Consider the following 107,346-nt stretch of genomic DNA (forward strand, 5'->3'; position numbering starts at 1 on the left):
ATGCGCTACCAGGCTGCGCTACGCCCCGACGAAGCCTCAGATTGTAGCCTGGATTTCGAGCCTCTCCGATGAAGTCGTCGCGTCGGGCGGGAGCGGGTGTCAGGACGCCTGTTGCGCCAGTTGCCAACCCAGCTCCGCCATCGGCTTGGCGCCCGCCGCGGCCTCGCGGGCCTGGGCGCTGGAGGCGGTGCCGTCCTCGACCCGCTTGGCGATGCCCTGCAGGATCCCGCAGATGCGGAACAGGTTGTAGGCCAGGTAGAAGTTCCAGTCCTTCATCACCGCCTGGGCGTCGCCGCGACCGGTGCGTTCGCAGTAGCGGCGCACGTACTCGAGCTCGTTGGGGATGCCCAGCGGGGCCAGGTCCACGCCGCCCAGACCGCGCGCCGCGCCGCTCTTGCGGATGTGCCAGGACATGCAGTGGTAGCTGAAGTCCGCCAGCGGGTGGCCCAGCGTCGACAGCTCCCAGTCCAGCACCGCCAGCACGCGTGGCTCGGTCGGGTGGAAGACCAGGTTGTCCAGCCGGTAGTCGCCGTGGACGATGGACACCTCGCGCTCGTCGCGGGCGGAGTCCGGGATGTGCGCGGGCAGCCACTCGATCAGGCGATCCATGGCCTCGTTGGGGCCGGTGATCGAGGCCTGGTACTGCTTGGTCCAGCGGCCGATCTGGCGCTCGAAGTAGTTGCCCGGCTTGCCGTAGCTCTCCAGCCCCGCCGCGCGGAAATCCACGCGGTGCAGCGCGGCGATCACGCGATTCATCTCTTCATAGATCGCCGAGCGCTCCGCGTTCGAGGCGTCAGGCAGGGTCTGGTCCCACAGCACGCGGCCCTGCATGAACTCCATGACATAGAAGGCGCGGCCGATGACGGACTCGTCCTCGCACAGCGCCAGCATGCGCGGCACCGGCACGTCGCTGCGGGCCAGCGCCCGCATCACGGTGAACTCGCGCTCGATCGCGTGCGCGGAGGGCAGCAGCTTGGCCACGGGCGCGGGCTTGGCCCGCATCACGTAGGTCGCGCCCGGCGTGATCAGCTTGTAGGTGGGGTTGGACTGGCCGCCCTTGAACTGCTCGATCGTCAGCGGCCCGGTGAAGCCCTCGATCTCGCGCGCCAGCCAGGCGGCCAGCGCGTCGTTGTCCATCGCCTGGGAAGGGGCGCGGGTGCCGGTGAATGCGTCGTCCACGGAGTCTCCTGGTTTGTCGTGATTCTGGGATCGCGACTCCCGGAGGACGTCCGGGAGCGCTCAGCGATTGGCGATGGCCAGCAGCTTCTCTTTGCTCAACACCACCAGCCGGGTCGGCTCGACGCGCACCGCGCCTTCGCGCTCGAAGCCCTTGAGCTCCTGGTTCACGCGCTGGCGCGAGGCGCCCAGCAACTGCGCCAGGTCTTCCTGCGCCAGTTGCAGGCCGATGCGGATCTCCTCCGTCTCGGCCCCTTGCGTCACGCCGTAGCTGCGCGCCAGCAGCAGGATCTGCTTGGCCAGGCGCGAGGCCAGTGGCCGCGTGTTCAGGTCCTCGACGACGTCGAACATCAGCCGCAGGCGCCGGCAGTTCAACCGCAGCAGCGCCTCGTACAGCTCGGTGTGGCGTTGCAGCAGGTCCTTGAAATCGGGCTTGCGGATCACCAGCAGCGTGGTCTCGCCATGCGCGCTGGCGTCGTGGGTGCGGGGCAGGCCGTCGAAGAGGGCGATGTCGCCGAACCAGATGCCCGGCTCCACATAGGTCAGCGTCACCTGCTTGCCCGACAGCGACACCGAGCTCACCCGCACCGCGCCGCGCGCCACGCCGATCCATTCCTCGGCCGGCTCGCCGCGCACGGACATCAGCGCGCCGTCCGTCAGACGTCGCACCGTGGCGCGCGCCAGAATGTCGCTGCGCAGCGGCAGAGACAGCTTGGAGAACCACGGCCCCGACTCGATGTTGTTGCGTTCAGAAATTGTAAGAACCGAGCTGTTCATGCTTTGTCGCTGGCGTGACAAGCCAGCGGTCTCCTGATGTTCATGGTTGTCGCGGCCTATTGTGCGGGACAGCCAGCGGGGCTGCAGGCACGTCTTGACCCCCTGTGCACATCGTCGGGCGATCCCTGATTCGAGGCGGTGCCTGCCTGGGATAGGCGAGAACGGCGCGCAACGGTCGCGGAACCGGGCGCTTTTCCGGGTTTCCACCGGGGACCAGCGTGCTAGAGTGAAACGCACGGCAACATCAACAACAGCGGGAATGAATCGAGACCTTCACGACCCGCGCGGCCTGTCGCCAGCGCTCAGCGTTCTCGTCATCGCCTGTCTTTCGGCCATGTCCACCTCGACGTGGGCCCTCGGCGTGGGGCGTCCGCAGACGGCCTCGTCGCTGGGGCAGCCGCTGAACCTGTTCTTCCCGGTGCAGCTCGCGCCCGGCGAGACCGTCACCCCGGAATGCGTCCGCGCCGAAGTGCTGGCGGGCGACAACCCGATCTCCGCCGGCGCGCTGCATTGGCAGCTCGAGGGCGACGGCCAGCGCGTCACCGGCGTGCGCCTGCGCAGCGCCCAGCGCATCGACGAGCCCATCGTCTCCGTCCAACTGAGCCTCGGCTGCCCCGCGCGACTGACGCGCCAGTACACCGCCTTCATCGATCCTCCCGGCCTGAACGGCGAGGTGCTGGCCGATGCCGGCACGCCCGTGGCGCCCCCCGTCTCGGTCGCGTTGCAGGCCCAGCAGGAAAGCAATCCCGCGCCGGCCCGCGCCGCGGCGCCGAGCGGCACCGCCGCCTCGCGTCCCACGCAGGACCTGGCCCTGGCCGCCGCCGCGAGCCCCTCGACCACGGCGGCCAGCGCGCCGCCGCGCGCGCGTCGACCGGTTCGTCGCGCTTCCGAGGCAACGCCTGGCCCCACCGAGGCGGCCGCCTCCAGCAAGTCCACCCGCACCGCCGCGGCATCGGCCGCCGAGCGCCGTCCCGGCAAAGCCGCGGCCACGACGCCGCGTCTGTCGCTGGAACCGATCGAAGCCTTGTCCACCCCATCGCCCGCGCTGCTGGCCGCCGAGGCCGCCGCCAGCGCGGCGAGCGCCGCCGAGCTCGCGCAGCAGCAGATGGCGGCGATGCAGAAGCAGATCGCCGACATGCAGGCCGAGCAGAAGCGCACGCTGGCCGCGATGGCCGCCTTGCGTCAGGATCTCCAGGCCGCGCGTGAGCAGGCGGCCAACAGCGGCTCGTCCTCGTCGACCTGGGTGCTGGGGTTGAGTCTGCTGAGCCTGGCGCTGGCCGCGAGCAGCCTGCTGCTGTGGCGCAGCAACCGGGCCCAGCGGCGCGAGTCCGAGCAGCACTGGCTGAGCGATTCCCGCATCGACTCGCGGCCGGAAGCGGCGGCCGAGGCGGTGGAACCGGCCATCGGCGCCCCGCTCAGCGCGCCCGCGCCGTTCACGACACAGGTGGCGGAGAGCTCGCCGGCCGCCTTGATGTCGCATGTGGCGACCGATGGGCCGCCCGTGTCGACCGCGCCCACGACGATCCCGATGCCCCTGAGCGTCGCCGAGCCGACGCGTCCGGCGGCGCTGCCGTCCCGCCCCGCGGCACCGGCGCGTCCTCCGACGACGGCGGCCGACGACGCCTTGCAGGCGCTGGCCGCGCTTGACGCGATGGAGCCGCTGAGCCTGCAACTGGACGGCGGTGACACGCGGCCGGCGCCGTTCTCGGCCGATCTGGGGCGCTCCGGCGGTCCGGGCGGCACCGTGACGGTCGAGGAGCTGATCGACCTCGAGCAGCAGGTCGACTTCTTCATGGTGCTGGGCCAGGACGACGCCGCCATCGAGCTGCTCTCCTCGCGCCTGAACCATCGCGACGCCGCCAGCGGCTTGCCCTTCCTCAAGCTGATGGAGCTCTACCAGCGCCGCGGTGATCGAGAGGCCTTTGACCGGGTCGGCGCGCGCTTCGCCGAGCAGTTCCACGCGCGATCGCCCTCGTGGAGCGACGATCTCAACGAAGGGGAGGGCCTGGAGGCGCACCCGGAGCTGATCGACCGGCTGGAGTCTGCCTGGCGCGATCCGGACGGCAGCATGAGTCTGTTGCAGGACCTGCTGTCCAAGCATCAGGAATACAGCGGCGACCTGGGCCTGCCGGCCTATCGCGACCTGCTGATGCTCTATGCCGTCGCCCGCGACCGGTCCGAGCACGAGGTGCACGGCGATTCGATCGACGTGGTGCTGCCGCTGGACGCGACCGCGCCGCCGGACATGATGGCCACGATGGTGTGGCAATCGCCGCCGCCCGCACCGGGCACCCCGCCCCCACCGCGTCCGATGACGCAATCGGTCGACCTGGACCTGTCGCTCGTCGAGGAAGAGGAGCCCCGCGAGCCCAAGGGCCGCTGAGCTCCGGCCTCCCGGCGGGAGGCCCTGGCCCGGGCGCTCAGATCTTCTTCAGCCGCTCCAGCGCGAGATCCAGCGTCTCGTCCTTCTTCGCGAAGCAGAAGCGGATGACCTGGGCCTCGCTGCCCTTCGAATGGAAGGCGGAGAGCGGAATCGCCGCGACGCCGATCTCGCGCGTCAGCCACTGGCACAGCGCCATGTCGTCCATCGCGGCGAGCGGCGCCGGCAGGCCGGCGTAGTCGACGCACTGGAAGTAGCTGCCCGGACAGGGGCGCAGCGCGAAGGCGGTGCCCGCGAGTCCCGCGCGGAAGCGGTCGCGCTTGCGCTGGTAGAAGTCGCTCAGGCCGAGGTAGGGCGCGGGATCGCGCATGTAGTTCGCCAGGCCGTGCTGCATCGCCGAGTTCACGGTGAACACGTTGTACTGGTGGACCTTGCGGAACTCCGCCATCAGCGCCGCGGGCGCCGTGACATAGCCGACCTTCCAGCCGGTCACGTGATAGGTCTTGCCGAAGCTCGACACCACGAAGCTGCGCGCCGCCAGTTCGGGCAGGCGCGACACGCTCTGGTGCTGGTGGCCGTCGTAGACCATGTGTTCGTAGACCTCGTCGCTGAGCACCAGCACCTCGGTGCCGTCCAGCAGCTCGGCGAGCTGCCGCAGGTCCTCGGGCGTCCACACCGCGCCGCTCGGGTTGTGCGGGCTGTTGATCATCAGCACCCGCGTGCGCGGCGTCAGCGCGGCGCGGAGACGGTCGAAATCGGGGCGGAAGGTCGCCGGGTCCAGCGCCACCGGCACCATCACGCCGCCCGCCAGCGCGATGTTGGGCGCGTAGCTGTCGTAGGCGGGCTCCAGCACGATGACCTCGTCGCCCGGATGCACGACCGCCAGCAGCGCCGTCAGGATGGCCTGCGTCGCGCCGGCGGTGACGGTGATCTCGGTGTCCGGGTGATAGGCGTGGCCGTAAAGCGCCTCGATCTTGGCGGCGATGGCCTGTCGCAGCGCGGGCACGCCCGGCATCGGCGGGTACTGGTTGTGGCCGGCGCGCATCGCGGCGTTGACCGCGTCGAGCAGCGCGGGATCGCCTTCGAAGTCCGGGAAGCCCTGGCCCAGGTTGACCGCCTGATGCTGCTGCGCCAGCGCCGACATGACGCTGAAGACCGTCACGCCCAGATTCGGGAGACGGCTCGCGGGAACGGGAGTGTGAACACGCATGGTCGAAAGCTCTTGAGGATCGACGAGATCGAAGGGATCGACGTCGAGGAGGGCGGGGTCGTGCGAGCGGGGGAGGGGGCTCGGGAAACGCTCAGAGATCGTAGTCGCTGGCCTCGCCGCTCATCGCGCGCTGCAGCAGCGTGCGGTTCAGGCGGTCGGACAGCAGCTCCGCGAAGCTGTAGACGTAGTTGCGCAGGTAGGCGCCGCGCTTGAAGGCGATCCGCGCGACGTTCTGGCCGAGCAGATGGCCCAGCGGACGCGACACCAGCTCGCCGCCGGGCGGGTCCTCGCGCATGGCCATCTCGGCCACGATGCCGATGCCCAGGCCCAGCCGGACATAGGTCTTGATGACGTCGGAGTCGATCGCCTCGAGCACGATGTTGGGCGTCAGCTGACGCTGCGCGAAGGCGCGGTCGATGCGGGTGCGGCCGGTGAAGCTGGGGTGATAGGACACCAGCGGCTGCGTCGCCAGATGCTCCAGGTCGATGCGCTCGACCTGCGCCAGCGGGTGCTCGGCGCGCATCACCAGCACGTGCTGCCATTCGTAGGCGGGCAGCGTCACCAGCTCCTCGAACTGGGACAGCGACTCGGTCGCCAGTCCCACGTCGGCGGTCTCGTCGATCAGCATCTTCGCGACCTGGTCCGGGCTGCCCTGGTGCAGGCCGATGTTGACCTGCGGGAACTGCTTGCGCAGCTGCGTGACGGGACCGGGCAGCACGTAGCGCGCCTGGGTGTGGGTCGTCGCGATGGACAGCGTGCCCACGTCCTGCTTGGAGTACTCCTCGCCGATGCGCTTGAGGTTGCCCACCTCGCGCATGATGATCTCGATGGACTTGAGCACCTGGCGGCCGGGCTCGGTGATGCTGCGCAGGCGCTTGCCGTGGCGCGAGAAGATGTCGACGCCGAGCTCCTCCTCGAGCTCCAGGATGGCCTTGGACACGCCGGGCTGCGAGGTGTAGAGCGCCTTGGCGGTCTCGGTCAGGTTGAGGTTGCGGCGCGCGGCCTCTTGCACGAAGCGGAACTGGTGCAGGTTCATGGCGGGGTCACGGCGAGGAAGGGAAGGCCTGGGTGTCCAGCGGGTCGACGGGAATGCGCGCGGCCTCGACCAGATGGAGCGTCGCGGCGGCCATCGCGGCGATCACCGAACGCTGCTCGCCGATGGCGTCGTGCAGCAGGAAGAGGATGCCGGGGTGCGCGGCACGCAGCGCCTCGATCAGCGGCGGCACGTCGCGCCGCACATGACCGCTGGCGCCGAGGAACATCGGGACCACCTGGATGCGCTGGCAACCCCTCGCCGCGAGCGCGCCGGCGGCCGTCGCGATGTCGGGCGTCATCAGCTCCAGATAGGCGAGGGCGATCGGCAGATCGGGGCGGCGCGCCTGCAATTCGGCCGCGATGGCCTGGAAGGGGGCGGCCCAGGCCGGATCCCGGGCGCCGTGGGCGAAGAGCAGCAGTCCATCCATGGCGGTTCCTCCTGAAAGCGGGCCGGCCGCGGGGTCGGCGATGGGGGACGTCATCGATAGCGGACCAGCCAGTAGAACGCGGCCATCGAGATGCCGAGGTAGAACAGGCTGGGGGCCGAGGCGACCAGCCACGGGGTCCAGTCGCGCAGCAGGCCCAGGTGGCCGGTGATCGCGTTCAGCACCACGAAGCTGATGCCCAGCATGATGCCGCCGAACACCTTCACGCTGATGCCGCCGCTGCGGAAGTGCAGATAGGCGAAGGGCAGGGCCAGCGCCACCATCACCATGCAGGCGAAGGGATAGAAGGCCTTGCGCCAGAACTGGATCTCCGGCTGCGCCGACGACTGCTCCTGCGACGAGAGGTGGCGGGTGTAGCGGTAGAGCTCCAGCGTCGACATGTTCCAGGTCGGCTGCACCGCGGCCGACACCACGCCCGAGGGCAACTGGCTCTGCCAGGTGAAGCTGGGGAGCAGGATCTCGCGCACCGTCGGGTTGTCCGACAGCTTGTCCTGCGGCGCGGCCGGGTCCTTGGGCTGCGGGGCCGCGGCGGCGGGCGCGCTCAGCGGCGTCCTCGCGCGCGACCACTGCATCAGGCTCACGTCGTTCATCTGCCAACGGCCGCTGGCGTCCACGGTCGCGTTCTTGGCCGTCAGCCGGGTCGCCATCGCGCCCTTGGCGTCGAACTCGTACACGAGCACGTCCTCCATGGTCCCGTTGGTGCGGGCCCGGCCGACGTGCACCGCATAGCTGAAGTCGCCGTCGCGGTCCTTCATCCAGGCGCCGGCCGAGTTGGAGACGCCGGTCGGCGAGGACTTCAGCAACTGGGCCTGCTTGTCCGCCCACGGGTTCACGAAGTCGCCGACCACGAAGGCCAGCACCGCGAAGCCCAGCGCCAGCGTGCTCAGCAGCGCCAGCGCGCGCTGCGGGCCCAGGCCGCCGGTGCGCAGGATGGTGAACTCGCTGGACTGCGCCAGCCGCGCCAGGCTGAAGATGGTGCCGATCAGCACCGCGATGGGCATCAGCTCGTAGAAGCGGCCCGGGAGCTTGAGCACGCAGGACCACAGCGCCAGGCCCACGCCCAGACCCAGGCGCTGGAAGCGGTCGAGGTCGTCGATGAAGTCGACGAAGAAGAACAGGGCCAGGAACCCGGCCATGACCAGGGCGAAGGAGCTCAGGATGTCGCGGTACAGCAGCCGCCGGACGGTTCTCATGTGGGCATTCCCGGCGTGGAGGTGGACATCGAGGCCGGCGCGATGATCGCGGCGGCCGGCGCGGCGGCGGTGGCCGCGGGCTCGGCCGGCGGCGGGATCAGGCCGCTGCGGGGCGCGCCCAGGCGCGCGCCGTGGTCGCGCCAGAGCAGCAGGAGCATCGTCACGACGAAGGCCGCGCCATGCAGCGTTGCCAGGCCCGGGCCCAGCTTCATCTTGCCGGCGGTCACCCAGCTCTGGCTCAGGTTGATCAGGTTGAAGTAGACGATGAAGGCGAGCAGCGCGAACAGCAGGTTCCAGTTGCTGGCGCGACGCGGGTTGGTCGCCGAGATGCCGATGCCCAGCAGCACCAGGTTCACGCAGCCCAGGATCATGCCGAAGCGCCAGGCCAGCTCGCCGTCGTTGGGGTTGCCGCGCTCGCGCAGCAGGTCCAGCGTCGGGCGGGTCTTGGGCGGCTTGGCGTCGCCGCCGCGCATGACCTCGTCGTCCACCACCACGCGGTACTGCTGGAAACGGGCCACGGCCTTCTCGCCGTTGCGGGTGTCCAGGTCATTGCGCTGGCCGTGCTCCAGCACCAGCACCCGGGTGTTGTCCTGCGTCACCAGCGCGCCGTGGGCCGAGGTGGTCACCGACTCGAGGTGCTCGGTGTTGCTCATGATGAAGACGTTGCGCGCGGCGCTCTCGTCGGCCGGGTCGCGCTCGATGAAGAACACGCGCGAGCCGTCGTTGGAACTCTGGAACTGGCCCGGGGCGACGCGCGAGAGATCGCTGCGTTGCTCGAACTGCTCGCGCAGCTGGGCGCTGCTGTCGTTGCTCCAGGGCCAGACGATGGTCATCAGCACCGCCACGACCACCAGCACCGGCGTCGCCATCGTCAGCACCGGGCGCACGAAGCGCGACAGCGCCAGGCCGCTGGCGAACCAGATGGTCATCTCCGATTCCTTGTACATGCGCCCCAGCGACATGACCACGGCCACGAACAGCGACAGGCTGAGCATCACCGGCAGCTGCGCCAGCGCCAGGTAGCCCAGCGAGAGCAGCACGTGCTGCGGCGCCACCGAGCCCTTGGCCGCCAGGCCCAGGGATCGCACCAGCAGCATCGTCACGACGATGGTCAGGATGACCACGAAGGCCAGTCCGAAACTGCGGGCGAGTTCTTTGCGTACTGATGAATCGAATAACATCCGGGCACTCTATCTACTTCTCGGTATTATGGACTTTCGCTCTCAGACCGCGTCCCTCGACGCGCTGGCGTCGCACGGTGCCGACGCCCTCGTGCTGGTCATCGCCGGCGACGCGTTGCCGGCCTCGCTCGACAAGGCGGTGGCCGCGCTGATCAAGGACGCCGTCAAGCTCGGCGACTTCGAGTTCAAGGCGGGTCAGGTCTTGACCCTGGTGCGTCCGGCCGGTCTGAAGACCGCACGCCTGATCATCGCCGCCAGTGGTTCCGCGTCGCTCAAGGCCGCCCGTGGCGCGTTGTCGGCGGCGCTGGGCCAGCTCAAGGGTCGCGGCGCGGCGGCGGCCTCGGTGATCTACGCCGGCTTCGGTGCGGATCTGACCGAGTCCCTGACCGAGCAGACCGTGCTGGCGGCGCTGGAGGCGACCTACGTCTACCGCGAGACCAAGCCCAGCGCCCCCGCCGCGTCCAAGCTGACGAAGCTGACGCTGCTGGCCGGCAAGGACGACGCCAAGGCCGTCAAGGCCGGTCTGGTGCGCGGCCAGGCCATCGGCGCCGGCGTGGCCCTGGCGCGCGAATGCGCCAACCTGCCGCCCAACGTCGCGACCCCGGCCTACCTGGCCGACCAGACCAAGGCCCTGACCCGTTCGCACGGCATCAAGGTCGAGGTGCTGGACCAGAAGGGCATCGAGAAGCTGGGCATGGGCTCCTTCCTGTCCGTGGCCAAGGGCTCGGACGTCCCCCCGCGCTTCATCGTCGCCAAGTACGAGGGCGCCGCCAAGACGCAGGCCCCCGTGGTCCTGGTCGGCAAGGGCATCACCTTCGACTCGGGCGGCATCTCGCTGAAGCCGGGCGCCGGCATGGACGAGATGAAGTTCGACATGGGCGGCGCGGCTTCCGTGCTGGGCACGCTGCGCGCCGTGGCCGAGCTCAAGCCCAAGATCAACCTGGTCGTGCTGATCGCCGCCTGCGAGAACATGCCCAGCGCCCGCGCCGTCAAGCCGGGTGACGTGGTGACGTCGATGTCGGGTCAGACCATCGAGATCCTGAACACGGATGCCGAAGGCCGCCTGATCCTGTGCGACGCGCTGACCTACGCCGAGCGCTTCAAGCCCGCGGCCGTGGTCGACGTGGCCACGCTGACCGGCGCCTGCGTGATCGCCCTGGGTGGCGTGCGCTCCGGCATGTACGCCAGCGACGACGAGCTGGCCTCGGCCCTGAGCGCCGCCGGCGAGGCCGCGCTGGATCCGTGCTGGCGCATGCCGCTGGACGACGAGTACTCGGAAGGCCTGAAGACCAACTTCGCCGACGTGGCCAACGTGGCCGGTCGCGAGGGCGGCTCCATCACCGCCGCGAAGTTCCTGCAGCGCTTCGCCTCCAAGTACCGCTGGGGTCACCTGGACATCGCCGGCACCGCCTGGAAGGGCGGCGGCGCCAAGGGGGCCACCGGCCGTCCGGTCGGTCTGCTGACGCACTTCGTGCTGTCGCAGGTCCGTTGAGCGAGGGGCAGGTCCGGTGACGGAGGTCAACTTCTATACCGGCGTGCCCGACCGCCAGGTCTATGCCTGCCGCCTGCTGCGCAAGACGCAGGCGGCCGGCCTGACCGTCGGCATCTGGGGTCCCCTGCGACTGCTCGAGCGACTCGATCAGACGCTGTGGACCTTCGAGCCGGGTGAATTCATTCCCCACGTGCTGCTGCGCGGGGAGACGTCGGCGCTGCTGCGGGAGCGCACGCCGATCCTGATGTCCGACCGGCTCGACGAGTTGACCGGGTGCCAGGTCTTGTTCAACTTCGAGCCCGAGGTGCCACCCGGTCTCGAGCGCTTCGAGCGGGTGCTCGAGCTGGTGTCCACGGACGCTGATCAGGTCGCCGCGGGCCGTGCTCGCTTCAAGGCCTACAAGGCCATGGGCCTGACGCTGAACCACCATGTGATGTCGGCCTGAGCGTCGACCGCATTTCCCTTTTCCGAAGCCTGTTCCGCCGCGGTGCGGCCCTGTCGCGTCGCGGCGTGGCGCGGCGCCACGCTGGTGCCGCGGAGCCCTTCGGCGGGGCGCGGATCAGGCGGCGGGCGACGCGTCTGGGCGGAATTTCGCACTCGGTGGGCGAGGGGTGTGCGCGCTGTCGCACTCTTGCGAAAACCATCCGGGTTTGCCCCGGTGACAGGGGCGCGACAACGTCCGGTCCGTGAGCAGGTTCACAGCATTTTCACTATGGAGTCGCCCGAACCTTCGGGGTATGGTCTGCCGCGTTGAGAACTCAACGTCATTCCACATTTCCCCGAGTCGGAGGAACCTGAGATGCAATCGAAGCTGAATGTGATCGTCGGTGCAATCGCCATTACTTTGAGCGGCGCCGCGCTGGCGCAGGATGCCGTGGTCAAGATCGGCCACGTCGGTCCCACCAGCGGCGCGATCGCGCACCTGGGCAAGGACAACGAGCTGGGCGCCAAGATGGCCATCGATGAACTGAACGCCAAGGGCGTCACCATCGGCGGCAAGAAGGTCAAGTTCGAGCTGCTGGCCGAGGACGACGCCGGCGATCCGAAGCAGGGCACCGCCGCCGCCCAGAAGCTGGTCGACTCCAAGGTCAACGGCGTCATCGGCCACCTGAACTCCGGCACCACCATCCCCGCGTCCAAGATCTACAGCGACGCCGGCATCCCGCAGATCTCGCCCTCGGCGACCAACCCCAAGTACACCCGCAACGGCTACAAGACCGCGTTCCGCGTCGTGGCTGACGACGTGCACCTGGGCGGCACGCTGGGCAAGTACGCCGTGACGCAGCTCAAGGGCAAGTCCATCGCCGTCATCGACGACCGCACCGCCTATGGCCAGGGCGTCGCCGACGAGTTCGAGAAGGGCGTCAAGGCCGCCGGCGGCAAGGTCGTCGGCCGCGAGTTCACCAACGACAAGGCCACGGACTTCACCGCCATCCTGACCTCCCTGAAGGGCAAGAAGCCCGACGTCGTCTTCTTCGGCGGCATGGACGCCGTGGCCGGCCCGATGCTGCGCCAGATGAAGCAGCTGGGCATCGAAGCCAAGTTCATGGGCGGCGACGGCATCTGCACGGCCGAGCTGCCCAAGCTGGCCGCCGGCACGGTCGCCGACAGCCAGGTCGTCTGCGCGGAAGCGGGTGGCGTGGAAGGCGAATCGAAGAAGTCGCTGGACGCCTTCAAGGTCAAGTTCAAGGACAAGTACAAGGTCGACGTCCAGATCTACGCCCCGTACGTCTATGACGCGGTCAACGTGATGGTCGACGCCATGGTCCGCGCCAAGTCCTCCGATCCCAAGGTCTACCTGCCCGTGCTGGCCAAGACCTCGGATTACAAGGGTGTGACCGGCACCATCGCCTTCGACGCCAAGGGCGACATCAAGAACGGCGCGCTGACCCTGTACACCTACAAGGGCGGCAACCGCGAACAGCTGGCCGTGGTCCGCTGAGTGCCGATCGCTGACGACGAGAGGGCTCGCGCCCTCTCTGAAAACGCCCACTTCGGTGGGCGTTTTTTTTCGTCCAAGCGCCAAGGACTGTCCCCTGATCGGGGGATCACCCCCCTCACTCACGTGCATTCCCGCACGCGGCCACCCCAAAGCATTCAGTCAGGGGGTTTGCACCTACCGGGCGCTACAGACAATCGCACCCGTCAACCGGCTTCTGGCGCGCATCGGGCAATCAACAGCGCGTCAGCGGCGGTCGGCGACACCGGGAAAGTGCAACCGGGATTGCAAGGCGTGAGCCCCTCCAAACAGGGGGCTTTCAAGCCAGGGGGTGGGAGGCATGATGCCCCCCGCAACAGGCGTCTCCTTCTGTAAGAGGAGGGGGATCAAGCGAAGCAGTCCGAGGTTCAGCCCGGGTCGGCGACAGCGTCCGCAGAGGACGCCGGGACCACTTTGGGGACTGGCAATGATTCGAATTTTTAACCATTACCTCCATCGTCGTACGCTGATCCAGGTGTTGTTCGACCTGGGCCTGATCGTCGCGGCGGTTTTCGCTGTGGCGCTGAGCCAGGGCAGCAGCGAACACATGATGAGCTTCGCCGCGTCCTACGGCCTGTCGCTGGCGGGCGGGATGTTCGTCATCAACTCCGCCTCCGGCCTCTACTCCCAATCGCACAAGCGCTCGCTGACGCAGTCCTGCGCCCGGGCGCTGTTCGCGTTGCTGATCGGTCTGCCGCTGGCCTACGGCCTGTTCAGCCTGATTCCCGCGACCGTCTCGCACCGCGAGCTGCTCACCACCACCGCCATGCTGGCCGTCGCGCTGGTGATGGTGCACCGCGTCTACGCCGCGCACTCGGGGGCCCAGGGCGCCGGCCGGACCAAGATCCTGATCTTCGGCAGCGGCCATGCCGCGCTGGCCGTCAGCGAAAGCCTGCGCGCCGCCGACCCGCACGCGCAGATCGTCGGCTTCCTGCCCGGCCCGAACGAGGTCGACCCGCAGGTGCCCGCCGACCAGGTGATCGCCTCCAACGAAAGCCTGACCGACGCCGCCATGCGTCTGGGCGTGGACGAGATCGTCGTCGCGCTGTCCGAGCGCCGCGGCGGCAGCATGCCGCTGCGCCAGCTGCTGGACTGCAAGCTGTACGGGATCCGCGTCGTGGACCTGGCGACCTACTTCGAGAAGACCCTGGCCCAGATCAAGATCAGCCACGTGCACGCGGGCTGGCTGATCTTCGGTGACGGCTTCAACCAGGGCGTGCTGCGCAGCGCGGTCAAGCGCGTCTTCGACATCGCCTCCTCGCTGCTGCTGCTGATCTGCACCGCGCCGATCATGGTGGTCACGGCCATCCTGATCAAGCTCGAATCGCCCGGCGGCATCTTCTACACGCAGGAACGCGTCGGCATGAACGGCGCGACCTTCAAGGTGATCAAGTTCCGCAGCATGCGCAACGACGCCGAGAAGGACGGCCGCCCCCAGTGGGCGACCAAGAACGACGCCCGCGTCACCCGCGTCGGCAACTTCATCCGCAAGGTCCGCATCGACGAGCTGCCGCAGCTGATCAACGTGCTGCGCGGCGAGATGAGCATGGTCGGTCCGCGTCCGGAGCGTCCGTTCTTCGTCGACGAGCTGGTCGCCCAGATCCCCTACTACGCGGTGCGCCACAGCGTGAAGCCGGGCGTGACCGGCTGGGCGCAGGTGCGCTACGAATACGGTTCCACGATCGAGGACTCCCTCGAGAAGCTGCAGTACGACCTGTACTACGTCAAGAACCACACCCTGTTCCTCGATCTGCTGATCATGCTGGAAACGGTGGCCGTGGTGCTGACGGGCCGGGGGGCGCGCTGAGCGCGGCGACGGAGCTCCGAGCTCCCATTGCCTCGCCCGGATCGCGCCCGACCCGCCCCACTTCCCACGCGGCGCGCGCGGCGGGGCATTGATCCATGTGGCATGACAGTCTGAGCCTGGGCACCGCGTCCGGGATCGTCGCGGTCGTGGCGCATCTGGCGCTGGCGGTCGCGGTGCTGCCGCAGTTCGGCCAGCAGCGTCGGCGGGCGCTGCGCCTGGAGGCCGCGCTGCTGCTGACCGCCCTGTGGGCCGGTCTGGACGCCGCGGTGGAGCAGGGCTGGCTGGGCCACCAGCAATGGCCCGCGCAACTGCTGCTGCCGCTGTGCGACGTCCTGCGCTACGGCGCCTGGTTCGCCTTCATCCTGAGCCTGATCGAGCCCCGCGCCGACGACCTCGCCGCGGGCGGCGGTCATGCCGCGACCGGCGTCGCGCGCCCGCTGCAGGGCCTGGCCGGTGCCGGCGTGGCCGCGACGGTGGCCCTGACCGTCTGGCACTACGTGGGCTCCCAGCCTTTCAGCGAGCAGCAGCGGCCGATGACCCTGGCCTGGCTGGGTCTGGCGGTGTTCGGGCTGGTGCTGCTCGAGCAGATGCTGCGCAACATCCACGTCGACGCCCGCTGGAACGCCAAACCGGTCTGCCTGGGCCTGGGCGCGGTCTTCGCCTTCGACGTCTTCGTGTACTCGCAGGCCTCGCTCTTCCAGCAGTTCGACGGCGACGCACTGAGCGTGCGTGCCGCCGTGCACAGCCTGGCCGTGCCGCTGCTGTGGTTGGCCAGTCGCCGCCACAAGAAGTGGCTGGACAAGCTGCATGTCTCGCGCACCGCGGCCTTCCATTCGGCGACGCTGCTGATCGTCGGCGTCTACCTGCTGGGCGTGTCCGGCATCGGCTACTACGTGCGCTACACCGGCGGCGAATGGGGCCGCGCACTCCAGCAGGTGCTGCTGGCGGTGGGCGTGTTGGCCTTGCTGCTGATGGGGCTGTCGGGCTCGCTGCGCGCCAAGCTGCGCGTCTACATCAGCAAGCATTTCTTCAGCTATCGCTACGACTACCGCCAGGAGTGGCTGCGCTTCACCGCCATGCTGTCGGCCAGCGCTTCGCCCGCCGAGCTGGGTGAGTCGGTGATCCGCGGCCTGGCGCATCTGGTCGAGAGCCCGTCGGGCGCGCTGTGGCTGCGCCGCGGCGGCGGCTCCGAGGACTACCAGCAGGCGGCCCGCTGGAACCTGGGCGACGACCGCGACCCGGTCACGCCCGATGCCGCGATGCTGCACCTGCTGCGCGACCGCGCCTGGATCGTGGATCTGGACGAGTGGCGGCGCCGCCCCGAGGCCTACGAGCGCATCGCGCTGCCCGAGGCGGTGGCCGGCGACGCGCGCCACTGGCTGCTGGTGCCGCTGCTCAACGCCGGCGTGCTGACGGGCTGGGTCATCCTGGGCCAGCCGCGCACCCGCATGGAAGTGAACTGGGAAGTGCGCGACCTGCTGCGCACCGCCGCCCAGCAGGCCGCGAGCTACCTCGCGCAGATGCAGGCCGCCGAGGCGCTGCTGGAGGCCCGCAAGTTCGAGGCCTTCAACCGCATGTCGGCCTTCGTTGTGCACGACCTCAAGAACATCGTCACGCAACTCTCGCTGATGATGAAGAACGCCAAGCGCCTGCGGGACAACCCGGAGTTCCAGCAGGACATGCTGGACACCGTGGAAAACTCGCTGGAGAAGATGCGCCAGCTGATGCTGCAATTGCGCGAGGGCGACAAGCCGCATCACGGCAGCGCCGGCGGCGTGGCGCTGACGGCCATCGCGCGGCGGCTGGCCGCGGCCGCGGTGAGCAAGGGCCGGGCGCTGGAGCTGGAGCTGCGCGACGAGGTCAGCGCGCGCGGGCACGAGGAACGCATCGAGCGCGTGCTCGGCCACGTGGTGCAGAACGCCCTGGACGCGACGCCGATCGACGGCCGGGTGTCCCTGCGATTGCAGCGCACGGGCAGCAACGCGCAGGTGGAAGTGGAAGATACTGGCTGCGGCATGACGCAGGAGTTCATGGACCAGCGGCTGTTCAAGCCCTTCCAGACGACGAAGGCCGCGGGCATGGGCATCGGCGCGTACGAGAGCTATCAGTACCTGCAGGAACTAGGGGGGAAGATCAACGTGGAAAGTGCGCCCGGACGAGGCACCAAGGTGACCATCTTGCTGCCGCTGTTTTTCGCCCAGTCGGGCAGTGACGCCGGACTGGTGGAGATCCGATGAGCGCGCAACCCCCGTCGCTGCTCATCGTCGAGGACGACCTCGCCCTGCAGAAGCAGCTCAAGTGGTCCATGGACCGCTTCGAGTCCGTCACCGCCGACGACGTCGCCACCGCGGTGCTGCAGTTCCGCCGCCACAAGCCGCCCGTGGTCACGATGGACCTGGGACTGCCGCCGGACCAGGACTCGGTGTCCGAGGGCTTCCGGCTGCTCGAGAAGCTGATCGAGCTGGAGCCCAGCACGAAGGTGATCGTGCTCACCGGCCAGAACGACCAGGGCAACGCGCTGCGCGCCATCCGCATGGGCGCCTACGACTTCCTGTCCAAGCCGGTCGACCCGGACGTGCTGGTGCTGACCGTGGAGCGCGCCATGCGCCTGCACGAGCTGCAGCAGGAGAACCAGCGCCTGCTGACCCAGCAGGACGGCGAGCCCACCGGCAAGCTGGTCACGCGCGACGCGCAGATGCAGCGCATCTGCCGTACCGTCGAGCGCGTGTCCGGCAGCGACGCCACCGTGCTGCTGCTCGGCGAGAGCGGCACCGGCAAGGAGGTGCTGGCGCAGTCGCTGCACGACGCCTCCAAGCGCAAGGGCCGCTTCGTCGCGATCAACTGCGCGGCCATCCCGGAGGCGCTGCTGGAGAGCGAGCTCTTCGGCTACGAGCGCGGCGCCTTCACCGGCGCGACCAAGACCACCATCGGCAAGATCGAGACCGCCAACGGCGGCACGCTGATGCTCGATGAGATCGGCGATCTGCCGATGCCGCTGCAGGCCAAGCTGCTGCGCTTCCTGCAGGAACGCAACATCGAGCGCCTGGGGGGGCGGCAGGAGATCCCGGTGGACGTCCGCATCGTCGGCGCGACGCACCAGGACCTGAAGGCCAAGATCGAGCAGGGGCTGTTCCGCGAGGACTTGTATTACCGCCTGGCCGAGATCGTCGTCGACATCCCGCCGCTGCGCGACCGCGCCGGCGACGCGGTGCTGCTGTCCCACGCCTTCCTGCGCCGCTTCTCGTCCGAGCAGCGCCGGCCCATCCTGCGCCTGTCCGACGAGGCCATCCGCGCCGTCGAGGCGCACCGCTGGCCCGGCAACGTCCGCGAGCTGCAGAACCTCATGAAGCGCGCGTCCATCATGGCCGACGGCGACCGCATCACCGCCGATGACCTGGGCCTGCAGGTCCCGGGCGGCGACGCGCCGGCCGGCGACCAGGAGCTGGACCTGCGCACCGTGCGCGAGCGCGCCGAGCGTCAGGCGGTTGTCGCCGCATTGGCACGGACCGATGGCAACATCGCCAAGTCCGCCGATCTGCTGGGCGTGAGCCGTCCGACTTTGTACGATCTCATGGCCCGCCTCGGCATCAAGGCCTGACGGACCCGTCCCCGAGCGCGGACGCCCGCCGCGGGCGCCGCCCCTGTTCCCATCCGATCCACGTGACCGCGAAAGAGACACGCATGTCCCGCAAGAACCAGAACGGCCCCGCGCAGGGGCGACCAGCAGGCGCGGAGGGCGCCGCCAACCGTCGATCGGGGCGCGGCCTGCTGCGCGGTGGCGCGGGCGCGCTGGCGCTGGGCTCGGCCCTGCTGCTGGCCGGCTGCTTCGGTGATTCGGCGCAGGACTTGCTGAAGTCGGCCAAGGAGCATCTGGACAAGAAGGACAGCAAGGGCGCGATCATCCAGCTCAAGAACGCGCTGCAGAAGGACGAGTCGCTGGCGGAGGCGCGCTTCCTGCTGGCGCGCGCGCTGCTCGACGGCGGCGACGTGGCCGGCGCGGCCATCGAGGCCGAGAAGGCCAAGGGCCAAGGCTACGGCGGTGACGCCATGTCGGCGCTGCAGGCCCGGCTGCTGCTGCGTCAGGGCAAGGTCGACGAGCTGATCGGCCAGTTCGGCACCGTCCATCTGGCCACCGCCGCCGAGGAAGCCGACCTGCAATCCTCCCTGGTCAGCGCCTACGCGGCCAAGGGTGACCTGCGCGGCGCGCGGGCCGCCGCCGACGCGGCGCTGCGCGCGGCGCCGGACAAGGTCGCGGTGCAACTGGTCAACGTGCGCCTGCTGGCCGCGGAGGGCAAGCAGCCCGAGGCCCGCGCCGAGATCGACCGCGTGCTGGCCAAGTTCCCCGACTCGGCCGAGGCCTGGGAGTTCAAGGGCGAGCTGCAGGTCACCGCGCAGGAGCCGGCCGCCGACGCGATCACGAGCTTCCGCAAGGCGCTGTCGCTGGACAAGAAGCAGGTCGCCGCCCACTCGGCCCTGGTCAACCTGCTGCTGCGCCAGAACGACAAGGCCGGCGCGGCCGAGGCGATGAAGGAGATGCGCGCCGCCGTGCCGCAGCAGCCGCAGACCCTGTTCCTGGCCGCGATCATGGCGCTGGACGCCAACAACGTGAAGGAAGCGACCGACCTGTCGCAGGCGCTGCTCAAGATGGCGCCGGGCAACGACAACGCGCTGTTCCTGGCGGGCCGCGTCGCGCTGGCCAACGGCGACCTGCGCTCGGCCGAATCCAACTTCGCCAAGGTGCTGCAGTCCGCGCCCGAGGCGGTCAATGCGCGCGTCGCGCTGGCCCAGCTGCAGCTGCGCGGCGGCGACCTGGACCAGGCGATGGCCACGCTGCAGCCCGCGCTGGACGCCAAGATCCCCAACGGCGACGCGCTGGCGCTGGGCGCCGCGATCCGCCTGCGCCTGGGGCAGGGCGCCGAGGCGGAGAGCCTGCTGGCGCGCGCCGCGGAGGCCAACCCGAACGACGTGCGCAGCCGCATCGGGCTGGCCATGGCGCAGATCCAGAAGGGCCAGGAGGCCCAGGGCCTGGCGGCGCTGCGCGCGCTGGCGACCCAGGACGCCAAGGGCACGCAGGCCGACGTCGCGCTGATCAGCGCGCTGGTGCGCAAGCGTGACGACGCCGGCGCGCAGGCCGCGATCGCCGCGCTGGAGAAGAAGGATCCCAAGTCCGCCACCGCGCCCGAGCTGCGCGGCAGCCTGGCCAAGCTGCGCGGCGACAAGGCCGGCGCGCGGGCCCAGTTCGAGGAGGCCTTCAAGCGCGAGCCCGCCTCCATGGCCGTGGCCAACAGCCTGGCCGAGCTGGACATGCAGGACCGCAAGCCCGAGGACGCCGTCAAGCGCTACGAGGCGGTGCTCAAGGCCGATCCCAAGCAGTTGCGCGCCGAGCTGGCCGTCATCGGCCTGAAGCTCAACAACCAGCTGATGGACAAGGATGCCGCCGCCAAGCGCCTGGTCGAGCTGACCAAGGCGCATCCGGAGGACGTGGCCACGCGTTCCGCCGCGGTCGCGCTGCTGATGGAGAAGAAGGACCTGAAGCAGGCCCTGAGCCTGGCGCAGGAAGGCGTCACCGCCAACGCGGACAAGCCGGAGCTGATCGACCTGCTGGGCCAGGCCCAGGCCGCCAGCGGCGACCGCCAGCAGGCCATCACCAGCTTCAACAAGCTGGCGACGCTGCAGCCGCGTTCCCCGCTGGGCCAGATGCGCCTGGCCGAGCTGGCCGTGCAGACCGGCGACAAGGAGGCCGCGGCCACGGCGCTCAAGCGCGCCCAGGCCATCGCCCCGGGCGACGCCGAGCTGGCGCGCCGCGTGGCCGAGCGCGCCATGCAGATCCAGAAGCCCGAGATCGCGCTGCTCGCGGCCAAGGGCCTGCAGACCGCCGCTCCGAAATCGCCGCTGGGCTGGACGCTCGAGGGCGACGTGGCCCGCGCCCGCAAGGACTGGCCGGCCGCGCTGGCGTCCTACCGCAAGGCCGAGCAGGTCGTCGGCGACACGGCGAGCGTCGACCTCGCGATGGCGCTGCACGGCACGCTGTCCCAGGCGGGCAAGAAGGAGGAGGCCGCGGCCTACGCCAGCGCCTGGATGGCCAAGCACAAGCAGGACGCGCTGTTCCTGTATCACCTGGGCGACGTCGCGCTGCAGCAGTCCGACTTCGCGCAGGCCGAGCAGCGCTATCAGGCCGTGCTCGCGATCAACCCGCAGCACGCGGCCGCGATGAACAACGTCGCCTGGCTGCGCCTGCGCGCGGGCAAGCCCGACGACGGTCTGAAATTTGCCGAGAAGGCCAACGCGCTGCGTCCGAAGATGCCGCCTTACCTGGACACCTGGGCCGAGGCGCTGGCCGCCAAGGGCCAGACGGCCAAGGCCATCGAGGTGCAGAAGCAGGCGGTGGAGCTGGCGCCGACGGTGCCCGGCTTCCGCCTGCGCCTGGCCCAGCTGTACGTGGCGGGCGGCAACAAGACGGACGCCCAGGCGGAACTCAAGCGCCTGGCCGATCTGGGGGCGAGTTTCGATCAACAAGCCGAGGTGCAGAAGCTGCAAGCCTCGATCCGCTGAGGCGCTTCGAATCGCCCCGGCGGGCCGACGGCGCGCGGACCACCGCGCCCAGGGAGACGGTCATGAGCCAGATTCGACGTTCCAGTCTGCGCAAGCGGTTCCACCAGGGACTGCGGCGTCTGTTCTCGAGCCTGCCGAAGCCGATCCGCTTCGGCATCTACCGGCGCATGGTCGATTGCGACCCCGCGCCGTCGGAGCGGCTCGAGCTGAAGGTCGCCGACACGCGGGAGGAGCTGGACGCCTGCTTCCGCATCCTGCACGACGCCTACGTCGGCAGCGGCTTCATGAAGCCGGACCCCAGCGGCATGCGCGTGACGCAATACCACGCGCTGCCCACCACGACCACGCTGTGCGCCAAGTACGACGGCGTGGTGGTGGGCACCATCTCGATGGTGCGCGAAGGGGTGTTCGGCTTCCCGCTGCAGTCGGTGTTCGACCTGGAGGGGGTGCGGGCCAAGGGCGGCAAGATCGCGGAGATCTCCGCGCTGGCCGTGGCGCCCGCCTTCCGCAAGACCGGCGGGGCCATCCTGTTCCCGCTGATGAAGTTCATGCACCAGTACTGCACGGAGTACTTCGACACCCGGCACCTGGTCATCGCGGTCAACCCCGACAAGATCGAGCTCTACGAGGCCTTGCTTTTCTTCCAGCGCCTGCGCGAGCAGACGGTCGACAACTACGACTTCGCCAACGGCGCGCCGGCGGTGGGCGCCACGCTGGACCTGCACGAGGCGGACCGGATCTTCGAAAAGGCCTATCGCGGCCGCGCCCCCCGCAAGAACCTGCACCACTACTTCTTCCGCCAGAACCTGGCCAACATCCGCCTGCCCGAGCGGCGCTTCCACACCACCAACGACCCGGTCATGACGCCGGCGCTGCTGGACCACTTCTTCAACCATGCGGTGCCGGTGTTCGCGCAGATGGACGACCGGAAGAAGGCCCTGCTGTGGTCGGTCTACCGGGAGGATGCGCAGTTCCGGGCGGTGCTGCCGATGCTCAGCGGCGGCGGCCAGGACCTGGGCCGGGCGCTGCGGCAGTACCCGCGCTACTCGATCCGCTGCCCGGGCCACCTGGACATCCGCGCCGCCAACGACAGCCAGCTGGGTCACTTCGACCTGGACGTGATCGAGGTGTCGGCGCACGGCTTCCAGGCCGAGTGCGACCATGACCTGCCGCTGCAGATCGACGGCACGGTGGAGATCGAGCTGGGCCAGCACGAGCGCGCCCACGTGACTGCACGCGCCGTGCGCCGCAAGGACACCGAGCAGGGGAGCTTCTACGGCTTCCGCATCGACGAACCCGACCGCCACTGGCGCAGCTTCGTCTCCACGCTGGAGATGGGCACGACCACCAAGGACCTCGCCGCATGACCCGACCTTCGCTTCGCCCTCCATTCGCCCGGCTTGTCGCCGGCCCGATCCGTCCGACGGACCCGTCGACCCTGACGGGCGGGACCGACGCAGGCGAGGGCGGACGGTCGTCGCTGGTGGCGCGCGAAGCGAGCGCCGAGGTCGACTCGCGCCGGCGCGGCGTGCTCGCGCTGGGCGGCGTCGGCCTGCTGGGCGGTCTCGGCGCGCTGTGGTCCGCTCCGGCGCGCGCGCAGGAGATGTCCAGCACCTTGCCCGACCTGATCGACCGCAGCCGCGGCGCGGTCGTGGCGGTGGGCACCTTCGACGCGACGGACAGCCCGCGCTTCGGCTTCCGCGGCACCGGCTTCGCGGTCGGTGACGGCCGGCAGATCGTGACCTGCGCGCACGTGGTGCCCAATCCGCTGGAGAAGGAGCTGATGATCACCGTGCCCGCGTCGGCCAATCCGACGGGCCAGCCGCAGCTGCGGCCGGTGAAGCTGGTGCGGCGCGACGTGCCGCACGACCTCGCGGTGCTGGAGCTCACCGACGGCAAGCCGCTGACCGAGGTGCTGTCGCTCGCCACCCCCGAGGACCGCCAGCCGGCGGTGCGCGAGGGCGCCGCCGTGGCGCTGATGGGCTACCCGATCGGCACGCAACTGGGCGTGACGATGGCGACGCACCGCGGCATCGTCGCCGCGATCACGGTGACGGCGATGCCGGCGCCGACCTCCAACTCGCTGGACCAGCGCGCGCTGCGCCAGCTGCGCGACGGTCCGATGGAGTTCCTCCAGCTGGACATCACCGCCTATCCGGGCAACAGCGGCGGTCCGCTGCTGGACATGCGCACCGGCAAGGTGGTGGGGGTGGTCAACATGGTGGTGCTCAAGGGCACCCGCGAATCGGCGCTCACGGCGCCCAGCGGCATCAGCTACGCGGTGCCGGTGAAGTACGTGACGGCGGTGCTGGGGAAGTGATCGGGATCCGGTTGATCGCTCCATGAAGAAGGGCCCGCGGGGCCCTGCGTGTTCGGCTCACCCCGCATGCCCCATCGGCGCGCCGACGCCGGCCTGCGGCGCGGGCTCGCGCAGCAGCAGCGCCAGCAGGCCGCCCGCCGCGGCGAAGACAGCGCCCACGGCGAAGGCGACGCGATAGCCACCGGCCAGCGCCGCCGGCAGCGCCGCCCCCAGCGCGCCCAGTTCCGCGCTGCGCGAGGCCGCCAGGCTCGCCAGCACGGCCAGGCCCAGTGAACCGCCCATCATGAAGGAGGTGTTCACCACGCCCGAGGCCAGACCCGATTCGCTCGGGGCGACCTCGCTCATCGCGGCCAGCAGCACTGGATTGAAGGCCACGCCGGCGCCCAGGCCCAGCAGCAGCATCCCCGGCAGCACGTCCAGCCAGAAGCCGCCGTCGGCCGGCGCGCGCGCGAACAGCGCCAGGCCCAGCGCCGCGAGCAGCAGGCCGCCGCACAGCGGCAGGCGCAGGCCGTAGCGCATCACCAGCTTGGCCGACAGGCCCACCGAGAAGGCCGCCATGATCAGGTTGGACGGGAGGAAGCCCAGGCCCACGTGCATCGCGTCGTAGCCCAGCACCAGCTGCATGTAGAGCGCCGACAGGAAGAACCACGCGAACATCGCCGCGGCCCAGAGCACGCCGATCACGTTGCTCACCGCCACCGAGCGCAGCCGGAACAGCGACAGCGGCATCAGCGGATGCGCGACCTTCATCTCCAGCACCAGGAAGACCGCCAGCAGCAGCACCGCGCCGGCCAGCATCCCGAGCGTGCGCGGGGAGGTCCAGCCGGCCTCGTTGCCGCCCACCACCGCGTAGACCGCCAGCATCAGCGAGGCGGTGACCGTCACCGCGCCGGCCCAGTCCAGGGTCTCGCCCGGCGCCGTCGGCCCGCCGCGCTCGATCAGCCACAGGCACAGCGCCAGCACGATCACGCCGATCGGCAGGTTGACCAGGAAGATCCAGTGCCAGCTCAGCGTGCTGGTCAGCAGCCCGCCCAGCAGCACGCCGATGCTGCCGCCGCCGGCGCAGACGAAGCCGTAGACGCCCATGGCCTTGGCCCGCTCGCCGGGCTCGGTGAACATGTTCATGATCAGCGACAGCGAGATCGCCGACACCACCGCGCCGCCCAGGCCCTGCACGGCGCGCGCCGCGATCAGCAGCTCCTGCGTGTGGGCCAGGCCGCAGGCGGCGGACGCCGCGGTGAACAGCCCCAGCCCGGCCAGGAACATGCGCCGGTGGCCGTACAGGTCACCCAGCCGGCCGCCCAGCAGCATGAAGCCGCCGAAGGTCAGCATGTAGGCGTTGACCACCCAGACCAGCGAGGTCTCGGTGAAGTGCAGGTCGGCGCGGATGGAGGGCAGGGCGACGTTCACGATGGTCGTGTCCAGCACGATCATCAGCACGCCCAGGCAGAGCACGCCCAGCGCCAGCCAGCGGCGCCGCTTGGAATCAAGGTGGGAAGTCATGGAGAACGGACTTTCGTTGAAGCTCGGCAGGGTCTCGTGAGCACGACGCGCGAGCGTCCGTGAGTTCGACACGGCTCCGGGCCGGGGCGGCCGCGCGAATCGACATCCGGCCGCGAAGGACCGCGTTTGTATCAGCGCGTCCGCGGGCCCGCCAGTGCCGCCGGTCCCGGGGCGCGCGCGTGCTGCCATGGGCTGTCAGCTGTCAGTCGATCGACTACGCGCGCTGGCGACATCGCTGCACCGCGCGATGCGGCGTGCCTGTCTGTCATGCGAACGGGACCCGCCAGATCATTCGCTCATCAACAGGGGGCACCACATCATGAGCATCACGAAACACGCGAAGGCGATCCGGCAGGAGCGCCACAGCAGCTTCAAGACGGCGCTGCTGCTGTCCAGCCTGGCGATCGGCGCCGGCTTGCTGTTCAGCGCGGCGCAGGAAGCGCGCGGCGCCACGCCGGTGACCAGCACCTTCCAGGCGACGGCGACGATCACGAGTTCATGCACGGTGTCCGGCTCCAACCTGAACTTCGGCAACGCGATCGATCCGCTGGCCACCGGTGTGCCGCTGGACGCCTCGTCCAACCTGACCGTCAGTTGCTCCAACAGCACGCCCTATGCGGTGTCGCTCAACGCTGGCGCGAACGCGGGCGGCGCCTCGAACTTCACGAGCCGCACGATGAAGAGCGGCTCCGACACCTTGTCCTATCAGCTGTATCTGGATTCCGGCCGCTCCAGCGTCTGGGGCGACGGGACCTCGTCCTCGGCGACCAAGAGCGGCACGGGCACCGGCAGCGCGCAGACCATCCCGGTCTACGGTCGCATCCCGTCGCTGTCCAATGTCGTGCCGGGCAGCTACACCGACACCGTCACGGTCACCGTCAGCTACTGACGCGCGACCCCGGGTCCGGCGTCAGGGCCGGACCGATCGTTTGCTCGAGTGCTGACGCCCAGCGCCGCACGAGTCGTGATTGATGTGGGAGGCCACGGGCCTCGGACACGCACGCGGCCCGGCCTCCCCCCTGACATGCGGCGTGTCAGCACTCGACAATGTTCACCGCCAGGCCGCCTCGGGCCGTCTCCTTGTACTTGGTCATCATGTCCGCGCCGGTTTCGCGCATGGTCTTGATGACCTTGTCCAGGCTGACGTGGTGGGTACCGTCGCCGCGCAGCGCCATGCGCGCCGCGTTGATGGCCTTCACCGACGCGATCGCGTTGCGCTCGATGCAGGGGATCTGCACCAGGCCGCCGACCGGATCGCAGGTCAGGCCCAGGTGGTGCTCCATGCCGATCTCGGCCGCGTTCTCGACCTGGGCCGGCGAGCCGCCCATGACCGCGCACAGCGCCGCCGCCGCCATCGAGCAGGCCACGCCCACCTCGCCCTGGCAGCCGACCTCGGCGCCCGAGATCGAGGCGTTCTCCTTGTAGAGGATGCCGATCGCGGCCGCAGTCAGCAGGAAGTCGACCACGCCGTCCTCATGCGCGCCGTGCACGAAGCGCGCGTAGTAGTGCAGCACCGCCGGCACGATGCCGGCCGCGCCGTTGGTCGGCGCCGTGACGACGCGACCGCCGGCGGCGTTCTCCTCGTTCACCGCCAGCGCGTACAGGTTGACCCAGTCCATCACCTGCAGCGGATCGCGCAGCGCCGCTTCCGGGTTGCGGGTCAGCTCGCGATAGAGATGGGCCGAGCGTCGGCGCACCTTGAAGCCGCCGGGCAGGATGCCCTCGGTCTTGCAGCCGCGCGTCACGCATTCCTGCATCACGCGCCAGATGTTGAGCAGGCCCGCGCGGGTCTCCTCGTCGGTGCGCCAGTGGCGCTCGTTGCGGCGCATGATCTCCGCGATCGAGCAGCCTTCCTTCTCCGTCAGCGCGAGCAGCTCGGCGCCGGTCTTGAAGGGGTAGGGCAGGACCGTGGTGTCGGGCGCGATCTGCTTCTGCTTGGCGCCGTCGGCCAGCACTTCCTCGGTGACGACGAAGCCGCCGCCGACCGAGTAATAGACGCGGTTCTGCAGCTCGTTGCCTTCGGCGTCGAAGGCGATGCAGCGCATGCCGTTGGCGTGCAGCGGCAGGCTCTGGCGGCGGTACATGACCAGGTCGCGGGCCTCGTCGAAGGCGACCTCGTGGTCGCCGCCCAGGGCGATGCGCTTGTCGGCGCGGATGCCGTCCAGGATGCCGGGGATGGCCTCGATGTCGACGGTGTCGGGCTCATGGCCGGCCAGGCCCAGCAGCACGGCCTTGTCCGAGCCGTGGCCCTTGCCGGTCGCGCCCAGCGAGCCGTACAGCGTCGTGGCGACGCGCACCGTCCGGTCGAGCACGCCCTCGTGCCGCAGGCGCTGGATGAACATGCGCGCCGCGCGCATCGGGCCCACCGTGTGGGAGCTCGACGGCCCGATGCCGATCTTGAACAGGTCGAAAACGGAAACAGCCATGGCATGCCTCGTGGGTGAGCCGGTCGCGCCGGCGCGGTCGCTCGCGCGCCGCGGTCGGTCGACCTGACGAGTCGTCCGGTCGGACCTCGTCGTGATGAAGGACGGACGCGCCCGCGAGCGCGTCGGGGGAAGGGGCGGGCAAAAAGAAGGCCGCGTCAGCGGCCTCCTCGAATCGCTTATTCCTCAGCGTACGCCGACAGCGGCGGGCAGGAGCAGACCAGGTTGCGGTCGCCGTAGACGTTGTCCACGCGGCCCACCGGCGACCAGTACTTCGTCTGGCGCAGCGCGGCGACCGGGTAGGCGGCTTCGTCGCGGCTGTAGCCGTGGGTCCACTCGGTCTTGAGCAGGCTCTCGGCCGTGTGCGGGGCGTTCACCAGCGGGTTGTCCGTCTGCGGCCAGGCGCCCGACTCGACCTTCGCGATCTCCGCGCGGATCTGGATCATCGCGGCGATGAAGCGGTCCAGCTCATGCCTGGATTCGCTCTCGGTCGGCTCGACCATCAGCGTGCCGGCCACCGGGAAGGACAGCGTGGGGGCGTGGAAGCCGTAGTCGATGAGGCGCTTGGCCACGTCCTCGGCCGACACGCCCGAGCTGTCCTTCAGCGGACGCAGGTCCAGGATGCACTCGTGGGCGACGCCGCCGCCCTTGACGCCCGCGACGTTGCCACTGAAGTGGATGTCGTAATGGTCGGACAGGCGGGCGGCCACGTAGTTGGCCGACAGGATGGCGGTCTCGGTCGCGGCCTTGAGGCCGACCTCGCCCATCATGCGGATGTACATCCACGAGATCGGGAGCACCGCCGCGTTGCCCAGCGGGGCGGCGGAGACGGCGCCGATGGCGGTCTTCTCGCCCAGGCCGGCCGAGCGGTGGGCGGGCAGGAAGGGGACCAGGTCCTCGACCACGCAGACCGGGCCGACGCCCGGGCCGCCGCCGCCGTGCGGGATGCAGAAGGTCTTGTGCAGGTTCAGGTGGGACACGTCGCCGCCGAACTGGCCCGGCGCGGCGATGCCGACCAGCGCGTTCATGTTGGCGCCGTCCACGTAGACGCGGCCGCCATGCTCATGCACCAGCGCGCAGATCTCCTTGACGTGCGTGTCGAACACGCCGTAGGTCGAGGGGTAGGTGATCATGATCGCGGCGAGATTCGCGCTGTGCTGCTCGCACTTGGCCTTCAGGTCGGCCAGATCGATGTTGCCTTCCTTGTCGCACTTGGTCACCACGACCTGCATGCCCACCATCTGCGCCGAGGCCGGGTTGGTGCCGTGCGCCGATTCGGGGATCAGGCAGATCTTGCGATGCGCGTCGCCGCGCGATTCGTGCCAGGCCTTGATGATCAGCAGACCGGCGTACTCGCCCTGCGAGCCCGCGTTCGGTTGCAGCGACACGCCGGCATAGCCGGTCGCCTGGCACAGCCAGGCGGTCAGCTGCTGGTCCAGCTGGGCGTAGCCCTGCAGCTGGCTTTGCGGCGCGAACGGGTGGACGAAGGCGAACTCGGGCCAGGTGATGGGGATCATCTCGCTGGTGGCGTTCAGCTTCATCGTGCAGGAGCCCAGCGGGATCATGCTGCGGTCCAGCGCCAGGTCCTTGTCCGACAGCTGGCGGATGTAGCGCAGCATCTCGGTCTCGGAGTGGTGGACGTTGAAGATCGGGTGGGTCAGATAGGCGCTGGTGCGGGCCTGGGCGGCCGGGATCAGCGTCGCGGCGGTGGCGCCGGCGAAGGCGTCCGCGACCGGCTTGCCTTCGGCGAAGACAGTGAGGATGGCCTGGATGTCGGCGCGCGAGGTGGTCTCGTCCAGCGTGATGCTGACGCTCTCGGCGCTGGCCTGGCGCAGGTTCATGCCGGCGGCGACGGCGGCCGCCAGGATCGGGCCGGTGTGGGCGCCGGTCTGCACGTGCAGGGTGTCGAACGAGGTCTCGTGGACCAGCGTCAGGCCCAGCGACTTCAGGCCCTGGGCCAGCACGGCGGCGTAGGCGGTGACGCGCTGCGCGATGCGCTTGAGGCCTTGCGGGCCGTGATAGACCGCGTACATGCTGGCCACGACGGCCGGCAGCACCTGGGCGGTACAGATGTTCGAGGTCGCCTTCTCACGGCGGATGTGCTGTTCGCGGGTCTGCAGCGACAGGCGGTAGGCGGGCTTGCCGTGCGCGTCGACGGACACGCCGACCAGGCGGCCCGGCAGCGAGCGCTTGAACTCGTCGCGGCAGGCCATGTAGGCGGCGTGCGGGCCGCCGGCGCCCATGGGCATGCCGAAGCGCTGCGTGGTGCCGACCGTGATGTCGGCGCCTTGCTCGCCCGGCGAGGCGATCAGCGTCAGGGCCAGCAGATCGGCCGCGGCCACCAGCAGGCCGCCCTGGGCGTGCACCGCGTCGGCGATCGCCTGCAGCGGGCGCACCACGCCGGTCACGCCGGGGTACTGGACCAGCGCGCCGAAGCATTCGGACTTGCCGGCGTCCTCGGCCTTGCCGACCTGGACGGTGATGCCCAGCGGCTCGGCGCGGGTGCGCACGACTTCCAGGGTCTGGGGCAGCACGTCGTCGGCGACGAAGAAGACCTGGCTCTTGCTCTTGGCCATGCGGGCGGCCAGGGTCATGCCCTCGGCGGCGGCGGTGGCCTCGTCCAGCATCGAGGCGTTGGCGATGGCCATGCCGGTCAGGTCGCAGACCATGGTCTGGAAGTTGACCAGCGCCTCCATGCGGCCCTGCGAAATCTCGGCCTGATACGGGGTGTAGGCCGTGTACCAGGCGGGGTTCTCGAGGATGTTGCGCAGGATCACGCCCGGGGTCAGCGTGCCGTGATAACCCTGGCCGATGAAGCTCTTCAGGATCTGGTTCTTGCCCGCGATGGCCTTGAGCTCGGCCAGCGCCTGCGCCTCGGTCACGGCGTCGGGAAGGTCCATCTTCGCGGCGCGCTTGATCGCGGCGGGCACGATCGCGTCGATCAGCGCGGCGCGCGAGGCGGCACCGATGGCCGACAGCATCAGCTGTTCATCGTGCGCGTCGGGACCGATGTGGCGGGCGTGGAACTCGGAAGCGTTCTCGAGCTCGGCGAAGTGGGGCAGGGCGGACATGGCGGGGCGATCCTGGAGATGAAATTCATTGCGGCGCGAGGCCCGCTTCGCCTTCCCCCTCTCCCGCTTGCGGGAGAGGGAGGGGTGAGGGTGGTGGCGTGGCAGCCGGCCTGGGCGAGGCCTCGCGTGCAGGAGGTCGGCGATTAGCTGTTTTTCACCAGCTCGTCGTAGGCCGTCGTGTCCATCAGCTCATCCAGCTCGGACGGGTTGGACAGCTTGACCTTGAAGAACCAGCCGGTCTTCAGCGGATCGCTGTTGGCCAGCGACGGGTCGTCGCGCAGGGCTTCGTTGACCTCGACGATCTCGCCCGACACGGGGGCGTAGACGTCGGCGGCGGCCTTGACCGACTCGACCACGCCGGCCACTTCCTTGGCGGCGAAGCTCTTGCCGACTTCCGGCAGGTCGACGAAGACCACGTCGCCCAGCGCGTCCTGCGCGTGGACCGTGATGCCCACGGTGGCGATGCCGTCGGTGGTGTCGACCCACTCGTGGTCGGGGGTGTACTTGATGCTCATGGAGAGGCTCCGTAAGGGATTCGGTGAGAAGAGAAAACGCGGAGAGAAACGCGACCCAGGATCAGCGGATCAGCCGCGGAAGTATCCGTTGGGCGTGAAGGGCGTGGAAGAGACCGTCATCGGGGTGCGCTTGCCGCGCACCTCGGCGAAGAGCTCGGTCCCGACCGCCGCGAACGCGGTCTGCACATAGCCCAGCGCGACCGGCTTGCCGACCGTCGGGCCCAGCGTGCCGCTGGTGACGACGCCGATCTCGACGCCGTTGGCGTCGACCAGCTTCGCGCCTTCGCGCACGGGCATGCGCTCCGAGCTGACCAGGCCGACGCGCTTCTTCGCGACGCCTTCGGCCAGCTGCTGGTCGACGATGGCCGCGCCCGGATAGCCGCCAGCACGGGCGCCGCCGGCGCGACGCACCTTCTGGATCGCCCAGGTCAGCGAGGCTTCCACGGGGGTGGCGTTGGTGTCGATGTCGTGGCCGTACAGGCACAGGCCGGCTTCCAGGCGCAGCGAGTCGCGCGCGCCCAGGCCGATGGGCATCACTTCCGGCTGGGCCAGCAGCTTGCGGGCCAGCTCGACGGCGCGGTCGGCGGGGACCGAGATCTCGTAGCCGTCCTCGCCGGTGTAGCCGGAGCGGGTGACGAAGGTGGGGATGCCGTCCAGGTCGAAGAAGCCGCCGGTCATGAAGACCAGCTTGGCGACGTCCGGATTCAGGCGGGACAGGGCGGTCACGGCCTGCGGGCCCTGCAGCGCCAGCAATGCCTGCTCGGGCATCGGGCGGACCTCGCAGCGGCCCGACAGGTGCTGCTGCATGTGGGCGATGTCCTGGTCGCGGCAGCCGGCGTTGACGACGACGAACAGGCCGTCGGTGCGGCGCGCGACCATCAGGTCGTCCATGATGCCGGCGTCGTCGTTCAGGAACAGCGCGTAGCGCTGCTTGAACAGGCCCAGGTCGACGATGTCGACGGGAACCAGGGTTTCCAGCGCGGCGGCGGCGTCGTCGCCGACCAGCAGCACCTGACCCATGTGCGAGACGTCGAACAGGCCCGCTTGCGAGCGGGTGTGCTTGTGCTCGGCCATGACGCCGGCGGGGTACTGGACCGGCATGTCGTAGCCGGCGAAGGGCACCATCTTGGCGCCGAGTTCGATGTGCAGCGCGTGCAGCGGCGTCTTGTTGAGCGCGGCTTGCGCGGGGGTGTCAGCGGACATGTCTCACTCCGAGGGCATTCGTCTGGGCAACCCCGGTCAACAGGCCTGCCGGCCCCGGGGTTGGGAGATGCCCTCGCTGTCCGCTTTACCTGAGAGATTGGCCGTCGGTGGTTGACCGTCAGCTTGCCCCTTCGGTGGACGGGCTCGACCGATGGTCCGCCCCGCCTCTCTCCAGTGAGGAACGCCCGAAATCTCGGACGTCTCGTCAGTCCTTTTGCCTGAGCGTTCGCAGCGTGGGATCACCAGTGCCACTGCGCCTTCGGCGGCCCCCGCGAGGGGGCTCTCTCCTGACTGGCGCGCATTGTAGTCATGGAAATGCCCGCCGCCGAGCGCTTGCCCCTCGACCGGGCGAGGGCGTGCACAATCGCGCCCTATGCGACTCCTGCTGGTGGAAGACGACCTGATGATCGGCGAGCAGCTGCTCGAGCTGCTGCGCGCCGAGGGTTACGCGGTGGACTGGGTGCGGGACGGCGAGATCGCCGACACCGCGCTGCAGTCCCAGACCTACGACCTGGTGCTGCTCGACCTGGGCCTGCCCAAGCGCGACGGCATGAGCGTGCTGCAGGCGCTGCGCGCCCGCAAGCAGGCGGTGCCGGTGCTGATCGCCACCGCCCGCGACGCCACCGCCCAGCGGGTGGCCGGGCTGGATGCCGGCGCCGACGACTACGTGCTCAAGCCCTTCGAGCTCGACGAGCTCCTGGCCCGCATCCGCGCGCTGCTGCGCCGCGCGGCCGGCCGCTCCGAGCCGGTCTACGAGCACATGGGCGTGAGCATCAATCCCGCCACCCGCGAGGTCACCGCCCATGGCCACCCCGTGACGCTGTCCGCGCGCGAATGGGCGGTGCTGGAGCCGCTGCTCGCGCGCCCCGGCATCGTGCTGTCGCGCCAGCAGCTGGAGGAGAAGCTCTACGGCTGGAAGGACGAGATCAGCAGCAACGCGGTCGAGGTCTACATCCACGGCCTGCGCAAGAAGCTGGGCGCGGAGCTGATCCAGAACGTGCGCGGCGTCGGCTACCGGGTCCCCAAGGAATGAGCGCCGCACCGGGCAGCCGGCGCTGGACGCTGCTGCCGCGCTCGCTGCGCTACCGGCTGCTGCTGTTCCTCCTGGGCGCGATGCTGACCAGCGCGCTGATCCAGGGCATGAGCGCCTATCGCAACGCGCTCATGGAGACCGACGAGATCTTCGACTACCAGATGCAGCAGGTGGCGCTGTCGCTGCGCGCCGGCATGGGCACGGGCCTGCCGCTGACGCTGGGCGAGGAGCAGAGCATCGACCTGATCGTGCAGGTCTGGGGGCTGGACGGCACGCCGCTGTACCGCTCGGCCGGGCCGGACTGGCTGCCGCAGCGCGCGGTGCTGGGTTTTTCCAACGTGGCGCTGCGCGGCAAGCGCTATCGGGTCTTCGCGGTCCAGGGCCGCTTCCAGGTCGTGCAGGTGGCGCAGGACATCGCCGTGCGCCAGCGCATGGCCGGCCAACTGGCCTGGCGCACCGTGCTCCCCACCGCGCTGATGCTGCCGATGCTGGCGCTGGTCGTGTGGTGGGTGGTGAGCCATTCGCTGGCGCCGCTGGAGCGGGTCCGGCAGCAGCTCTCGCGCCGCGTCGCGCAAGACCTGGCCCCGGTCGACGAGGCCGACGTGCCCAGCGAGGTCCAGCCGCTGGTGACCGAACTGAACGGGCTGCTCGCGCGTGTCGGGCAGGCCTTCGAGGCGCAGCAGCACTTCGTCGCCGACGCGGCGCATGAGCTGCGCTCGCCGCTGGCGGCGCTCAAGCTGCAGCTGCAGTCGGTGCGCCGCGCCCCCGACGAGGCGGCGCGCGCCCAGGCGCTGGAGCGCCTGGGGCAGGGCATCGACCGGGCCTCCCATCTCATCGAGCAATTGCTCGCGCTGGCCCGCCAGGACAGCGCCAAGACGCCCGCGCCGGCGCAGGTGATCGCGCTGGACCAGCTGTGCCGGGACGTCGTGGTGGACTGCGCGACGCTGGCGCAGGGCCGTGGCATCGACCTGGGGCTGGGGCGCTGCGACGAGGTCCGCGTCGACGGGCATCCGGAGGCGCTCACCATGCTGCTGCGCAACCTGGTCGACAACGGCATCAAGTACGGCCGTGGCCGCGTCGACCTGAGTCTGGAACGCAGCGGCGGCCAGGCCCTGCTGGTGGTCGAGGACGACGGCCCCGGCATCCCGGACGCCGAGCGCGGCCGGGTGTTCGACCGCTTCTACCGCTCCGAGTCGCAGGCGCAGCAGGCGCCGGGGAGCGGCCTGGGTCTGGCACTGGTGCGCAGCATCGCGCAGGACCACGGCGCCCTGCTGCGCCTGGGGCACAGCACCGCGCTCGGCGGCTTGCGCGTGGAGATGGCGCTGCCGCTGTCGCGGCGTCCGCAGCCGGCGACGACGCCGCCGGCGATCGCCGCCGCGCCCGCGCCGGAACTGCCGCCGCCCGACGTCGTCTGATCGCGCGAGGCAGCGCGACATCGACGTGATGTCGACGTGATGTCGACGTGATGGTCGTGGGTCTCGCGACGCGGGGCCACGGGGCGAATCGGTCTCTCCGTGGCCCGCTTAAGGGATCGCTAAGCGCCGGATTAAGAGCGGACTAAGGCTCGCTCCTCACACTTCCAGCCATCGAGTCTGCGACGGGCTCCCGCCCCGGCAGGCTCTCCTCACAGGAGGCTCAGATGGCTCAAGTGGAAAAGATGATCTCGGTGAAGAAGCTCGTGTGGGCGCTGGCCGCGGCCGGCGTGCTCGGTGCCGGTGGTGGCGCGCTGGCGATGCGCAACGCCAAGCTGGCGCCGGCGGCGGACACGCGGACCGAGTCGACCGCCTCGTCCTCGACGTCGGGCGGTGATGGCACCCAGGTCGCCGCGGTGACCACCCCGCTGGCCGGCACCGCGTCGCCGGCCTCGTACACCCCGCCGCCCGCCGGCATGCCCGACTTCGCGCAGATCGCCGCGACGCAGGGCCCGGCCGTGGTCAACATCAGCGTGTCCGGCGTCGTGAAGACGCGCGCCGCGCGCGCGCCCCAGATCGATCCCGACGATCCGTTCTACGACTTCTTCCGCCGCTTCGGCGTGCCCGGCATGCCGGGCGGCCCCGGGGGCGAGGACGGCGGCGGCAGCCGCCAGATCCGAGGCCAGGGCTCGGGCTTCATCGTCAGCACCGACGGCATCATCCTGACCAACGCCCACGTCGTGCAGGACGCGCAGGAGGTCGTGGTCAAGCTGACCGACCGCCGCGAGTTCCGCGCCAAGGTGCTGGGCAGCGACAAGTCGACCGACGTCGCGGTGCTCAAGATCGACGCCAAGAACCTCCCCACGGTGCGCCTGGGCCAGACCAAGGACCTGCGCGTGGGCGAATGGGTGCTGGCCATCGGCTCGCCCTTCGGCTTCGAGAACAGCGTCAGCGCCGGCGTGATCAGCGCCAAGGGCCGCTCGCTCGGCCCGGACGAGAGCCGCGTGCCCTTCCTGCAGACCGACGTCGCCATCAACCCCGGCAATTCCGGCGGCCCGCTGTTCAACGCGCGCGGCGAGGTGGTCGGGATCAACTCGCAGATCTACAGCGCCTCGGGCGGCTACCAGGGCCTGTCCTTCGCGATCCCGGTGGAGGTGGCCAGCAAGGTCCGCGCCCAGATCGAGAAGGGCGGCAAGGTGCAGCACGCCAAGCTGGGCGTGATGGTGCAGGAGGTCAACCAGGGCTTCGCCGATTCCTTCAAGCTGGAGAAGCCGGAAGGCGCGCTGGTCGCCAACGTCGAGGACGGCGGTCCGGCCGCGAAGGCGGGGCTGCGCTCGGGCGACGTGATCCTGAGCTTCGGCGGTCAGCGCATCGTCGGCAGCGGCGACCTGCCGGCCCTGGTCGACCAGTCGGCGCCCGGTGACAAGGTGCCCATCGAGGTGTGGCGCGCCGGCAAGCGCGAGACGCTGTCGGCCACGCTGGGCGACGCCAACGACAAGGCGGCCAAGGTCGCCAAGGGCGACGAGCAGGGCGCTTCCGCGCATGGGAAGCTGGGCCTGGCCCTGCGTCCGCTGCAGGCGGAGGAGCGCCGCCAGCTCGGCACCCGCGACGGCCTGCTGATCCAGGAGGTCACCGACGGCAGCGCCGCGGCGCGAGCCGGCGTGCGCCCCGGCGACGTCCTGCTGGCGATCAACGGCACGCCGGTGCAGTCGGTCGATCAGGTGCGCGGCGCGGTGTCGGGCGCGAGCAAGTCGGTGGCGCTGCTGGTGCAGCGCGGCGGCGACAAGATCTTCGTGCCGGTCAGCATCGGCTGACGCGTCCCTCGAGTTTTCCAGTCCCTCAACCAACCGCTGCCTGTGGCGGTTGCTCCGTGGGCCCGCGCGTGGTGGCGCGGGCCCTTTTTTTCTCGCGTCAAACGCCATGCCGGATGGGTTCCAGCCTCTGGGAAAGTCCGGAGCACCGATCGGCGACGGGAACCGAGGGCGTCGGCGACAGGACGAACGCGGCTCGCTCACAGCCTGTCCTGATTGATCATGTCCTCCCACCCTCGCGCGGCGAAGGCCGGCCCCTCGACCATCCGAGCCTCCGCCGACCTCCACGCCGCCCAGTCGGCACTCCGCCGGTCGCTCGAGCGGGCACGGCGAAACGCCGGCCTCCTGGTCCCGCCTGACCGTACACCTCGCCCCGTCGTCGAGCTGACGACTCCCGCGCCCGTACGCGAGGCGCTGCCGTCCCCCCGGCAGGGCGAAGACCACCTTCTCTGGCTGGGCGACCGCGGTCGCGCCCGGCAACTGCGCAGAAGCTTGCGCAGCCTGCTTCTGCGCATGGCCGAACCGCCCGTGCGCCCGCGCCCGGGCGGCTGGCTCGGCCTGCTGGCGCGGCGCGCCCCGGCGGCGCATCGGACCGTGGACAACCAACTGACGGAGCGACTGCTACCGCTCATCCGACGGATGTGTGACGACCATCGTCACGTGCACGATCGGCGGAGAAGCTCCGACAAGGAGCGGCACTTCGTCGTCAGCGTGATGTCCCGGCACGCCGTGGCGGTGCTCCAGGGCTTGGAGGCCGAAGAGGTCGCGCGCATCGACACTGCCTTGCGCGGCCGGGCCGGAGTGCTCGATGTGGCGCTCGCACAGATCCGTCGCCAACTGCGAGAGATCGCCAGCAAGGGCGAGCGGGGCCTGGCGGGCGGCGAGTCCGCGCTCATGCGCTGCGCGCAGCACACCTTGTCGCTGAACTGCGTGAAGGAGGCGCTGCGCCTAGCCCTCCGGGCGATCGCCAACAGTCGCCCGCCGGGGGGCTGAAAGGGCGGTGGCATCATGCGCGGATGTCGTCCCCCATCCCGTCCGAATCGACGCCACTCCCGTCAGGCGCGCCGGAGCGCCAGCGCAGCCAGCGCGCGATCGACACCTTCGTCGAGTCGCTCTGGATCGAGGAGGGCCTGTCGCGCAACACGCAGCTCGCCTACCGGCGTGATCTCCAGCTGCTGGCCGACTGGCTGGCCGCCCACGAGGGGCGCGATCTCGACCACGCCACCGAGCTCGACCTGATGGGCTATGCGTCGTCACGCCATGACGGCGGCAAGGCGACCTCGGCGAACCGGCGGCTGTCCGTGTTCAAGCGCTACTTCCGCTGGGCGCTGCGCGAGCGCCGCGTCGAGCGCGATCCCACGCTCAAGCTGATCGCGGCGAAGAAGCCGATGCGCGTGCCCAAGACACTGTCGCAGGGTCAGGTGGAGGCGCTGCTCGACGCCCCCGACGTCGGCACGCCGCAGGGCTTGCGCGACCGCGCGATGCTGGAGCTGATGTACGCCAGCGGACTGCGGGTCACCGAGCTGGTGACGCTCAAGAGCGTGCACGTCGGCTTGCGCGAGGCGGTGCTGCGCGTCACGGGCAAGGGCGACAAGGAGCGCATGGTCCCCTTCGGCGAGGAGGCCCATGTCTGGCTGATGCGCTACCTGGCCGAGTCGCGCCCGTTGCTGCTGACCGCGCGCGGCACCGACGACCTGTTCATCACCAAGCTGGGCAAGGGCATGACGCGGGAGAGCTTCTGGCGCCTGGTCAAGAAGTACGCGCTGATCGCCGGCATCACGGTGCCGATCTCGCCGCACACGCTGCGGCACGCCTTCGCCACGCATCTGCTGAACCATGGCGCGGACCTGCGCGCGGTGCAGCTGCTGCTGGGGCACGCCGACCTGTCGACCACGCAGATCTACACGCACGTCGCGCGCGAGCGCCTGAAGGTCCTGCACGCCGCGCATCACCCGCGGGGGTGAGCGACCGGCGCGGCGGCGCCGGCCTCAGTCCACAGGGAGTCCCGCCGGCGGCTTGATCTCCTCCAGGCAGATCATCGAGCGCACGTCGGCGACACCGTCCAGCTGCATGAGCCGGTCGGTCAGGAACTTGGACAGCGCCTGCAGGTCGCGCGCGACCACCTTGAGCAGGTAGTCGCAGTCGCCCGACACGGTGTGGCACTCCAGGATCTGCGGGAAGTCGCGGATCAGCGATTCGATCTCCCGCACGCGGCTGAAGGCCTGGGCGGTGATGTTCAGGCTGACGTAGGCCGTGACCCCCAGCCCCAGCGCCATCGGCGCGACGTCGGCGCGGTAGCCGCGCAGCACGCCGCGCTCCTCCAGCGCCCGCACGCGCCGGAAGCACTGCGGCGCCGACAGGTGGACCTGCGCCGCCAAGTCGACGTTGGACATGCGTCCGTCGCGCTGCAGCGCCTCCAGGATGCGGCGGTCGATCGCGTCCAGCGCGCCGGGGGCGGCCTTGGCGGCGCGGCCGTCGGCGGGGTCGGACTTGGGGGTGGAGTCGTTCATCGGCGCGAGGATGCTGGTCGTTTGTTGCGATTCTATGGATCACGACGAACGGATCGTTCATGTCGTGGCTTTCACACGGTGATCACGTGCGGCGAATGGCGCGTTCGCGACAAGATCGCGGACAATCGCGCCCCATGGATCACAGCTTTCTCTCCGCCCTCATCCTGCTGCTGCTGGTGCTGGACCCGCTCGGCAGCCTGCCGATCTTCATCCCGATCATGCGATCCGTGCCGCGCGAGCGCCGGCTGCGCGTGGCCGCGCGCGAGGTCGGCATCGCCTTCGCGGTGCTGCTGGCCTTCATGTTCCTGGGCGACAGCTTCCTGCGCCTGATGCACCTGTCGGAGCGATCGCTCGAGGTGGCGGGCGGCGTGATCCTGATCATCATCGCGATCCGGATGATCTTCAGCCATGCGGGCGAGTCCGCCTACGGCATGGAGACGGGCAAGGAACCCTTCATCTTCCCGCTGGCGGTGCCGCTGCTGGCCGGCCCGTCGGCGATGGCCACGGTGCTGCTGCTGGCCTCGCGCCAGCCCGATCGCGTCGCCGAGTGGATCGGCGCGCTGTTCACCGCGATGGTGATCTCCTTCCTCGCGCTGACCCTGGCCGACCGCATCCGCAAGCTGCTGGGCGACTCGGTGGTCTCGGCGCTGGAAAAGCTGATGGGCCTGGTGCTGACCGCCATCGCGGTCGAGATGATCCTGTCCGGCCTGAAGCGCTACTTCATCGGCGGACTCTGACGCTCCGGGGCGCCGGCCGCGCCCGGCGCACCCAGCCCCTGGCGCCATTCGTCGCGCGTGATCCCGTAGACCGAGCCGTCGAAGTCGTACCAGCGCTCGGTCGCGCGAAAGCGCATGCCCAGCTTCTCCATGACGTGCGAGGAGGCCCGGTTGTCCGCGTCGCAGAAGGCCACCAGCTGCGGCGCGTCCAGCGTGTCGAAGGCATAGGCCGCCATGCGGATCGCCGCCTCGGAGCCATAGCCGCGGCCCCAGCGGTCGCGGCGCAGGCGCCAGCCCAGCTCATGCGGATTGGCGCGGTCGCGGCCCAGATGCTGCACGCAGCCGGCGCCGACGATCTCGCCGGTCTCGCGCTCGATGAAGGTCCACCAGCTGTAGCCCCATTCGGCCCAGCGCGCCTGGACCCGGTCGATCATGGCCTGCGTGTCGGCGATCGTGTCCGGCTTGCCGGTGATGTAGCGCATCACCTCGGCGTCGCGGTTCATCTCGAACAAGCCCTGCAGGTGCTCGTCGCTCATCGGCTCAAGGCGGAGCCGCGCGGTGGTCAGGATGGTCATGGGCCGACTGTACGGGGGCTCAGTCCGCGTGACTCCGGTCACCCCGCGGGGGGCCGGGTTCCTCGCCACCTGTTGCGCTCTCGCCCTCGTCCGGTGCCCGCGTGGCGGTGCCGCGACGCAGCGCTGACAGGTCGATCTCCTGCGCCGGCGCGGCGCCGTTGAGCAGCCGGATCCGGCAGCGCCCCGCGCGCTTGGACTCGAACATCGCTTGGTCCGCGCGGCCCATCAGGTCCTCCGCCGCGAGCGCGTCCAGCGGGTAGTGCGCCACGCCGATGCTGCTGCCGACCTGCACCAGCGCGCCGGTGCTCAGCCGCACCGGCTCCAGGATCGCGCGCAGCAGCCGCTCGCAGACGTTGCGGCTGTCGTCCCGGGTGGGCAATGGGGTCAGCAGCACGACGAACTCGTCCCCACCCAGCCGGGCCGCCGTGTCGGACGCCCGGATGCCGTCGCGCAGACGCCGCGCCACGGCCTGCAGCACCTCGTCGCCGGCGTCGTGACCGTGCGTGTCGTTGACCGCCTTGAAGCCGTCCAGGTCCAGGTAGACCACGCCCACGACGAGTTCCTGCCGCGCCGCCGCCGCGATCGCCTGGCGCAGGCGGTCGGCCAGCAGCACGCGATTGGGCAGGCCGGTCAGCGCATCGTGGAAGGCGGCGCGCTCGACGCGGGCCTCGTACTCCTTGCTGTGGGTGATGTCGACCATCATCCACAGCGTGGTGTCGGCCTCGCGCTCGCTGGGCAGGGCGACGCCGTTCAGGTCGATCCAGACCAGCGCGCCATCCTTGCGTCGCATCTGCTGCTGGCTGCGGTAGTGGCCGCCGCGTTCCAGCAGCGGGTAGGCGTTCTGGCCCAGCGCGACGAAGGCGGCCTCGTCGGCGTAGAGATCGCGCACCGGCAGGTGCTGCATCTCCCCCTCGCCGTAGCCGAACAGCCGCTCCAGCGCGCGGTTGCGCCAGACGATGCGGCGGTCGCGCAGCTTGGCGATGCCCAGGATGTCGGCGTCCAGCATGGCCTGCTGGTCCAGCGTGAGCCGGCGCAGGTCTTCGGTCATCGCGTCGGCCAGCGCCTGGGCGCGGGCCCGTCCGGCCGCCAGCAGATAGGTCGTCACCGCCAGCAGCACCGTGAGCACGATGCCGATCAGGCCCGGCCACCAGCCGGCGGCGTCGATCACGCGGCGCTCGTAGGCGGTGGACATGGCGGCCTCCAGGCGGAAGCCGCGGCCGATGATGTTCACGCGGCGCTCGGCCGAGACCAGCCGGCGCTCGAAGCCCGGCACGGTGTCGGGGCTGGTGTCCAGGGCATGGATGCCGGTGGCGGAGTCGAGCAGCAGGTCCTCGGTCCGCGTGTGGTCCTCGACCATCAGGCGGAAGTCCACCGGTGCTCGTGCCATGCCTTCCTTGAGCCCCGCCAGGATCTCCTGCGCCACCAGCGGCGCGTAGAGCAGGCCCAGCAGGGCCTGCCTGCGTTGGGCGGGATCGATGGGATCGGCGCCTTCGCGAAACACGGGAACCAGCAGCAGCATGCCCGGGCCCCGCGCCCGGTCCTGCACCAGCGCGATCGGCGAGGTCAGCTGCGATTCTCCGGTGCGGATCGCCGCCTCGATGGCCGCGCGGCGGATGGCCTCCGAGCCCAGGTCATAGCCCCAGGCCGGGTAGTTCTGCGAGAGCGGCTCCACGTGGGCGATGACGAACAGGTCGGGGGCGTCGCCGCGGCTGCGCACCGAGAACTGCGGGGCGCCGTCGGCGCGCTGGGCGGCGATGAACGCGGCCAGCCGGTCGCGCATCACGGGCACGACGAAGCCGAAGCCGCGCACGCCCGGGAATTCACGCGGCAGGTCGCGCGACTGGACGTAGGCGCGGAACGCCGCCCGGTCGAGGTGACCGCGCAGCGACGCGATCGCGCCGCGCGCGCCCTTGAGGCCGTAGACCGGCTGGACGAAGCGCTGGACGATGTCGCGCTCCAGGCGCTCCATCTGGGCGTCGAGCTGCAGCCGGGCCTCGACGGTGACGCGGTTGCGATTCCAGAGCATGCCGCTGAGCGTCAGTACCAGGCCGAGGCTCAGCACCAGCAGCGCGCCGACGACGGCGCCCATCGGGGGGCCGTCCCGCGATGACTGGCCGGAGACGGGCGAGCCCGCGGTGCCGAGGGGCTCGGCAGCCCCGGGCGGGGAGGCGGCCGGGATGCGCGCGGCGGGCGACGTGCCACCGACGGTCGTCGGGTCAGCGTCGTCGGGGCCGGAAGCGGAGGCGCTGGGGGTCACAGGCGGGGCGGCCGGAGCCGCGGGCGCTGAACACAGCCGCCGACTGTAGAGCAGCCGGGCCGGCGACGCAGCCCGGATCGTCCCGCCCCGCGCGCCGTCCCGGATTCGTTACATCTGGCTCGCCGCGATCGGGGTGGCGGGCCTATCCTCCCTCGCTCAAGGGGGCGGCGCGTGGCCTGCTCCTGTGCTGCAATCAATCCTCAAATCCGGTGAAAGCGGGCAGCAGCATGGCTCAAGACTCGGACAGGGGCCCCGGGGCCTGGTGGGCGGCCGTACGGCGGCGTTGGCAGGCGCGGCGCGACCCGCCGGCGCGCATCGCCGCGGTCGACGAGGCGCAGCTGATGGACGGCCTCAAGCGCGAGGCCGCGCGCGCGCAGCGGCATGGCCATGACGGCGTGCTGATCCTGCTGGAGCTCGACCCCTGGGTGCGGCTGCAGCAGCAGTACGGCGAGGACTGCATCCGCGCCCTCGACGAGCGGCTCGGGCAACTCGCCCAGCAGCAGCTGCGTGGTGGGGACTGGCTGCTGCCGCTGCCGCGCGGCGTCTGGGCCGCCTACCTGCCGTGCACCGATCCGCTGGGGGCGCTCGACGCCGCCGATCGCCTGCGCGCCCGGGTGGCGACGCTCGACTACCGCTGGCAGGGTCAGTCCTTGCCCCTGAGCGCCAGCCTGGGCCTGGCCCATTGGCAGGACTGGAAACGCGAGCCGCAACAGGGCGCCGATCAGCTCCTGCAGCAGGCGCGCCAGGCGCTGGCGATGGCGCGCGGCGCCGGCTGCAACTGCGTGCGGGCCTATGCGGCGATGCCGTCGGGCCGCAATCGCTACAGCGGGACGCGGCCGGCGTAGCCGGTCATCTCCAGGTAGCCCCAGCCCAGCGGGCGGCCGGCCTCGTCGCTGACGCGGGCGGCGCCTTCCCAGTACGGGAAGCCGGTGCTGCGGCGCGCGTCGATCTCCTGCGCCTGGAAGGCGGCCTCGACGAGGATCACGCCGCGGGGCGTGCGCACCCGCCACCGCACCGGATAGGTCGCGAGGCTGACCGGGCTGCGCCAGTGGGCGAGGGGCTCGAAGCGCAACTGCTGCTCGAAGTCGGCCTGCCGGCCGTCGGCGCCGCGCCAGCTCCCGCCGGTCCAGACCGCCGTCCCGTCGTCGCCGCGCACCTGGAACAGCGTCAGCGCCGAGCCGTCGTCCAGGTTCAGGCCGAGCCAGTCCCAGCCCGCATGGGCCGTGGGCACGGCGGGACCCGAGGCCGCGGAGGACGTCGTCCTTTCCTCGGCGCCGCGGCCGAGCAGGTCGTTGCTCCACTCGTGATCCAGCCAGGCGCGCGCGGCCACCTCGCGGGTGCCGCCGTCGCGCAGCGCCAGTCGACCGGTGCCGGCCAACTGCGGCTCGCTGACGTAGCGGCTGGCCTGCTCCGGGCCGGGGCCCTTGCGAGACCAGCCCTCGCGGCCTTGCAGCAGCGGCGGCAGCGGCGCCCGCAGCGACAGCGAGAGCGCGAAGCCCGCCGTCTCGCTGTGCATGACGAGGTCGTAGCGGCTGCGGCCCTCGCCCGCGTCGGAGCGGCGCAGCTGCCAGTCGCCGAGCCGCACCGCCGTGTCGCCGAGCTCGGTCCGTGCGTTGGCGAAGCCGTGCCGCAGCACGCGCTGGTCGTGCAGCAGGCGCTGGCGGCCCAGGTCGGAGATCGCCGCGTGCGCCAGCATCAGCTGGCCCGGCGCGAAGGCCGAATCGAGCGGCCGAGCCAAGTCATTGCGCAGCCGGAAGAAGGTCAGCTGGAAACCGTGCGTGGGCGGTGGCAGCGGAGTGGCGGCGTTCGATCGGGTCGCTTCCGCGGTCTCGGACGGCGCGCGCAGCACCCCGGTCAGGTACCACCACTCGATGCGGGTCTCGGGATGCGCGCCATGGTCGCGCGGGAAACGCAGCGGCGCGTCGGACAGCGTCTGCGCGCCCGCCATGCCCGGCGAGAGCGCCAGTCCGGCGCCGACTCCGCCCACGGTGCCCAGGCCGGTCAGGCCGACCGGTGCGCCGAGCGCGCCGAGACCGGTCGAGGCGCTCCAGGCGCCCAGTCCCTTCAACAGCGGTCGCCGACCGATCATCACCAGTCCTCCCTCACGGCGCGCAGCGCCTCGCCCTGACCGGCCCGCAGCGCGCGGGCGCTGGCCCAGGCGGCGGTGATGCCGGTGGCGGCCAGGCTCGCGGCGAGCAGCGCCAGCACGCGCCACACCGGCACCTGCCAGTCCATGCTCCAGTGGAAGCTCTGCGGATTGAGCCGGAACACGAGCACCGCGCTGATCGCCAGGCCCACCACCGTGCCCATCAGCGCGCCGGCGACGGCCTGCAGCAGGCTCTCCGCGATCACCAGGCGGCGCAGCATGCCGCGCGTCAGGCCCAGGTGCAGCAGCAGGCCGAACTCTCGCCGACGCGCGAGCAGCTGCGCCGACAGGCTGGCCGCGACACCGAACAGCCCCAGCCCCAGGCCCACCGCCTGCAGCCAGTAGGTGATGGCGAAGCTGCGATCGAAGATGTCCAGCGAGAAGCGGCGCAGCTCTCCGGCCGAGGCGATCTCGAGCGCGTCCGGCGCGCCGGTCATCGCGCGCAGCGCGGCCTGCGCCTCGACGGGATCGGTGCCGGGGCGCAGCCACAGGGCCAGTTCGGTGATCGCGCCGTCGCCGCTGAGGCGGCGCCAGAGATCGCGCTCGATCAGCACGGCGGCGGATTGGCGGCTGTAGTCCCGCCACACGGCCTTCACGCCGACCGGGATCTGGCGGCCGTCCAGCCGCAGCATGAAGCGGTCGCCCGGCTTCAGGCGCAGCGCGTCGCTCATGGCCTCGTTGATGAAGACGGGGGGCAGGCCGTCGGAGAGGGTCGCGGCCTCGCCCTGCAGCGGCAGCCGGTGATCCAGGGGGCGGGCCAGCAGCGTCGCCGCGCCGGTCATGCCGCGCACGGTGATGCCGACGTTGCGGGTGCGCTGCGGGGAGACGCGCTCCACGCCGGGCAGCGACGCCGCCGACGCGGCCCAGGCCGGCGGCATGGGCTGGCCTTGCTGCGTGCTGTCGCGCGCGGTCTGCCGGACGTAGAGGTCGGCCGGCAGCATGTCGGTCAGCCACTGGTCGAGCGACAGGCGGAAGCTCGCCACCATCACCAGCATGGCGACGGCGAGCGCGAGCGCGACCAGCACGCCGGCGATCAGGCGGCCGGCTTCGCCGGCCTGGTCGCGGGCGCGCTCGACGGCCAGCAGCGGCAGCGCGCGGCGGGCGGCCCAGCCGCGCAGCAGGCCGGTCAGCGCGCGCAGCGCCAGCGGCACCGTGCCCAGCGCGCCCAGCAGCAACGCCAGCATGGCGGCGTAGGCGCCCCAGGAGATGCCCAGCACCGGGCGGAACTCGGCGAGGAAGGGGGCGGCCACCAGCAGGGCGGGGCCGAGCAGGTGCCAGCGGCCATCCGGCGCGCCGCTGCCCAGGCCCTTCAGCACCTGGGCGACGGGCAGGCGCCGCAGGCGTGCCAGCGGCAGCGCCGCGGCGCCGAGGCTGACCAGAGGGCCGAGCGCCAGCAGGCCGAGGATGGACGCGGTGGAGGTCTCCAGCGCGGGCCGATGGCCGTGCAGGCCGGTGAGTCCCGCGCCCAGGTCGCCGCCCAGCGCGCGCAGTCCCAGTTCCGCGAGTCCCAGCGCCAGCACCAGGCCCAGCACCGCGCCGGCCAGCCCCAGCAACAGGGCTTCCGACACCAGCAGCGCGAGACGCTGCCGAGCGCTCATGCCGAGCACGCCCAGCAACGCGAGTTGCGGCAGGCGTTGCGCGACCGACAGGCTGTGCACCGCGAAGACCATGAAGGCGCCGACGAACAGCGCCATCAGCGACAGCACGCCCAGGTTGAGGCGATAGGCGCGGGTGATGCGGCGGGCCTCGTCGGCCTGCTGCCGGGCCTGGTCGGCGGGACTCTGCGCCTGCACGCCGGCGGGCCAGACCGCGGGCGCCGCGCGACCCGGGGTCATGCGGAGCAGGATCGCGTCGAGCTGTCCGGGGCGGTTCAGCAACTGCTGCGCCCAGGCGATGTCCATCACGATCAGCGGCTGGTCACGGTCGGGGATGCGACCGACGACCGGCAGCGGCCCCGCCAGACCCGGGAGATCGAGCCGCACGGTGAGGGGCGACGTCGAGGACGCGGAGGCGGCCGTGGTGGTGGGCGACGGGGCAGGGTCCGGGCCGGATGCCAGCGAGGCGGCGCCCGGCGCGGCATGGTCCCAGGGCGATGCAGAAGTCGACGTCGACGTGACGGCGGACGTGGACCTGGACGCGGAGGCGCCGGAAGCGTGGCCGCCCGCGGCATCCGGTCCGGCCGCTGCCAGGCGCAGCCAGGCCGCGTCGCTGACCAGCACGGCGGGCTCGCGCAGCGCGCGCAGGACGTCGGCGCCGGTGGCGCGCGGCAGCCATTGCGGATGGAAGGCGCCGAGCTGCAGGAGGTCCAGCCCGACCAGTCGCACGCGCAGCCATTCGCCGTCGCGGCCCTGCACGCGGACGCTGGCATCCAGCCGTGGCGCGAGCGCGGCGACGTCGTCGCGCGCGGCCAGCTCGGCATAGAGCGCGTCGCCGATCGAGGCCGCACCGGGCGCGGCGGTCAGCTCGAGATCGGCTTGGGCGCTGCTCTGGCGCGCCGCCGATTCGAACTGCGCCAGCGCGGACGCGTTGATCCAGTGCACCGCGCCGGCCAGCGCCAGCCCGAGCGCGATCGTCAGCAGCGCCGCCAGTTGCCGGCCCCATTGCAGGCGCAGCGAGGGCCAGGACAGCTGCCACCACCACCCCCAGGCGCGGCGCAGGCCGATCAGCGGCGGGCGGCGCTCCGCCGCCGGCGGGGCAGGCGGCAGGGGCGGTGGCAGGGAGGCGGACGAGCTCATGGCGCGGGTCGGCGGGGCGATGGCGGAAGCGGCCTCAGACCTCGATCAGCCGGCCGTTCTCGAGGCGCAGGCGGCGGTCCGCCATCTCGGCGGCGTGGGCGGAGTGGGTCACCAGCAGGCAGGCGGCCTGTTGCTCGCGCAACTGCTCGCGCAGCAGGCGCATGACCTGATCGGCGTGGGCGGGATCGAGGTTGCCGGTGGGCTCGTCGGCCAGCACCAGCACCGGACGGTGCACCAGCGCGCGGGCGATCGCCACGCGCTGCAGCTGACCGCCGGAGAGCTGACGCGGCAGGTGACGCGCCTGCGCGCCCAGGCCGACGGCCTCCAGCATCTGCGCGACCCGCTTCGGATCGGGCCGTCCCTGCAGCAGCAGGGGCAGGGCGATGTTGTCCTGGACATTCAGGTGGGGCAGCACGTGGAACGCCTGGAACACGAAGCCCAGTTGCTCGCGTCGCAGCGCGGCCTGGCCGGCCTCGTCGAGCGCCAGGATGTCGCGCCCCTGCAGCACGACCTGACCCCGGTCCAGCGGCTCCAGCGCGGCCAGGCCGTTCAGCAGCGTGGACTTGCCGCTGCCCGACTCGCCCAGCAGGGCCAGCATCTCGCCCCGATGCAGGTTCAGCGAGAGCCGCTCGAACAGCGTGTGGGTGCCGTAGCGTTTGGTCAGGCCGGAAGCGGTGAGGAGCGGGACATCCATCGGCGGGCGAGGGCGCTGGCGCAAGGGGCGGCGCGCGGGTGGCAGGCGATCGGGCGATTGTGGGGCCGTCTCGGCGTGTCTTCGTCGAGGCCGTGCGGGGGATGCTCAACCAGCGCCCACTTGTAACGAAGTTTTACGGCGTCCGACAGCGGGCTGGCGATTCGAGCCGGATCCGCCGGCGCGGTCGGCGTGGCCGAGACCGCCGCAAGCGCCGCGAGGGCCGACAAGGCAGACAAGGCAGACAAGGCAGACAAGGCCGATCGGGCTGGATCGTTCGGAAAGGACGGCCTCGCCAGGGCCGAGCGGCCCCTGAGCGATCAAGCGGAAGGACCGACCCGGGCCATCACCTGAGCGAGCGCATCCGGCGCCTCGGCGGGCACGACATGTCGCGCGGGCATGCTGCGCAGCCAGGTGATCTGACGCTTGGCGAGCTGGCGCGTCGCGGCGGTGCCCAGTTCCTGCAGCGCGGCGAGGTCGGGCGCGGCCTCGTTCGCGTCGAGCAGCTCCCAGGCCTGGCGGTAGCCGACGCAGCGCATCGAAGGAAGGCCCAGGTGCAGATCGCCGCGGGCGCGCAGCCGGCGCACTTCGTCGACGAAGCCTTGCGCGAGCATTGCCGCGAAGCGCTGTGCCAGCCGCTGATGCAGCCAGGCGCGCGCCGCGTCCGAGGGCTCCAGCGAGATCAAGGGCCAGTCCACGCCCTGGCTGCGCTGCCGGCGGTAGAGCGCCGACATCGGCTCGCCGCTCAGCAGGCAGACCTCCAGCGCGCGCTGGATGCGTTGCGAATCGAGCGGGGCGAGCCGGGCCGCCGTCTCCGGATCGAGCTGCGCCAGGCGCGCATGCATCGCGGGCCAGCCCTCGCGGGCGGCGTCGGCATCGAGCTGCGCGCGCAGCGCCGGGTCGGCCTGCGGCAGCTCGGAGAGTCCGTCGAACAGCGCCTTGAAGTAGAGCATCGTGCCGCCGACGAGCAGCGGCCGCGCGCCGCGCGCCTGGATCTCGGGCACGAGCTTCAGCGTGTCGCGGACGAACTGCGCGGCCGAGTAGCTGTCGGTCGGCTCGAGGAGGTCGATCAGGTGATGCGGGACCTCGGCGAGCTCCTCGCGCGTGGGCTTGGCCGTGCCGATGTCCATGCCCCGATACACCAGCGCGGAGTCGACGCTGATGATCTCCACCCGCTGCGCGCGCGCGATCGCCAGCGCGGCCGCGGTCTTGCCGCAGCCGGTCGGGCCGGCGATGCACAGCGGCGCGAGCGGGCCGGTCAGGACCCGCGGGGGCGCATCGGCCGCGTGGACCGCGGCCGCGTCAGGCCGGGTGGCCGTCGTGTCGTCCCGCGACGGGGCGCCGTCCGGCGCGCCGATCAGAAGCGCTCCCAGGGCGCCAGATAGCGCCACTGGCCCTGCGGCAGCTGGCCCAGCGGGATGCGGCCGATGCGCACGCGCTTGAGCGCCAGCACCTTCAGGCCGACCAGCTCGCACATGCGGCGGATCTGGCGCTTGCGGCCCTCGCGCAGGACGAAGCGCAGCTGGTCCTCGTTGGCCCAGCTCACCTTGGCGGGCTTGAGCTCGACGCCGTCCAGCGCCAGGCCGTGGTTCAGCAGCGCGATCGCGCGGGGATCGAGTTGATGCTGCGGATGCCGTTCCGGATCGCCGTTCTCGACGGCGACGCGGACCAGGTACTCCTTCTCGACGTCGGAGTCCTCGCCGATCAGGTGGCGCGCGATGCGGCCGTCCTGCGTCAGGACCAGCAGGCCGGTGGAGTCGATGTCCAGGCGGCCGGCCGGGGCCAGGCTGCGGCCGTGGCCGGGCGCCCACTGGATCTTGGACGGATCCTCGCCCCAGTGCGTGTCGGCCTTGATCAGCACCGACGCCGGCTCGTAGCCGTCCTCGGCCTGGCCGGAGACGTAGCCGATCGGCTTGTGCAGCAGGATGGTGACGCGCTGCGCCTGCTGTTCACGGGCGGCGGGATCGACCTCGATCCTGGCGTCGGGACCGACGCGCTGACCCAGCGTCGCGGGCTCGCCGTCGACGGTGACCCAGCCGGCCTCGATCCACTCGTCGGCTTCGCGACGCGAGGCCAGGCCCAGCTCGCTCATGCGCTTGGACAGGCGCTCGCCGGCATCGGCATCGGCCTGGCGCTCGGGCGCGCGTTGCGGCGGGCCCTCGGGGCGACGCGGCCGGTCGGTGCGTTCGGCGTATTCCTGGCGTTCGGCGCGGGCATGGACCTCGTCCGGGCCGCGGCGCGGGCGGTCCTCGCCGTAGCGCGAGCCGCCGGTCGGGCCGCCATGACGGGAGCCCTCGTCGCGACGCGGGCCCTCGTTGCCGTAGCGGCCGCCTTCGTGCCGCGGGCGATCGCCTTGCGGGCGGTCGCCACGAGGACGCTCGTCACGTTGGCCCTGGGGACCGCTGCCGTAGCGGTCGTCGCGGCGCGGACGGTCGCCCTCGAAGCGAGGACGGTCCTCGAAGCGCGGTCGGTCGCCGAAGGGGCGACGCTCGCCACCTTCGCGATCGGGGCGGCCGTAGCCGCCGCGCTGGGGATCGCGCGGACCGCGGTCCGGCCGATCGCCGAAGCCACCGCCTTCGCGACGCGGGCCGTGGCCTTCGCGGCGTTCACCGAAGCCGCCTTCACGACGTTCGCCGAAGCTGCCTTCGCGACGCTGGTCACCGTAGCGCCCTTCGCGGCGCTCGCCGCCAAAGCCACCCTCGCGGCGCTCGCCGCCGAAACCCCCTTCGCGGCGTTCGCCACCGAAGCCGCCTTCGCGTCGACCCTGGAAGCCGCCCTCACGGCGCTCGCCGAAGCCGCCGCCTTCGCGGCGCGGGCCGCGGTCATCGCCCCGCGGCGGACCGCTGCGGCGGTCGTCGCGACCCTGCGGGCCGCGCGCGTCGCGCTGGCCGTAAGGGCGGTCGCGGCCTTCCTCGGCGCGGCGCTGCTGGAACGCGGCCTCGCGCTCGGCGCGCTCGGCTTGCGCCTTGGCCAAGGTCGGACGCGGCTTGTTCACGCCCTGGCCGCGCAGCGGCGGGCGGCGGGACTTCTCCGCGGGCTTGCCGTCCGGGCCGGCTGATTTGTTCTTGTTGAGTTTGAGCGTGGCCATGTCGGTACTGCTTCAGGTGAAAGTGGGGGAGCGCGTGACGTTCGGGTGCGGCGGTCGAGGCGGACGGTGGTTCGGGGACGGGAAAGCGCGAGGAGTCCCCGGACTCAGCGCCCGCGCAGGAACAGCGCGTCCAGGTCGCGCAGCGTGAGCTGGCGCCAGGTCGGACGGCCGTGGTTGCATTGGTCGGCGCGCTCGGTGCGTTCCATGTCGCGCAGCAGCGCGTTCATCTCGTCGAGCGTCAGTTGACGGTTGGCCCGCACCGCGCCGTGGCAGGCCATCGTCGCCAGGATCTCGTGCTGGGCGCGCTCGATCGCGTGACTGGCGTCGAACTGCGCCAGCTCCGCCAGCACGCCGCGCGCCAGGTCGACGACGTCGCCGCCGGCCAGCAGGGCGGGGCGCTCGCGCACGGCCAGCACCTTGGCCGACAGCGGGGCGATGTCCAGACCCAGGCGCTGCAGGGTCTCGGCCTGCGCCTCGGCGGTGGCGATCTCGGCCGGCGTGGCGGCGAAGGTCACCGGGATCAGCAGCGGCTGCGATTCGATGCGGGTCTCGCCCAGCGCGGTCTTCAGGCGTTCGTAGACGACGCGCTCGTGCGCGGCATGCATGTCGACGATGACCAGGCCCTGGGCGTTCTCGGCCAGCACGTAGACCCCCTGGATCTGCGCGATCGCGCGGCCCAGCGGCCATTCGCCCGCCTGGCTCGCGGGAAGCGGGCCGGCGGGCGCGGTGCCGAAGGCGGCCAGCGCGGAGGGCGATGCGGTGCCAGGACCGTAGGCCGATCGGGCGCCCGCGTCCATGCCGGATTCGGCGCCGGTCGCGGTCGGCAGGCCGCCCTGGGGCGCGCTGGCGTAGAGCGCCTCGGCCTGCTCCAGTGCCAGCGCCGTCTGTGCGCGGGTCGGAATCGGCGCGCGCCAGCCCTCGGGCCCGGCGAATCGCGCCGAGGGGGCGTCGTAGGGCGCGGGCGGCTGGTACGGGGCGGCGGGCTCGCCGGCCACGGCCATCGGGCGTTCCCAGGCCGGGGTGCCGGTCCAGCGCTCGCGACCGTTGCCGGTGGGCGCGGCGGTCGGCGCGTCCGGCGCGGCGGCCTGCGACGACTCGTCGCTGCGCGACAGCGCCAGCGCGGCCACCACGGCGCGGCGCACCTGCTGGTGGATCTCGCGGCCGTCGCGGAAGCGGACCTCGATCTTGGTCGGATGGACGTTCACGTCGACCAGCTCCGGCTGGACGTCGATGAACAGCACGTAGGTGGGCTGGCGATGCCCGTGCAGCACGTCGTCGAAGGCCGAGCGGATCGCGTGGGCGATCAGCTTGTCGCGGACATAGCGGCCGTTGACGTAGACGTACTGCATGTCCGCGCGGCTGCGCGCGGCCTCGGGCAGGCCGACGCGGCCGTGCACGCGCAGCGGGCCGACCTCGTGGAAGACCTCGCGGCTCTGGGCGATGAAGTCCTCGTTCAGGACCTCCGAGATGCGCTGGGGCAGCGGGGCGGCGCGCCACTGGTCGACCAGCTTGCCCTCGTGCCAGACGGCGAAGCCGACATCGGGCCGGGCCAGCGCGTGGCGGCGCAGGGCCTCCAGGCAGTGGGCCAGCTCGGTGCCTTCGCTCTTGAGGAACTTGCGCCGGGCGGGGGTGTTGAAGAAGAGCTCGCGCACCTCGACGCTGGTGCCGCGGGCGCGGGCGGCGGGGCTGAGCTCGCCGCTGCGGGCGTCCAGGCGCCAGGCGTGGCTGGCGCCGGTGTGGCGGGAGACGATGGCCAGTTCGGCGACCGAGGACACGGCGGCCAGGGCCTCGCCGCGGAAGCCCATGGTGGCGACGGCCTCCAGGTCGTCCAGCGAGCCGATCTTGCTGGTGGCGTGGCGCTTGATGGCCAGCGGGAGCTCGCCGTCGGGGATGCCGTGGCCGTCGTCCTCGACGATCAGGCTGCGGATGCCGCCGGCGATCAGCTTGAGCTGGATCTGCGTCCCGCCGGCGTCCAGCGCGTTGTCGACCAGTTCGCGGACGACGGAGGACGGGCGTTCGACGACCTCGCCGGCGGCGATCTGGGAAATCAGTTCATCGGGAAGCTCGCGGATCGCGCGACGGTCGGAGAGCGAGCCGGGCGCTGAAGGTGCGAGCGGCGCCGCGGGGGCGAGGGTGTCGTCCATGGGGCGCGATTGTAGAAGCTGTGGCCCGCGACCCTCCCACCGTCCCCGCTACTTCGGGGGATCGGTCCCCCATCCGGCATCCCGCTACGGGCTGAAACGTCCTGCTTCAGTTTCCTTTCAGATGGATCCACAAAATCCCGGCATCCGCGGTCGCGCGCCGGTCATCTGCCGGTGAACACCGCCCCCCATAATCCGCCCCCATGGATTTCATGCACTTCCTGATCGATTTCATCCTCCACGTCGACGCCCATCTGGCCGAGTTCGTGACCGCCTACGGCATGTGGGTCTACGGACTGCTCTTCCTGATCGTCTTCGTCGAGACCGGTCTGGTGGTGATGCCCTTCTTGCCGGGCGATTCGCTGCTCTTCGTGGTGGGCGCCCTGTGCGGCGCCGGCGTCATGAACCTGCCGCTGGCCATCACGGTGCTGCTGGTGGCCGCCATCCTCGGCGACCAGTGCAACTACACCATCGGCCGCTACTTCGGTCCGAAGGTCTTCCAGTGGGAGCAGTCGCGCTTCTTCAACAAGCGCGCCTTCGACGCCGCCCACCAGTTCTACGAGAAGCATGGCGGCATCACCATCGTGCTGGCGCGCTTCATGCCCTTCATCCGGACCTTCGCCCCCTTCGTGGCCGGCGTCGCCGAGATGACCCGCAGCCGCTTCACCGCCTACAACGTCGGCGGCGCCATCCTCTGGGTCGTGGGCCTGACGGTGGCGGGCTATCTGTTCGGCAACATCCCCTTCGTGCAGACCCATCTGAGCAAGATCATCTGGGCCATGATCCTGATCCCTGGCCTGATCGCGCTGTACGGCGGCTGGCGCGCCGCGCGCAAGCCCGCGGTCCCGACCTGAGCCCGTCCGCGAAGCCGGCTCCGAGCCGGCCCCGGCCCGGCGCTCGGGCCCGGTCTCATCCGCCGGTATGACAGGGAAAGTACCGACGCGCGACGCGCGCAATCGAGCGGGGTGAGCTTCGTCATGGGGAAGGGGCGCCGCTATGCTGGCCCGCTTGCTTCCACCCGGACACAAGCACCTATGCCACTCCGTCCCCTGCGCAAGGCCGTCCCCCTGGCCCTGAGCCTGACCGCCGCCGTCGTCACCACGATGGCCGCCGGTCCCACGCTGGCCCAACAGGCCGCGACCACCCCCACCGCCGCGCTCTCGCGCGCCGTGACCCTGCTGCTGCGCGAGCCGGCGGTGTCCGCCGACCGCCTGGCCTTCGTCTACGGCGGCGACCTGTGGGTCGCCAACCGCGACGGCAGCCAGCCGCGCCGCCTGACCGGCCACGCGGCGTCCGAGTTCGCGCCTCGCTTCTCGCCGGACGGCCGCTGGATCGCCTTCTCGGCCAGCTACGACGGCAACACCGACGTCTACGTCATCCCGACCGTCGGCGGTCAACCCCGGCGCCTGACCTGGCACCCGATGGCCGACCAGGTCACCGGCTGGAGCCCCGACGGCAAGCGCGTGCTGTTCGCCTCCGCGCGCGAGGTGCTGAACGCGCGCAGCAACCAGCTTTATGAAGTGCCGGTCGACGGCGGCGTCGAGCAGAAGGTCATGGAGGCCGTGGCCTACGAAGGCGTCTGGTCGCCCGACGGCTCGCGCCTGGCCTACCGTCCCTACGGCCAGGCCTACAGCGGCAGCAGCGGCTGGCGCCAGAGCCGCGGCGGCACGACGCCGCCGATCTGGATCCTCGATCCCAAGGGCAAGAGCTGGGAGCAGATCCCGCACGTCAACGCCACCGACAAGAACCCGATCTGGATGGGCGACGAGGTGGTCTTCATCTCCGATCGCAACGACGGCGCGGCCAATCTCTTCGCGTTCAACACCAAGACCAAGGCCCTGCGTCAGCTGACGAAGGAAACCGTCTGGGACGTGCGCAGCGCCGACGGCCGCGACGGTCGCATCGTCTACGAGGCCGGCGGTCAGCTGAAGGAAGTCGGCCTGGACGGGGCCGCCCCGCGCGTGCTGAACATCGCGCTGAACGAGCCCAGCAACCAGGCCCGCGAGCAGTGGAAGGACGCGGCCAAGACCATCGAGAACGCCGCGCTGTCCGCCACCGGCAAGCGCGTGGTGATCAGCGCCCGTGGCGAGATCTTCACCGTGCCGGTCAAGGACGGCGTGGTGCGCAACCTGACCAACACCTCGGGCATCCGCGAGAAGGACGGTGTCTGGAGTCCCGACGGCCAGCAGGTCGCCTTCCTCTCCGACGAGCCCGGCATGCGCCACCAGGTCGTGATCCGCGACCAGCTCGGCGACCAGGCGGCCGGCAAGGCCACCCGCAAGATCCTGCTGCCGGAGACCGGCTACTACACGCTGATGGACTGGTCGCCCGACGGCGCCCGCCTGGTCCTGCAGGACAACCACCTGAACCTGTTCCAGCTGGCGCTGGGCGGCGCGCAATCGGGCAAGCTGGTCAAGATCGACACCAGCGAACGCCGCGGCAGCGTGGACATCGGCTTCTCGCCGGACGGCCGCTACCTGGCCTACAACGTCTACGGCAAGAACTTCTTCAGCCAGATCCGGGTCATCGACTTCCAGACCGGCGAGCGCCACACCATCACCGACGGCCTGAGCCACGCCAACGCGCCGGCCTTCTCGCCCAAGGGCGACCTGCTGTTCTTCGCGGCGTCGATCAACACCGGTCCGGCGCAGGTCGGCCTGGACATGTCGACGCAGGAGCGCTCGGTGCGCGCGGGGCTCTACGCCGCGGTGCTGCGCGCGGACGGCAAGTCGCCGCTCGCGCCCAAGGCCGGGGACGAGGAGTCCAAGGACAGGAAGGACGACAAGGACGAGGACAAGGCCGACAAGGCCAAGGACGCGGACAAGTCCAAGGACGGCAAGGACGGTGACAAGGACGTCAAGGCCGGCAAGAAGGACGAGGGCAAGGACGCCAAGCCCAAGGTCAAGCCGGTGCGCATCGACTTCGCCGGGCTGCAGGACCGCATCGTCGGTCTGCCGGTGGCGCAGGCGCGCTACGACTCGCTGGGCGTGGCCGACGACGGCGCGCTGTTCTACCTGGAGCGCCGCCAGCCGGGTGTCTCCATCGAGGCCAACGGCAGCGACGCCGACAAGGGCGAGCTGTACCGCTTCGACTTCGAGGAGAAGAAGGCCAAGATGGTCAAGCCGCAGGTGCAGGGCTACAGCCTGAGCGCCGACGGCAAGAAGATCCTGCTGAACCTGGGCACGGGCCGTCTGGAGATCTCCGACGCCCGCGAGAAGATCGACACCAAGAGCATCGACCTGGCCGGGCTGCGCGTGCGCATCGACCCGCGCGCCGAGTGGAAGCAGATCTTCGACGAGACCTGGTGGATGGAGAAGGAGTACTTCTACGATCCCAAGCTCCACGGCCTGGACTGGAGCGGCGTCTATCAGCGCTACCTGCCGCTGGTGGCGGGCGTGCAGCGCCGCGAGGACCTGAACGAGCTGATGGTCGAGATGATCGGCGAGCTGCAGGTCGGTCACAACCGGCTGGGCGGCGGCGACGTGCATCAGGAGCCGCGCGTCCCGGTGGGCCTGCTGGGCGCCAGCTTCGCGATCGAGAACGGGCATTACCGCATCAAGCAGATCTTCAAGGGGGACCGCTGGGATCCCAACCTGAAGGCGCCGCTGAACGCGCCGGGCCTGGGCGTGAAGGAGGGGGACTACCTGCTGGCGGTGAACGGTCAGCCGGTGGGCGGCACGCGCAACCTGTACCAGCTGCTGGAGAACACCGTCGGCAAGCAGGTGCAGCTGACGGTGTCGGCCAACGCGAACGGGCAGGGCGCGCGCCAGGTGACGGTCGAGCCGACCGGCACCGAGGGCCGTCTGCGCCAGTGGTGGTGGATCGATCACAACCGGCAGGAAGTGGACCGCCTGAGCGGCGGCAAGATCGCCTACGTCTACATGCCGGACACGGCGGGACCGGGCTTCCAGCACTTCAACCGGATGTTCTTCGCCCAGGTCGACAAGCCGGGCCTGATCGTCGACGACCGCCGCAACGGCGGCGGCCAGGCGGCGAACTACGTGATCGAGCTGCTGAACCGGGGCTACCTGGGCAGCTGGAAGGACCGCGACGGCCTGATCTACGACACGCCGGCCGGTGCCATCTACGGCCCGAAGGCGATGCTGATCGACCAGGACGCCGGATCGGGGGGTGACTTCATGCCCTACGCGTTCAAGCGCACGGGCCTGGGCCCGCTGATCGGCAAGCGGACCTGGGGCGGGCTGATCGGCATCTCGGCGAATCCGTCGATGATCGACGGCGGCTTCCTGGTCGTGCCCTTCTTCCGCTTCTTCACGCCGGAAGGCGAGTGGCACATCGAGAACGAAGGCGTCGCCCCGGACATCGATGTGGACCTCGATCCGACCGCGGTGAACGCGGGCCGCGACGTGCAGCTGGAAGCCGCGGTCGCGAACGTGCTGGAACGGCTGAAGACGTGGAAGCCGATTCAGCGCACGACGGCCCCTGCCATGCCGACGCAGCTGGGGCGCTGAATCGGCTGCGCCGGGGAGGGGTGAGCTCCCACCCCATCCCCGCCCTCCGAGCGGGCGGGGCACCCGTGGCCCCACCCCTCCCGCCCCCATGGGGCGGGTGAGCTACCCCCGAAGGGGCACTCTCGTGAGGCAGTGCCCCTTCTTCGTTCCGGCTTGGTCCCCCTCAAGTCGGACGCGCCGTGTCGATGGGGGATGAACGCCCGCAAGCGGGGTTCCACTGCCTACCATCGACCGCTCATGGGACGCCGCGTGGCGGCGTCTGGAACGTGATCTGGAGGTGGTGATGGACCAGCAGATGGAGCCGGCCGCGGAAGCCGTGTCGGTCGAACTCGACGCGGGGCTTGCGTCGGCAACGGAACGGGCCCCGGTGTGGCGACCCGTCGCGCGCGGGCTCGCCAAGACTGTCGGTCGGCCGTTCGAAGTGCGCAGGTTCGAGCAGCAGATCCAGCAGTACCTGGAGGACATGCTGGGCGCACGAACGCCCGGCGCGCGACGCTTGCGGATCGATCTGATCCTGTGGCTCGCGCAGGCCGAGGGCGCGCCGGATCCGGCGCGGCGCCGGCGTGTCGAACGGGAGGCGAGCGATGCGCGGCCGGCCCCGCAGGCGCCGTGAGCAGGAAACGGGCGGTGCACGGCGAGCGTCGCGGAGGTCGCGAGCTGGCGGTGAGCGTCCTACAACGCCCGATGCCGCGAGGCCAGCGGCGGGTTCTTCGCGAAGTAACGCGCGATGCCCGTGGCCAAGGCCTTCACCAGGTCGTCCTGATAGTCGGGGTCGCGCAGCCTGGCCTCTTCCTCCGGGTTGGAGATGAAGGCCGTCTCGACCAGGATCGAGGGCACGTCCGGTGCCTTCAGCACCGCGAAGCCGGCTTGCTCCACGCTGCCCTTGTGCAGCTTGGCCAGCTTGCCGATCTGGCCCAGCACCTCGCCGCCCAGCTTCAGGCTGTCCTTGATCTGCGCCGAGGTGCTCATGTCCAGCATCGCCCGCAGCACGCCTTCGTCCTTGACCACCTTGCTGTTGACGCCGCCGATCACGTCGGCGGCGTTCTCCTTGTCCGCCATCCAGCGCGCGGCGGTGGAGCTCGCCCCGCTGGTCGACAGCGCGAAGACGGAGGCGCCGCGCGCCTTGGGCGTGATGAAGGCGTCCGCGTGGATGGACACGAACAGGTCGGCCTGCACCCGGCGCGCCTTGCGCACCCGCTCGTTCAGCGGGACGAAGAAGTCCGCGTCGCGGGTCATCATCACGCGGATGCGCGGATTGGTGTTCAGCCGGTCACGCAGCTTCTTGCCGATCGCCAGCACCACGTCCTTCTCGCGCAGGCCGCTGGGGCCGATGGCGCCGGGGTCCTCGCCGCCGTGGCCGGGGTCGATCGCGATCACGATCAGCCGGTCCAGCTTGGTCTGGCTCATCTCCGGCGCGATCTCCTTGAGCGGCGGCGCCGGCGGGGCGGGGGGCTCGGCCTGCGCGACCCGGGTCCCGCTCTTGGCCGGCGGTGGTGGCGCGATGGCCGCGCTGGCGGCGTTCTCCGCCACCGAGGCCGCGGTCTGCGGCCGGTCGATGCGACCGATCAACTCGCCCAGCGCGTCGTTGACCTCATGCGCGGCGGCGCGCTCCGCCGCCTCCTTGCCGCGCACCAGATCCAGCAGCGGATCGCGCTCCTGCGTCGGATACAGGTCCAGCACCAGGCGGTTCTGGTAGGCGGCCACCGGCTCGATGGTGAAGACCTGCGGCGCCACCGCCTGCTTGAGGTCCAGCACGATGCGCACCACGCGCGGCGTGTTCTGGCCGACGCGCACGCTGGCGATGTAGGGGTCGTCCGGCTTCACCTTGCCGATCAGGTCGCGCAGGCTGGGATTGAGCTCCAGGCCGTCGATGTCGATGACCAGGCGGTCCGGGTTGGCCGCCATGAAGCTCTTGGCCGCCAGCGGACGGTCCGACTCCAGCGTCACGCGGGTGTAGTCGCTCGCGGGCCAGACCCGAACGGCGACGATGGAGGCGGCGCCCGCCGCCAGCGCGGGCAGGGCGGGCAGCACGGGGAAGCTCAGCGCGACCGCGCCCATGCGGCGCAGCGCCTTGCGGCGTTCGTGGGACGGGGTCTTGAGCATGCCGGTCATGGGGTCGGGCAGGTTTCCCTTCGATCGGATCGAGGTCATCGGGTGGAACGCATCGGCTCAGGGCGCCAGGCGCCGGGAGAGGTCGGCCAGCAGCGCTTGGCCGCGGGCGGTGTGGGCCTCGGCTCGAACGGCGCGGCTGTCGTCGTCGTTGACGTCCAGGTGCAGCTTGAGGTCGGGCGGCGGCAGCATGCCGGCCGCCTTCTCGGGCCATTCGCTGAGCTTGAGCCCCGGCGCCGCGAAGAGGTCGCGGAAGCCGGCGTCCTCCCACTCGCGCGGGTCGCTGAAGCGGTAGAAATCGAAGTGGTGGGCGGGCAGGCCCTCGAGGGCGGGCGGCTGGTAATCCTCGACCACGGCGTAGCTGGGGCTCTTGATGCGGCCGGTGACGCCCAGCGCGCGCAGCAGGTGGCGGACCAGGCTGGTCTTGCCGGCGCCCAGCCCGCCGTCGAGCTCGATGCTCACATCCGCGATCTGGGGACAAGCGGCCAGCGCCTGTGCGAACTGCTCGCAGGCGACCTCGTCGGGCCAATGGAACGGGCGGGTTTCTAGAATGCTCAAAACCTATGCAATCCTTGATCGACATGCCCCGGCCCGATTCGACATCGAGCCTCTCCCGAGACCCCGCCGCGCTGCAGGCGCTGATGGGCGAGGTTCGCGCCTGGGCGCATGAGTTCGGATTCTCACAGATTGGGGTGGCCCACGTCGATCTGAGCGATGCGGAAGCCGGACTGCAAGCGTGGCTGGACGCCGGCCATCACGGCGAGATGCACTACATGGCCGCCCACGGCCTCAAGCGCGCGCGGCCGGCCGAGCTGGTCCCCGGCACGCTCAGCATCCTGACCGCGCGCATGGACTACCTGCCCGAGTCGGTCGGCCCCGACTGGCAGGACCGCGAATGGGCCGCGATGCGCGATCCGTCGCGGGCGCAGGTTTCGCTCTATGCGCGGGGGCGGGACTATCACAAGGTCCTGCGCCATCGCCTGCAGCAGCTGGCGGACCGCATCCAGGCCGCCATCGGACCGATGGGGCATCGCGTGTTCACCGACTCGGCACCGGTGATGGAAGTCGAGCTGGCCACCCGCTCGGGCCTGGGCTGGCGCGGCAAGCACACCCTGACCCTGCATCGCGACAGCGGGTCCATGTTCTTCCTGGGCGAGATCTTCCTGGACGTGGCGCTCCCCCTGACGGAGCCGGTCACCGCGCACTGCGGCCAATGCAGCGCCTGTCTGGATGCCTGTCCCACGCGGGCGATCGTCGCCCCGTACCGGCTCGACGCGCGGCGCTGCATCAGCTATCTGACCATCGAGCAGGACGGACCGATCCCGGTCGAGTTCCGCGAGGCCATGGGCAACCGCATCTACGGTTGCGACGACTGCCAGCTGGTCTGCCCCTGGAACAAGTTCGCGCGCCGCAGCCCGCTGCCGGACTTCGACTGGCGCGAACCGCTGGGGAACGCCTCGCTGCTGGCGCTCTGGGCCTGGGACGAGCCGACCTTCCTGCGCCGCACCGAGGGCTCGGCGATCCGGCGCATCGGCCATGCGCGCTGGCGGCGCAACCTCGCCGTGGCCATGGGGAACGCGCTCAGGCAAGACCTGGCCCCGGCGTTGCGCGAGGACCTTCGCCGGGCGCTGACGGCGGTCCGGCCGGACGCGTCGGCCTTGCTCGCCGAGCACATCGACTGGGCGCTGGCGCAGGACCCGGAGGGCTGATCCCCCCGGCCGGCCCTCGCGCCGGCGCCTCACTCCTGGATCGCCTTGCGGAAGGCGGCGATGAAGTCCGACACCGCCTTGGGCGAGCGCAGCCCCTGGGGCTGGACCGCGCGGACCTCGACCGGCACCTCGGGCAGCAGGGTGCGCAGGTGCAGGTCCTCGCCACGGGCCTGCGCGGTGAAGGAGTCGACGATGGCGGGGCCGAATCCCTGCTCGGCCATCACCATCGCGATGTGGTGGGTCTGCACGGTGATGCCGGCCTGCGGCGTCAGCCCCAGCCGCGCCCACTGATCGGCGAGCACCGCGCCCAGCGGGTCGCGCTCGTCGATGCGGATGAAGGGCTCGCGCAGCACGTCCTGCAGATCGACCGTGGCGCGGCGGTCCGCGCCGGACTTGCCGCGCGCGGAGACACACACCAATCGCCCGGTGGCGACCAGCTCGTCGCTCAGGGCCGGGTGGGGCATGCGCCCATAGACGATGCCGACATCCCCCTCCTGCAGCGCCATCGCCCGGGCGATGTCGTTGGAATGCAGGGTGCGCACGGAGATCGGCAGATCGCCGTAGCGGCGGCGGAAGAGCTTGAGCGCCTCGGGCAGCGCGCGTACCGCGAGCGAGGGCACGACCAGGATGCGGAAGCCCTGGCCCTCGCCGCTGCCCAGCGCCGTGGCCATGCGGCGCACCGATTCCAGCTGCGACATCAGCGCCTGGACCTCCGGATAGAGCGCCTGCGCCTCGCGCGTGGGGATGAGGCGGCGGCGCTGGCGCGTGAACAGCGCGTAGCCGAGCTGCAACTCCGCCAGCTGCAGGGCCTGCGTCACGGCGGGCTGCGTCACGTGCAGCAGCTTGGACGCGGCGCTGACGGAACCCGTCAGCATCACCGCATGGAAGACCTCGATGTGTTTCAGGCGCACGCCGTGCTCCCGGCAAGAACATAAGGCCAGCTTATACGTTGGAGCGGACTTCCGATCCACGGGAGGACTGAGGTTCAATATCGTTCACGCATTGCCACCTTCGCCCACCGCGAGAAAGGAAACGCCATGAAGGCTTTCGTTCCCAGTGCAGTTGTCGTCCTGTCCCTCGTCGCCGCCGGTGCCGCCCAGGCACAGACGGGCGGCACGCTCGAGAAGGTCAAGTCCTCGGGCACGATCACCGTGGCCTACCGGGACTCCTCGATCCCGTTCTCCTACCTCGACGCCGAGGCCAAGCCCACCGGCTTCGGCTGGGAGATCTGCGGGAAGATCGTCGACCAGGTGAAGAAGGCCACCGGCCGCGCGGACCTGAAGGTGGCCACGCAGGCGGTGAGCTCGCAGAACCGCATCCCGCTGCTGGCCAACGGCACCATCGACATCGAGTGCGGCTCCACCACCAACAACACCGAGCGCGCCAAGCAGGTCGATTTCGCGATCAACTACTTCTACACGGGCACGCGGCTGCTGGTAAAGGCGAACTCGGGCATCAAGTCCTTCGCGGACCTGAAGGGCCGCAAGGTGGTGTCGACCACGGGCACGACCAACTTCCAGGTGTTGCGCCGGCTCAACCAGGAGAAGGGGCTGGGCTTCGATCTGATCAGCGCCAAGGACCACGCCGAGTCCGCGCTGCTGGTGCAGGCGGGCCGCGCCGACGCCTTCGGCATGGACGACATCCTGCTGTACGGGCTGAAGGCGAGTTCGGCCAACCCGGCGGAGCTGGCGGTGGTGGGCGACGCGGTGCAGGTCGAGCCCTACGCGATCATGCTGCGCAAGGACGATCCGGCCTTCAAGCAGCTGGTGGACGGGGTGCTGACGCAGCTGATGAAGAGCGGCGAGTTCGAGGCGCTCTACAAGAAGTGGTTCCAGTCGCCGATCCCGCCGCGGGGCATCAACCTGAACGCGCCGATGAGCCGCGAGCTGCAGGACAACCTGAAGGCGCTGTCGGACAAGCCGGCGCAGTAAGCCTCCCATGACGCAGACAACACCGCGCCCGGCGCGCGGCGCGGGCGGAGCCATGCCGGGCCCGCCCGGCGTCGTGGGCATCCTGGGGGGCATGGGGCCGCTGGCGACGGTCGACTTCATGCGCAAGATGCTCGCGGCCACGCCGGCGGTGACGGACCAGGACCACGTCCCGGTCGTGGTCAGCAGCATCCCGCAGGTGCCCGACCGCACGGCCGCGTTCCGGGGCGAGGGCGTTTCGCCGCTGGACGCGATGATCGCCAGCGGCCGGCGCCTGATCGCCGCGGGCGCGGACATGGTGGTCGTGCCCTGCAACACGGCGCACCTGTGGTTCGACGAGCTCGAGCGGGCGCTGGGCCTGCCGATGATCCATCTGGTTGATGCCGCGATCGCCGAGGCCCTCGAGCGCGTGCCGGACGGTGGCAAGGTCGGCCTGCTGGCGACCGACGCGACGCTCGCCTCGGGGCTCTACCTGAACCGGACCGCGCTGGACGGACGCCGCGTCCAATGGCTGCTGCCGACGGCCGGCGAGATGCTCGACCTCGTCATGCCCGGCATCGCTGACGTGAAGGCCGCTCAGCTGCCCGCGGCCGCGCAGCGGCTCGCGCAGGCCGCGCGGGCCCTGCATCAACGGGGCGCCCGCGCGATCGTGCTCGGCTGCACGGAGATCCCGCTGGTGCTCGACGCCGAAGCGGCCGGCCTGCCGGTCATCGACGCCACCGCCGCGCTCGCCCGAGAGGCCGTGGCCTGGGCGAGCGCGCGGCGATCGGACCACTGATTCGAGTCAGGCATCCGACTGGGATATGCGACGAGTTTTCCAGAATGGTCGATGCGACCGGTCACGACGACCATGAATTCGACGGCGCGCATGCCGTCGCTTTCAGGAGTTGTGAATGTTGAGAACGCTGAACAAGGAAGAGATCGCAAGGGTGCATGGCGGCTTGGCCGCCGTGCCAGTCGGCGTCATCGTCGGGGGGACCTTGGCGGGAGCGAACTACCTCGCGGGGAGTCGGCGCACCCTCATGGGTTTCGGGGGCGCCGTGATGTACGGGGCCATTGGGGGTGCCGTCTCGGCAAGTGGCGCCGGCATTGCCATGAAGCTCTTTGGCGGCGCGTTCGGAAGCGCCGGTCAGTGGTTCGCGAAGAAGGTCTGAGGCGATGGGCGTCGCGTTGGATTGGCAGACGGTCCTGATGCCCTTGGCCACCGGGGTCGGCGTGCTGTCCTACTCGCGGGCCGTACACGCCCAGCGAGGTGGCCTGGTGCTCGCCGGTCTCGCCACGGCGCTTTCCGTGGGTGCCGTCGTGGTTCCCAAGGAGGGCGGGGGCGGCGAGTGGTGGCAACTCGCCCTCGCGTCGGCGACCGGGCCGCTGGCTTACGGTGTCGCGCGGTGGGTACGACGGAGATCCACCTCGACCTGATGCTGAGCGGGCGCCGCCTTGGAGCGTCTCCGGGCGGCGTCCTTATCTGATGGCGACCTCCAGCCACATCGGCAGTGCCACCATCCCGAGCAGCGTCGAGACCGTGACCAGTCCCGCGACGAAGGGGCCGTTGCCACCCATGCGGACGGCCAGGACGTAGGCGCTCGAGGCCGTCGGCAGGGCGGCGAAGGCGATCAGCAGCGCGGCCTGCGGGGCGGGCAGGGCGAGCGCCTGTCCCAGCGCGATCGCCGCCAGCGGCAGCATCAGGTGCTTGATCGCCAGCAGGGTGGCCGCGAGCCAGGGGGCGTCCTTCAGCGCGCCCAGCCGCAGGCCGGCGCCGACCGCCATCAAGCCCAGCGGCAACGCCGCCAGGCCGATCTTCTGCAGGGTGATCGCCGCCGGTTCCGGCAGGCGCAGGCCCAGCAGGTTCGCCGCGAGGCCCGTCAGCGTCGCCACGATCAGCGGATTGCGGGCGAGCTCGCGCAGGTAACCGTGGCCGCCGTGGCGCGCCAGCGGATACACCGCCGCGACGTTGGCCACCGGCACGCACACCGCGACGATCATCGCGATCCAGGCCACGCCCTGCGCGCCGTGCAGCCGCTCGGCCAAGGCCAGTCCGACGAAGGTGTTGAAACGGAAGGCCACCTGCGACCCGGACGCCAAGGTCCTGGGGGCAACACCTGGCACCCACCGCAGGGCGTACGCCATCGCGATGCCCGCGCCCATCACGCCCAGCCCGGCGCCCATCAGGGTCATGGTGTCGCCCGGCGACAACGTGCTGCGCGAGATGGAGTTGAACAACAGCACAGGAAAAAGCAGGAAGTACACGAGCTTTTCCGCCGCCTCCCAGACCGGCCGGTCCAGCGGCGTGTATCGGCACAGCAGGAATCCCGCCGCGATCAGCAGGAAGTCGGGCAGCAACAGCAGCATGCGGGGGTGTTCGTCCAAGGGGCGCACGAGTGTGCCAGTCCGATCGCACACGCCTTGACGAAGTCTCTACGTAGTTCCGCTAGCGCCCCCCGGAGGCCGGGATACTTAAGCTCGCCCGATGGCCGGTCCCCCGGCCTCGCATCAACGTCCCCCTTTTTCAGAAGACGAGGAGATCATGAACCGTCGCTCGATCCTTCAACGCGGCCTGGTCCTGGGCACGCTGACCGTCAGCTGCTCGCTCGCCCTGGCCGACGGCTATCCCAACAAGCCGGTCAAGCTGGTCGTGCCCTTCGCGCCCGGCGGCACCACCGACATCGTCGCCCGCGTGGTGGCCCAGCACATCGCGGGCCCCCTCGGTCAGACCATGATCGTGGAGAACAAGGCGGGCGGCGGCGGCATCATCGGCGCCACCGACACCGCCCGCTCCGCGCCGGACGGCTACTCGCTGGGCGTGGCGACCGTGTCCACCACGGCCACCAACCCCGCCATCAACCCGAAGACGCCGTACAACCCGCTGACGGACTTCACGCCCATCATCAACCTGGCCGCCACGCCCAACGTGATCGCGGTCCACCCGTCCTTCCCGGCCAAGGACTACAAGGGCTTCATCGCCGAGCTCAAGAAGAACCCCGGCAAGTACAGCTACTCCACCTCCGGCACCGGCGGCATCGGCCACCTGCAGATGGAGCTGTACAAGAGCCTGACCGGCACCTTCGTCACCCACATCCCGTACCGCGGCGCCGGCCCGGCCCTGAACGACACCGTGGCCGGCCAGGTCCCGATGATCTTCGACAACCTGCCGTCGGCGCTCCCGTTCATCAAGGACGGCCGCCTGATCGCCATCGCCGTGGCCGCGCCGCAGCGCCTGGCCGTGCTCCCGAACGTCCCCACCTTCAAGGAACTGGGCCTGGAGCCGGTCAACCGCATGGCCTACTACGGCATCCTGGGCCCGAAGAACCTGCCCAAGGAAGTCGTGGCCAAGATCAACGAGGCCGCCCGCAAGACCATCGAGATGCCCGAGGTGAAGAACCGCATCGAGCAGACCGGCTCGATCGTCATCGGCAACACGCCCGAGCAGTTCACCGAGCAGATCAAGGCCGAGTTCGCGGTCTACAAGAAGGTCGTCGAGCAGCAGAAGCTCAAGCTCGACTGATCCTCCGCGGATCCGGGGCCGGTTCTCGGCAGAGCACCGACGAGAAGGGGCGTCCCACGGGACGCCCCTTTGTCATGCCGGCACGCGCGGCCCGGCCGGTCCTTCAGGCCCGGTGGATGCGGAACACGCTGACCGCGTCGACCAGGCTCAGCGCCTGACCCCGCAGACTGGAGGCGGCGGAGGCGATCTCCTCGACCATCGCCGCGTTCTGCTGCGTGGCGGCGTCCATCTCGCTGACCGCGCCCGACACCTGCGACACCCCCTGCGCCTGCTCGGCGCTGGCCACGCTGATCTCGCCGACGATGCGGTGCACGTGGCGGATGGCGTCCACCACCTCGTTCATGGTCTCGCCGGCGCGGTTGACCAGCGCGGTGCCGGCCTCGACCTCGTCCACGCTGGCCGCGATCAGGGTCTTGATCTCCTTGGCCGCCTCGGCCGAGCGGCTCGCCAGCGTGCGCACCTCCGACGCCACGACCGCGAAGCCGCGACCCTGCTCGCCGGCCCGCGCCGCCTCGACGGCCGCGTTCAGGGCGAGGATGTTGGTCTGGAAGGCGATGCCGTCGATCACGCCGATGATGTCGGCGATCCGGCGCGAGCTGCCATGGATGCCCTGCATCCGCGCCACCACCTGCGACACCACCTCGCCGCCGCGCGTGGCGACCTCGGCGGCGGAGTTCGCCAGCTTGTTGGCCTCGCCCGAGGACTGGGCCGTGTGGCCGACGGTGCCGCTGAGCTGCTCCATGGTGCTGGCCGCCCGCTGCACGTTGGAGGCCGTCTGCTCGGTGCGCTGGCTCAGGTCCTGGTTGCCGGCGGACACCTCGTGGCAGGCGTTCTGGATGCTCTCCGAGGAGGAGCGCACCTGGGTGATCGCGGTCTGCAGGCTGGCGCGCATGCGCTCGATGGCCCCCACCATGGTGGCGATCTCGTCGCGGCCCTCGGCCGTGGCGACCCGGGTCAGGTCGCCCTGGGCGACGGACTCCACCAGATCCATGGCCCGCGCCAGCGGCCGCGTCACCGAGCGCGTCAGGGCCCAGGCGAACAGCGCGCCGGCCGCCAGGGCCAGCAGGCCGATCACGAGGATGCGGGCCTGCGCGGCGTTGGTGGCCTCGTCGACCTCCGCGGCCATGTCGTCCAGCGTCTTCTGCTGGAAGCGCAGGTAGCCGGTCATCTTCTCCAGATAGGCGTCGGCCTGCGGGCGGAACTGCTCGGTCAGCAGGCGCTCGGTGGCCTCGGCGTCGCCGGCCTTCTTGAGCGCGGCGATCTTGTCGCGCGTGGCGATGTAGGTCTTGCGCGCCTCGGTCAGCTCGGCCACGACGCGCTTCTCGTCGTCGCTCTTGGGCAGCGCGTCCAGGGACTTGACGATCTCGTTGCCCCGCGCGGTGGAGACCTTCACGTCGGCGGTGAAGTAGTCCGCCAGCGACGGGTCGCTGCTCTTGGCGATCGCGGTGTAGCGCTTCACGCCGACGATGGTCAGCATGTACCACTCGCTGACCAGGCGCTCCTTCTGGAGCGGGACGGCCATCATCGTGCGGGTGGCCTGCTCGGTGCGGTTCAGGCCCAGCCAGCCCACGGTCATGATGGCCGCCACCAGCAGCAGCACCACGCCGAATCCCATCGAGAGGCGGGCTGCCAGGCGCATGTCGTTCAACTTCACGTCTTGTCTCCGTCGGTTGCTCCGGCCCGGTGACGCGTCATGGCGATGGCACCGGTACCAAATGGAGTCGCGACTGTAGGCGGCAGGCCCCCACGCGGGACGAGGTCAGCACCGCCAAAACGTGGCGTTGTACCGGGTACGGCAGGCGACCCGACGAATTTCAATAGATGAAAAGGGCGTCGCGGCATGCAAAAAACCGTCATGCTGCGCCGCCGCAAAATTTCTCATGATGGAGGAGGTCATCTCACCATCCGGTTTATGAATCGCAACCTGTTGATTTTGTTGGTGAAAAAATTCAGTCTTATATAAGACATAGCGCGAACCTGACCGGTCGGAGGCGCCTAGATTTGAGTCCATCGGTTTCGCATCGCGAGCTGATTCCCAGGAGGCTCCCGGGAAGCGGTTCCGGCGAGGCGATCCCAGCGAGTTCATTCAAGCGACTTCATCTAACCAGGAGATTGATCATGACGACCCTGACCCGCGACCAGCAGATTGCCGCCCTCGAGAAGGACTGGGCCGAGAACCCCCGCTGGAAGGGCATCCAGCGCGGCTACTCCGCCGCCGACGTGGTGCGTCTGCGCGGCTCGCTGCCGATCGAGCACACGCTGGCCAAGCGCGGCGCCGAGAAGCTGTGGAACCTGGTGAACACCGAGCCCTTCGTCAACTCGCTGGGCGCCCTGACCGGCAACCAGGCGATGCAGCAGGTCAAGGCCGGCCTGAAGGCCATCTACCTGTCCGGCTGGCAGGTCGCCGGCGATGCCAACAGCAACGGCGAGATGTACCCCGACCAGTCGCTGTACTCGGTGGACTCCGTGCCGAAAGTGGTCAAGAAGATCAACGCGACCTTCAAGCGCGCCGACGAGATCCAGTGGAGCGAAGGCAAGAACGACATCGACTACTTCGCCCCCATCGTGGCGGACGCGGAAGCCGGTTTCGGCGGCGTGCTGAACGCCTTCGAGCTGATGAAGAGCATGATCGACGCGGGCGCCGCGGGCGTGCACTTCGAGGACCAACTGGCCGCCGCCAAGAAGTGCGGCCACATGGGCGGCAAGGTGCTGGTCCCCACGCGTGAAGCGGTGGCCAAGCTGGTGGCGGCGCGTCTGGCGGCCGACACCATGGGCGTGCCCACCGTGCTGCTGGCCCGCACCGACGCCGAGGCCGGCGATCTGGTCACCAGCGACATCGACGACAACGACAAGCCCTTCTGCACCGGCGAGCGCACCGTCGAAGGCTTCTTCCGCACCCGCAACGGCGTGGACCAGGCCATCAGCCGTGGTCTGGCCTACGCCCCCTACGCCGACATGATCTGGTGCGAGACCGGCAAGCCCGACCTGGCCTTCGCCAAGGCCTTCGCCGAGGCCATCCACGCCAAGTTCCCCGGCAAGCTGCTGGCCTACAACTGCTCGCCCAGCTTCAACTGGAAGAAGAACCTGGACGACGCCACCATCGCCAAGTTCCAGCGCGAACTGGGCGCGATGGGCTACAAGTTCCAGTTCATCACGCTGGCGGGCTTCCACAGCCTGAACTACTCGATGTTCAACCTGGCCTACGGCTATGCGCGCAACAACATGAGCGCCTTCGTCGAGCTGCAGGAAGCGGAATTCGCCGCCGCCGAGAAGGGCTTCACCGCCGTGAAGCACCAGCGCGAGGTCGGCACCGGTTACTTCGACGCGGTCACCACCACGATCGAAGCGCAAGCGTCGACCGCGGCGCTGAAGGGCTCCACCGAGGACGAACAGTTCTTCGACGCCAAGCACGGCTGATCGCCGTGCGCCGGGCGGCCTAATCCGGGCCGCCCGGTCACACCGCGCGCACGCCGTGCCTCGGCGCGGCGCTGGCCGACGCGGCCCCGTCGCCGGTGCCCGCGTCGCGGCGCCGCCATTCCTGGATCAGCTCCACGACCGCATCCGGATCCGCCGGCTTGACCAGGTGCACGTCGAAGCCGGCCTCGTGCGCGCGTCGCCGGTCGTCCTGCTGGCCGTAGCCGGTCAGCGCGATGAGCAGGCAGCGATCGCCGCCCGGCAAGGCGCGCAGGCGCCGCGCCACCTCGTAGCCGTCCAGTCCGGGGAGGCCGATGTCGAGCAGCACCACCTGCGGCATCCGGGCCGAGGTCCGGGCGATCGCCGACGGGCCGTCCAGCTCCACCGCCGACTCGAAGCCCGCGAGCTCCAGGAACACCGCCATCGAATCCGCCGCGTCGCGGTTGTCGTCCACGACGAGCACCCGGCAGCCGCCGTTGCCGGAGGGCGTGTCGCCAGGCCCCGGCGATTCGGCCGATGCGATCGATGCGGACGGGACGGAAGCGCCCGCCGCGCCGATCGTGACAGCCGAGGACGAGGGCGCCATCGCGTCGCTCTCGCTGTGCCCCGCGCCTTCGGCGACGGGCAGCCGCACGATGAACTCGGAACCGCATCCCGGTCCGTCGCTGCGCGCCTCGACCTCGCCGTGATGCAGCTGCACCAGCCGCTGCACCAGCGTCAGGCCCACGCCCAGGCCGCCCTGGTTGCGGTCCAGGCTGCGCGGGCCCTGCTCGAAGAGATCGAAGACGTGGGGCAGCAGCTCCGGCGCGATGCCGCGCCCGTCGTCCCGCACCGACAGCGCGAGGCCCTGCGTGCCCGCGTCCAGCCGCAACTCGATGCGGCCGCCGGGATCCGTGTACTTGGCCGCGTTGTGCAGCAGGTTGGTGACGACCTGGATCAACCGCGCCGCGTCGCCGCGCACCCGCGCCGGCTGCGCGGGCAGCGTCAGCCGCAGCTGCTGGCGCTGCGCGTCGATCAGCGACTGCACCGGCTCCAGGCCCTGCCGCACGATGTCCCGCAGGTCCAGCAGCGCCGTCTTCAGCACGATCTTGCCCTGGCTGATGCGGGCCACGTCCAGCAGCTCGTCGACCAGCCGGGTCAGGTGCCTCGTCTGCCGGTCGGTGACGGCGACGGCCTCGGCCAGACGCCCGTCTTCGGTCGAGCGTGGCCCGTCCTGCGACCCGCGGGCGTCGGCCAGCGAGCGCATCACCTCGACCGCATTGCGGATCGGCGCCAGCGGATTGCGCAGCTCGTGCGACAGCATGGCCAGGAACTCGTCCTTGCGATGGCTGGCCTGCAGCAGGGCCGCCTCGATCTGACGGCGCTCGACGATCTCCGCCTGCAGCGCGCCGTAGAGCCGCGCGTTCTCGAAGGCGATGGCGGCGCGGCCGGCCAGTTCCTCCAGCGTGGGCCAGTCGGTGGGCGGATGTGGATCGGCCAGCAGCAGGCCGCCGACCACGCGCTCCCCGGCGACCAGCGGCAGCACCGAGCCGCTGGCCGTGTCGCGGCGCGGCGGCGCGCCCGGCGGCGGGGTTTCGCCGGTATCGAGGGCGTGCAGGGACGGCGCCACGGGATCGAGCGCATGGCGCGTGGCGTTGTAGAGCGCCTCGGACAGCATCTGCTCCCGACCTTCCTCGAACATCGGCGGCTCGTCCGGCCGGGTGGGCGCGTCGCAGCGCAGGACGCGCTCGTGGCCGTGGCCGCCGTCGCGCAGCCACAGCAGCGCGCGTGGCGCGAAGCGCGGCACCAGCAGCGCCAGCAGCCGCCGCATCGCGATGTCCGCGTCCAGCGAGTGCGCCAGCTCGTGGCCCGCCTGGGCCAGGAAGATGGAGCGGCGCGTGTTCTCCTCGGCGGCGCGCTGGGCGGCCTCGGCGCGGGCGATGGCGATGCGCTCCAGCGCCTGCTGCCGCAGCCGCTGCTGCATGATGAACAGGTCCACGAAGACCCGCACCTTGCTGCGCAGCACGTCCGGGATCACCGGCGACAGGATGTAGTCCACCGCCCCCAGCGAATAGCCCTGCGCCAGCTGCAGCTCGTCCGCGTAGGCCGTGACGAAGATGATGGGCGTGTGCGCCGAGCGCCGGTAGCCGCGGATCAGCCGGGCCGTCTCCAGCCCGTCGATGCCGGGCATGTTCACGTCCATCAGGATGACCGCGAACTGCTGGCGCAGCACCTCGCGCAGCGCCTCGCTGCCGGAGCGGGCGATGACCACGTGCTGGTCCAGGTCGGCCAGGATGGTCTCGAAGACCAGCAGCTTCTCGGGCAGGTCGTCGACGATGAGGATGCTGGCGCGCTCGGCCGCGTCGGGCGTGGCGTAGCCGTCGAAGAGGGCGCTCAGTGGCATAGCCAGCCCCGCAGCACGGTGAGCATGTAGGCCGGGTCCACCGGCTTGGACAGGTAGTCCCAGGCGCCGGCCTCGATGCACTTCTGGCGGTCGCCCTTCATCGCCTTGGCGGTCACCGCGACCATGGGCAGCTCGCGCCCGCGCGGCAGGCGGCGGATCTGCTGCATGGTCTCCAGCCCGTCCATCTCCGGCATCATGATGTCCATCAGCACGATGTCGATGGCGGGGTCCTCCTGCACCAGCCGGATCGCCTCGCGACCGTTGTCGGCCGAGACGATCACCATCCCGTGCGAGTCCAGCACCGTGGCCAGCGCGAAGATGTTGCGCATGTCGTCGTCGACGATCAGCGCCTTCTTGCCCGCCAGCCGGCAGCGCGCCTCCTGCGCCTCGCGCAGGGCCTGGCGCTCGTGCTCGTCCAGGTCGGCCTGCGGGCGATGCAGCGCCACCGCGAGGTGGGCCGTGGCTTCCTCCAGGTCCGACGCGATCCGCGTGGGCAGTCCGTGCACCTGATGCCAGCGCGTGGCCTCGGTGGGTTCCGCGTCCGCGGAGGAGGGCGCCGCGTGCAGCGCGACCACGGGCAGCGGCAAGGTGCCGGGACGGCGCTCCAGCGCGTCCAGCACGTCCTGCGGACCGAAGGGGCTGGCGGCGGCGTCCACCAGCAGCGCGTCCGCGCCGGGCAGCAGTGCGCGGGCGTCCTCGGCGGAGCCCAGCAGCACGGTCTCGAACTCATGCGCCATCGCGGCGAAGGGCGCCAGCAGCGTCTGGCGGTCCGGCCCGTCGCGCATGGCGACCGCGAGCCGCCGCACGGGGCGGTCCAGGTAGAGCTGCAGGTCGCGCAGCGCCGCGTCGACGTCGTCGCGCGACTGCAGCGGCTTGGACAGGAAGCCCAGCGCGCCGGCGCGCAGCGCGCGCTCGCGCGACTCGTCGGTGGAGACCACGCACACCGGCAGGTGGCGGGTGTCGGGATCGGATTTGAGCCGGTCCAGCACGCGCCAGCCCTGCATGTCGGGCAGGAAGATGTCCAGCGTGATCAGCGCGGGGCGGAACTCCTGCGCCATCGTCAGCGCGCCCGCGCCGGTGGTGGCGACCAGCCCCTTCATGCCGGCCTGGCGCGCCGATTCCAGCAGCACGCCGGCGAAGGCCAGGTCGTTCTCGACGATCAGCAGCACGCGGTCGCCCGAGACGATCTCGTCGCGATCGTCCTTGGCGACGTTGGCGAAGACGATGCTGTCGGGCGGCGCCTCCAGGTGCGGCCGGTCGGCGTCGATCGGCAGCGGGGCGTCGGCCGAGCCGGCCGGTGAGGGCGACCCGTCGCCCCGGGCCTCGATCCGCGGACGCCGCGCGGCGGCGCGCTGGACCGCGGCCTCGGCCAGCGCCGCGGCGCTGATCTCGCCGGTCGCCGAGGCGGGCAGGGCGGGCCGGCCCGCGGCGCCGTCGCCGGCGTCGCTCGCGCTGGTGCGCAGGCGCGGATTGCGCGGTGGCGCGTAGTGCTGCGGCAGGTAGAGCGTGAAGGTCGAGCCGCGGCCCGGCGCGCTCACCAGGCGGATCTCGCCGCCCAGCAGCCGCGCCAGCTCGCGGCTGATCGCCAGGCCCAGGCCGGTGCCGCCGTACTTGCGCGAGGTCGAACCGTCCGCCTGCTGGAAGGCCTCGAAGATGATCTGCTGCTTGTCCGCGGAGATGCCGATGCCGGTGTCCGACACCGCGAACGAGATCACCTGGCCGGCGTGGTTCAGCACCTCGCTGTCGGGCGACCAGCCCTCGGTCGCCGCGGCCACGGTGAAGCTCACCTGGCCCTGGTGCGTGAACTTGAAGGCGTTGGACAGCAGGTTCTTCATGATCTGCTGCAGCCGCTTGACGTCGGTCACCAGCGACTTGGGCAGCGGCTGCTCCACCTCCACCGCGAAGCCGATGTGCTTGGACTCGGCGAAGTGCCGGAAGCTGCGTTCCACCGAGCGTTGCAGCTCGTCCAGCCGCAGCTCGCTGACGTCCACGGCCACCGTGCCGGACTCGATCTTGGACAGGTCCAGGATGTCGTTGATCAGCATCAGCAGGTCGTTGCCCGACGCGTGGATGGTCTTGGAGAACTCCACCTGCTTGCCGGTGAGGTTGCCCTCGTTGTTCTTGCAGAGCTGGTCCGACAGGATCAGCAGCGAGTTCAGCGGCGTGCGCAGCTCGTGCGACATGTTGGCCAGGAACTCCGACTTGTACTTGGAGGTCAGGGCCAGCTGCTCGGCCTTCTCCTCCAGCGCCTGGCGGGCCTGCTCGACCTCGGTGTTCTTGCGCTCGACTTCCTGGTTCTGGTGGGCCAGCAGCCGCGCCTTCTCCTGCAGCTCCTGGTTGGTCTGCTGCAGCTCCTGCTGGCGGCGCTGCAGTTCCTCGGCCAGCGACTGCGACTGGATCAGCAGGTCCTCGGTCCGCGTGCTGGCCTCGATGGTGTTGATCACGATGCCGATGGACTCGGTCAGCTGCTCGAGGAAGGCCAGGTGGGTGGAGCTGAAGCGCTCGATCGAGGCCAGCTCCACGACGCCGCGCACGCGGCCCTCGAAGATCACCGGCAGCACCAGCACCTCCAGCGCCGCGGCCTCGGCCAGGCCGGAGGCCACGCGGAAGGCGTCGCCCGGCACGTTGGCCAGCAGGATCTTCTCCTGGTCCAGCGCGCACTGGCCGACCAGGCCCTGGCCCAGCGCCAGCTCCTTGCCGTGCGTGGCCAGGCCGCCCGAGGCGTAGCTGGCGATCAGCTTCAAACGCGGCATCTCGCCGCGCATGCTCAGCACGTAGAACTCGGCCTGCTGCACGCCGACCACGGGCGCGAGCTCGCTCAGGATCAGCTGGCCGACGGTCACCAGGTCCTTCTGGCCCTGCAGCATGCGGCTGAACTTGGCCAGGTTGGTCTTGAGCCAGTCCTGCTCGGTGTTCTTCTGCGTCGTGTCCTTGAGGTTGCGGATCATCTCGTTGATGGTGTCCTTCAGCGACGCCACCTCGCCCTGCGTGTCGACGGTGATCGAGCGTGTCAGGTCGCCCTGGGTCACGGCGGTCGCGACCTCCGCGATCGCGCGCACCTGCGTGGTCAGGTTGGCGGCGAGCTCGTTGACGTTCTCCGTCAGGCCCTTCCAGGTGCCCGAGGCGCCCGGCACCTTGGCCTGGCCGCCCAGCTTGCCTTCCACGCCCACCTCGCGCGCCACGGTCGTCACCTGGTCCGCGAAGATGGCCAGCGTGTCTGTCATCGAGTTGATGGTGTCGGCCAGCGCCGCGATCTCGCCCTTGGCCTCCACGGTCAGCTTCTGCGCCAGGTCGCCGTTGGCCACGGCGGTCACCACCTTGGCGATGCCGCGCACCTGACCGGTCAGGTTGCCGGCCATGAAGTTCACGTTGTCGGTCAGGTCCTTCCAGGTGCCCGACACGCCGCGCACCGTGGCCTGGCCGCCCAGCCGGCCCTCGGTGCCGACCTCGCGCGCCACGCGGGTCACTTCCGAGGCGAAGGAGGAGAGCTGGTCCACCATGGTGTTGATGGTGGTCTTGAGCTCCAGGATCTCGCCCAGCACGTCCACGGTGATCTTCTTGGACAGGTCGCCCGCGGCCACCGCCTTGGTCACGTCCGCGATGTTGCGGACCTGCGAGGTCAGGTTGGACGCCATCGAGTTGACCGAGTCGGTCAGGTCCTTCCAGGTGCCGGCCACGCCCTGCACGTCGGCCTGGCCGCCGAGCTTGCCCTCGGTGCCGACCTCGCGCGCCACGCGGGTCACTTCCGCGGCGAAGGAGCGCAGCTGGTCCACCATCGTGTTGATGGTGTTCTTGAGCTCCAGGATCTCGCCCTTGACGTCGACGGTGATCTTCTTGGACAGGTCGCCCGCGGCCACGGCGGTGGTGACCTCCGCGATGTTGCGGACCTGCGAGGTCAGGTTGCCGGCCATGAAGTTGACCGACTCGGTCAGGTCCTTCCAGGTGCCGGCCACGCCCTGCACGTCGGCCTGGCCGCCCAGCTTGCCCTCGGTGCCGACCTCGCGCGCCACGCGGGTCACCTCCGCGGCGAAGGAGCGCAACTGGTCCACCATCGTGTTGACGGTGTTCTTGAGCTCCAGGATCTCGCCCTTGACGTCGACGGTGATCTTCTTGGACAGGTCGCCCGCGGCCACAGCCTTGGTCACGTCGGCGATGTTGCGCACCTGCGAGGTCAGGTTGCCGGCCATGGAGTTGACCGAGTCGGTCAGATCCTTCCAGGTCCCGGACACGCCCTCGACGCGGGCCTGTCCGCCGAGCGAGCCCTCGGTGCCGACCTCGCGCGCCACGCGGGTCACCTCGGACGCGAAGGAGCGCAGCTGGTCGACCATCGTGTTGATGGTGTTCTTCAGCGTCAGGAACTCGCCCTTGACGTCGACGTCGATCTTCTTGGACAGGTCGCCCTGCGCGACCGCGGTGGTCACGTCGGCGATGTTGCGCACCTGGTCGGTCAGGTTGCCGGCCATGGAGTTGACCGAGTCCGTCAGGTCCTTCCAGGTGCCCGCCACGCCCTTGACCTCGGCCTGGCCGCCGAGCTTGCCCTCGGTGCCGACCTCGCGCGCCACGCGGGTCACCTCGGCGGAGAAGTCGCCCAGCTGCTCGACCATGCGGTTGATGGTCTTGGCGGTGTGCAGGAACTCGCCCTGCAGCGGCCGGCTGTCGACCTCCAGCGCCATGGACTTGGTGAGGTCGCCTTCGGCGACCGCGCCGATCACGCGCGCGGCCTCGCTGGTGGGGTGGACCAGGTCGTCGATCAGGGCATTGATGCAGTCGATCTGCTGGCCCCAGAAGCCGCGCATCTCGGGCAGCGCGGCGCGCTGGCGCAGCCGGCCTTCCTTGCCCACGACCTGGCGCAGCCGGGCCAGTTCCGCGGCCATGGAGGCGTTCTGCTCGACCACGTCGTTGAAGGCATCGGCCAGCTTGCCCGCCACCCCGGTCCAGTGGAACGGGAGCCTCACCTCCGGGTCCCCGCGACGCAGCGCATGGAGCGCGAGCAGCATGGCGGTCAGGTGCTCGGCCGGAACGACGGCCACCCCTTCCTCGAGGACACTCATGGGCTTCTCCTGCCGTACTGGTGACGGCTCGACGACGTCCAGCAGGTGCTGAACCGGCGGACTTTAGCGCCGGGTCCGTGACGGGTGGGCCTGGGTTTTGGAGGGCCCGCGCGGGCACGCCGGTTGCCAATCCTGGTCGTCCGACGGGCCGTGTCCTCGCCCGGGCGGAGCCGTATCCAGGGAGACCGATCCAGATGCCAGATTCCTCGCCGCTCGGCCCGCATGCCCTGCGCGTGCTCGTGATCGACGACGACCCCGAAGGCGCCCGCAGCCTCAGCGAGCTCTTCCGTTGCTATGGCTGCGCGACAGCCGTCGCCTACAGCGGCCGCGTGGGCCTGCGCCTGTCCAAGCTGTTCAAGCCGGAGCTGGTGTTCGTCGACTTCGAGATGCCGGACATGAACGGCCTGGAAGTCGTGGCCGAAGCCAAGCTCATCGACGCCGAGGAGGCGCGCCAGGTGATGTACGTGTGCCTCACCGGCGGCGGCCCGGCCATCACCGAGGAGAACGCCGGTGCCGCGGGCTTCAACCGCCTGCTCTACAAGCCGCTCAAGGTCACCGACCTGCTGGCGGTATTGCTGGCGGCAAGACCGGGCAATTTCGTGGCCGGCGCGACCGCCCCGACGATCCGCCCCGCGCGCCCCGCGTACACGGATCGCACACCGCGGCATTGAGGACCGCGCGGCGTCGCCGGCGCGCGTATCGCTTCGTTCCATCTGTCAGCCGGTGTGTCGGCACGGAGGCCGCCGGATGGGCCTCCGCGCCGATCCGGTCCTCAGCCCGCGAGGTCCTGCTCACGCAGCTCGCAGGCGCGGCTGACCTCCTGCACCGTCGCCGGCGCCGCGAGGTCGAAGCGCTCGGACAGGCCGCGCTCCAGGCGCGAGGCCCGCACCGCGCGCTTGACCGCCAGGAACACCGTGGCGGCCAGCACCAGCGGCGGCTCGCCGACCTCCTTGGAGGACAGGATGCCGTCGTTGGGACCGGCCGGCACCTGCGCGAGGTCGCGGGGGAACAGGTGGGTGTTGAACACCAGCGGGATGCTGGTCACGGCGGGCGGCTTGTAGGTCCAGGTGTTGAGCGTGTTGAGCCGGCCGGCCTCGTCGCCGGTGGGCTCGAAGACCAGCTGCTCCGACAGCACGAAGCCCGTCCCCTGCATGAAGGCGCCCTCGACCTGGCCGATGTCGACCGCCGGGTTCAGGCTCCAACCCATGTCGTAGACCAGGTCGGCGCGCAGGATCTTGGTTTCGCCGGTGAGGATGTCCACCTCCACCGTGACGCAGGCGCCCGAGTAGGTGAAGCCCATGAACTGGTCGAACTCGCCCGGGCTCTGCCCCGGCACGGCGTGGTAGCCGGCCAGGCGCGGCTGCTGGTCGTAGGGCTTGAAGCCGAGGTTGGTGCAGGGCGTCTCGCCGCCGCGCACGGGCGCGGTGAAGGCCTCCACCAGCGGTTCGCGCCGCGCGTAGGCCAGCGCCACCAGCTTCTGCCAGAGCAGCGGAGGCGGTGGGGTCGGCGTGCCGTCGGGGCCGATCACCGGAGGCAGCTCGTCGTCCGGCAGGTCGGGGCCGCCGACGCGGGCGCGCCAGCCCATGCGCGGGTAGTTCCAGAAGTCGATGCCCTGCTCGCGGCACCAGTCGGGGCCGTTCTCGTCGCGCAGGTCCTGGGCGAAGGCCGCCAGCCGGTCCCGCATGCGGGCACACAGCCGCTTGACCGCCTCGCCGTTGTAGGCGGTGCCGGTGGAGCCGCCGGTGCTGGTCGGGTTCGGGATGACCGCCGTGCGGGGCGCCATCACCTGGATCATCTCCATCGGCACGTTGAGGATGTAGGCCGCGATCTGCCGCATCTGCGTCACCAGGCCCTGGCCCATCTCGACGCCGCCCTGGTGGATGACCAGCGTGCCGTCGCCCTGGTAGATCGAGATCGTCGCCACCGCCTGCTCGAGGTTCACCAGGTTGTAGCCCGAGCCGTACTTCACCGGCAGCATCGCCACCGCGCGCTTGCGCCAGCGGTTGGCCGCGTTGAAGGCCTCGGCCTCGGCCGATTGCCGCTCGAACTCGCTCACCTGCTTGAGGTAGTCCCACACCGTGCGGATGTAGCAGTCGCCCAGCGGCTGGCCGAAGGGCGTGGTGTCGCCGAGCCGATACAGGTTCTTCTCCCTCACGTCCTCGGGCCGCATGCCGATGGCGAAGGCGGCGTCGTCGATGGCGGTCTCCAGCACCAGCTTGCTCTGCACGTCGCCGAAGGCGCGGAAGGCGGTGCTGGGCGCGGTGTTGGTGCGGCAGACATCGACCTGGCTCTCGAAGTTGGCGATCAGGTAGGCGTTCTCGGATCGGCCCTGGATGCAGTTGGCGACGATGAATGAGCAGTCGTAGAACGCGCCGCCGTCCATCCACATGCGGTTGAGCACGCCGCGCAGCAGGCCGCGGTCCTCGGCGCGGGCGCTGCCGTCGTCGATGGCCACCTGGTACTGGCCGTACAGGCCGTGGCGCTTGCCGATCATCGCGGTGTCCTGCTCGCGGGACAGCGTCAGCCGCACCGGCAGCTTGGTCGCGTAGGCGGCGACGGTGGCCGCGGCGGTGACGAACTTGGCCTGCTCCGTCTTCCCGCCGAAGCCGCCGCCCACCGGCGGCACGTCGACCTCGATGGCGTTGTGCTGCACGCCGATGCTCATGGCGGCGGTCTGATGCATCTCCATCGGGCTCTGCGTCGAGGGCCGGATGGTGAAGCGCCGGCCGTCCGCGGGCTCGACCAGCGCGGCCTGCGGCTCCATGTAGAAGTGGATCTGGCCGCCGACGCGCTGGGTGCCGCCCACCACCACGCAGGAGGCGCCGGCGAGGGTCCGCGTCGTGCGGGTGAGGGCCTTGTCCAGCGGCGGCCGCGCGTAGTCGCTCCACTCGAAGCGGCTGCCGGGCCGGGTGATGCGCCAGATGTGCGAGGGCCAGATGGCCGTCTGCGGCCAGTCGGGATAGACGCTGCCGACGGCCAGGGCGTCCTCCAGGTCCAGCACCGGCCGCGACCACCAGGGCGGCTCGCCCGCCTTCGGCGCGAGCGCGGCGTAGCGCACGCAGCGTCGCCCGACGAAGTCCGCGATCCGCCGCGCCTCGAGCTCGGAGCTCGCGAGCACCAGCGCCAGCACCTGGCCGACGTACTGCACCGGCCCGTTCGCGAACACCGGCTGGTCGCTGCCCATGCCCATCAGGTTGATGCCGCCGGCCGGGATGTTGGCCTGGGTGATCAGGTCGACGAAGCCCGGGAAGCGCTCGGACAGGTGCTGGCGGATCACGGCCAGGCGCTCGGCCGCGCGGGCGGGATCGCCGCCATCCGGCGGCAGGTCGTGGTCCGGATGGTCGAAGCGCCAGTCGGCCAGGGCCCGGGCGCTCAGCACCGGCGAGGCCTGCAGCGTGCGCGGCGGCATGGGCAGCTCATGCGCGTAGCGGACCTGGCCGCTGGCCTGCTCCATCGCCATGACCTTGATGAAGGGCTGCGCGACCGGCGCCTTCCAGGCCTGCGACTTGAAGGACTGGCGACCGGTGCTGGGCGCCCAGCGGCCCCAGGTCACCACGCCGGCCGAGCGGTCCGCCGGCGGCACCTGGCCGCCACGCGCGGTCAGCGCGTGCACGACGTCCTTGTAGAGCGCCGCCACCGCCAGGGTCGTGCGGTAGCTGTCGCTGAAGCCCTCGTCGGGCAGGCCGTGCAGGCGGTCGGCCCAGCGGGCCAGCTCCTCCTTGACCTCCTCGGCGAGCAGGCGCGCCCAGTCCTGCACGCTCGCCAGCGAGAGCCGCTGGCCGGTCATCGCCGCCGCGGTCCGCCGGGCGAGCCAGGGGTAGGGCGCGATGCCGCCGAAGCTCAGCGCCGCGCCGGTGATCTGGCCGTCCTCGCGCACCTGCAGCAGGGCGCAGTGGTTGACGATGCTGTGGGCGTTGATGTCGCGCAGCGCGACCTTCTGCGGCAGCAGCACGTCGTCGGTCGGGCCGGCCGGCCGCAGCGGCACGCGGTAGCGCAGCAGCACGAGGCGGCGGTGCAGCCCTTCGTCCTTCAGGCATTCCTCGATGAGCCCGACCAGCGACGCGTGACGCGTCCGGTAGCCGCCACGGCCGTCGAGCTCGGCCACGTCCAGCGTGGCGCCGACGGCGACCAGCGCCGTGGCGAGGTCGCTGGGGAAGGGCGCGCCGCGACGCAGGTGGGCCAGCACCAGCATGGTGTTGCCGCCCAGCGAGGCGGCATTGCGCACGATGCGGCCGGCGGTGCGATGCGCCATGAAACGCAGCGCCCCCAGCGCGGTCGAGACCGGCGGCAGCTCGGCGCCGTCGGGGCCGCGCTCGAGCTCTCCGCGCGCGCGGATCTGCGCGTCGAGCTCGTCCATGAAGCGCGCGTAGCTCATGCCGGCCGGCACTTCCAGCGCGTCCGGCGTGACCCGAGGCGGCGCGAAGAGCTCGCGCACATAGGCCAGGCTGATGCGATCGCGCGCGGCCTCGGTCTCGTCGGTGTAGACGCCGGACGAGGTGTTGCCCTGGGTGAGCCGCGCGTCGGGGTGCTCGGCCGCCATGCGGGCCAGCTCGGCCAGCGAGGTCGGCGACAGCCACAGGCCCTGGCCGCGCAGCGTGGCGCCGGAGGCGGGCTCGCGGGCCGCGTCGGGGAAGGGGATGACCAGGTCCCCGGTGGGCCGCTGCGCGGCGGCCTCGGGCTCGGGCAGGCACTTCATGCGCTCGGCCTCGTCCTGCGGCGTCCAGTCCGACGCGAAGGTGTGCATGCCCGTCACGATGGACCGATAGCCCGTACAGCGGCACAGGTTGCCGTCCAGCGCCTCCTCGATCTCGCGCTTGGTCGCCTGGGGGTGGTTGGCCAGGAACTCCGACATGTTCATGACGAAGCCCACGGTGCAGTAGCCGCACTGCGTGCCGTTGTTGATGGCCAGGCGCCAGGCGATCGGGTTCATGCCCTCCTGGCTGCGCTCGGAGGGCGCCTCGGCGAGATCGCCGCGCAGACGGGCCGCCGGGGGCGCGTCGGCGCTGCCATGCTGGCGCTGGGCCTGCAGGGCGGCGGTGAGGACCTGGTCCCGCTTGGCCACGGCCGCGTCGCGCGCGTCGGCCATGGCCGGCGGCAGCACGCCCTGCGGCGCCACGCCGCGACCGGCGGCGACCACCTGGTGCGGATGGCTGGGGTTGGGCCGGCGGACCGAGCCGGTGCCCTCGACCGTCGTGATCACCAGGCCGTTGAGGCTGGCGACCGGCCGCAGGCAGGCGTTGATGGCGGCATGGCGCGCGCGTCCGGCGGCGGTGTCCCAGTCGGACAGGATCACGGTGCAGCCGCCGCAGCCGCCCTGGCCGCAGGGCTTCTTCGGACCGACCAGGCCGACCTCGGGGCCGCGCAGGTAGTCGATCAGCAGGAGGGAGGGGGCGGGCTGGTCCAGGTCCACGCGCCGTCCGTTCAGGAAGAAGCTCACCCGCCCATCGGGGGGCAATCCGTTGTCAGCCATGTCAGAGCCTTTCGGTGGGTCGATGTCACGTCGGGCCGGTCAGTGCCTCTGACCGTGCCGGACGTCGCGACGCCTCTGACGGGCGTGATGGGAGGGGCCTCCGGCTCGTTGCGGCGGCTCGCGCCGCCGTCCCGTCCGAGCGGGGGCTGACGCATTGTTGGCGCCCGCGCGCGGCGGACGCATCCACAAGCTTGACGATCCCGAGGGCGCGCCGCGTCCCGCGGCCCCTCGCGGATCCGGCCGCTCACATCGACTCGTCCAGCATCCTGCGGTAGTCGCTGGGCGAGGCCTCGCGCGGGTTGGTCTTGTGGCAGTGGTCGTGCAGGGCGCGCTCGATGATCTGGTCGTACAGGTCGACGGTGACGCCCATCTCGCGCAGTCCCGAGGGCAGGCCCAGGCGGGCGTTCAGCCCCTTGACGGCGCCGGCGAGCTCGTCCGGCGGCGTGCCTTCCTGCAGGTTCATCGCGTGGCCCATGCGGGCGATCTTGTCGTCGCGGCGCATGGACTCGTGCGCGCCGTTGAAGCGGATCACCGCGGGCAGGAACACCGCGTTCAGCGTGCCGTGGTGCAGCCGCGGCATCAGTCCGCCCAGCGCGTGGCTGAGCGAATGCACGCAGCCCAGGCCCTTCTGGAAGGCGAGCGCGCCCATGGTGCTGGCGGCCATCATGTCCAGGCGGGCGTCGACGTCGTGCGGATGCGTCACGGCGCGCTCGATGCGGGACCAGCCGCGGCGCAGGCCCTCCAGAGCGATGCCGTCGGCTGGCGGGTTGAACGCGGAGGACATGAAGGTCTCCAGGCAGTGCGCGATCGCGTCCATCCCGGTGGCGGCGGTCAGGCCGGCGGGCAGCTTGAAGGTGAGCTCGGGATCGCAGATGGCGGACTTGGGCATCAGCTCCCAGTTGTGGAAGCCCAGCTTGCGGCCGTCGTCCACGATGATGATGGCGCCGCGCGCGACCTCGGAGCCGGTGCCCGAGGTGGTGGGCACCGCGATGACCGGGGCGACCTTGGCCGTGATGTTGCCGGCGCCGCCCAGGATGGTCGCGTAGCCGGTGAGCGGGCCCTCGTGGGTGGCGGCGATGGCGACGCCCTTGGCCAGGTCCAGGCTGGAGCCGCCGCCGATGGCGATCAGCCCGTCGCAGCGGTGGTGGCGATAGAGCTCGGCGGCCTCGCGCACGGCGGCCTCGGTGGGATTGGGCGGGGTGCCGTCATAGACGGGGAGGGCGGCCGGATCGACCGGCGAGCCGGTCCAGTCGGCGATCACCTGGTCCAGCACGCCCGCGGCGCGCACCCCCTTGTCGGTGACGATCAGGGGCTGGCGGATGCCGATGCGGGCGCATTCGGCGCCGATCACGCGGCGCGCGCCGGCTTCGAGATGGATGTGGGTCAGGTACTGGATCAGGGCCATGTCGTGTCCTCTGGCGGGCGGGGTGACGATGTCTGGGAAAATCCCGCCGTTGCGGCTCGGCGGACGGCTGAGCCTACGTCCTGGAGTTCCCGTTGAGTAGCACCTTGTTGACACCGCGGATGGCCGCGGTGCTGGAGCGCATCCACCGCGCCAACCGGCCCAAATACCAGAGCCTGTCGCCCCGTCAGGCACGCATCGCCTACCTGATGGGCGCCGAGATCCTGGACCTGCCGCGGGCCCCGCTGGCGCGTGTCGAGAATCTGGCAATCCCCGGTCCCGCCGGAGACATCGCGGCCCGGCTCTACGCGCCGTTGGCGCGCGAGGACGGCCTGGCCCGGGACCCCCGCGGCCTGCCCGTGCTGCTGTACTTCCACGGCGGCGGATTCGTCATCGGCAATCTGGAGACCCACGACAGCCTGTGCCGGCAGCTCGCGCTGCGCAGCGGCGCGGCGGTGGTGGCGGTCGATTACCGGCTCGCGCCGGAGCACCCGTTCCCGGCCGCCGTCGACGACTGCTGGGCCGCGCTGGCCTGGCTGGCGAAGACGGCCCCCGCGCTGGGGCTGGATCCGGCCCGCATCGCCGTCGGCGGCGACAGCGCCGGCGGCACGCTGGCCGCGGTCGCCGCGCTGCACGCGCGCGACATCCGGGACGAGCTTGGCGTCTCGCTCGCGCTGCAGCTGCTGATCACGCCGGGCGCGACCGCGCACGCGGACACCGATTCCCATCGCCGCTTCGCCGAGGGCCACCTGCTGGAGGCCGGCACGATCGCCTGGTTCTTCAACCAGTACATCCCGGAGGATCGGCGCGACGACTGGCGCTTCGCGCCGCTGGAGGCCGAGGACCACGCGGATCTGGCACCCGCCTGCCTGATCCTGGCGGAGGCCGATCCGCTGATCGACGAGGGCATCGCCTATGCCGACCTGTTGCGCGCGAACGGCAACGAGGTGCAGCTGGAGCTGTACCGCGGCGTGACACACGACTTCATCAAGATGGGCCGTAGCATTCCGGAGGCCGAGCAGGCGCTGGATGCCTGCGCCGCCGCGCTGCGGCAAGCCTACGACCGGGATCCCTCATGAGCCAAGACCGCACCGCGCCGACGCGCGCCAGCTTCCGCTTCCTCGACCGCCTGCGCGTGCGCTGGGCCGAGGTCGACGCGCAGCAGATCGTCTTCAACGGGCATTACCTGACCTACTTCGACACGGCGGTGGGCGGCTACTGGCGCGCGCTGGCGCTGCCCTACGCGCCGACGATGACGGCGCTGGAGGGCGACCTGTTCGTGCGCAAGTCGACGGTGGAGTACCTGGGCTCGGCGCATTACGACGACCTGCTGGACGTGGGCGTGCGGACCGAGCGGGTGGGGACCAGCTCGATGACGGTGGCCTGCGCGGTCTTCCGCGGCGACGAGTGCCTGGTGCACGGCGAGCTGATCTATGTCTTCGCCGATCCGGTGGCCCGCGTGCCCAAGGCGGTGCCGGAGCGCCTGCGCGAGCTGCTGCTGGGCTTCGAGCGGGGCGAGCTGATGACCGAGGCGCGCGTCGGTGGCTGGGCCGCGGTGGGCGAGGACGCGCAGCGCATCCGCCAGGCCGTGTTCGTCGAGGAACAGAAGATCCCGGCCGAGATGGAATGGGATGCCGCCGACGAGAGCTGCACGCATGCGGTGGCCTACAACCGGCTGGGCCGGCCGCTGGCGACCGGCCGTCTGCTGGAGCACGTGCCCGGCGTGGCCAAGATCGGCCGGATGGCGGTGCTGTCGCCGATGCGGGGCAGCCGTGTCGGCCGTCAGGTGCTGGACGCGCTCATGCAGGCCGGCCGCGAACAGGGCTACCGCGAGGTGCTGCTGCACGCGCAGCTCAGCGCCGAGGGCTTCTACACGCGGGCGGGCTTCCAGCGCCGCGGCCCGGTCTTCGAGGAAGCCGGCATCGCCCACGTGGAGATGGTGCGCAGCCTGTGAGTCCCCGCGCCGCCGCCCGGCGCGCGCAGATCCGCTGAGCCTCCGACGCCCTCTCCCGTGGGGCGTGAGAGGGCGGGGGAGAGGGTGGGAGCCCCCGCCCGCCTCGGTGGCTCAGCGCGCGGGCCCGCTCAAGCGACCGACGCGTCCCAGCCAGGCCTGGGCCGGTCCCACCAGCCAGGCGCGCGCCGCCTCCGACTGACGCAGCTGCAGGTCCAGGAAGGCCACGCTGACCTGCTGCGCGGCGATCAGGCCCAGTTGCTGCTCGTGCAGCCGGCGGTAGTCCGGCACGGCAGGTACGGGCGCCAGACGCGTCGGCCCTTCCTGGCCGCGGCCGCCGCGCCCGCCGCCGCCTCCGCCGCGACGTCCCTGTGACGGGCCCTGGTTCTGGTTGGCCTCCTCGCGGCGACGCATCGCCGCCTCGCCCTCGGTCTCCGGCCGCGGCTCGTTGCCGGCGAAGGCCGCATGGGCCACCTCGCCGACGCTGAGCAGCCAGCGCCGATCCGCCGGCATCGCCTGGAAGGGCGCCTCACGCCAGCGCGTGTCCTTGACGTTGTTCAGCAGGTCGTTGTCCTCGGGGCTGGTCAGGCTCAGCACGGGGATGGCCAGCTCGCGATAGCGCTCCGGCTGGGGCGTGGCCATCACCTGCGGGCTGATCACGATCACCGCGCGCGGCTGCAGGCTCTTGAGCGCGAGCACCGCGCCATCGGGCTGGCGTTCGCCCGCGAGGGCCAGAGCCGCCTGCGCGCCGAGCTCATAGCCCGCGACCACCGCGCGCGACCAGTCGAAGGCGCGCCACGGCGCCTCGCCCTGACGGCCCAGGCGCTGGGCCTCGGCCAGCAGCTCGTCCAGCCGCGCCAGGCGCTTGCGCATCTCGGCGTCGGCGTAATGGCGCCGGCCGAGCTCGTTGAACTCCGCCGCGCGGGCCCGGTCGGAGGACCAGGCCGCCGCGTCCTCGTCCAGCGGCTGCAGCGACAGCACCGCATAGCCGGCCGCGGCCCAGGCGCGGCGCCAGCGCAGACCGGCGGCTTCCGTCTCGCCCAGGCCCGGCAGGTAGAGCACCACCGGCCGCGGCGTCACGCCCGGGCTCCCGGCGGTGGTGATGGACAGGCGCACGTCGTCGCCGCGCAGGCGCCAGCTGATGGCCTGGATCTCCACCGGCGCGCCGGCGGGCGCGTAGCCGCTGGCCGCGAAGTCGCGTTGCTGCTGCTGTTCCTCGACCCGCGCCTTGGGGGGCGAGCCCGCGCAGCCGGCCAGCGACAGCGCCACGCCCAGCGCGATCGCGCCCAGAACGGACGCGGCCGGCGCGTGAAGGCGCCGGCCGTGGGGAAGGGAGGACGAGGAAGTCAGGCTGTCGGTCATGGGCCGCGACGCTATGCGAGGGATGTAAAGCCGCGATTGCTGGTCGCGGCCACCGGGCTGGCGCGGGATGCCCGTCCCGCGTCCGGCATGGGGATCCGGGCCGGGCGGGCGCCGCGCGCGGCCCCGCCCGCGGCGCGTCAGTGCGCGTTGCCCATCAGGGGCGCGATGTCCTCGGGCATGGGCGCGTTGAAGCGCTGCAGCACGTGACGGCTCATGCCCTTGGCGAGTTCCTCCTCGCCGTAGAACACCGTGCCGAGTTGCTCCTTGCGCAGCAGCGCGGACTCGTCCTCGCCGTGCGTGCGCAGCACGATCTCGATGCCGGGGTTGAGCTGGCGGGCCGTCTCGGCCATCTGGCGCGCGCGCATCGAGTCGGGCGTCGCCACGACCAGCATCGCCGCGTTGGCGATGTGCGCCTGCACCAGCACCATCGGGTCGGCCGCGTCGCCGCTCACTGCCGCGATGCCGCGCTTGCGCAGCGCCTCGACGGTCTCGCGGCTCTGCTCGGCGACGACGAAGGGGATCTCCCGTTCCTGCAGCGCGTCCGCGATCCGGCGACCCACGCGGCCGAAGCCCACCAGCACGACCTGACCCTCCAGGTACTGGCGCTCGGTGGTCTGCGGCAGCTCGGCGTAGGGATCGTCGCGGGCCTCGAGCTTGCGCGCGAAGGCCGAGCGCGCCAGCACCCAGGACCGCAGCGGCTTGACCATCGCGAACATCACCGGATTCAGCGCGATCGAGATCAGCGCCGCGGCCAGCACCAGGTTCATGCCCGCCTTGGGCAGCAGCCCCAGCTGCAGCCCCAGGCCCGCGAGGATGAAGCTGAACTCCCCGATCTGCGCCAGGCTGGCCGACACCGTCATCGCCGTGTTCAGCGGATAGCGGAAGGCGATCACCAGCAGCGTCGCCGCCAGCGCCTTGCCGACCATGACGATGGCCACCACGCCCAGCAGGTGCCAGGGCTGTTCCACCAGCGTCATCGGGTCGAACAGCATGCCCACCGACACGAAGAACAGCACCGAGAACGAGTCCCGCAGCGGGAGCGACTCCTGCGCGGCGCGGTGGCTGTACTCGGACTCGCGCATCACCATGCCGGCGAAGAAGGCGCCCAGCGCGAAGGACACGTGGAAGAGCTCGGCCGCGCCGTAGGCGATGCCGATCGCCACCGCGATGACCATCAGCGTGAACAGCTCGCGCGAGCCGGTGCGCGCCACCTGCCACAGCAGCCAGGGCAGCACGCGGCGGCCCACCACCAGCATCAGCACCACGAAGGCGGCCATCTGCGCCAGGGTCTCGGCGATGGTGCGCCACAGCGGGGCGCTGCTCGAGGTGTCCAGCGAGGCGCCGCCGAGCACCGGCGCCAGCGGCGGCAGCAGCACCAGGATCAGCACGGTGGCCAGGTCCTCGACCACCAGCCAGCCCACCGCGATGCGGCCGTTGACCGATTCCAGCGTGCCGCGCGCCTCCAGCGCCTTGAGCAGCACCACCGTGCTGGCGCAGGACAGCGACAGGCCGAAGACCAGCGCCGCGCCGGTCGACCAGCCCCACCACAGGGCCAGGCCCATGCCCAGCAGCGTGGCCGCGCCCATCTGGACGATGGCGCCGGGCAGGGCGATGCGCTTGACCGCCATCAGGTCGCCCAGCGAGAAATGCAGGCCGACGCCGAACATCAGCAGCATCACGCCGATCTCGGAGAGCTGGGCCGCGATGCCCACGTCGGCGACGAAGCCGGGCGTGGCCGGGCCGATGATGATGCCGGCGATCAGGTAGCCGACCAGCGCGGGCAGCTTGACTCGCTCCGCGATGAAGCCGAAGACCAGGGCCAGGCCGAAGCCCATGGCCAGGGTCGAGATGAGGGAGACGTTGTGTTCCATCAGCGCGCCTCCCCGGAACCGGCGACGGCGCGGAAGGCCTCGCGGTGGCGGGGTCCCTGCGCGAAGGCGCTCAGGGCGGCGGCGATGTCATGCTCCGCGGCGGCCGGGTCGGGCAGCCCGGGGCCGTAGATTTCCATCCAGGTGCTGAACACCGGATCGTTGTCCTGGCGCTGCAGCAGCCGCACCGGACGACCCTCCCGGGCCTGCTCGAAGGCGGCCTGCGCGGCCGCCAGCTGGTCCGCATGGACCTTGTAGTAGACGTAGAGCTCGATCGACGCGGCGGCGGCGGTCGAGCGATCGGCAGGATGGGCGGTGCGCGTCGGCGGCGAAGAGGTCATTCAGGGGCTCCAATGAGGTAGGGAAGGGGACGGGGGCTCAGCAGCGGGCCTTGCGGGCCGCCCAGGTGCAGCGTGCCGGACTCCAGCGCGGCCAGCTTCACCTCGGCCAGCAGCAGCGGGCGGCCTTCCTGGCGGCCGAAGCCGGCCACCATGCCGGCCGGCTGCTCGCCGTCCTCGCTATGGAAGATCTCCTGGCCCGGGCGGACGTCGGCGTCGACCCCGTCCAGCGCGAACAGGTGGGTCCGGCGCTTGATCGTGCCACGGTACTGGCTGCGGGCGACGATCTCCTGGCCGGGATAGCAGCCCTTCTGGAAGTTCACGCCGCCGATCAGCTCGAAATTGATCATCTGGGGGACGAACTGCTCGACCGTGCCCTCGCGGACCCAGGCCAGGCCGGCGGTGACGTCCAGGCCCTGCCATTCCTCGGGGTCGATCAGCGGCAGCGCCGGGGCGGGCGCGGCGGCCGGCTGCAGCAGCAGGAAGCGCGGCGTGAGGCCGTCGTCGGGCAGGCGGGTGGCGTAGCCCTCGCCGCCGTCGGCCAGGGCCAGGCGGCCCACGGACCAGACCTCGGCCGGCGCGGCCTCGCCCAGCCAGTCGCGCGCCTGGGCGCCGGACAGGCCCCAGACGGCCCAGGCGGCGCTGTCGTCGCTCAGCTTGGTCTTGGCGCGCAGCACGAACATGGACAGGCGCTTGACCGTCGCCGGCAGGACTTCCGCGGGCAGCGCCATCAGCACCGACTGATCGTCCGGCTTGATCGCGAGCATGCTGGCCAGCAGCCGGCCCTTGGCCGAGCAGAAGCCCGCCAGGCGCGCCTGCCGCGGGGTCTGGAGGGCCAGGTCTTGCGTCAGCTGGCTGTGCAGGAACTTGGCCGATTCCTCGCCCTGGGCGCGGATCACGCCCCAGTCGGCCAACCGGACGGCGCCCAGGGCCGAACCCGGGACGGCGGGAGATGCATGGTGGAGGTCTTCGATCATGGGGCCGATTATCATCAGCCCCCGCATCACATGAGAGGCGTTGGGTCTTGGCACGCGCGAAGAGAAGAACGAACAAGGGGTCCCGGAAGCAGGGGGGACGGATCGGCCGCTGGCTGCTGTCGCTGCTGGTGGGCCTGACCGTGCTGGCGGCGGGCGCCGCGGGCGCCGTCTGGTGGTGGCTGCAGCAGCCGCTGTTGCTGGAGAAGCCCAGCGTCGAGCTGTCCATCGAGCCCGGCACCGCGCCGATGCAGATCGCGCAGGCCTGGGTCGGCGCGGGCGTGCGGACCGATCCGCGCTTCCTGTACGAGTGGTTCCGCTGGTCGGGCCAGTCCAAGAAGATCCGCGCGGGCAGCTACGAGGTCCACGCCGGCATCACCCCCCGCGAGCTGCTGGACAAGATGGTCAAGGGCGACCAGACCCTGGAGCAGCTGCGCATCATCGAGGGCTGGAACTTCCGCCAGCTGCGCGCCGCGGTCGCGGCCGCGCCGGCGCTCAAGCAGACCCTGGCCTCGATGACGGACGAGCAGGTCATGGCCGCCCTGGGCGCGCCGGGCCAGGCGGCCGAGGGCCGCTTCTTCCCCGACACCTACGCCTACAGCCGCGGCGTCAGCGACCTGACCGTGCTGCGCCGCGCCCATGCGCTGATGCAGAAGCGGCTGGACAGCGCCTGGGCCGGGCGCTCGGACGGGCTGCCGCTGCGCAGCGCGGACGAGGCGCTGATCCTGGCCTCCATCGTCGAGAAGGAGACCGGCGCCGCGGCCGACCGCGGGCTGGTGGCGGCCGTGTTCGTGAACCGCCTCAAGGCCGGCATGCCGCTGCAGACCGACCCGACCGTGATCTACGGGCTGGGCACGGAGTTCGACGGCAACCTGCGCAAGATCCACCTGCTGACGGACACCCCGTTCAACACCTACACCCGCGGCGGCCTGCCCCCCACGCCGATCGCGATGCCGGGACTGGCCGCGCTGCAGGCGGCGCTGCATCCGACCCCGTCCAAGGCGCTGTACTTCGTGTCGCGCGGCGACGGCACCAGCCAGTTCAGCGACGACCTGGCCGCGCATAATCGCGCGGTCAACAAATACCAGCGCGGCCGCTGAGCGTCCGCGCTGCGCTTTTTCCAGAGAGCTTTCACGCGTGAGCGGCAGATTCATCACCTTCGAGGGCATCGACGGGGCCGGCAAGTCCACCCACATCGAGCGCGTCGCCCGGCACCTGCGCCAGGGCGGCGCCGAGCTCGTGCAGACGCGCGAGCCGGGCGGCACGCCGCTGGCCGAGTCGCTGCGCGAGCTCTTCCTGCATCGCGACATGGACGGCCTGACGGAGGCCCTGCTGGTCTTCGCCGCCCGCCGCGACCATGTCCGCAACGTGATCGCGCCGGCGCTGGCGCAGGGCCACACCGTGCTGTGCGACCGCTTCACCGACGCGAGCTTCGCCTACCAGGGCGGCGGCCGCGGGATGGACTGGCAGGTGCTGGGCACCCTGGAGCGATGGGTCCAGGAAGGCCGCGAGCCGGACCTGACCTTCTGGTTCGACGTCGATCCCGCGGTGGCCGCGCAGCGGCGCGCCCAGGCGCGTGACGCGGATCGGTTGGAGCAGCTGGACCTCGCGTTCTTCGAGCGCGTGCGCGACGCCTATCGCCGCCGGGCGGAGGGCTCGCCGACGCGCTTCGTCCGCATCGACGCGGGCGACACCATCGAGGGCGTCGGCGCGCAGGTGATCGCGGCGCTGGAGCAGCGGGGATGGTGAGCGAGTCCGCGATCAGCGGCGGAGCCGACACCGAGGTCGCGCTGGCCGACGGCGGCGCGTTGCCGCTGCCCTGGCTGGCGGGACCGCTGCATCAGGCGCTGACGCAAGGCCGCAGCCATGCGCTGCTGCTGCAGGGGCCGGCCGGCGTGGGCCAGTTCGACCTGGCGCTGCTGCTGGCGCAGGCCTGGCTCTGCGAGGCGCGCACCTCCACCGATCAACCGGGCTGCGGCCGTTGCGCCAGCTGCCACCTGCTGCGTTCGCGCTCGCATCCGGACTTCCAGGTGCTGCTGCCCGACGCGCTGCGCGAGCCGCTGGGCTTCGGCGCGATGGAGGGCGAGGAGGGCACGGCCAAGGCCAGCAAGACCAAGCCCAGCCGCGAGATCAAGATCGAGGCGGTGCGCCAGATGCTGTCCTTCGCGCAGGTCAGCGCGGCGCGCGGCAAGGCCAAGGTCGTGGTGGTCTACCCGGCCGAGGCGCTGAACACCGTCGCCGCCAACGCGCTGCTCAAGACGCTGGAGGAGCCCGCCGGGCTGCTGCGCTTCGTGCTGGCCAGCGCGGCGCCGCAGCAACTGCTGCCGACCATCCGCAGCCGCTGCCAGCCGCTGCAGATGGCGCTGCCCGCGCGCGACGAGGCGCTGGGCTGGCTGGGCGCGCAGGGCGTGGACCAGCCGGAAGTGCTGCTCGCGGCCACCGGCGGGCGCCCGCAGGAGGCGCTGCAGTGGAGCGAGGAGGGCATCGCCGCCAGGACCTGGCTGGAGCTGCCGCGCCGCATCGCGCGGGGCGAGGCCGTCGCGCTGACCGACTGGCCGGTGCCGCGTGCGATCGCCGCGATGCAGCGCCTGGTGCACGACCTGATGCGCATCGCCCACGGCGCCACGCCGACCTTCTTCCCGCGCGACGCGCTGCCCAAGCTGCCGGCCGTGCGCGCGGCGCTGGAGCGCTGGGCCAAGGTGCTGCAGGACGCCGCCCGTCACGCGGACCATCCGCTCAACGCCGGCCTGCTGATGGAGTCCCTCGTGGCCCAGGGCCAGCAGGCGATGCGCCCGGCCCGCTGAGGGCCCGGCCGCGCGAGTAGACTCGACCCTCGTTCCGGATCCCGCCGATCCGACCCGACCACCCCCATTCCCCGCGACGCCCATGACCTCGACCACGCCCGCTTCCGCCTCCGCCCCCGTGCCGGCCCCGGCGGGAGGCGCCCGGCCCAGCGTGATCCAGCTGGTGTTCAAGGAGAAGGGCGCGCTCTACGCGGCCTACATCCCGATCTTTTCCGAGGGCGGCGTGTTCGTCCCGACCAGCCGGGACTACAAGCTGGGCGAGGACATCTATCTGCTGATGACCCTGCCCGAGGACCCGAACCGCTATCCCGTCGCCGGCAAGGTCGCCTGGCTGACCCCGGCCAACGCGTCGGGCGGCCGCACGCAGGGCGTGGGCGTGCGCTTCCCCGGCGACGAGAAGACGCGGCTGATCAAGCTCAAGATCGAGGAACTGCTGGGGACGGCGATCTCCTCGGCCAAGCCGACGCAGACGATCTGAGCGGGACCGTCGGCCCAGGGCCGACGAAGCGCCGATCGCTGCCGATTCCTGATGATTCCGACGCCGCCTCGCGCGGCGTCGCGCCTTCCGGGGCGGACCCGGACGAGTTGCCCCGATGTACATCGATTCCCATTGCCACCTGAGCTTCCCCGAGCTCAAGTCCCAGCTCCCCGATCTGCTCGCCGCCATGGACGCGGCCGACGTGCGTCAGGCCATCTGCATCTGCACGACCATGGAGGAGTTCCCCGAGGTCCGCGGCCTGGCCGATGCCCATGGGCAGCTGTTCGCCACGGTCGGCGTGCACCCGGACAGCGACGAGGTCCACGAGCCCAGCGTGGACGAGCTGGTCGCCGGCGCGGCCCACCCCAAGGTGGTGGCCATCGGCGAGACCGGGCTGGACTACTACCGCCTCAACGGCCGGACCATCGAGGAGATGGAATGGCAGCGCGAGCGCTTCCGCAACCACATCCGCGCGGCGCGGCGCACCGGCAAGCCGCTGGTGATCCACACCCGCTCGGCGGCCGAGGACACCCTGCGGCTGATGCGCGAGGAGCAGGCCGGCGAGCCCGGCGGCGTGGTGCACTGCTTCACCGAAACCCTGGACGTGGCGCGGGCCTCGCTGGACCTGGGCTTCCATATCTCGTTCTCGGGCATCGTGACCTTCAAGAACGCCGCCGACCTGCGCGAGGTGGCCAAGATGGTGCCGGCCGATCGCCTGCTCATCGAGACCGACAGCCCCTACCTGGCCCCGGTCCCCTTCCGCGGCAAGCTGAACCAGCCGGCCTACGTGCCGCATGTGGCCAAGCTGATCGCCGAGGTCCGCGGGGTGCCGGTGGAGACCCTGGCCGAGCAGTGCACCGCGAACACGCGGCGTCTGTTCCAGCTGCCCGAGGCGGCCTGAGATGGCCGGGCGCCTCGTCATCACCCTGGCCCTGGGGCTGAGCCTGACGCTGCCCGCGGCGGCGCAGAGCCGCTTCTCGCCCGAGCCACCGGCGGCCGCCGCGTCCGCGTCGACGCCGTCGCCCGAGTTGCATGTCGCCGCCCGCAACGACCATGCCGGCACGGTGATGTCGCTGCTGCTGGCCGGCGTCGACCCGAATCTGCGCGACGGCCAGCGCAACACGGCGCTGCACGTGGCGATCCGCGAGGAGTCGGGCAAGGCGCTGGAGGTGCTGCTCAAGAGCCCCGGCACCGACGTCAACGCCATCAACCAGGCGGGCGAGACCCCGCTGATGCTGGCGGCGATCCACGGGCGGCTCGACTGGGTGCAACTGCTGGTCAAGCGCGGCGCGCTGGTCAATGACGCGGGCTGGACGGCCCTGCATTACGCCGCGGCCGGCCCCAACGAGCACGTCGTGCGCTGGCTGCTGGAGCAGGGCGCCGAGATCGATGCCCGTTCTCCCAACGGCACCACGCCGCTGATGATGGCCGCCGGCTATGGCGGCCTCAGCGGGGCCGACATCCTGATCGACGCGGGCGCCGACGTGACCCTGCGCAACGACCACCGGATGAGCGCCGCCGACTTCGCCCGGCGCGCCGGGCAGGACGAACTGGCGGAGCGGCTGGACCAGCTCGCCAAGCGGGCGCCCAAGCCCGAGGCGCGCTGAGCCCGCGCCCGTCCCGGCTGACGGCCGGTCGAGGCGGCGAGCCCGCGGCCGGACCCTCGGTTGTGAGGCGGCTGCTGGCAAATCCCTAGGAATCCGTCTGACACGCCGTTTGGCCGGGCGCCGACTCTTGCCGCCCCGGTCCGGTCTCTACAGTTCATCCCATGCCGGCACCCCTCGCCGGACCCCTCATGGCCCTGGACTTCCGCTGGAGACCGACATGCTGACCTCGACTCAAGACTTCGCCGCCAACCCGTTCGCGATGCTGCTGGACCCGGAGCGCGTCGCCCACGAGGTCGCCTGCTCCGAGCGCCTGGCGCGCCTGCGCAGCCGCGTCTACCGCCCGCTGGACAAGCCCCTGATCGCCCATCGCGGCGCGGCCGACCAGGCCAGCTTCGACGAGATGATCGACGCCACCGAGCTGTCCGAGGAAGACCTGCTGCCGCTGGACGACGAACCGGCGATCGGCGAGGTCTCGATCGACGCCTGACCCTGTCGACCGGCCTCGCGGCGCGACGGCCGGACCCGCCCTTGTCGGCGGTGTCTGACTTCCGCTTCCGACCGCCGACTACACCCGGCGCATGACCGCCTCCTTAGCATGGCTTCCACAAGGTCCCGAAAGACCGTCCGACGCTCAGCTGAACTGGAGATGACCCCATGCGCCATACCCCCTCGCTTCCCCGCCTGACCGTCGCCGCGGCGCCCCTGCGCCGCCGAACCCGGCTCCAGGCGACCGCCTTGCCGGTGCTGGCCGCGGGCCTGCTGCTCGCGCTGGGCGGATGCGGGACCATGAACGAGCGGGGATCGAACACTTCCGGCGGCGCCGCGATCGGCGCCTCCGCGAACCTCTGGTCGCGGCCCCTGGAACACAAGCGCGAGGTCCTGACCCGCGCCAGCGCTGGCACCGGCATCGTGGTCGTCAAGACCGCGGACAACCAGCTCAAGCTCCTGATTCCGGCGGATTTCGGCTTCGATGCCGGCAAGTCGGACCTGAAGCCGGCCGTGCGGCCGGTGCTCGATGAACTCGCGCGCGGCCTCGACGGCGAGGTCCGGGTGACGGTGGTGGGCCACACCGACAGCACCGCCCCGGCCGACGTGAACGATCCGCTGTCGCAGGATCGGGCCGAGGCCGTTCGCGAATACCTGGTTCAACACGGCGTCCAGCGTGGACGCCTGCTCGTCGAGGGGCGCGGCGCCCGGCAACCGGTGGCCAGCAATGCCACCGAGGCCGGCCGGGCCGCCAATCGTCGGATCGAGATCTTCCTGTCGCAACCCGCGTCATAAGCTGTATCGACCTTGGGAGTGAGTCATGAATGCCTTCTTCCCTCGTCCCCACGCCGGCCGGCCCGCCGCCGCGGTTCCAGCCGTCTGCGTGTCGCTGCTCGCCGCCTGGCTGCCGCTGTGCGCGGCGGCCGATCCTGTGGCGGCGCCGTCGGCCTCGAGTTCGCTGGATGACGCCGTCGAGCTGAACGGCCACAGCCTGGCCGATCGGACGCACTGGCAGTCCAGCGCGCGCGAGGCGTCGTCCGGCGGTGCGCGGGTGACCGTGACCCGCAGCGCCGCCGAGCCGCTGGCCACCGCCAACCAGGCCGCCGGCGCGGCCGGCTGGTACGGACGCTCGGGTCAGGCGACGCAGACCATGATGTGGGGCCGCCCCTGGAGTCGCAGCGCGCTGCGCGTCGGCCTGGGCGTCGAGCAGCGGGGCATGATGCCCAGCGGCGGGCTGTACGCCACGCCCTATCAGAACCTGCGCCCGGGCGTGGCCGGTGATGCCGGCGTGCTGGTCGGCCTGGCGCTGCCCACCGGGCCGCGGTCCCACGCCTTCGTGCAGACCTCGCTGGTCGACGCGCCGCATGCGCAGATCGATGACCTCAATCTGCCCGGTGCCGCCAATCGCGACGGCCGCCAGGTGCGGGTCGGGCTGGTCTTCAACTCGCGCAAGCCTTATGCGGACCTGCGCAAGGGCTTCCGGATGGAGCTCAGCGGGCAGTCCTCGCTGACCTTCCGCCCGGGCGGCGGCAAGATCGGGATGTCCTTCCAGAAGACCTGGTGAGACCCGTATCCCCTGAACGAGCAAAGCCGGCATCCGCCGGCTTTGTCGTTGCTGGAGACTGGCTTCGCCCGCTCGAGCCGGATGGCGCGAAGGAGAAGCCGGCACGAAGGTGGAGGGCCGGAACCCATCGGCGGGCAATCGATCCGGCCGGGCGGTCGTGACGGCGGCCGAGGAAAGGGAAACGGCGCCCGCGAGGGGCGCCGTTCCGAAGAGGGTCGACAGGGGGATCCGGGCTGTTGTTCGATTTGGAACCCGGATCCGCCGGTTCAACGTCGGGTGGTCACCGAAGCACTGGATCGACGACCACCTCCCACGGGGGAAGTGAGGGATCTCGAGATCACTGGTTGTAGCGGGCCTTCGCGGAGGCCACGCACACGTCCTTGGCATCGCCCGACAGCGTGTTGCACTTCTCGGAGGCCAGCTTGTAGTCGGCCTTGACGCGCGCTTCCTCGGCGTCATCGACCGCCGCGGCGACCTTCTTGTTCATCTTGTGCTCGGCCTTGGCCTTCTCGTAGGCGGTCTTGGCCTCGCGGTTGCACAGGTCCTTGGCCTCGCCGGAGCGGTCGTCGCAGCGTTCCTTGGCCACGTCGTAACGGGCCTCGTAGCGCGCCTCGATCAGCTTGCTCTCGTCCTTGGCCTTGCCGGTGTAGTTGTAGTCCAGCTGCGCCAGCGCCACCTTCTCGCGCCCCTTGGCTTCCTCGACGCAGATGTCCTTGGCGTTGCCGGACAGCTTGCCGCAGGCGTCCTTGTCGGCCGAGTAGGTCTTCTTGATGTCGTCCTTCGCGCCGTCGTAGACCGACTTGGAGAAGTTCTCGGCGTGCGCGAGGCCCGCGCACAGGCCCAGGGCGGCGGCGATCAGGGAGGTGGTGAGCGACTTGGTCATGGCGATCCTTTCTTTCTTTTCTCAGGGGGATGTCATCGATGTCCGCGCAAGGCGGTCACTTTCGGAGCAGGCTCATCACGAAGGTCGCGACGGCCATGATCACGAACACGAAGAAGAGAATCTTCGCGATGCTGGCGGCGCCAGCGGCGATGCCACCGAAGCCGAACAGCGCGGCGATCAGGGCAATGACGAAAAAGACGACGGCGTAGTGCAGCATCTCGGTCTCCTGCGCGGCGACGTGCCGCGATGGAATCCACTGTAGGGACTGCCCTGGTCCGAATGGGCAGTCCCGGGCCGCGACCGCTCGTCGGAGCGGAAAACGACGTGCTGTAGGAGGCCGCCTACCGCGCCGGGAAGCGGTCGCTCATGACGTCCCCGCGCCCCCGGTCGAACCGCGGTCCCGAGGACGCGGACCGCTCAGTTCAAGCCGGCCTTGTCCAGCCCGTACATGCGGTCATAGGTGCCCGGCACGCCGCGGGTGGCGACGTTGAGGCGGTTCCAGGCATTGATCGTGGCGATCAGGTAAGTCAGGTCCGACAGCGCCTTGTCGTCGAAGTGCTCCCGCACGCGATGGAAGAGCGCGTCGGAGACGCCGTCCTCCGGGATGCGGGTCAGCGCCTCGGTCCAGGCCAGGGCGGCGCGCTCGCGCTCCGAGAACAGCGGCGACTCGCGCCAGATCGCGATGTGGTGCAGGCGCAGCGGACGCTCGCCGCCGATGGTGGCCTGCTTGATGTGCATGTCCAGGCAGAAGGCGCAGCCGTTGAGTTGCGAGGCGCGGATCTCGATCAGGCATTGCAGGCCGTGCTCGATGCTGCTCTCGCGGTTGGCGGCGGACAGCTCGGCCATGGCCTTGAACTGGGGGCCGGACAGTTGGTCGTGCTTGAAGCGAAGGGTCATGGAAGGCTCCGTGAGGGTGTTGCTGAGGTGTTGCCGCCGCGCTTCCCGACCGTGAATCGGGCGGCGTTTCGGCGTCCACATCCACAAGACGACGCAGCCTCCGCGCTTGTGACATCGCCATGCGCCCAGCGGCGAACGCTCGCGCGCGGTCCGCCCAGCCCCCATCGGTAAACTGGCCCGCGCCCGCCCAAGAAGGCCCCGAAGAGCATCTCCCGCCGTGACCACGCCCAGTTCCCCCTCGACGCCTCCGTCTTCCTCGTCGGCCGCCAGCGCGGCATCCCCGTCCGCGCCCGACGCGAGTGCCGCCGGCGCGAAGCCCAGCATCTTTCGCCACCAGGGCGTCGCCGCGTTCCTGATCGCGCGGCTGATGGCCGTGGTCGCGCAGCAGGTGCAGGCGGTGGTGGTGGCCTGGCAGGTCTACGACCTGACGCGCGAGCCGCTGGCCCTGGCCTATGTCGGCCTGGCGCAGTTCATCCCGATGCTGCTCCTGCTGCTGCCGGCCGGCGACCTGATCGACCGCGTCAGCCGCAAGCCCATCCTGGCCGCGAGCTGGGCCGTGAGCGCGGGCTGCAGCCTGGCGCTGTGGTGGCTGTCCGGCCATGGGAGCGCCGGCGTCACCGGCATCTACGCGGTGCTGGTGGTGTTCGGGTGCTCGCGGGCCTTCTCGGGCCCGGCGCTGCAGAGCCTGCTGCCGCAGATCGTGCCGCGCGAGCAGCTCGCCCAGGCCATCGCCGCCAACAGCATGCTGCTGCGCATCGCCAGCATCGGCGGCCCCTTCCTGGGCGGTCTGCTGTACGGCTTCGGCGGCGCCACGCTGACCTTCCTGGTCTGCCTGGTCTGCTTCACCATCGGCACCGCGCTGCTGGTGACCCGCGTGCCGGTGCGCTTCGCGCCGCCGCTGAACCCGGCCGCCGGCAACATCTGGCAGCGCTTCGGCGCGGGTATCCATTTCATCCGCACCCGGCCCATCATCCTGGGCACGATCTCGCTGGACCTGTTCGCGGTGCTGCTGGGCGGCGTGGTCGCGCTGCTGCCGATCTACGCGCACGAAGTGCTGCACGCCGGACCCGAGGGCCTGGGCGCGCTGCGCAGCGCGATGGCCGTGGGCGAGGTCACCGCCGGCTTCTACCTGAGCCTGCGGCCCTTCAACCGCCACGTCGGCAAGACGATGTTCGCGGCGGTCGCGGTGTTCGGCCTGGCCAACCTGACCTTCTCGCTGTCGACGACCTTCTGGCTGTCCTTCGCCGCGCTGGCCGTGGCGGGCGCGGCCGACATGGTCAGCGTCTACATCCGCGGGGCGCTGGTGCAGTTCTCCACGCCCGACGAGATGCGCGGCCGCGTCAACGCCGTGAACATGCTCTTCATCGGCTCGTCCAACGAGCTCGGCGAGTTCCGCGCCGGCAGCGCCGCCGCGGCGCTCGGCGCGGTGCCCGCGGCCGTGACCGGCGCCTTGTGCACGCTGGGCGTCGTGGCCGGCTGGGCCGCGCTGTTCAAGCCGCTGCGCACCGTGGACCGCTTCGAGGAAGCGACGCCCGCCGTCACGCGCTGAACGCGTCCTCATAAAAAAGCCGCGCCGACCCGGAGGGTGAGGCGCGGCAACAGGGAGGATGCAGTCAAACAGTCAGAGCGTCGGAAACACGGAGCAATCGTCGGGGAGGGCGCCTGCGCGCCCGCCCGGCATCAGCTGAGCCAACGGTCGTTGGCACCCTTCTGCCATTGATCCAGCTGCTTGTCGGCCTCGTCCTTGGCGATGCCGTAGCGCTCCTGGATCTTGCCGGACAGCTGGTCGCGCTTGCCGGCGATGACGTCGATGTCGTCGTCGGTCAGCTTGCCCCATTGCTCGCGGACCTTGCCCTTGAGCTGCGTCCAGTTGCCTTCGATGCGGTCCCAGTTCATGGTGAACTCCTTTCGGTTGGGTGGGGGTGAATCGATGGCTTCAGTCTATGGAGCCGCCCTCGCGCCGTGGGTCGGACGGTTCAGGCATTCGCTGTAGGACGGCGAGCCGTCCATCGGCGCGACCTCCTGTCGACTCCGCAAAAGAAAGAGCCGCGACCGTGGAAACGGCACGCGGCTCGAAGCTCGCAAGAGCAGGGAGGAAGCAGAGGAAACGCAGGAATCGGAGACGGGGAACAGGAGGCGGGATGCCGCCGGGGCGCCGATCTCGGGCGACCGGCGCGACGGCTGCGATCAGTGGCTGGTGCGGATCGAGGGCGGCAGGTAATCCTTGCCGACCATGGCGCGGGCGAAGAGGTAGTTGTTGCGGGCCCGGGCCGGCAGGCTGTCGAGGTCGACGTGGCCTTGCTGATCGCAGGGGAAGGACATGCCGCGGCCGGCATCGAAGAGCGATTCAAAACGGATCTCGAACAGCGGCGCGGAGGTCTCAGCGGCGGTGATGTGGAGGAGGCTCATGATGGTTCTCCGGGTGGGTTCCGTTGCATTCACTATCGGCGCCGGCGAGGCCGGTTCCCATAGGCGCATCTCGGTCCGAGATGTCGGTGGGAGTAGCCGGGGTCTGTCCGGCGTCGTCCTACAGCCTGTGGGTTCAACGGAAGCCGTGGCACGACGTTGACGTCCGGTTCACCCCGTCGACACGGCTTTTCAGGACTTCACACACGCGGCCGGCGCGGCCGGATCCGGGGCCCGGCGGACGGTGTGGGACAGCGCCTACAGCGGCTCGCGGCGGGCGCCGCTACGCCGGGACGCGGCCGGCGGCGACGATGCGTCCATCCCAACCCCGAGTCCGGGTGCCGCCATGAACGAGATGCTGCTGCTGATGACGCTCGCGACCTGCACCGCCGCCGCGGTGATGGTCCGGATGTGGCAATGGCTGGACGATCAGCGCGGCCTGGTCTCGGACGATCACCAGGAGGACCTGCCATGAGCGCCCGACCCCCACTTCCCCCGACCCATCCGGCCGACGATTCCGCCGTCGTGCCCGCCGAGGAGCGCCTCGCAGTGCCCGAGCATCCGCTGAGCCAGTCCGCCTTCGTCTGCGGCGAGGTGGACTACCGCACCGGCGACGGCCCGCTGATGCGCATCCGTCCGGGCCCCGTGCATGTCGAGATCAACGAGATCGACGTGACGCTGGGCTGGGAGGATGGGGACGCGCGCCTGAGCGCCGTGATGCCGCGCAGCGAGTACGCCCGCTTCATCGCGGTCGGCGCGGTCAAGCCGGTGGTGACGCACAAGCCCGATGAGAAGGACGACGAGCCGCGCGGCGACGCGCACTGACCGATCGCGGCGACCCGCCATCGCCGCAAACATCGCCGGAAAGAGAAAGCCGCCCTCGAGGCGGCTTTCTCATGGGGGTCACATCCAGGCGACGCCGTAGTAGTCGTAGACCTTGCGGCCATATTCGTCGGTGTACTCCGGACGGTCGGCCTGCGCGTAGCGCGGGGCCTTCTCGAGCTGGTCCTCGCGCAGCGGCACGACGTAGCCATCCAGGCTGGTGTCGTACTTCAGCATGTTCCAGGGGATGGGATAACGGTCGGTGCCGATGCCCATGAAGCCGCCGAACTCCAGCGCGGCGTAGCGCACGAGGCCCGAGCGCTTGTCGATCACCAGGCTGTCGATCGAGCCCAGCTTGTCGCCGTTGCCGTTGTAGACCTTGGTGCCCTCGACGCGGTCCGAGGAAATGGTGGTGCTGGCCATGGAAGTCTCCGGAAGGGTTGGGATAGGCTTGACGAGGCAAGTCGCGTGCCGCCCGGCGCGGGACCTTCCCTTGCCTCGGCAGACAAGTCCCGTTCACGACGTTCAACACCGCCGCGTCCGGCGCGGCCCACACGCATGATGAAACTGCCCGCGCATCTCCAGGAAGCCGTCGAGATCGTCCGCGACGCCGCGCAAGGCTGGAGCGACGACAACGCGCCCAGCATGGGCGCGGCGCTGGCCTACTACACGCTGTTCTCCATCGCCCCCTTGCTGCTGATCGTGATCGCGGTGGCGGGGCTGGTCTTCGGCGAGCAGGCCGCGCGGGGGGAGGTGATGGAGCAGCTCTCCGGCCTGGTCGGCCTCCAGGGCGCGATGGCGGTCGAGGATCTGCTCAAGCGCGTGAACCGGCCCGAGGAGGGCGGCTGGGCCGCGGTCATCGGCACGGTGGTGCTGCTGATCGGCGCGACCTCGGTCTTCGCGGAGTTGCAGAACGCGCTGAACCGCATCTGGAAGGCGCCGCAGGTGCGCAGCGGTCCGGTCTGGCACGGCCTGCTGGCGCTGGCGCGCAAGCGGCTGCTGTCGCTGGGGCTGATCCTGGGCCTGGGCTTCCTGTCCATGGTGTCCATGGTCGCCAGCGCGGCGCTGGCCGCGGCGAGCAAGTGGTGGACCGGCTGGCTGGGCGCGGACTTCGTGCTGCTGGCGCAGATCCTCAACGGCACGCTGGCCTACGCGCTGATCACGGTGATGTTCGCCGTCATCTACAAGTGGGTGCCGGACGTGCCGGTGCGCTGGCGCGATGTCTGGGTGGGCGCGCTGATCACCTCGGCGCTGTTCAGCCTGGGCAAGGCGCTGATCGGGCTCTACATCGGCCGCAGCGGTGTGAGCTCGGCCTACGGCGCGGCGGCCTCGCTGGTGGTCATGATGCTGTGGGTCTACTACTCGACGCAGGTCTTCCTGATGGGCGCCGAGCTGAGCTGGGCCTTCGCCAAGCGCCACAGCCTGCGGGAACAGGCGGCGCATACCGCCGAGCGCACCTTGCAGGACGCCTGATCGCCCGGGATCCCCGATGAACACGTGGTTCCCGGCGATCGGCGATCGCGACGAGGGGGTATGACGATTGCCGATCCCAGGTTCGGATCCGGTGGCGTGATCGACGCTCGCGCGGTGCGGCGGCGGCGGACCGCCGGGTCCCGACAACCGGTCCGGGACCGAAGGAGTCGACATGAACCAGCATGGACAACGTGGCCGCCACGAATCGCGGCACGACGACACGCAATCGGAGCAGGGCGGCGGTGACCGCAGCCACTATGGCGCGCAGACCGGGGCCTACCGGTCCTCGGAGCGCGCCCGCGACGACGCCCGCTCGTACGGAGCCGGGCAGCAGGGATCGGGTTACCAGGGCTCGAGCTACCAGGCGGACCGCGATGACTACGGCGGCCATTACGGGGCCGATTCACGCGAGACGCAGACCGGCGATTACGGCAGCGGCTACGGCAGCAGCTACCGCGGCGGCCAGCAGGGCCGGCCGTCGTACGGCGGTGGTCAGGGTGGCTATGGCGGCAGTCAGCGCGGCAGCGATGGAGGCAACTATGGCGGCGGCTTCGAGGGCCGCGACGAGTACCGGCGGGACTATCGCGCTCACGGCGACCTGCAGAGTCAGGGCGGCTACCGTGGCGGCGCGCAAGGCAGCGACTGGAACGAGCGCGAGCGCGGCATGAGCGGCGGCTATGGCGGCTACGGCGATGGCTACCGCGATCAGGGCCCCCGCCATGAAGGCTGGCGCGAGGACGCCGGCCGGCGTTCCGACTATGGTGGCCAGGGCGGCGGTTCGAGCGGATATGGCGGCGAGGAGCGCCATGGCGCCGCATCGCCGTCCTCGACGCAGCACAGCCACTACGACCCCGACTACCACCAGTGGCGCACCGAGCAGATGCGCAACCTCGACGAGGACTATCGCGGCTGGCGGCAGGACCGCTATCAGAAGTTCTCGGAGGACTTCAACAAGTGGCGCTCCGAGCGCAGCCGGCAGCCGTCGGGCGGCGGCCAACATGGCGAGACCTCCATCGGCACCGGCAGCAGCGCCGCCGGCTCGACCGGCTCCCTGGGCGGCGAGTCGGGCTTGAGCGCCGGCACTTCCAGCGGCACCTCCGGTGCGCAGGGCTCGCTCAGTTCGAGCGGTTCGATCGGATCGGGCAGCACAGGCGTGCCGGGCGCCAGCTCGGGCACCTCGTCGAGCAAGACGAAGTAAGCGGCTCTCCGCCACGCGCACGTCCGACGTGCACGCGGAGGCGAGGCAGGCGTCATCCGGCATGGCGCTTGCCTCGACCACGGGATGATCTCGACCTCGCTCGACACTCTGCGTCGCCTTCCGGATTCCACCGCGGCGCGACATGACGTCGACCCCGGCGAGGACTCGGCGCGGATCGACCGCGGGACGGAACGCGAAGCCGGAGTTGGACACGAGGTCGGCCGCGAGGCCGGGGGCGAGGACGACGCGCCGACCGCGCGCGAGGCCGCCGTCCGGCTGCGCCACCGCCGCTGGTGCAACGTGCGCCGCGTGCTGCTGGTGCGGCTCGACGGCGTCGCGGGCGTGCTGGCGTCGACGGCGGCCTTCGCCGCCTTGCACGAGACCATGCCCTGGGCCCAGCTGACCTTGCTCGCGTCGCCCGAGGGGCTGGCGATGCGGCCGCATCTGGAGGGCATCGACGACGTGCTGCCCTTCAACGCGTCGTGGACCGCGGACGGCGCCGCGATGCTCGCGGCCGAGCCGCCGACCATGCGCGGCGATGCCGAGATGCACCTGGTCCGCAAGCTGCGCCGCAGTCACTTCGACGCGGCGATCCTCTTCACGTCGGCCGCCTCCAGCGCGCTGCCCGCGGCCCTGCTGTGCCGCATGGCGGGCATCCCGCTGGTGCTGGCGCACGAGCGCGAGCCGGCGCACGGCCTGCTCTCCGACACGCACGCCGAGACCCTCGCGCCGCACGACGACACGCGGCGTCAGCTGGCGCTCGTCGCCCACATCGGCATGCGGACCGACGACGAGCGTCCGCGCTTCCGCCTGCAGGCGCGGGACAGTCAGCTCGCGCGGCAGTCGCTCGGCGCGGCCGGGTTGCGTCTGGGGCAGCGCTACGTGCTGGTCTGCCCCGGCGGCGGCGGCGAGCGCGCGTGCCCGCCCGCGGCCTTCGGCGCGGCGGCTGACGTGCTGCTCGATTCCTGGGCTGACGACACGGTGGCGGTCTTCTGCGCCCGACCGGGCGAGGAGGGCGAGCTCACGGCCGCCCGCGCGGCGATGCATGCGCGGGGTCAGGTCTTGCCGACCGCTCCGGGACTCGGAGAGCTGGCGGCGCTGGCCGCCGGCGCGCGTGTCATGGTCGCCGCGGACGACCTGCCGCTCACGCTCGCCGCGGCCGCCGGCGTCCCGGCCGTGCTGCCGGGCGAAGCGCTGCTGCGTGAGCGCGCCGCGTCCTCGACCTGATTCCCGCTTCCCGAGCGACGCCGACCGGCCCGAGGCCGCGCCTCTGCGCTGCGCTCAGGCTGGCCGCGGATCCGTCGTGCATCGCGACCTCGGCCCAACTCGACTCCGACTCCGACTCCGACTCCGACTCCGACTCCGACTCCGACTTCGATGCCGATGCCGATGCCGATGCCGATGCCGATGCCGATAGG

At 70.9% G+C, this 107,346-nt stretch carries 86 protein-coding genes and 2 riboswitches; of the genes, 45 read left to right on the top strand and 41 right to left on the bottom strand.

Annotated elements, in window-relative coordinates:
- Window positions 1–99 precede the first annotated feature (99 nt).
- Complete coding sequence (locus tag MCHT01_RS07850) at window positions 100–1,137, bottom strand: phosphotransferase family protein (RefSeq protein WP_067064520.1); 1,038 nt, start codon at window positions 1,135–1,137, stop codon at window positions 100–102.
- 102 nt (window positions 1,138–1,239) lie between these two features.
- Window positions 1,240–1,953, bottom strand: a complete 714-nt coding sequence (locus MCHT01_RS07855) for a Crp/Fnr family transcriptional regulator (protein WP_067064382.1) — start codon at window positions 1,951–1,953, stop codon at window positions 1,240–1,242.
- Window positions 1,954–2,287: 334 nt separating this feature from the next.
- Between MCHT01_RS07855 and MCHT01_RS07860 the strand changes: the two genes are divergently transcribed.
- On the top strand, window positions 2,288–4,336 hold the full coding sequence (locus MCHT01_RS07860) for a type IV pilus assembly protein FimV (RefSeq protein ID WP_067064384.1): 2,049 nt from the start codon (window positions 2,288–2,290) through the stop codon (window positions 4,334–4,336).
- 37 nt (window positions 4,337–4,373) lie between these two features.
- On the opposite strand, the gene MCHT01_RS07865 is transcribed toward MCHT01_RS07860, so the two are convergent.
- The 5 genes from MCHT01_RS07865 to lptF all read right to left on the bottom strand — a co-directional run bounded on the left by MCHT01_RS07865 (window position 4,374) and on the right by lptF (window position 9,398).
- Entirely contained in the window at window positions 4,374–5,543 is a 1,170-nt protein-coding gene (locus tag MCHT01_RS07865) for a pyridoxal phosphate-dependent aminotransferase (RefSeq protein WP_067064386.1), read from the bottom strand.
- 91 nt (window positions 5,544–5,634) lie between these two features.
- The gene (locus MCHT01_RS07870) at window positions 5,635–6,579 is read right to left on the bottom strand and encodes a CysB family HTH-type transcriptional regulator (RefSeq protein WP_067064388.1); all 945 of its coding nucleotides are present in this window, start codon (window positions 6,577–6,579) and stop codon (window positions 5,635–5,637) included.
- 7 nt (window positions 6,580–6,586) lie between these two features.
- Window positions 6,587–7,006, bottom strand: coding sequence for a sirohydrochlorin chelatase (locus MCHT01_RS07875; protein ID WP_067064390.1), 420 nt, complete (start codon window positions 7,004–7,006; stop codon window positions 6,587–6,589).
- 50 nt (window positions 7,007–7,056) lie between these two features.
- Window positions 7,057–8,217 (bottom strand): LPS export ABC transporter permease LptG, encoded by a 1,161-nt coding sequence (gene lptG, locus MCHT01_RS07880; protein ID WP_067064392.1) that lies wholly within the window; start codon window positions 8,215–8,217, stop codon window positions 7,057–7,059.
- Window positions 8,214–9,398, bottom strand: coding sequence for an LPS export ABC transporter permease LptF (gene lptF / locus MCHT01_RS07885; RefSeq protein ID WP_084452154.1), 1,185 nt, complete (start codon window positions 9,396–9,398; stop codon window positions 8,214–8,216). Before lptF ends, lptG begins: the two co-directional genes overlap by 4 nt.
- Before the next feature lie 28 nt (window positions 9,399–9,426).
- On the opposite strand from lptF, the gene MCHT01_RS07890 reads away from it, so the two are divergent.
- The 9 genes from MCHT01_RS07890 (at window position 9,427) to MCHT01_RS07930 (ending at window position 23,547) form a co-directional block, all read left to right on the top strand.
- Window positions 9,427–10,890 (top strand): leucyl aminopeptidase, encoded by a 1,464-nt coding sequence (locus tag MCHT01_RS07890; protein ID WP_067064393.1) that lies wholly within the window; start codon window positions 9,427–9,429, stop codon window positions 10,888–10,890.
- Between the two features lie 16 nt (window positions 10,891–10,906).
- The gene (locus MCHT01_RS07895; protein WP_067064396.1) at window positions 10,907–11,335 is read left to right on the top strand and encodes a DNA polymerase III subunit chi; all 429 of its coding nucleotides are present in this window, start codon (window positions 10,907–10,909) and stop codon (window positions 11,333–11,335) included.
- A 354-nt stretch (window positions 11,336–11,689) separates the two neighbouring features.
- On the top strand, window positions 11,690–12,832 hold the full coding sequence (locus MCHT01_RS07900; protein ID WP_067064398.1) for a branched-chain amino acid ABC transporter substrate-binding protein: 1,143 nt from the start codon (window positions 11,690–11,692) through the stop codon (window positions 12,830–12,832).
- Window positions 12,833–13,295: 463 nt separating this feature from the next.
- Window positions 13,296–14,675 carry a TIGR03013 family XrtA/PEP-CTERM system glycosyltransferase gene (locus MCHT01_RS07905; protein WP_067064400.1) on the top strand — a complete coding sequence of 460 codons (1,380 nt, stop codon included), beginning with the start codon at window positions 13,296–13,298 and terminating at the stop codon, window positions 14,673–14,675.
- A gap of 95 nt (window positions 14,676–14,770) precedes the next feature.
- Window positions 14,771–16,912 (top strand): XrtA/PEP-CTERM system histidine kinase PrsK, encoded by a 2,142-nt coding sequence (gene prsK / locus MCHT01_RS07910; protein ID WP_067064402.1) that lies wholly within the window; start codon window positions 14,771–14,773, stop codon window positions 16,910–16,912.
- Window positions 16,909–18,273, top strand: a complete 1,365-nt coding sequence (gene prsR / locus MCHT01_RS07915) for a PEP-CTERM-box response regulator transcription factor (protein WP_067064404.1) — start codon at window positions 16,909–16,911, stop codon at window positions 18,271–18,273. The genes prsK and prsR overlap by 4 nt, the downstream gene beginning before the upstream one ends.
- An 83-nt stretch (window positions 18,274–18,356) precedes the next feature.
- Window positions 18,357–21,227 (top strand): XrtA/PEP-CTERM system TPR-repeat protein PrsT, encoded by a 2,871-nt coding sequence (prsT, locus tag MCHT01_RS07920; RefSeq protein WP_067064406.1) that lies wholly within the window; start codon window positions 18,357–18,359, stop codon window positions 21,225–21,227.
- Between the two features lie 62 nt (window positions 21,228–21,289).
- Window positions 21,290–22,594: a GNAT family N-acetyltransferase gene (locus tag MCHT01_RS07925; protein WP_067064408.1), complete on the top strand. Its 1,305-nt coding sequence runs from the start codon at window positions 21,290–21,292 to the stop codon at window positions 22,592–22,594.
- Window positions 22,591–23,547: a S1 family peptidase gene (locus MCHT01_RS07930; protein ID WP_084452156.1), complete on the top strand. Its 957-nt coding sequence runs from the start codon at window positions 22,591–22,593 to the stop codon at window positions 23,545–23,547. Before MCHT01_RS07925 ends, MCHT01_RS07930 begins: the two co-directional genes overlap by 4 nt.
- 57 nt (window positions 23,548–23,604) lie before the next feature.
- Here the strand turns inward: MCHT01_RS07930 and MCHT01_RS07935 are convergent, their stop codons facing one another.
- Window positions 23,605–25,050: an MFS transporter gene (locus MCHT01_RS07935; RefSeq protein WP_067064412.1), complete on the bottom strand. Its 1,446-nt coding sequence runs from the start codon at window positions 25,048–25,050 to the stop codon at window positions 23,605–23,607.
- Window positions 25,051–25,369: 319 nt separating this feature from the next.
- On the opposite strand from MCHT01_RS07935, the gene MCHT01_RS07940 reads away from it, so the two are divergent.
- The gene (locus MCHT01_RS07940) at window positions 25,370–25,939 is read left to right on the top strand and encodes a Csu type fimbrial protein (RefSeq protein ID WP_067064414.1); all 570 of its coding nucleotides are present in this window, start codon (window positions 25,370–25,372) and stop codon (window positions 25,937–25,939) included.
- Between the two features lie 145 nt (window positions 25,940–26,084).
- Here MCHT01_RS07940 and MCHT01_RS07945 read toward each other — a convergent pair whose 3' ends face one another.
- The 4 genes from MCHT01_RS07945 to gcvT all read right to left on the bottom strand — a co-directional run bounded on the left by MCHT01_RS07945 (window position 26,085) and on the right by gcvT (window position 32,262).
- Complete coding sequence (locus MCHT01_RS07945) at window positions 26,085–27,476, bottom strand: L-serine ammonia-lyase (protein ID WP_067064416.1); 1,392 nt, start codon at window positions 27,474–27,476, stop codon at window positions 26,085–26,087.
- A gap of 176 nt (window positions 27,477–27,652) precedes the next feature.
- The gene (gene gcvP, locus MCHT01_RS07950) at window positions 27,653–30,544 is read right to left on the bottom strand and encodes an aminomethyl-transferring glycine dehydrogenase (RefSeq protein WP_067064418.1); all 2,892 of its coding nucleotides are present in this window, start codon (window positions 30,542–30,544) and stop codon (window positions 27,653–27,655) included.
- A 143-nt stretch (window positions 30,545–30,687) separates the two neighbouring features.
- A complete protein-coding gene (gcvH, locus tag MCHT01_RS07955) occupies window positions 30,688–31,059 on the bottom strand; it encodes a glycine cleavage system protein GcvH (RefSeq protein ID WP_067064420.1) in 372 nt (123 codons plus the stop codon).
- A 69-nt stretch (window positions 31,060–31,128) separates the two neighbouring features.
- On the bottom strand, window positions 31,129–32,262 hold the full coding sequence (gcvT, locus tag MCHT01_RS07960) for a glycine cleavage system aminomethyltransferase GcvT (RefSeq protein WP_067064422.1): 1,134 nt from the start codon (window positions 32,260–32,262) through the stop codon (window positions 31,129–31,131).
- 66 nt (window positions 32,263–32,328) lie between these two features.
- A riboswitch (glycine riboswitch) is annotated at window positions 32,329–32,447 on the bottom strand.
- Between the two features lie 11 nt (window positions 32,448–32,458).
- Window positions 32,459–32,562: riboswitch (glycine riboswitch) on the bottom strand.
- A 73-nt stretch (window positions 32,563–32,635) separates the two neighbouring features.
- Between gcvT and MCHT01_RS07965 the strand changes: the two genes are divergently transcribed.
- From MCHT01_RS07965 to xerD, 5 genes are all read left to right on the top strand, one after another.
- The gene (locus tag MCHT01_RS07965; protein WP_067064424.1) at window positions 32,636–33,295 is read left to right on the top strand and encodes a response regulator; all 660 of its coding nucleotides are present in this window, start codon (window positions 32,636–32,638) and stop codon (window positions 33,293–33,295) included.
- The gene (locus tag MCHT01_RS07970) at window positions 33,292–34,710 is read left to right on the top strand and encodes an ATP-binding protein (protein ID WP_067064426.1); all 1,419 of its coding nucleotides are present in this window, start codon (window positions 33,292–33,294) and stop codon (window positions 34,708–34,710) included. The genes MCHT01_RS07965 and MCHT01_RS07970 overlap by 4 nt, the downstream gene beginning before the upstream one ends.
- A 224-nt stretch (window positions 34,711–34,934) precedes the next feature.
- Window positions 34,935–36,521: a DegQ family serine endoprotease gene (locus MCHT01_RS07975; protein ID WP_067064428.1), complete on the top strand. Its 1,587-nt coding sequence runs from the start codon at window positions 34,935–34,937 to the stop codon at window positions 36,519–36,521.
- Window positions 36,522–37,010: 489 nt separating this feature from the next.
- Window positions 37,011–37,511 carry a hypothetical protein gene (locus MCHT01_RS07980; protein WP_148661445.1) on the top strand — a complete coding sequence of 167 codons (501 nt, stop codon included), beginning with the start codon at window positions 37,011–37,013 and terminating at the stop codon, window positions 37,509–37,511.
- Window positions 37,512–37,534: 23 nt separating this feature from the next.
- A complete protein-coding gene (gene xerD, locus MCHT01_RS07985; protein ID WP_084452160.1) occupies window positions 37,535–38,482 on the top strand; it encodes a site-specific tyrosine recombinase XerD in 948 nt (315 codons plus the stop codon).
- A 24-nt stretch (window positions 38,483–38,506) separates the two neighbouring features.
- Here the strand turns inward: xerD and MCHT01_RS07990 are convergent, their stop codons facing one another.
- A complete protein-coding gene (locus MCHT01_RS07990; RefSeq protein WP_084452161.1) occupies window positions 38,507–39,028 on the bottom strand; it encodes an Lrp/AsnC family transcriptional regulator in 522 nt (173 codons plus the stop codon).
- Between the two features lie 134 nt (window positions 39,029–39,162).
- On the opposite strand from MCHT01_RS07990, the gene MCHT01_RS07995 reads away from it, so the two are divergent.
- On the top strand, window positions 39,163–39,765 hold the full coding sequence (locus tag MCHT01_RS07995; RefSeq protein ID WP_067064432.1) for a MarC family protein: 603 nt from the start codon (window positions 39,163–39,165) through the stop codon (window positions 39,763–39,765).
- On the opposite strand, the gene MCHT01_RS08000 is transcribed toward MCHT01_RS07995, so the two are convergent.
- Together MCHT01_RS08000 and MCHT01_RS08005 are read right to left on the bottom strand one after the other, a co-directional pair.
- Window positions 39,744–40,319: a GNAT family N-acetyltransferase gene (locus tag MCHT01_RS08000; RefSeq protein WP_084452162.1), complete on the bottom strand. Its 576-nt coding sequence runs from the start codon at window positions 40,317–40,319 to the stop codon at window positions 39,744–39,746. The genes MCHT01_RS07995 and MCHT01_RS08000 overlap by 22 nt on opposite strands.
- 19 nt (window positions 40,320–40,338) lie before the next feature.
- Window positions 40,339–42,408 carry a sensor domain-containing diguanylate cyclase gene (locus MCHT01_RS08005; RefSeq protein WP_067064434.1) on the bottom strand — a complete coding sequence of 690 codons (2,070 nt, stop codon included), beginning with the start codon at window positions 42,406–42,408 and terminating at the stop codon, window positions 40,339–40,341.
- 395 nt (window positions 42,409–42,803) lie between these two features.
- Here MCHT01_RS08005 and MCHT01_RS26705 point away from each other — a divergent pair, with 395 nt between their 5' ends.
- The gene (locus MCHT01_RS26705) at window positions 42,804–43,421 is read left to right on the top strand and encodes a GGDEF domain-containing protein (RefSeq protein ID WP_169806106.1); all 618 of its coding nucleotides are present in this window, start codon (window positions 42,804–42,806) and stop codon (window positions 43,419–43,421) included.
- Here the strand turns inward: MCHT01_RS26705 and MCHT01_RS08015 are convergent.
- From MCHT01_RS08015 to mutL, 6 genes are all read right to left on the bottom strand, one after another.
- Entirely contained in the window at window positions 43,397–44,665 is a 1,269-nt protein-coding gene (locus MCHT01_RS08015; protein WP_067064438.1) for a lipocalin-like domain-containing protein, read from the bottom strand. The genes MCHT01_RS26705 and MCHT01_RS08015 overlap by 25 nt on opposite strands.
- Window positions 44,665–47,457, bottom strand: a complete 2,793-nt coding sequence (locus MCHT01_RS08020; RefSeq protein ID WP_067064440.1) for an FtsX-like permease family protein — start codon at window positions 47,455–47,457, stop codon at window positions 44,665–44,667. Before MCHT01_RS08020 ends, MCHT01_RS08015 begins: the two co-directional genes overlap by 1 nt.
- Window positions 47,458–47,491: 34 nt before the next feature.
- Window positions 47,492–48,151, bottom strand: a complete 660-nt coding sequence (locus MCHT01_RS08025; protein WP_067064442.1) for an ABC transporter ATP-binding protein — start codon at window positions 48,149–48,151, stop codon at window positions 47,492–47,494.
- A 317-nt stretch (window positions 48,152–48,468) separates the two neighbouring features.
- On the bottom strand, window positions 48,469–49,410 hold the full coding sequence (miaA, locus tag MCHT01_RS08030; RefSeq protein ID WP_067064527.1) for a tRNA (adenosine(37)-N6)-dimethylallyltransferase MiaA: 942 nt from the start codon (window positions 49,408–49,410) through the stop codon (window positions 48,469–48,471).
- A 95-nt stretch (window positions 49,411–49,505) separates the two neighbouring features.
- Entirely contained in the window at window positions 49,506–51,236 is a 1,731-nt protein-coding gene (locus MCHT01_RS27070) for a pseudouridine synthase (RefSeq protein WP_067064444.1), read from the bottom strand.
- Between the two features lie 104 nt (window positions 51,237–51,340).
- The gene (gene mutL, locus MCHT01_RS08040) at window positions 51,341–53,380 is read right to left on the bottom strand and encodes a DNA mismatch repair endonuclease MutL (protein ID WP_067064446.1); all 2,040 of its coding nucleotides are present in this window, start codon (window positions 53,378–53,380) and stop codon (window positions 51,341–51,343) included.
- A gap of 200 nt (window positions 53,381–53,580) precedes the next feature.
- On the opposite strand from mutL, the gene MCHT01_RS08045 reads away from it, so the two are divergent.
- The 3 genes from MCHT01_RS08045 (at window position 53,581) to MCHT01_RS08055 (ending at window position 58,462) form a co-directional block, all read left to right on the top strand.
- Window positions 53,581–54,231, top strand: coding sequence for a DedA family protein (locus MCHT01_RS08045; RefSeq protein WP_067064448.1), 651 nt, complete (start codon window positions 53,581–53,583; stop codon window positions 54,229–54,231).
- Window positions 54,232–54,411: 180 nt separating this feature from the next.
- Window positions 54,412–57,849: a S41 family peptidase gene (locus tag MCHT01_RS08050; protein WP_218017882.1), complete on the top strand. Its 3,438-nt coding sequence runs from the start codon at window positions 54,412–54,414 to the stop codon at window positions 57,847–57,849.
- A gap of 283 nt (window positions 57,850–58,132) precedes the next feature.
- Window positions 58,133–58,462 (top strand): hypothetical protein, encoded by a 330-nt coding sequence (locus tag MCHT01_RS08055; protein ID WP_067064450.1) that lies wholly within the window; start codon window positions 58,133–58,135, stop codon window positions 58,460–58,462.
- A gap of 59 nt (window positions 58,463–58,521) precedes the next feature.
- Here MCHT01_RS08055 and MCHT01_RS08060 read toward each other — a convergent pair whose 3' ends face one another.
- Both MCHT01_RS08060 and tsaE read right to left on the bottom strand, forming a co-directional pair.
- Entirely contained in the window at window positions 58,522–59,961 is a 1,440-nt protein-coding gene (locus MCHT01_RS08060) for an N-acetylmuramoyl-L-alanine amidase (RefSeq protein ID WP_439956158.1), read from the bottom strand.
- Between the two features lie 57 nt (window positions 59,962–60,018).
- A complete protein-coding gene (gene tsaE, locus MCHT01_RS08065) occupies window positions 60,019–60,516 on the bottom strand; it encodes a tRNA (adenosine(37)-N6)-threonylcarbamoyltransferase complex ATPase subunit type 1 TsaE (RefSeq protein ID WP_067064452.1) in 498 nt (165 codons plus the stop codon).
- Between the two features lie 83 nt (window positions 60,517–60,599).
- On the opposite strand from tsaE, the gene queG reads away from it, so the two are divergent.
- A complete protein-coding gene (gene queG / locus MCHT01_RS08070; protein ID WP_067064533.1) occupies window positions 60,600–61,667 on the top strand; it encodes a tRNA epoxyqueuosine(34) reductase QueG in 1,068 nt (355 codons plus the stop codon).
- Window positions 61,668–61,696: 29 nt separating this feature from the next.
- Here the strand turns inward: queG and MCHT01_RS08075 are convergent, their stop codons facing one another.
- Complete coding sequence (locus tag MCHT01_RS08075) at window positions 61,697–62,578, bottom strand: LysR family transcriptional regulator (protein ID WP_067064454.1); 882 nt, start codon at window positions 62,576–62,578, stop codon at window positions 61,697–61,699.
- A gap of 126 nt (window positions 62,579–62,704) precedes the next feature.
- Here MCHT01_RS08075 and MCHT01_RS08080 point away from each other — a divergent pair, with 126 nt between their 5' ends.
- The 3 genes from MCHT01_RS08080 to MCHT01_RS08090 all read left to right on the top strand — a co-directional run bounded on the left by MCHT01_RS08080 (window position 62,705) and on the right by MCHT01_RS08090 (window position 64,749).
- Window positions 62,705–63,598 carry an amino acid ABC transporter substrate-binding protein gene (locus MCHT01_RS08080; protein WP_067064455.1) on the top strand — a complete coding sequence of 298 codons (894 nt, stop codon included), beginning with the start codon at window positions 62,705–62,707 and terminating at the stop codon, window positions 63,596–63,598.
- Window positions 63,599–63,650: 52 nt separating this feature from the next.
- Window positions 63,651–64,373: a cysteate racemase gene (gene cuyB, locus MCHT01_RS08085; protein WP_067064457.1), complete on the top strand. Its 723-nt coding sequence runs from the start codon at window positions 63,651–63,653 to the stop codon at window positions 64,371–64,373.
- Window positions 64,374–64,488: 115 nt separating this feature from the next.
- Window positions 64,489–64,749, top strand: coding sequence for a hypothetical protein (locus tag MCHT01_RS08090; RefSeq protein WP_067064459.1), 261 nt, complete (start codon window positions 64,489–64,491; stop codon window positions 64,747–64,749).
- Window positions 64,750–65,056: 307 nt separating this feature from the next.
- Here the strand turns inward: MCHT01_RS08090 and MCHT01_RS08100 are convergent, their stop codons facing one another.
- Entirely contained in the window at window positions 65,057–65,944 is an 888-nt protein-coding gene (locus MCHT01_RS08100; protein ID WP_067064462.1) for an AEC family transporter, read from the bottom strand.
- Between the two features lie 175 nt (window positions 65,945–66,119).
- Between MCHT01_RS08100 and MCHT01_RS08105 the strand changes: the two genes are divergently transcribed.
- Entirely contained in the window at window positions 66,120–67,097 is a 978-nt protein-coding gene (locus tag MCHT01_RS08105; RefSeq protein WP_067064465.1) for a tripartite tricarboxylate transporter substrate binding protein BugE, read from the top strand.
- Window positions 67,098–67,200: 103 nt separating this feature from the next.
- Here MCHT01_RS08105 and MCHT01_RS27800 read toward each other — a convergent pair whose 3' ends face one another.
- Together MCHT01_RS27800 and MCHT01_RS26105 are read right to left on the bottom strand one after the other, a co-directional pair.
- Window positions 67,201–68,751 (bottom strand): methyl-accepting chemotaxis protein, encoded by a 1,551-nt coding sequence (locus tag MCHT01_RS27800; protein WP_067064467.1) that lies wholly within the window; start codon window positions 68,749–68,751, stop codon window positions 67,201–67,203.
- 105 nt (window positions 68,752–68,856) lie between these two features.
- Complete coding sequence (locus tag MCHT01_RS26105; RefSeq protein WP_148661446.1) at window positions 68,857–69,183, bottom strand: hypothetical protein; 327 nt, start codon at window positions 69,181–69,183, stop codon at window positions 68,857–68,859.
- A 32-nt stretch (window positions 69,184–69,215) separates the two neighbouring features.
- Between MCHT01_RS26105 and aceA the strand changes: the two genes are divergently transcribed.
- Window positions 69,216–70,514 carry an isocitrate lyase gene (gene aceA / locus MCHT01_RS08115; RefSeq protein ID WP_420541760.1) on the top strand — a complete coding sequence of 433 codons (1,299 nt, stop codon included), beginning with the start codon at window positions 69,216–69,218 and terminating at the stop codon, window positions 70,512–70,514.
- A 37-nt stretch (window positions 70,515–70,551) separates the two neighbouring features.
- On the opposite strand, the gene MCHT01_RS08120 is transcribed toward aceA, so the two are convergent.
- Both MCHT01_RS08120 and MCHT01_RS08125 read right to left on the bottom strand, forming a co-directional pair.
- Window positions 70,552–72,894: a response regulator gene (locus tag MCHT01_RS08120; protein WP_067064469.1), complete on the bottom strand. Its 2,343-nt coding sequence runs from the start codon at window positions 72,892–72,894 to the stop codon at window positions 70,552–70,554.
- A complete protein-coding gene (locus MCHT01_RS08125; protein WP_067064471.1) occupies window positions 72,885–77,945 on the bottom strand; it encodes a hybrid sensor histidine kinase/response regulator in 5,061 nt (1,686 codons plus the stop codon). The genes MCHT01_RS08120 and MCHT01_RS08125 overlap by 10 nt, the downstream gene beginning before the upstream one ends.
- 194 nt (window positions 77,946–78,139) lie before the next feature.
- On the opposite strand from MCHT01_RS08125, the gene MCHT01_RS08130 reads away from it, so the two are divergent.
- Window positions 78,140–78,616 (top strand): response regulator, encoded by a 477-nt coding sequence (locus tag MCHT01_RS08130; protein WP_067064473.1) that lies wholly within the window; start codon window positions 78,140–78,142, stop codon window positions 78,614–78,616.
- 101 nt (window positions 78,617–78,717) lie between these two features.
- Here MCHT01_RS08130 and MCHT01_RS08135 read toward each other — a convergent pair whose 3' ends face one another.
- Together MCHT01_RS08135 and gbd are read right to left on the bottom strand one after the other, a co-directional pair.
- A complete protein-coding gene (locus MCHT01_RS08135) occupies window positions 78,718–83,415 on the bottom strand; it encodes a molybdopterin cofactor-binding domain-containing protein (RefSeq protein ID WP_067064475.1) in 4,698 nt (1,565 codons plus the stop codon).
- 244 nt (window positions 83,416–83,659) lie between these two features.
- On the bottom strand, window positions 83,660–84,820 hold the full coding sequence (gene gbd / locus MCHT01_RS08140; protein WP_067064477.1) for a 4-hydroxybutyrate dehydrogenase: 1,161 nt from the start codon (window positions 84,818–84,820) through the stop codon (window positions 83,660–83,662).
- A 119-nt stretch (window positions 84,821–84,939) separates the two neighbouring features.
- Between gbd and MCHT01_RS08145 the strand changes: the two genes are divergently transcribed.
- Entirely contained in the window at window positions 84,940–85,896 is a 957-nt protein-coding gene (locus MCHT01_RS08145; RefSeq protein WP_067064479.1) for an alpha/beta hydrolase, read from the top strand.
- Window positions 85,893–86,771: a YbgC/FadM family acyl-CoA thioesterase gene (locus MCHT01_RS08150; protein WP_067064481.1), complete on the top strand. Its 879-nt coding sequence runs from the start codon at window positions 85,893–85,895 to the stop codon at window positions 86,769–86,771. Before MCHT01_RS08145 ends, MCHT01_RS08150 begins: the two co-directional genes overlap by 4 nt.
- Before the next feature lie 111 nt (window positions 86,772–86,882).
- On the opposite strand, the gene MCHT01_RS08155 is transcribed toward MCHT01_RS08150, so the two are convergent.
- The 4 genes from MCHT01_RS08155 to ygfZ all read right to left on the bottom strand — a co-directional run bounded on the left by MCHT01_RS08155 (window position 86,883) and on the right by ygfZ (window position 91,313).
- Window positions 86,883–88,130 carry an alpha/beta hydrolase gene (locus MCHT01_RS08155; protein WP_067064483.1) on the bottom strand — a complete coding sequence of 416 codons (1,248 nt, stop codon included), beginning with the start codon at window positions 88,128–88,130 and terminating at the stop codon, window positions 86,883–86,885.
- Window positions 88,131–88,267: 137 nt separating this feature from the next.
- On the bottom strand, window positions 88,268–90,001 hold the full coding sequence (locus tag MCHT01_RS08160; RefSeq protein WP_067064484.1) for a cation:proton antiporter domain-containing protein: 1,734 nt from the start codon (window positions 89,999–90,001) through the stop codon (window positions 88,268–88,270).
- On the bottom strand, window positions 90,001–90,339 hold the full coding sequence (locus MCHT01_RS08165) for a DUF4936 family protein (RefSeq protein ID WP_067064486.1): 339 nt from the start codon (window positions 90,337–90,339) through the stop codon (window positions 90,001–90,003). Before MCHT01_RS08165 ends, MCHT01_RS08160 begins: the two co-directional genes overlap by 1 nt.
- Window positions 90,336–91,313 carry a CAF17-like 4Fe-4S cluster assembly/insertion protein YgfZ gene (gene ygfZ, locus MCHT01_RS08170; RefSeq protein WP_067064488.1) on the bottom strand — a complete coding sequence of 326 codons (978 nt, stop codon included), beginning with the start codon at window positions 91,311–91,313 and terminating at the stop codon, window positions 90,336–90,338. Before ygfZ ends, MCHT01_RS08165 begins: the two co-directional genes overlap by 4 nt.
- Window positions 91,314–91,426: 113 nt before the next feature.
- Between ygfZ and mltG the strand changes: the two genes are divergently transcribed.
- The 9 genes from mltG to MCHT01_RS08215 all read left to right on the top strand — a co-directional run bounded on the left by mltG (window position 91,427) and on the right by MCHT01_RS08215 (window position 98,249).
- Window positions 91,427–92,410 carry an endolytic transglycosylase MltG gene (mltG, locus tag MCHT01_RS08175; protein WP_245643198.1) on the top strand — a complete coding sequence of 328 codons (984 nt, stop codon included), beginning with the start codon at window positions 91,427–91,429 and terminating at the stop codon, window positions 92,408–92,410.
- Window positions 92,411–92,447: 37 nt separating this feature from the next.
- The gene (tmk, locus tag MCHT01_RS08180; protein WP_067064490.1) at window positions 92,448–93,059 is read left to right on the top strand and encodes a dTMP kinase; all 612 of its coding nucleotides are present in this window, start codon (window positions 92,448–92,450) and stop codon (window positions 93,057–93,059) included.
- Window positions 93,053–94,114: a DNA polymerase III subunit delta' gene (gene holB, locus MCHT01_RS08185; protein ID WP_084452169.1), complete on the top strand. Its 1,062-nt coding sequence runs from the start codon at window positions 93,053–93,055 to the stop codon at window positions 94,112–94,114. Before tmk ends, holB begins: the two co-directional genes overlap by 7 nt.
- Window positions 94,115–94,196: 82 nt before the next feature.
- The gene (locus MCHT01_RS08190) at window positions 94,197–94,592 is read left to right on the top strand and encodes a PilZ domain-containing protein (RefSeq protein WP_067064491.1); all 396 of its coding nucleotides are present in this window, start codon (window positions 94,197–94,199) and stop codon (window positions 94,590–94,592) included.
- A gap of 115 nt (window positions 94,593–94,707) precedes the next feature.
- Window positions 94,708–95,493: a TatD family hydrolase gene (locus tag MCHT01_RS08195; protein WP_067064494.1), complete on the top strand. Its 786-nt coding sequence runs from the start codon at window positions 94,708–94,710 to the stop codon at window positions 95,491–95,493.
- A gap of 1 nt (window position 95,494) precedes the next feature.
- Window positions 95,495–96,199 (top strand): ankyrin repeat domain-containing protein, encoded by a 705-nt coding sequence (locus MCHT01_RS08200; protein WP_067064496.1) that lies wholly within the window; start codon window positions 95,495–95,497, stop codon window positions 96,197–96,199.
- A 217-nt stretch (window positions 96,200–96,416) separates the two neighbouring features.
- Window positions 96,417–96,686 (top strand): hypothetical protein, encoded by a 270-nt coding sequence (locus MCHT01_RS08205; protein WP_067064498.1) that lies wholly within the window; start codon window positions 96,417–96,419, stop codon window positions 96,684–96,686.
- Between the two features lie 167 nt (window positions 96,687–96,853).
- Window positions 96,854–97,480 carry an OmpA family protein gene (locus MCHT01_RS08210; protein ID WP_067064500.1) on the top strand — a complete coding sequence of 209 codons (627 nt, stop codon included), beginning with the start codon at window positions 96,854–96,856 and terminating at the stop codon, window positions 97,478–97,480.
- A 25-nt stretch (window positions 97,481–97,505) separates the two neighbouring features.
- A complete protein-coding gene (locus MCHT01_RS08215; RefSeq protein WP_067064502.1) occupies window positions 97,506–98,249 on the top strand; it encodes a hypothetical protein in 744 nt (247 codons plus the stop codon).
- Window positions 98,250–98,586: 337 nt separating this feature from the next.
- On the opposite strand, the gene MCHT01_RS08220 is transcribed toward MCHT01_RS08215, so the two are convergent.
- The 3 genes from MCHT01_RS08220 to MCHT01_RS08225 all read right to left on the bottom strand — a co-directional run bounded on the left by MCHT01_RS08220 (window position 98,587) and on the right by MCHT01_RS08225 (window position 100,029).
- A complete protein-coding gene (locus tag MCHT01_RS08220; RefSeq protein ID WP_067064504.1) occupies window positions 98,587–99,132 on the bottom strand; it encodes a hypothetical protein in 546 nt (181 codons plus the stop codon).
- 55 nt (window positions 99,133–99,187) lie between these two features.
- Window positions 99,188–99,349 (bottom strand): DUF1328 domain-containing protein, encoded by a 162-nt coding sequence (locus tag MCHT01_RS25540; RefSeq protein ID WP_083525687.1) that lies wholly within the window; start codon window positions 99,347–99,349, stop codon window positions 99,188–99,190.
- 200 nt (window positions 99,350–99,549) lie between these two features.
- Window positions 99,550–100,029 carry a carboxymuconolactone decarboxylase family protein gene (locus MCHT01_RS08225; protein ID WP_067064506.1) on the bottom strand — a complete coding sequence of 160 codons (480 nt, stop codon included), beginning with the start codon at window positions 100,027–100,029 and terminating at the stop codon, window positions 99,550–99,552.
- A gap of 322 nt (window positions 100,030–100,351) precedes the next feature.
- Between MCHT01_RS08225 and MCHT01_RS08230 the strand changes: the two genes are divergently transcribed.
- Window positions 100,352–101,578: an MFS transporter gene (locus tag MCHT01_RS08230; RefSeq protein ID WP_067064541.1), complete on the top strand. Its 1,227-nt coding sequence runs from the start codon at window positions 100,352–100,354 to the stop codon at window positions 101,576–101,578.
- A 131-nt stretch (window positions 101,579–101,709) separates the two neighbouring features.
- On the opposite strand, the gene MCHT01_RS08235 is transcribed toward MCHT01_RS08230, so the two are convergent.
- Both MCHT01_RS08235 and MCHT01_RS08240 read right to left on the bottom strand, forming a co-directional pair.
- Window positions 101,710–101,925 carry a CsbD family protein gene (locus MCHT01_RS08235; RefSeq protein WP_067064508.1) on the bottom strand — a complete coding sequence of 72 codons (216 nt, stop codon included), beginning with the start codon at window positions 101,923–101,925 and terminating at the stop codon, window positions 101,710–101,712.
- 291 nt (window positions 101,926–102,216) lie between these two features.
- On the bottom strand, window positions 102,217–102,438 hold the full coding sequence (locus tag MCHT01_RS08240; protein ID WP_067064510.1) for a hypothetical protein: 222 nt from the start codon (window positions 102,436–102,438) through the stop codon (window positions 102,217–102,219).
- A 343-nt stretch (window positions 102,439–102,781) separates the two neighbouring features.
- Here MCHT01_RS08240 and MCHT01_RS27705 point away from each other — a divergent pair, with 343 nt between their 5' ends.
- The gene (locus tag MCHT01_RS27705; protein ID WP_259375139.1) at window positions 102,782–102,910 is read left to right on the top strand and encodes a hypothetical protein; all 129 of its coding nucleotides are present in this window, start codon (window positions 102,782–102,784) and stop codon (window positions 102,908–102,910) included.
- The gene (locus MCHT01_RS08245) at window positions 102,907–103,260 is read left to right on the top strand and encodes a hypothetical protein (RefSeq protein ID WP_148661447.1); all 354 of its coding nucleotides are present in this window, start codon (window positions 102,907–102,909) and stop codon (window positions 103,258–103,260) included. The genes MCHT01_RS27705 and MCHT01_RS08245 overlap by 4 nt, the downstream gene beginning before the upstream one ends.
- A 78-nt stretch (window positions 103,261–103,338) precedes the next feature.
- Here MCHT01_RS08245 and MCHT01_RS08250 read toward each other — a convergent pair whose 3' ends face one another.
- On the bottom strand, window positions 103,339–103,680 hold the full coding sequence (locus MCHT01_RS08250; RefSeq protein WP_067064514.1) for a PRC-barrel domain-containing protein: 342 nt from the start codon (window positions 103,678–103,680) through the stop codon (window positions 103,339–103,341).
- Window positions 103,681–103,815: 135 nt separating this feature from the next.
- Here MCHT01_RS08250 and MCHT01_RS08255 point away from each other — a divergent pair, with 135 nt between their 5' ends.
- From MCHT01_RS08255 to MCHT01_RS08265, 3 genes are all read left to right on the top strand, one after another.
- A complete protein-coding gene (locus MCHT01_RS08255; protein WP_245643196.1) occupies window positions 103,816–104,730 on the top strand; it encodes a YihY/virulence factor BrkB family protein in 915 nt (304 codons plus the stop codon).
- Window positions 104,731–104,902: 172 nt separating this feature from the next.
- A complete protein-coding gene (locus MCHT01_RS08260) occupies window positions 104,903–105,928 on the top strand; it encodes a hypothetical protein (RefSeq protein ID WP_067064516.1) in 1,026 nt (341 codons plus the stop codon).
- An 84-nt stretch (window positions 105,929–106,012) separates the two neighbouring features.
- Window positions 106,013–107,155, top strand: coding sequence for a glycosyltransferase family 9 protein (locus MCHT01_RS08265; protein ID WP_067064518.1), 1,143 nt, complete (start codon window positions 106,013–106,015; stop codon window positions 107,153–107,155).
- The last annotated feature ends 191 nt before the right edge of the window (window positions 107,156–107,346 follow it).

Source organism: Mitsuaria chitosanitabida ATCC BAA-476 = NBRC 102408, assembly GCF_001598255.1.
Classification (GTDB): domain Bacteria; phylum Pseudomonadota; class Gammaproteobacteria; order Burkholderiales; family Burkholderiaceae_C; genus Roseateles; species Roseateles chitosanitabidus.

Excerpts from the sequence above, each read along its gene's own strand:
- MCHT01_RS07850 (WP_067064520.1), bottom strand. The coding sequence starts at position 1,137 with ATGGACAACGACGCGCTGGCCGCCTGGCTGGCGCGCGAGATCGAGGGC.
- MCHT01_RS07855 (WP_067064382.1), bottom strand. The coding sequence starts at position 1,953 with ATGAACAGCTCGGTTCTTACAATTTCTGAACGCAACAACATCGAGTCG.
- MCHT01_RS07860 (WP_067064384.1), top strand. The coding sequence starts at position 2,288 with ATGTCCACCTCGACGTGGGCCCTCGGCGTGGGGCGTCCGCAGACGGCC.
- MCHT01_RS07865 (WP_067064386.1), bottom strand. The coding sequence starts at position 5,543 with ATGCGTGTTCACACTCCCGTTCCCGCGAGCCGTCTCCCGAATCTGGGC.
- MCHT01_RS07870 (WP_067064388.1), bottom strand. The coding sequence starts at position 6,579 with ATGAACCTGCACCAGTTCCGCTTCGTGCAAGAGGCCGCGCGCCGCAAC.
- MCHT01_RS07875 (WP_067064390.1), bottom strand. The coding sequence starts at position 7,006 with ATGGATGGACTGCTGCTCTTCGCCCACGGCGCCCGGGATCCGGCCTGG.
- lptG (WP_067064392.1), bottom strand. The coding sequence starts at position 8,217 with ATGAGAACCGTCCGGCGGCTGCTGTACCGCGACATCCTGAGCTCCTTC.
- lptF (WP_084452154.1), bottom strand. The coding sequence starts at position 9,398 with ATGTTATTCGATTCATCAGTACGCAAAGAACTCGCCCGCAGTTTCGGA.
- MCHT01_RS07890 (WP_067064393.1), top strand. The coding sequence starts at position 9,427 with ATGGACTTTCGCTCTCAGACCGCGTCCCTCGACGCGCTGGCGTCGCAC.
- MCHT01_RS07900 (WP_067064398.1), top strand. The coding sequence starts at position 11,690 with ATGCAATCGAAGCTGAATGTGATCGTCGGTGCAATCGCCATTACTTTG.
- MCHT01_RS07905 (WP_067064400.1), top strand. The coding sequence starts at position 13,296 with ATGATTCGAATTTTTAACCATTACCTCCATCGTCGTACGCTGATCCAG.
- prsK (WP_067064402.1), top strand. The coding sequence starts at position 14,771 with ATGTGGCATGACAGTCTGAGCCTGGGCACCGCGTCCGGGATCGTCGCG.
- prsR (WP_067064404.1), top strand. The coding sequence starts at position 16,909 with ATGAGCGCGCAACCCCCGTCGCTGCTCATCGTCGAGGACGACCTCGCC.
- prsT (WP_067064406.1), top strand. The coding sequence starts at position 18,357 with ATGTCCCGCAAGAACCAGAACGGCCCCGCGCAGGGGCGACCAGCAGGC.
- MCHT01_RS07925 (WP_067064408.1), top strand. The coding sequence starts at position 21,290 with ATGAGCCAGATTCGACGTTCCAGTCTGCGCAAGCGGTTCCACCAGGGA.
- MCHT01_RS07930 (WP_084452156.1), top strand. The coding sequence starts at position 22,591 with ATGACCCGACCTTCGCTTCGCCCTCCATTCGCCCGGCTTGTCGCCGGC.
- MCHT01_RS07935 (WP_067064412.1), bottom strand. The coding sequence starts at position 25,050 with ATGACTTCCCACCTTGATTCCAAGCGGCGCCGCTGGCTGGCGCTGGGC.
- MCHT01_RS07940 (WP_067064414.1), top strand. The coding sequence starts at position 25,370 with ATGAGCATCACGAAACACGCGAAGGCGATCCGGCAGGAGCGCCACAGC.
- MCHT01_RS07945 (WP_067064416.1), bottom strand. The coding sequence starts at position 27,476 with ATGGCTGTTTCCGTTTTCGACCTGTTCAAGATCGGCATCGGGCCGTCG.
- gcvP (WP_067064418.1), bottom strand. The coding sequence starts at position 30,544 with ATGTCCGCCCTGCCCCACTTCGCCGAGCTCGAGAACGCTTCCGAGTTC.
- gcvH (WP_067064420.1), bottom strand. The coding sequence starts at position 31,059 with ATGAGCATCAAGTACACCCCCGACCACGAGTGGGTCGACACCACCGAC.
- gcvT (WP_067064422.1), bottom strand. The coding sequence starts at position 32,262 with ATGTCCGCTGACACCCCCGCGCAAGCCGCGCTCAACAAGACGCCGCTG.
- MCHT01_RS07965 (WP_067064424.1), top strand. The coding sequence starts at position 32,636 with ATGCGACTCCTGCTGGTGGAAGACGACCTGATGATCGGCGAGCAGCTG.
- MCHT01_RS07970 (WP_067064426.1), top strand. The coding sequence starts at position 33,292 with ATGAGCGCCGCACCGGGCAGCCGGCGCTGGACGCTGCTGCCGCGCTCG.
- MCHT01_RS07975 (WP_067064428.1), top strand. The coding sequence starts at position 34,935 with ATGGCTCAAGTGGAAAAGATGATCTCGGTGAAGAAGCTCGTGTGGGCG.
- xerD (WP_084452160.1), top strand. The coding sequence starts at position 37,535 with ATGTCGTCCCCCATCCCGTCCGAATCGACGCCACTCCCGTCAGGCGCG.
- MCHT01_RS07990 (WP_084452161.1), bottom strand. The coding sequence starts at position 39,028 with ATGAACGACTCCACCCCCAAGTCCGACCCCGCCGACGGCCGCGCCGCC.
- MCHT01_RS07995 (WP_067064432.1), top strand. The coding sequence starts at position 39,163 with ATGGATCACAGCTTTCTCTCCGCCCTCATCCTGCTGCTGCTGGTGCTG.
- MCHT01_RS08000 (WP_084452162.1), bottom strand. The coding sequence starts at position 40,319 with ATGACCATCCTGACCACCGCGCGGCTCCGCCTTGAGCCGATGAGCGAC.
- MCHT01_RS08005 (WP_067064434.1), bottom strand. The coding sequence starts at position 42,408 with ATGGGCGCCGTCGTCGGCGCGCTGCTGGTGCTGAGCCTCGGCCTGGTA.
- MCHT01_RS26705 (WP_169806106.1), top strand. The coding sequence starts at position 42,804 with ATGGCTCAAGACTCGGACAGGGGCCCCGGGGCCTGGTGGGCGGCCGTA.
- MCHT01_RS08015 (WP_067064438.1), bottom strand. The coding sequence starts at position 44,665 with ATGATCGGTCGGCGACCGCTGTTGAAGGGACTGGGCGCCTGGAGCGCC.
- MCHT01_RS08020 (WP_067064440.1), bottom strand. The coding sequence starts at position 47,457 with ATGAGCTCGTCCGCCTCCCTGCCACCGCCCCTGCCGCCTGCCCCGCCG.
- MCHT01_RS08025 (WP_067064442.1), bottom strand. The coding sequence starts at position 48,151 with ATGGATGTCCCGCTCCTCACCGCTTCCGGCCTGACCAAACGCTACGGC.
- MCHT01_RS27070 (WP_067064444.1), bottom strand. The coding sequence starts at position 51,236 with ATGGCCACGCTCAAACTCAACAAGAACAAATCAGCCGGCCCGGACGGC.
- mutL (WP_067064446.1), bottom strand. The coding sequence starts at position 53,380 with ATGGACGACACCCTCGCCCCCGCGGCGCCGCTCGCACCTTCAGCGCCC.
- MCHT01_RS08045 (WP_067064448.1), top strand. The coding sequence starts at position 53,581 with ATGGATTTCATGCACTTCCTGATCGATTTCATCCTCCACGTCGACGCC.
- MCHT01_RS08050 (WP_218017882.1), top strand. The coding sequence starts at position 54,412 with ATGCCACTCCGTCCCCTGCGCAAGGCCGTCCCCCTGGCCCTGAGCCTG.
- MCHT01_RS08055 (WP_067064450.1), top strand. The coding sequence starts at position 58,133 with ATGGACCAGCAGATGGAGCCGGCCGCGGAAGCCGTGTCGGTCGAACTC.
- MCHT01_RS08060 (WP_439956158.1), bottom strand. The coding sequence starts at position 59,961 with ATGACCGGCATGCTCAAGACCCCGTCCCACGAACGCCGCAAGGCGCTG.
- queG (WP_067064533.1), top strand. The coding sequence starts at position 60,600 with ATGGGCGAGGTTCGCGCCTGGGCGCATGAGTTCGGATTCTCACAGATT.
- MCHT01_RS08080 (WP_067064455.1), top strand. The coding sequence starts at position 62,705 with ATGAAGGCTTTCGTTCCCAGTGCAGTTGTCGTCCTGTCCCTCGTCGCC.
- cuyB (WP_067064457.1), top strand. The coding sequence starts at position 63,651 with ATGCCGGGCCCGCCCGGCGTCGTGGGCATCCTGGGGGGCATGGGGCCG.
- MCHT01_RS08090 (WP_067064459.1), top strand. The coding sequence starts at position 64,489 with ATGTTGAGAACGCTGAACAAGGAAGAGATCGCAAGGGTGCATGGCGGC.
- MCHT01_RS08100 (WP_067064462.1), bottom strand. The coding sequence starts at position 65,944 with ATGCTGCTGTTGCTGCCCGACTTCCTGCTGATCGCGGCGGGATTCCTG.
- MCHT01_RS08105 (WP_067064465.1), top strand. The coding sequence starts at position 66,120 with ATGAACCGTCGCTCGATCCTTCAACGCGGCCTGGTCCTGGGCACGCTG.
- MCHT01_RS26105 (WP_148661446.1), bottom strand. The coding sequence starts at position 69,183 with ATGAACTCGCTGGGATCGCCTCGCCGGAACCGCTTCCCGGGAGCCTCC.
- aceA (WP_420541760.1), top strand. The coding sequence starts at position 69,216 with ATGACGACCCTGACCCGCGACCAGCAGATTGCCGCCCTCGAGAAGGAC.
- MCHT01_RS08120 (WP_067064469.1), bottom strand. The coding sequence starts at position 72,894 with ATGCCACTGAGCGCCCTCTTCGACGGCTACGCCACGCCCGACGCGGCC.
- MCHT01_RS08125 (WP_067064471.1), bottom strand. The coding sequence starts at position 77,945 with ATGAGTGTCCTCGAGGAAGGGGTGGCCGTCGTTCCGGCCGAGCACCTG.
- MCHT01_RS08130 (WP_067064473.1), top strand. The coding sequence starts at position 78,140 with ATGCCAGATTCCTCGCCGCTCGGCCCGCATGCCCTGCGCGTGCTCGTG.
- MCHT01_RS08135 (WP_067064475.1), bottom strand. The coding sequence starts at position 83,415 with ATGGCTGACAACGGATTGCCCCCCGATGGGCGGGTGAGCTTCTTCCTG.
- gbd (WP_067064477.1), bottom strand. The coding sequence starts at position 84,820 with ATGGCCCTGATCCAGTACCTGACCCACATCCATCTCGAAGCCGGCGCG.
- MCHT01_RS08145 (WP_067064479.1), top strand. The coding sequence starts at position 84,940 with ATGGCCGCGGTGCTGGAGCGCATCCACCGCGCCAACCGGCCCAAATAC.
- MCHT01_RS08150 (WP_067064481.1), top strand. The coding sequence starts at position 85,893 with ATGAGCCAAGACCGCACCGCGCCGACGCGCGCCAGCTTCCGCTTCCTC.
- MCHT01_RS08155 (WP_067064483.1), bottom strand. The coding sequence starts at position 88,130 with ATGACCGACAGCCTGACTTCCTCGTCCTCCCTTCCCCACGGCCGGCGC.
- MCHT01_RS08160 (WP_067064484.1), bottom strand. The coding sequence starts at position 90,001 with ATGGAACACAACGTCTCCCTCATCTCGACCCTGGCCATGGGCTTCGGC.
- MCHT01_RS08165 (WP_067064486.1), bottom strand. The coding sequence starts at position 90,339 with ATGACCTCTTCGCCGCCGACGCGCACCGCCCATCCTGCCGATCGCTCG.
- ygfZ (WP_067064488.1), bottom strand. The coding sequence starts at position 91,313 with ATGATCGAAGACCTCCACCATGCATCTCCCGCCGTCCCGGGTTCGGCC.
- holB (WP_084452169.1), top strand. The coding sequence starts at position 93,053 with ATGGTGAGCGAGTCCGCGATCAGCGGCGGAGCCGACACCGAGGTCGCG.
- MCHT01_RS08190 (WP_067064491.1), top strand. The coding sequence starts at position 94,197 with ATGACCTCGACCACGCCCGCTTCCGCCTCCGCCCCCGTGCCGGCCCCG.
- MCHT01_RS08195 (WP_067064494.1), top strand. The coding sequence starts at position 94,708 with ATGTACATCGATTCCCATTGCCACCTGAGCTTCCCCGAGCTCAAGTCC.
- MCHT01_RS08200 (WP_067064496.1), top strand. The coding sequence starts at position 95,495 with ATGGCCGGGCGCCTCGTCATCACCCTGGCCCTGGGGCTGAGCCTGACG.
- MCHT01_RS08205 (WP_067064498.1), top strand. The coding sequence starts at position 96,417 with ATGCTGACCTCGACTCAAGACTTCGCCGCCAACCCGTTCGCGATGCTG.
- MCHT01_RS08210 (WP_067064500.1), top strand. The coding sequence starts at position 96,854 with ATGCGCCATACCCCCTCGCTTCCCCGCCTGACCGTCGCCGCGGCGCCC.
- MCHT01_RS08215 (WP_067064502.1), top strand. The coding sequence starts at position 97,506 with ATGAATGCCTTCTTCCCTCGTCCCCACGCCGGCCGGCCCGCCGCCGCG.
- MCHT01_RS08220 (WP_067064504.1), bottom strand. The coding sequence starts at position 99,132 with ATGACCAAGTCGCTCACCACCTCCCTGATCGCCGCCGCCCTGGGCCTG.
- MCHT01_RS25540 (WP_083525687.1), bottom strand. The coding sequence starts at position 99,349 with ATGCTGCACTACGCCGTCGTCTTTTTCGTCATTGCCCTGATCGCCGCG.
- MCHT01_RS08225 (WP_067064506.1), bottom strand. The coding sequence starts at position 100,029 with ATGACCCTTCGCTTCAAGCACGACCAACTGTCCGGCCCCCAGTTCAAG.
- MCHT01_RS08235 (WP_067064508.1), bottom strand. The coding sequence starts at position 101,925 with ATGAACTGGGACCGCATCGAAGGCAACTGGACGCAGCTCAAGGGCAAG.
- MCHT01_RS08240 (WP_067064510.1), bottom strand. The coding sequence starts at position 102,438 with ATGAGCCTCCTCCACATCACCGCCGCTGAGACCTCCGCGCCGCTGTTC.
- MCHT01_RS27705 (WP_259375139.1), top strand. The coding sequence starts at position 102,782 with ATGAACGAGATGCTGCTGCTGATGACGCTCGCGACCTGCACCGCCGCC.
- MCHT01_RS08245 (WP_148661447.1), top strand. The coding sequence starts at position 102,907 with ATGAGCGCCCGACCCCCACTTCCCCCGACCCATCCGGCCGACGATTCC.
- MCHT01_RS08250 (WP_067064514.1), bottom strand. The coding sequence starts at position 103,680 with ATGGCCAGCACCACCATTTCCTCGGACCGCGTCGAGGGCACCAAGGTC.
- MCHT01_RS08255 (WP_245643196.1), top strand. The coding sequence starts at position 103,816 with ATGATGAAACTGCCCGCGCATCTCCAGGAAGCCGTCGAGATCGTCCGC.
- MCHT01_RS08260 (WP_067064516.1), top strand. The coding sequence starts at position 104,903 with ATGAACCAGCATGGACAACGTGGCCGCCACGAATCGCGGCACGACGAC.
- MCHT01_RS08265 (WP_067064518.1), top strand. The coding sequence starts at position 106,013 with ATGATCTCGACCTCGCTCGACACTCTGCGTCGCCTTCCGGATTCCACC.